Source organism: Hamadaea sp. (assembly GCF_013362815.1).
GTDB lineage: Bacteria > Actinomycetota > Actinomycetes > Mycobacteriales > Micromonosporaceae > Hamadaea.
Genome location: NZ_JABFVK010000031.1, coordinates 1 through 115,343, shown reverse-complemented (window position 1 = coordinate 115,343; position 115,343 = coordinate 1). Strand labels below are relative to the sequence as shown.

The 115,343-nt window shown below is 68.8% G+C and carries 83 protein-coding genes and 1 tRNA gene (1 of these 84 running past the window's edge); 32 read left to right on the top strand and 52 right to left on the bottom strand.

All coding sequences use genetic code 11. The features are described 5' to 3' along the window. Nucleotides 1-4,576: the 5' portion of a type I polyketide synthase gene (locus HOV77_RS17015; protein ID WP_290863366.1), read on the bottom strand. It extends 812 nt beyond the left edge of the window; the window shows 4,576 of its 5,388 coding nt (coding positions 1-4,576); it begins with the start codon at nucleotides 4,574-4,576; the stop codon falls past the left edge of the window. Here HOV77_RS17015 and HOV77_RS17010 point away from each other — a divergent pair. Next, nucleotides 4,575-5,714, top strand: a complete 1,140-nt coding sequence (locus HOV77_RS17010) for a pyridoxal-phosphate dependent enzyme (RefSeq protein WP_363260409.1) — start codon at nucleotides 4,575-4,577, stop codon at nucleotides 5,712-5,714. The two genes, HOV77_RS17015 and HOV77_RS17010, sit on opposite strands and share 2 nt — an antisense overlap. A 15-nt stretch (nucleotides 5,715-5,729) precedes the next feature. Here the strand turns inward: HOV77_RS17010 and HOV77_RS17005 are convergent, their stop codons facing one another. The 7 genes from HOV77_RS17005 to HOV77_RS16975 are packed head-to-tail and all read right to left on the bottom strand — an operon-like array spanning nucleotide 5,730 to nucleotide 32,676. Beyond that, nucleotides 5,730-12,122, bottom strand: coding sequence for a non-ribosomal peptide synthetase (locus tag HOV77_RS17005; protein ID WP_290863363.1), 6,393 nt, complete (start codon nucleotides 12,120-12,122; stop codon nucleotides 5,730-5,732). Then, entirely contained in the window at nucleotides 12,109-18,468 is a 6,360-nt protein-coding gene (locus tag HOV77_RS17000) for a non-ribosomal peptide synthetase (RefSeq protein WP_290863362.1), read from the bottom strand. The genes HOV77_RS17005 and HOV77_RS17000 overlap by 14 nt, the downstream gene beginning before the upstream one ends. Beyond that, nucleotides 18,461-19,471 carry a 2,3-diaminopropionate biosynthesis protein SbnB gene (sbnB, locus tag HOV77_RS16995; protein WP_290863360.1) on the bottom strand — a complete coding sequence of 337 codons (1,011 nt, stop codon included), beginning with the start codon at nucleotides 19,469-19,471 and terminating at the stop codon, nucleotides 18,461-18,463. The genes HOV77_RS17000 and sbnB overlap by 8 nt, the downstream gene beginning before the upstream one ends. Beyond that, the gene (locus HOV77_RS16990) at nucleotides 19,465-21,627 is read right to left on the bottom strand and encodes a lantibiotic dehydratase (RefSeq protein WP_290863358.1); all 2,163 of its coding nucleotides are present in this window, start codon (nucleotides 21,625-21,627) and stop codon (nucleotides 19,465-19,467) included. Before HOV77_RS16990 ends, sbnB begins: the two co-directional genes overlap by 7 nt. After that, nucleotides 21,624-26,885: a type I polyketide synthase gene (locus HOV77_RS16985; protein WP_290863356.1), complete on the bottom strand. Its 5,262-nt coding sequence runs from the start codon at nucleotides 26,883-26,885 to the stop codon at nucleotides 21,624-21,626. Before HOV77_RS16985 ends, HOV77_RS16990 begins: the two co-directional genes overlap by 4 nt. Next, nucleotides 26,882-31,741: a non-ribosomal peptide synthetase gene (locus HOV77_RS16980; protein ID WP_290863355.1), complete on the bottom strand. Its 4,860-nt coding sequence runs from the start codon at nucleotides 31,739-31,741 to the stop codon at nucleotides 26,882-26,884. Before HOV77_RS16980 ends, HOV77_RS16985 begins: the two co-directional genes overlap by 4 nt. Beyond that, complete coding sequence (locus tag HOV77_RS16975) at nucleotides 31,717-32,676, bottom strand: ornithine carbamoyltransferase (protein ID WP_290863354.1); 960 nt, start codon at nucleotides 32,674-32,676, stop codon at nucleotides 31,717-31,719. Before HOV77_RS16975 ends, HOV77_RS16980 begins: the two co-directional genes overlap by 25 nt. Nucleotides 32,677-32,778: 102 nt before the next feature. Here HOV77_RS16975 and HOV77_RS16970 point away from each other — a divergent pair, with 102 nt between their 5' ends. Then, nucleotides 32,779-33,360 (top strand): response regulator transcription factor, encoded by a 582-nt coding sequence (locus HOV77_RS16970; protein ID WP_290863353.1) that lies wholly within the window; start codon nucleotides 32,779-32,781, stop codon nucleotides 33,358-33,360. 10 nt (nucleotides 33,361-33,370) lie between these two features. On the opposite strand, the gene HOV77_RS16965 is transcribed toward HOV77_RS16970, so the two are convergent. From HOV77_RS16965 to HOV77_RS16945, 5 genes are read right to left on the bottom strand one after another with little or no spacing between them, the layout of a single operon-like run. Continuing rightward, nucleotides 33,371-38,527, bottom strand: coding sequence for a type I polyketide synthase (locus tag HOV77_RS16965; protein WP_290863351.1), 5,157 nt, complete (start codon nucleotides 38,525-38,527; stop codon nucleotides 33,371-33,373). Next, nucleotides 38,524-38,883: an acyl carrier protein gene (locus tag HOV77_RS16960; protein WP_290863349.1), complete on the bottom strand. Its 360-nt coding sequence runs from the start codon at nucleotides 38,881-38,883 to the stop codon at nucleotides 38,524-38,526. The genes HOV77_RS16965 and HOV77_RS16960 overlap by 4 nt, the downstream gene beginning before the upstream one ends. A gap of 25 nt (nucleotides 38,884-38,908) precedes the next feature. Continuing rightward, nucleotides 38,909-39,634 carry an alpha/beta fold hydrolase gene (locus tag HOV77_RS16955; RefSeq protein WP_290863348.1) on the bottom strand — a complete coding sequence of 242 codons (726 nt, stop codon included), beginning with the start codon at nucleotides 39,632-39,634 and terminating at the stop codon, nucleotides 38,909-38,911. Nucleotide 39,635: 1 nt separating this feature from the next. Further along, nucleotides 39,636-42,776, bottom strand: coding sequence for an amino acid adenylation domain-containing protein (locus HOV77_RS16950; protein WP_290863347.1), 3,141 nt, complete (start codon nucleotides 42,774-42,776; stop codon nucleotides 39,636-39,638). A 56-nt stretch (nucleotides 42,777-42,832) separates the two neighbouring features. Continuing rightward, on the bottom strand, nucleotides 42,833-43,588 hold the full coding sequence (locus HOV77_RS16945; RefSeq protein ID WP_290863345.1) for an alpha/beta fold hydrolase: 756 nt from the start codon (nucleotides 43,586-43,588) through the stop codon (nucleotides 42,833-42,835). A gap of 236 nt (nucleotides 43,589-43,824) precedes the next feature. On the opposite strand from HOV77_RS16945, the gene HOV77_RS16940 reads away from it, so the two are divergent. Together HOV77_RS16940 and HOV77_RS16935 are read left to right on the top strand one after the other, a co-directional pair. Then, complete coding sequence (locus HOV77_RS16940) at nucleotides 43,825-44,577, top strand: alpha/beta hydrolase (protein ID WP_290863344.1); 753 nt, start codon at nucleotides 43,825-43,827, stop codon at nucleotides 44,575-44,577. A gap of 1 nt (nucleotide 44,578) precedes the next feature. Beyond that, nucleotides 44,579-44,794: a hypothetical protein gene (locus tag HOV77_RS16935; protein WP_290863343.1), complete on the top strand. Its 216-nt coding sequence runs from the start codon at nucleotides 44,579-44,581 to the stop codon at nucleotides 44,792-44,794. Between the two features lie 721 nt (nucleotides 44,795-45,515). On the opposite strand, the gene HOV77_RS16930 is transcribed toward HOV77_RS16935, so the two are convergent. The 11 genes from HOV77_RS16930 to HOV77_RS16880 all read right to left on the bottom strand — a co-directional run bounded on the left by HOV77_RS16930 (nucleotide 45,516) and on the right by HOV77_RS16880 (nucleotide 62,131). After that, nucleotides 45,516-46,151 (bottom strand): TetR/AcrR family transcriptional regulator, encoded by a 636-nt coding sequence (locus HOV77_RS16930; RefSeq protein WP_290863342.1) that lies wholly within the window; start codon nucleotides 46,149-46,151, stop codon nucleotides 45,516-45,518. Beyond that, nucleotides 46,141-46,866, bottom strand: a complete 726-nt coding sequence (locus HOV77_RS16925; RefSeq protein WP_290863340.1) for an ABC transporter permease subunit — start codon at nucleotides 46,864-46,866, stop codon at nucleotides 46,141-46,143. The genes HOV77_RS16930 and HOV77_RS16925 overlap by 11 nt, the downstream gene beginning before the upstream one ends. A 9-nt stretch (nucleotides 46,867-46,875) precedes the next feature. Continuing rightward, nucleotides 46,876-47,571 (bottom strand): ABC transporter ATP-binding protein, encoded by a 696-nt coding sequence (locus HOV77_RS16920; RefSeq protein ID WP_290863338.1) that lies wholly within the window; start codon nucleotides 47,569-47,571, stop codon nucleotides 46,876-46,878. 163 nt (nucleotides 47,572-47,734) lie between these two features. Next, nucleotides 47,735-49,732 carry a CBM35 domain-containing protein gene (locus HOV77_RS16915; protein ID WP_290863336.1) on the bottom strand — a complete coding sequence of 666 codons (1,998 nt, stop codon included), beginning with the start codon at nucleotides 49,730-49,732 and terminating at the stop codon, nucleotides 47,735-47,737. Nucleotides 49,733-49,774: 42 nt separating this feature from the next. Next, nucleotides 49,775-50,806 carry an ABC transporter permease gene (locus tag HOV77_RS16910; RefSeq protein ID WP_290863334.1) on the bottom strand — a complete coding sequence of 344 codons (1,032 nt, stop codon included), beginning with the start codon at nucleotides 50,804-50,806 and terminating at the stop codon, nucleotides 49,775-49,777. Continuing rightward, nucleotides 50,803-52,344 (bottom strand): sugar ABC transporter ATP-binding protein, encoded by a 1,542-nt coding sequence (locus HOV77_RS16905; RefSeq protein ID WP_290863332.1) that lies wholly within the window; start codon nucleotides 52,342-52,344, stop codon nucleotides 50,803-50,805. Before HOV77_RS16905 ends, HOV77_RS16910 begins: the two co-directional genes overlap by 4 nt. Next, nucleotides 52,335-53,363, bottom strand: coding sequence for a substrate-binding domain-containing protein (locus tag HOV77_RS16900; RefSeq protein ID WP_290863330.1), 1,029 nt, complete (start codon nucleotides 53,361-53,363; stop codon nucleotides 52,335-52,337). Before HOV77_RS16900 ends, HOV77_RS16905 begins: the two co-directional genes overlap by 10 nt. A 72-nt stretch (nucleotides 53,364-53,435) precedes the next feature. Continuing rightward, nucleotides 53,436-55,886, bottom strand: coding sequence for a PQQ-dependent sugar dehydrogenase (locus tag HOV77_RS16895; RefSeq protein WP_290863328.1), 2,451 nt, complete (start codon nucleotides 55,884-55,886; stop codon nucleotides 53,436-53,438). Between the two features lie 38 nt (nucleotides 55,887-55,924). Further along, nucleotides 55,925-57,913: a CBM35 domain-containing protein gene (locus HOV77_RS16890; RefSeq protein ID WP_290863326.1), complete on the bottom strand. Its 1,989-nt coding sequence runs from the start codon at nucleotides 57,911-57,913 to the stop codon at nucleotides 55,925-55,927. Nucleotides 57,914-57,922: 9 nt separating this feature from the next. Then, entirely contained in the window at nucleotides 57,923-59,509 is a 1,587-nt protein-coding gene (locus HOV77_RS16885; RefSeq protein ID WP_290863324.1) for a carbohydrate-binding protein, read from the bottom strand. A 90-nt stretch (nucleotides 59,510-59,599) separates the two neighbouring features. Continuing rightward, complete coding sequence (locus tag HOV77_RS16880; protein WP_290863322.1) at nucleotides 59,600-62,131, bottom strand: discoidin domain-containing protein; 2,532 nt, start codon at nucleotides 62,129-62,131, stop codon at nucleotides 59,600-59,602. Nucleotides 62,132-62,356: 225 nt separating this feature from the next. On the opposite strand from HOV77_RS16880, the gene HOV77_RS16875 reads away from it, so the two are divergent. Beyond that, nucleotides 62,357-64,297, top strand: coding sequence for a glycoside hydrolase family 88 protein (locus HOV77_RS16875; RefSeq protein WP_290863320.1), 1,941 nt, complete (start codon nucleotides 62,357-62,359; stop codon nucleotides 64,295-64,297). A 115-nt stretch (nucleotides 64,298-64,412) separates the two neighbouring features. Here the strand turns inward: HOV77_RS16875 and HOV77_RS16870 are convergent, their stop codons facing one another. Then, nucleotides 64,413-65,084, bottom strand: coding sequence for a FadR/GntR family transcriptional regulator (locus tag HOV77_RS16870; RefSeq protein WP_290863318.1), 672 nt, complete (start codon nucleotides 65,082-65,084; stop codon nucleotides 64,413-64,415). Nucleotides 65,085-65,441: 357 nt separating this feature from the next. On the opposite strand from HOV77_RS16870, the gene HOV77_RS16865 reads away from it, so the two are divergent. The 4 genes from HOV77_RS16865 to HOV77_RS16850 all read left to right on the top strand — a co-directional run bounded on the left by HOV77_RS16865 (nucleotide 65,442) and on the right by HOV77_RS16850 (nucleotide 70,810). After that, a complete protein-coding gene (locus HOV77_RS16865; protein WP_290863316.1) occupies nucleotides 65,442-66,719 on the top strand; it encodes an extracellular solute-binding protein in 1,278 nt (425 codons plus the stop codon). Nucleotides 66,720-66,721: 2 nt separating this feature from the next. Beyond that, on the top strand, nucleotides 66,722-67,624 hold the full coding sequence (locus tag HOV77_RS16860; protein ID WP_290863315.1) for a sugar ABC transporter permease: 903 nt from the start codon (nucleotides 66,722-66,724) through the stop codon (nucleotides 67,622-67,624). After that, the gene (locus tag HOV77_RS16855; RefSeq protein WP_290863314.1) at nucleotides 67,621-68,427 is read left to right on the top strand and encodes a carbohydrate ABC transporter permease; all 807 of its coding nucleotides are present in this window, start codon (nucleotides 67,621-67,623) and stop codon (nucleotides 68,425-68,427) included. The genes HOV77_RS16860 and HOV77_RS16855 overlap by 4 nt, the downstream gene beginning before the upstream one ends. A gap of 115 nt (nucleotides 68,428-68,542) precedes the next feature. Further along, nucleotides 68,543-70,810 carry a CBM35 domain-containing protein gene (locus HOV77_RS16850; protein WP_290863313.1) on the top strand — a complete coding sequence of 756 codons (2,268 nt, stop codon included), beginning with the start codon at nucleotides 68,543-68,545 and terminating at the stop codon, nucleotides 70,808-70,810. Nucleotides 70,811-71,007: 197 nt separating this feature from the next. Here HOV77_RS16850 and HOV77_RS16845 read toward each other — a convergent pair whose 3' ends face one another. Then, the gene (locus tag HOV77_RS16845) at nucleotides 71,008-71,433 is read right to left on the bottom strand and encodes a glycosyltransferase (protein ID WP_290863311.1); all 426 of its coding nucleotides are present in this window, start codon (nucleotides 71,431-71,433) and stop codon (nucleotides 71,008-71,010) included. A gap of 85 nt (nucleotides 71,434-71,518) precedes the next feature. Then, complete coding sequence (locus tag HOV77_RS16840; protein ID WP_290863309.1) at nucleotides 71,519-72,514, bottom strand: DUF5937 family protein; 996 nt, start codon at nucleotides 72,512-72,514, stop codon at nucleotides 71,519-71,521. A 69-nt stretch (nucleotides 72,515-72,583) separates the two neighbouring features. On the opposite strand from HOV77_RS16840, the gene HOV77_RS16835 reads away from it, so the two are divergent. The 3 genes from HOV77_RS16835 (at nucleotide 72,584) to HOV77_RS16825 (ending at nucleotide 76,048) form a co-directional block, all read left to right on the top strand. Further along, complete coding sequence (locus HOV77_RS16835; RefSeq protein ID WP_290863307.1) at nucleotides 72,584-73,201, top strand: TIGR03086 family metal-binding protein; 618 nt, start codon at nucleotides 72,584-72,586, stop codon at nucleotides 73,199-73,201. After that, the gene (locus HOV77_RS16830) at nucleotides 73,198-73,602 is read left to right on the top strand and encodes a hypothetical protein (RefSeq protein ID WP_290863305.1); all 405 of its coding nucleotides are present in this window, start codon (nucleotides 73,198-73,200) and stop codon (nucleotides 73,600-73,602) included. Before HOV77_RS16835 ends, HOV77_RS16830 begins: the two co-directional genes overlap by 4 nt. Nucleotides 73,603-73,735: 133 nt before the next feature. Next, complete coding sequence (locus HOV77_RS16825) at nucleotides 73,736-76,048, top strand: EAL domain-containing protein (protein ID WP_290863303.1); 2,313 nt, start codon at nucleotides 73,736-73,738, stop codon at nucleotides 76,046-76,048. A 29-nt stretch (nucleotides 76,049-76,077) separates the two neighbouring features. Here the strand turns inward: HOV77_RS16825 and HOV77_RS16820 are convergent, their stop codons facing one another. Further along, nucleotides 76,078-76,872, bottom strand: coding sequence for a cyclase family protein (locus tag HOV77_RS16820; protein ID WP_290863301.1), 795 nt, complete (start codon nucleotides 76,870-76,872; stop codon nucleotides 76,078-76,080). A 109-nt stretch (nucleotides 76,873-76,981) separates the two neighbouring features. Beyond that, nucleotides 76,982-77,590: a TetR/AcrR family transcriptional regulator gene (locus HOV77_RS16815; RefSeq protein WP_290863299.1), complete on the bottom strand. Its 609-nt coding sequence runs from the start codon at nucleotides 77,588-77,590 to the stop codon at nucleotides 76,982-76,984. An 80-nt stretch (nucleotides 77,591-77,670) separates the two neighbouring features. Between HOV77_RS16815 and HOV77_RS16810 the strand changes: the two genes are divergently transcribed. From HOV77_RS16810 to HOV77_RS16785, 6 genes are all read left to right on the top strand, one after another. Beyond that, entirely contained in the window at nucleotides 77,671-78,183 is a 513-nt protein-coding gene (locus HOV77_RS16810) for a cupin domain-containing protein (RefSeq protein WP_290863297.1), read from the top strand. A 106-nt stretch (nucleotides 78,184-78,289) separates the two neighbouring features. Next, a complete protein-coding gene (locus HOV77_RS16805) occupies nucleotides 78,290-78,991 on the top strand; it encodes a hypothetical protein (RefSeq protein ID WP_290863295.1) in 702 nt (233 codons plus the stop codon). Beyond that, nucleotides 78,988-79,308 carry a hypothetical protein gene (locus HOV77_RS16800; protein WP_290863293.1) on the top strand — a complete coding sequence of 107 codons (321 nt, stop codon included), beginning with the start codon at nucleotides 78,988-78,990 and terminating at the stop codon, nucleotides 79,306-79,308. Before HOV77_RS16805 ends, HOV77_RS16800 begins: the two co-directional genes overlap by 4 nt. Nucleotides 79,309-79,327: 19 nt before the next feature. After that, on the top strand, nucleotides 79,328-80,122 hold the full coding sequence (locus HOV77_RS16795; RefSeq protein WP_290863291.1) for a hypothetical protein: 795 nt from the start codon (nucleotides 79,328-79,330) through the stop codon (nucleotides 80,120-80,122). Then, nucleotides 80,119-80,586: a hypothetical protein gene (locus tag HOV77_RS16790; protein WP_290863289.1), complete on the top strand. Its 468-nt coding sequence runs from the start codon at nucleotides 80,119-80,121 to the stop codon at nucleotides 80,584-80,586. Before HOV77_RS16795 ends, HOV77_RS16790 begins: the two co-directional genes overlap by 4 nt. 149 nt (nucleotides 80,587-80,735) lie before the next feature. Further along, a complete protein-coding gene (locus HOV77_RS16785) occupies nucleotides 80,736-81,461 on the top strand; it encodes a cellulose binding domain-containing protein (protein WP_290863287.1) in 726 nt (241 codons plus the stop codon). A gap of 189 nt (nucleotides 81,462-81,650) precedes the next feature. Here the strand turns inward: HOV77_RS16785 and HOV77_RS16780 are convergent, their stop codons facing one another. Continuing rightward, nucleotides 81,651-82,238, bottom strand: coding sequence for an alpha/beta fold hydrolase (locus tag HOV77_RS16780; protein WP_290863285.1), 588 nt, complete (start codon nucleotides 82,236-82,238; stop codon nucleotides 81,651-81,653). 218 nt (nucleotides 82,239-82,456) lie between these two features. On the opposite strand from HOV77_RS16780, the gene HOV77_RS16775 reads away from it, so the two are divergent. After that, on the top strand, nucleotides 82,457-83,026 hold the full coding sequence (locus tag HOV77_RS16775) for a TetR/AcrR family transcriptional regulator (protein ID WP_290863283.1): 570 nt from the start codon (nucleotides 82,457-82,459) through the stop codon (nucleotides 83,024-83,026). Between the two features lie 84 nt (nucleotides 83,027-83,110). Here HOV77_RS16775 and HOV77_RS16770 read toward each other — a convergent pair. Next, nucleotides 83,111-83,184 (bottom strand) — tRNA-Pro (locus HOV77_RS16770). A 236-nt stretch (nucleotides 83,185-83,420) separates the two neighbouring features. On the opposite strand from HOV77_RS16770, the gene HOV77_RS16765 reads away from it, so the two are divergent. From HOV77_RS16765 to HOV77_RS16755, 3 genes are read left to right on the top strand one after another with little or no spacing between them, the layout of a single operon-like run. Further along, nucleotides 83,421-83,930 carry a cupin domain-containing protein gene (locus tag HOV77_RS16765; RefSeq protein ID WP_290863280.1) on the top strand — a complete coding sequence of 170 codons (510 nt, stop codon included), beginning with the start codon at nucleotides 83,421-83,423 and terminating at the stop codon, nucleotides 83,928-83,930. Nucleotides 83,931-83,962: 32 nt separating this feature from the next. Next, a complete protein-coding gene (locus HOV77_RS16760; RefSeq protein ID WP_290863278.1) occupies nucleotides 83,963-84,397 on the top strand; it encodes a GNAT family N-acetyltransferase in 435 nt (144 codons plus the stop codon). Further along, nucleotides 84,394-84,672: a hypothetical protein gene (locus tag HOV77_RS16755; protein ID WP_290863276.1), complete on the top strand. Its 279-nt coding sequence runs from the start codon at nucleotides 84,394-84,396 to the stop codon at nucleotides 84,670-84,672. Before HOV77_RS16760 ends, HOV77_RS16755 begins: the two co-directional genes overlap by 4 nt. Nucleotides 84,673-84,889: 217 nt before the next feature. Here HOV77_RS16755 and HOV77_RS16750 read toward each other — a convergent pair whose 3' ends face one another. The 3 genes from HOV77_RS16750 to HOV77_RS16740 form a co-directional block, all read right to left on the bottom strand. Continuing rightward, the gene (locus tag HOV77_RS16750; RefSeq protein WP_290863274.1) at nucleotides 84,890-85,732 is read right to left on the bottom strand and encodes a rhomboid family intramembrane serine protease; all 843 of its coding nucleotides are present in this window, start codon (nucleotides 85,730-85,732) and stop codon (nucleotides 84,890-84,892) included. Nucleotides 85,733-85,795: 63 nt separating this feature from the next. After that, nucleotides 85,796-86,386, bottom strand: coding sequence for a hypothetical protein (locus HOV77_RS16745; protein WP_290863273.1), 591 nt, complete (start codon nucleotides 86,384-86,386; stop codon nucleotides 85,796-85,798). A 115-nt stretch (nucleotides 86,387-86,501) separates the two neighbouring features. Next, nucleotides 86,502-87,593 carry an amidohydrolase family protein gene (locus tag HOV77_RS16740; RefSeq protein WP_290863272.1) on the bottom strand — a complete coding sequence of 364 codons (1,092 nt, stop codon included), beginning with the start codon at nucleotides 87,591-87,593 and terminating at the stop codon, nucleotides 86,502-86,504. Between the two features lie 49 nt (nucleotides 87,594-87,642). On the opposite strand from HOV77_RS16740, the gene HOV77_RS16735 reads away from it, so the two are divergent. Then, complete coding sequence (locus HOV77_RS16735) at nucleotides 87,643-88,926, top strand: glutamine synthetase family protein (protein WP_290863271.1); 1,284 nt, start codon at nucleotides 87,643-87,645, stop codon at nucleotides 88,924-88,926. A 13-nt stretch (nucleotides 88,927-88,939) separates the two neighbouring features. On the opposite strand, the gene HOV77_RS16730 is transcribed toward HOV77_RS16735, so the two are convergent. From HOV77_RS16730 to HOV77_RS16685, 10 genes are all read right to left on the bottom strand, one after another. Beyond that, the gene (locus tag HOV77_RS16730; protein WP_290863270.1) at nucleotides 88,940-89,539 is read right to left on the bottom strand and encodes a DUF4190 domain-containing protein; all 600 of its coding nucleotides are present in this window, start codon (nucleotides 89,537-89,539) and stop codon (nucleotides 88,940-88,942) included. Between the two features lie 133 nt (nucleotides 89,540-89,672). Beyond that, entirely contained in the window at nucleotides 89,673-90,518 is an 846-nt protein-coding gene (locus HOV77_RS16725; protein WP_290863268.1) for a DUF2268 domain-containing putative Zn-dependent protease, read from the bottom strand. Nucleotides 90,519-90,644: 126 nt separating this feature from the next. Next, nucleotides 90,645-93,338, bottom strand: a complete 2,694-nt coding sequence (locus tag HOV77_RS16720) for a hypothetical protein (protein WP_290863266.1) — start codon at nucleotides 93,336-93,338, stop codon at nucleotides 90,645-90,647. Beyond that, nucleotides 93,335-94,399, bottom strand: coding sequence for a Gfo/Idh/MocA family oxidoreductase (locus HOV77_RS16715; protein ID WP_290863265.1), 1,065 nt, complete (start codon nucleotides 94,397-94,399; stop codon nucleotides 93,335-93,337). Before HOV77_RS16715 ends, HOV77_RS16720 begins: the two co-directional genes overlap by 4 nt. Then, on the bottom strand, nucleotides 94,396-95,307 hold the full coding sequence (locus HOV77_RS16710; RefSeq protein ID WP_290863263.1) for a sugar phosphate isomerase/epimerase: 912 nt from the start codon (nucleotides 95,305-95,307) through the stop codon (nucleotides 94,396-94,398). The genes HOV77_RS16715 and HOV77_RS16710 overlap by 4 nt, the downstream gene beginning before the upstream one ends. A gap of 11 nt (nucleotides 95,308-95,318) precedes the next feature. Continuing rightward, nucleotides 95,319-96,509, bottom strand: coding sequence for a CehA/McbA family metallohydrolase (locus HOV77_RS16705; protein WP_290863261.1), 1,191 nt, complete (start codon nucleotides 96,507-96,509; stop codon nucleotides 95,319-95,321). Next, nucleotides 96,506-97,612 carry an ABC transporter ATP-binding protein gene (locus HOV77_RS16700; RefSeq protein WP_290863259.1) on the bottom strand — a complete coding sequence of 369 codons (1,107 nt, stop codon included), beginning with the start codon at nucleotides 97,610-97,612 and terminating at the stop codon, nucleotides 96,506-96,508. Before HOV77_RS16700 ends, HOV77_RS16705 begins: the two co-directional genes overlap by 4 nt. Next, a complete protein-coding gene (locus HOV77_RS16695; RefSeq protein ID WP_290863257.1) occupies nucleotides 97,612-98,439 on the bottom strand; it encodes a carbohydrate ABC transporter permease in 828 nt (275 codons plus the stop codon). The genes HOV77_RS16700 and HOV77_RS16695 overlap by 1 nt, the downstream gene beginning before the upstream one ends. Beyond that, nucleotides 98,436-99,395 carry a sugar ABC transporter permease gene (locus tag HOV77_RS16690; protein WP_290863255.1) on the bottom strand — a complete coding sequence of 320 codons (960 nt, stop codon included), beginning with the start codon at nucleotides 99,393-99,395 and terminating at the stop codon, nucleotides 98,436-98,438. Before HOV77_RS16690 ends, HOV77_RS16695 begins: the two co-directional genes overlap by 4 nt. Next, nucleotides 99,370-100,764 (bottom strand): extracellular solute-binding protein, encoded by a 1,395-nt coding sequence (locus HOV77_RS16685; protein ID WP_290863253.1) that lies wholly within the window; start codon nucleotides 100,762-100,764, stop codon nucleotides 99,370-99,372. Before HOV77_RS16685 ends, HOV77_RS16690 begins: the two co-directional genes overlap by 26 nt. Nucleotides 100,765-100,939: 175 nt before the next feature. On the opposite strand from HOV77_RS16685, the gene HOV77_RS16680 reads away from it, so the two are divergent. From HOV77_RS16680 to HOV77_RS16660, 5 genes are all read left to right on the top strand, one after another. Beyond that, entirely contained in the window at nucleotides 100,940-101,683 is a 744-nt protein-coding gene (locus HOV77_RS16680) for a GntR family transcriptional regulator (RefSeq protein ID WP_290863251.1), read from the top strand. 403 nt (nucleotides 101,684-102,086) lie between these two features. After that, on the top strand, nucleotides 102,087-103,712 hold the full coding sequence (locus HOV77_RS16675) for a trypsin-like serine protease (protein ID WP_290863249.1): 1,626 nt from the start codon (nucleotides 102,087-102,089) through the stop codon (nucleotides 103,710-103,712). A gap of 146 nt (nucleotides 103,713-103,858) precedes the next feature. Next, complete coding sequence (locus HOV77_RS16670) at nucleotides 103,859-104,317, top strand: hypothetical protein (protein ID WP_290863247.1); 459 nt, start codon at nucleotides 103,859-103,861, stop codon at nucleotides 104,315-104,317. 59 nt (nucleotides 104,318-104,376) lie between these two features. Then, nucleotides 104,377-105,315 (top strand): hypothetical protein, encoded by a 939-nt coding sequence (locus HOV77_RS16665; protein WP_290863245.1) that lies wholly within the window; start codon nucleotides 104,377-104,379, stop codon nucleotides 105,313-105,315. Nucleotides 105,316-105,367: 52 nt separating this feature from the next. After that, nucleotides 105,368-106,312 carry an acyltransferase domain-containing protein gene (locus tag HOV77_RS16660; protein WP_290863244.1) on the top strand — a complete coding sequence of 315 codons (945 nt, stop codon included), beginning with the start codon at nucleotides 105,368-105,370 and terminating at the stop codon, nucleotides 106,310-106,312. A 5-nt stretch (nucleotides 106,313-106,317) separates the two neighbouring features. On the opposite strand, the gene HOV77_RS16655 is transcribed toward HOV77_RS16660, so the two are convergent. Together HOV77_RS16655 and HOV77_RS16650 are read right to left on the bottom strand one after the other, a co-directional pair. After that, on the bottom strand, nucleotides 106,318-107,103 hold the full coding sequence (locus HOV77_RS16655; RefSeq protein WP_290863242.1) for a hypothetical protein: 786 nt from the start codon (nucleotides 107,101-107,103) through the stop codon (nucleotides 106,318-106,320). Continuing rightward, nucleotides 107,103-107,996: a GNAT family N-acetyltransferase gene (locus tag HOV77_RS16650; RefSeq protein WP_290863240.1), complete on the bottom strand. Its 894-nt coding sequence runs from the start codon at nucleotides 107,994-107,996 to the stop codon at nucleotides 107,103-107,105. The genes HOV77_RS16655 and HOV77_RS16650 overlap by 1 nt, the downstream gene beginning before the upstream one ends. A 62-nt stretch (nucleotides 107,997-108,058) precedes the next feature. Here HOV77_RS16650 and HOV77_RS16645 point away from each other — a divergent pair, with 62 nt between their 5' ends. Then, nucleotides 108,059-108,811 (top strand): hypothetical protein, encoded by a 753-nt coding sequence (locus HOV77_RS16645; RefSeq protein WP_290863238.1) that lies wholly within the window; start codon nucleotides 108,059-108,061, stop codon nucleotides 108,809-108,811. 337 nt (nucleotides 108,812-109,148) lie between these two features. On the opposite strand, the gene HOV77_RS16640 is transcribed toward HOV77_RS16645, so the two are convergent. After that, the gene (locus tag HOV77_RS16640) at nucleotides 109,149-109,814 is read right to left on the bottom strand and encodes an SDR family NAD(P)-dependent oxidoreductase (RefSeq protein WP_290863236.1); all 666 of its coding nucleotides are present in this window, start codon (nucleotides 109,812-109,814) and stop codon (nucleotides 109,149-109,151) included. Between the two features lie 33 nt (nucleotides 109,815-109,847). Beyond that, the gene (locus HOV77_RS16635) at nucleotides 109,848-110,129 is read right to left on the bottom strand and encodes a hypothetical protein (RefSeq protein WP_290863234.1); all 282 of its coding nucleotides are present in this window, start codon (nucleotides 110,127-110,129) and stop codon (nucleotides 109,848-109,850) included. Between the two features lie 245 nt (nucleotides 110,130-110,374). Here HOV77_RS16635 and HOV77_RS16630 point away from each other — a divergent pair, with 245 nt between their 5' ends. The 3 genes from HOV77_RS16630 to HOV77_RS16620 all read left to right on the top strand — a co-directional run bounded on the left by HOV77_RS16630 (nucleotide 110,375) and on the right by HOV77_RS16620 (nucleotide 112,166). Then, nucleotides 110,375-110,827 (top strand): hypothetical protein, encoded by a 453-nt coding sequence (locus HOV77_RS16630; protein ID WP_290863232.1) that lies wholly within the window; start codon nucleotides 110,375-110,377, stop codon nucleotides 110,825-110,827. A 74-nt stretch (nucleotides 110,828-110,901) separates the two neighbouring features. Then, nucleotides 110,902-111,756 (top strand): phosphotransferase, encoded by an 855-nt coding sequence (locus HOV77_RS16625; RefSeq protein ID WP_290863230.1) that lies wholly within the window; start codon nucleotides 110,902-110,904, stop codon nucleotides 111,754-111,756. A 65-nt stretch (nucleotides 111,757-111,821) separates the two neighbouring features. Further along, nucleotides 111,822-112,166, top strand: coding sequence for a cytoplasmic protein (locus HOV77_RS16620; protein WP_290863229.1), 345 nt, complete (start codon nucleotides 111,822-111,824; stop codon nucleotides 112,164-112,166). Here HOV77_RS16620 and HOV77_RS16615 read toward each other — a convergent pair. The 4 genes from HOV77_RS16615 to sdhA all read right to left on the bottom strand — a co-directional run. Continuing rightward, a complete protein-coding gene (locus HOV77_RS16615; protein WP_290863228.1) occupies nucleotides 112,163-112,990 on the bottom strand; it encodes an alpha/beta hydrolase in 828 nt (275 codons plus the stop codon). The two genes, HOV77_RS16620 and HOV77_RS16615, sit on opposite strands and share 4 nt — an antisense overlap. 8 nt (nucleotides 112,991-112,998) lie before the next feature. Beyond that, nucleotides 112,999-113,418, bottom strand: a complete 420-nt coding sequence (locus HOV77_RS16610) for an organic hydroperoxide resistance protein (protein ID WP_290863477.1) — start codon at nucleotides 113,416-113,418, stop codon at nucleotides 112,999-113,001. A 102-nt stretch (nucleotides 113,419-113,520) separates the two neighbouring features. Continuing rightward, on the bottom strand, nucleotides 113,521-114,267 hold the full coding sequence (locus HOV77_RS16605) for a succinate dehydrogenase/fumarate reductase iron-sulfur subunit (RefSeq protein ID WP_290863476.1): 747 nt from the start codon (nucleotides 114,265-114,267) through the stop codon (nucleotides 113,521-113,523). 8 nt (nucleotides 114,268-114,275) lie between these two features. Further along, a partial coding sequence (gene sdhA, locus HOV77_RS16600) for a succinate dehydrogenase (quinone) flavoprotein subunit (protein ID WP_290863227.1) occupies nucleotides 114,276-115,343 on the bottom strand: 1,068 nt, incomplete at its 5' end.

Sequence of the window (115,343 nt, the reverse complement as noted above, 5' to 3'; positions counted from 1 at the left end):
AGTACATCTCCTCGTCGGCGCGGAACCGGTCGGCCAGCTCCACCGTGACCAACTCCGTGGCCTCGGCGGAGCGGACGCTCTGAATCCCGCCCCAGCGCGGCCCGAACGCGAGCGGGCCGTCCCACTCCGCCGCATCCGGGATGCCCACTGCAGTGGATGCCTCCCGGATCGCCGTGAGGTCCCGCCGGACGGGTCTCTCGGACGTCAGCGGGCCCACGCGGCCCTTGGCGTACTCGTTGCCGTCGTGCGCTCTGATCGCCACGTCGAAGCCGCCGTCGTCGGTGCGGCGCAGTTCGAGGTGGCAGCGCAGACCGGCGTGGGCCACGAGCGGCTGCACCAGCGTCAGATCCGTGATCTCCGCCGTTTCGCTGCCGGTCTGCTCCGCGTACGCCGCCCGGATCAACTCGATGATGCCCGTCCCAGGCATGGTGGGGATGTCGTTCAGCTTGTGCTCGGTCAGCACCCACAGCGAATGCGACAGGTTGATGCCGAAGTGTGTGGTGACCGCGTCGACCTCGGTACGGCTCTGCAGCATCGGATGCCGGACCGCCGTACGCGGGCCCTCGCCCGATGCGCCGCCTAGCGCGATGTGGTCGAACACCGCCGGGGCGAGCACTTCGCTGGCCATGCCGACCTCGGCGAACGGCGGCCAGTTGACCGAGACCGTGTGCTGCCCACGGGCCCAGCGGGACTGGGCGAACGCGTCCAGGACGGCGTTCGCGCCGACGTAGTCACCGAGGCCGAAGTCCGCCGAAAGGACCGCGATCGACGAGTACAGCACCATCAGACGCGGCTGGAAGATCTCCTCCAGCAGATAGGTGCCTTGAACCTTGGGGGCGAGCACCGCCGCCGCGTCCGTGTGGGACCGCGTTTCCAGCATGCCGCCGCCGGCCACCGCGGCGAGATGGAAGACTCCGTCCACCGGGCCGAACCGCGCGCGTACGGCCTCGTCGACGGCCCGCATCGCCGCCGCGTCGGTGACGTCGGCGGCCAGCACCATCACCTCGCCACCTGCAGTCTCCACGTCCCGCACCGCCCGGATGCGGCGTGCCTGCGGACTGTCCGGCGCCGTCGCGAGGATCTCGGCCCATTGCGCGCGGTCCGGCAGGCCGCTGCGGCCGAGCAGCACCAGCTTCGCCTGCACCTGGGCGGCGAGCTGACGGGCGAACACCAGACCGAGACCGCCCAGCCCACCGGTCAGGACGTAGACGCCGCCCGGCTGCAGCAGGGCCGGCACGCCGTCCGGCGCCTGCACCGGCGTCGACGCGTACGACCAGGACCAGCGCTTGCGGCCGCGATAGGCGACCTGCTGCTCCGAACCCCCGGCGCTGATCTCGGCGAACAGCTGACCGGCGACCCGTTCGACCGGCAGGTCGGCACCGAAGTCGACGCTGCGGCAGCTGACCGACTCCATCTCCTTCGGCACCAGCTTCACCAGTCCGAGCAGCGCCGACTTCGCCGGCTCGATCAGCCCGTCACCGGCGACGTCCTGCATCTGACTGGTCACGAACACCAGCTCGACCGGCGTACCGGTGAGCTGCCTGGCCGCCTCTTGCAGGACTGTCAGCCCGCTGTGGAAGCCGTCGCGCAACCACGTGGCCGCGTACTCGGCCTCGCTCGTGTCGGCGGGACGTTCCCCGAGGCAGAGCCCGTGGACGATCGTCACCTTCTCGCGCTCGCCGCCGCCGCGTCCGGCCAGAGCCTCGATCAGCTCCTCCTCGGTCGTCGTCGTGACCACCTTCGCGCCGGCCGCCCCGGCCAGTTCCGCGAGCCTCGGCAGCACCGCGTCGCCCGGCCGGCCGAGGGTGATCCAGACGCCGGAGGCCAATCCAGCCAGCGGCGGTACGCTCTCCAGCCACACCGGCGCGGTGTACGGGCCCACCTTGACCGGCGCGCCCACCGCCGCGACCTGACCGTCGTCCTCCTCGGGATCGGGATCGATCCAGTAACGCTGCCGCTGATACGGGTACTCCGGCAGCTGAACCAGGCTGCGCTGCTCGTCGCCCCAGAACTGCGACCAGTCGACGTCGACGCCTTCGGCCCAGAGCCGGCCCACGGCGGTCAGCAGCGTCTCCACATCGGACTGCTGCTGCTTCGGGTGACGCATGGCGGGCACGGCGACGGCCACGCGGTCGTGACTGCTGACGTATCCCGTCAGCGTCCGGCCGGGGCCGACCTCGATGAACGCACGGTCGCCGTCAGAGGTCAACAGCCGCAAGGTCTCCGAGAAGCGGACGCGCCCGCGCAGGTGGCGCACCCAGTACATCGGATCGGTCGCCTCGTCGTCGGCGATCCAGGTCCCGGTCGAGTTGGACACGAACGGGATGCTGGGCGGGTTCAGCGTGGTGCGGCGTACCGCCTCGGCGAACGGCTCGAGAATGCCGTCCATCATCCGGGAGTGGAAGGCGTGCGAGGTGTGCACCGGGCGGCTGCTCACGCCTTGCAGGCTCAGCTCCTCCTCGAGCCGGGCGATGTCGTCGTGGGTTCCGGCGACCACGCAGACCCCGGGGGCGTTGATCGCGGCGATGTCCAGCGACTCGTCCAGCATCGGGGCGAGCAGTTCCTCCGACAGCGGCACCGCGAGCATCGCACCGCTCTCGACCGTCTGCATGAGCGCGCCGCGCTCGGCCACGAGCCGCAAGGCGTCATCCCGGCTGAACACGCCGGCGAGGGCCGCCGCGACGTACTCGCCGACGCTGTGGCCGGCCATCGCCGTCGGTGTAACGCCCATCGCCTGCAGCGTCTTGGCCAGCGCGTACTCGACCGCGAAAAGGATCGGCTGGGTGTGGCAGGTCTGGTTCTGGGTCTCGGCGTCCGCCCGGAAGACCAGCTCCATCAGGTCCAGGCCGTGCGACTCCCGCAGCACCGCCGCACACGCGTTCAGCTCCGCCCGGAACACCGGCTCGGCGTGGTAGAGCTCCATCGCCATGGCCGGATACTGCGCACCCTGCCCCGGGAACAGGAAGGTGGCGGTACGCCCCGGCTTCGGCTGGAACGCGGGCAGGTCGACGGTGAGGCGCTCGGCGGCTGAGGCGGCACTGGGCGCCACCGCGAACCGGCGCAGCGCCAGCGGCTTGCGGCCGACGGTCAACGTGTAGCTGACATCGGCCAGCTCGTCCTCGCCGCGGCTGAGGTGCTTGGCGAGGTTCTCCGTCAGTGCGTCGAGCGCGGCCTGGACGTGGGCCGTCAACGGCACCAGCTGGACCGGACGGCGGGCCGGGCGAGCAGCCGGGCGGGCCGGCGCCTGCTCGATGATGACGTTCGCGTTCGTGCCGCCGATACCGAACGAGCTGATCGCGGCTCGACGCGGCGTGCCGTCGTCAGGCCACTGACTGCGCTCGCGATTGAGATAGAAGGGGCTGCGCGCGAAGTCGATCCGGGGATTCGGCTCCTCGAAATTGGCCACCGGCGCGAGCAGTCCATCCTGGACGCTGCACACCGCGTTGATCAGTCCGGCGACACCGGCAGCGGCACCCAGGTGCCCGACGTTGGCCTTGATCGAGGCGATCGCACAGTAGCCGGTCCGGTCGCTCCGCTCCCGGTAGGCGGTGCTCAGGGCGCCGACCTCGATGGGGTCGCCGACCAGCGTGCCGGTACCGTGCGCTTCGACGTACCCGATCGTCGCCGGATCCACGTTGGCGTCATTGAGCGCCGAACGGACCACCGCGGCCTGGCCGGGCTTGCTCGGCGCGAAGAAGCCGTTCTTGTCATTGCCGTCGTTGTTGATCGCCGACCCGCGGATGATCGCGTGGATGGGGTTGCCGTCGGCCAGCGCGGCGGTGAGTGGCTTGAGCAGCACCACCCCGACGCCGTTGCCGAATACCGTGCCCCGGGCCTTGGCGTCGAACGGTCGGATCCGCCCGTCGGGCGAGTAGATGCCGCCCTCGTTGTAGACGTAGCCGCCCACCTCGGGAATGCCGATCTCGACACCGCCCGCCAGGGCGACCTCACACTCACCGGCGCGCAGCGCCTGTACCGCCGTGTGGATCGCGACCAGCGAGGTCGAGCAGGCGGTCACCATGCTGATCGCCGGGCCGGTCAGGCCGAGGCGGAACGCCACACTGGTGGCGAGGTAATCGGTGTGATTGTTGATCATCGCCATGAGTGATCCGGTGCCACGCATGATCGCGCCGTTCTGGAAGACGTTCTCCTCCAGGTAGGCGTTGTCCTTGGAGCCCGCGTAGACGCCGACACGGTCCTCGGTCTGGCCGGGAACGACGCTGCCGTTCTCCAGCGCGGCGTGGCAGACCTCCAGGAACACCCGGAACTGCGGGTCGAGCAGCTGCGCCTCACGGGCGCTCAAGCCGAACAGATCAGCGTCGAACTTGTCCACGTCACCCAAGATCGGCGCGGCCCGCACGTACGCCGGGTTGGCGAGCTGGGCGTCGGTTGCCCCATTGGCGCGCAGTTCGTCCTCGTCGAAGAACGAGATGGACTCGACGCCGGCCAGCAAGTTCTGGCGGAACTGCTCAATGGACTTTGCGCCAGGAAAGCGGCCCGCCATGCCGATGATCGCGACGGGCTGCCCCGGCTGGCGAACGATCTTCGACTGCGCAGCACCCGGGTGAAGAGCCATGCGAGTCATGCTGGGTGGATGTGGACGGGCTATCAAGGCTGAGCCCGGCTCCTGGCGACAACTCGCCATGCGCCTTCCTCCTATTGGGAGGCGCTTGCATCCTTTGACGATGTGGCTTGACTCGCTGACGCCGACGCCGGTGTCAGAGCTTCTGGTGACATACGCCGGTAAGCATCATCGGATGTTGGTCAAGCACGAGAGCTACCTCGCCTCCGGGTCGGTGAAGGAACGCACCGCCATCGGCCTGCTCTGGGCGTTGGACCGGCAGGAACCGCTGACACCGGGGACCGTGGTGGTCGAGTCCACCTCGGGCAACCTCGGCATCGCACTGGCCCATCAGCTCGCCCGCATCGGCGGGCGGCTCATCGCGGTCATCGACCCGAAAACCCCCGTCGCCACCCGGCACCTGCTGCTCGCCGCCGGCGCCACGCTGCACATGGTCGACGAGGACGACGGCCACGGCGGCTACCTGCTCACCCGCCTGGCGACCGTGCGGGCGCTGATCGCGGCCCACCCGGGCTACCGCTGGACCAACCAGTACGAGAGCGACGCGAATCCGGAGATCCACGCCCGCAGCACCGGCCCCGAAATCTTGTGTCAGGGCGGCCCCGAACTGGACGCGATCTACGTCGCCGTCTCCACCGGCGGCACCCTCGCCGGGATCGCCCGGCACGTACGCGGAACCGGTCGGCCGATCCGGCTGATCGCCGTCGACGCGTACGCCTCGATGGCCAGTGGTCCCCCGGCGTCGCGGGCGACCACCGCCGACGCCCGGCTGTTGCCCGGCATCGGAGCCAGCCGCCAGTCGTCGTTCCTGACCCCGCAAAGCTTCGACGCCCGGCACCTGGTGCGAGACAGCGACGCGATCGCGATGTGCCGGATGCTCCGCGATGACACCGACATCGGAGTCGGCGGGTCGGCCGGCTGCGTACTGAACGCGTGCGTCACTGATCTGACCTCCGCTGACGTCCCTGCGCGCCCGCTCTGCCTCGCGCCGGACGACGCCGCCAAGTACGAGGATTCGATCTACAGCGACGAGTGGCTGGAACAGGTGAACCTCGCCGACGACGTCGAGGCCGCGATTGACCGGTGGCGGGCCGACGGCCTGGCCTTCAAGTCGACCGAGCCGCAGGTGTGAGCCGCGCGGTCGCCGTCAGGCCAGGCCATCACCGCCTCGCCGGCTGCCGCCGGGCCGCACTACCCGCGCCAGCACCTCGGCCAGCCCTGCCACGTGCGGCGGCAACATCGAGGTGACGTTCCCACCGCTCACCCGGTGAACGGTGACCTCGGTGGCCAGCGTCTCCCAGTGCCCGACGTACTCCGGCAGGGTCAGCCCGGCCAGGCTGTCATGGACGCCGCCCGCCAGTTCATCGCACGCCAGCAGGTGCAGGGCGCCGCCATATCGGCCGAACCGGTACGGCAGCCGGGCCTCGACCTGGCTGCGCCAGCTCTTCACCGCGATCGGCCAGATCTCCTCCAGATCCGGATCGTCCAGCGCGTCGTGGAAGGCCTCCACCACGATGGACGGCAGCAGCTCGGCGATGCGGGCCTGCAACCGCTGGATGTGCTGTGGGTCGGTCTCCACCGCAAGGCGCTCATACGCGTCGTCGCATTCGGCCAGTTGCCGCAGGTTCGCCCCGCCGCCGACCTGAGCCTCGGCCACCTGCAGCACCGGATCGTGCAGGATGAGCGTCACCTGCTCGCCCGCGTCGACCAGCGTACGGGCCATCTCCCAGCCGATGGGCGCGCCGCCGCACCAGGCGAAGACGTGGTACGGCCCGGTCGGCCGCGACGCCCGCAGTTCGGCCAGGTAGCCGGCCGCGAGGTCGGCCATGGAGGCCGCCGCCCGGTCCGGATTCGTCAGCCCCGGGTGCTGGAAGGCCCCGACGTCGAGCCAGTCCGGCAGATGCTCGGTGAGCCGCTGATACCAATGCGCGCTGCCACCGCCGGGGTGTACACAGTAGAGCGTCGGCGCGCCCTCGTTCCGGCGGCGGAACCACACGAGATTGGAACCGGACGGATTGTCCAGCACCGACAGTGCCTTCGGCCGCTGTGCTGCGGCGGGACCGTCACCCGGGTCGGCGGGTGCGGCGTCAGGCAGGAGCGGAGCGAGCCAAGCCGCCAGTCCGGCGACCGTCCGGCGTAGCAGCACTTCGGTCGGCGAGACCGGGACGTCCAGCTGCCGGCCGAGGCGAATGGCGATCCGCATGGCCGCCAGCGACGTCCCGCCGGCGTCGGCGAAGTCCTGCTCGACGTCGACCACGTCGCCCAGTTCGGACTGCCACACGCCGGCCACGATCTCCTCCAGAGCCGTGCGGGGCCGTGTTGCCGGCCTCTTGCCCGCCGGTGCCTGATACGGCTGCGGAAGCGCCTGCAGGTTCACCTTGCCGCTGCTCGTCGTGGGCAGCTCGGGCACCACGATGACGTGGGACGGCACGAGTAACGCGGGCAGCCGGCTTTGGGCCAGCTGCTTCACCTCGTCGACGTCGATCGGCTCAGCGTCCGGGTCGGCGACGAGATACGCCACCAGCGACGGTCGCCTGCTGTCCCGGACCGGAGCCACGACCGCGCGGCATACTGACGGATGGGTGGTCAGCACCTCTTCGATCGCGGCTGATCCAAGCCGAAGGCCGGCCGCCCGCAGCTGATCGTCGATCGGGCTGACGGCCTCCAGCACATCGCCGTCGAGCCAGCGTACGCGTTCACCGGTGCGCAGCAGCCGGCCACCGGGCGTCCCGAACGGATCGGGCACGCACTCCTCGGCCGTGGCCGCGGCGCTGGCCGCGTACGGGTCGGCCACCCCGACTCCGCCGAGGTAGAGCTCTCCGGGCACGCCGACCGGCACCGGGGTGAGCTGCGGGTCGAGCACGTACGCACGCAGGTTCTCAGACGCGTGCTCCACAACCGGTCGAGGCAGCATGGTCGGCGGGATCTGCGCCGACGCCGCGGCGGACGTCAGCAAATGCGCTAGTTCCGGTGGGGCGAGGATGGTCCCACCGGCATCGCCGTCGACGTCCGCCAGCATCTGGCGTAGCACGCGGTTGTACGCCTCGGCGAGCCACGCGAGCCGCTGCGGCCGGATTCGCTCGCCGAGGGCGGTGAACGCGACGACGCCGGGGAGCACCGTGATCTCGAGCGGGAACTCGTTCGGGCTGTCGTCGTCGGTCTGGGTGACTTCGACCCCGCTGCCGTCGAGCAGGTAGAAGTCGAGGAAGTTGAACACCGCCTCGACCAGTGGCTCGGTGGTGCCGGCTAGGGCCCGCATCGCCGGCAGGGCGAATCGCCGATGCGGCAGCAGCGCGGTCTCGGCTGCGGCGGCAGCGTGGATCAGCTCCCGCCACGTGCCGTCGGGACGGGAGCCCGGGACCGGCACCGTGTTGAGATACATGCCCAGCACCTGGTCGCCGCCGCTGATCTCGGGGCGCCCGTTGCACACCAGGCCGCAGAGGAACCGGTCCTGCACCGTGATCGCGCTCAGGACCTTGAGGAAGGCGGCGAAGAAGACGCTCTTGACCGGCACTCCGACCGCCGTGGCCAGATCCCGGATGGCGACGGCGTCGGCTCCGATGGGCTGCATCACCGTATGGGCCGGGCCAGCCTGACCCGCCCACTCCGTCGGAAGGCGCAGAGTCTGCGCTTGCGCCAGGACGCCGGCCCAGTAGTCGCGGCTGGTCTGGTCGGCGATCGCGTCGCGTTCGGCGGCTACGAAGTCGGCCCACCGCCGCACCGGCGGCGTCAATGGCGCCGACGGCTCATCGGTACGCAGCGCCGTATAGCGGTCCATCACCTCACGGAGTAGCGAGTTGTGGCTCCACCCGTCGAGGATGACGTGGCATTCCATCCAGGCCAGCGTCCAGCGAGCCGCCGAGGTGCGGTACGCGTACAGCCGCCACAGCGGGGCCTCGCCGATGTCCATTGGCTGCAGCCGTTGCTGCTGGGTCGCCTGCCGGATGTGCCGGGTCTGCTCGGCGTCGGTGAGCCCGGTCAGATCTTCGACGAAGATCTGCACCTCGCGGTCGGCGTGCACCAGTTGCAGCGGCTCACCGTAGTTCACCAAGTCGAAAGAGGTACGCAGCACCTCGTGCCGGCGGACGACCTCCCGGACGGCTCCGCGCAACGCCGCTTCGGACAGTGGCGCCCCGTCGTCGATGAAGTACAGCGTGAAGTTCTGATAGGGCAGCCGTTCGGCGTCCGACATCATCTCGTAGAGCATTCCGGCCTGCACCTGCGTCACCGGGTACGCGTCGACGACGCCGTCGGGCAGACGGGCGCGGTCGGCGGCGGAAATCTGGCTGAACGGCTCGGCCGCCGACTCCGGAGCCATTGCGCCGGCGCTGGTCGCCACCGCGCTCAGGGCCGCCGGCGTACGGTGCTGGAACACATCCTGGACGGTGATGCCGACACCGCGCTCCTTCAGCGCCCCGACCAGCCGGATGGCGCGCATCGAGTCGCCGCCGAGAGCGAAGAAGTCGTCGTCGGCGCCGACCCGGTCGACGCCGAGGACCTGCGACCAGACCGACACCATGACCGCCTGATCGGCGTTACGCGGCGCGACGTATTCGCCGTCGATCTCGCGGCCGGACGACGGTGCCGGAAGCGCCCGCTTGTCGAGCTTGCCACTCCGGGTCAGCGGCAACTCCGGCAGGAACACGTAGCGGGCGGGCACCATCGCGGCCGGCAGCAACCCGGCCAAATGCGACCGCAGTTCGGCGGCGGTGACCTCGGTGTCGCGGCGACTGACCACGTAGGCGACCAGTTGCGCCGGGCCGGACGCGGAGCGGTGCACGACGACGGCCGCCGCGGCGATCCGCGGGTGGCCCGCCAGCCCTGCCTCGATCTCACCGAGTTCGATCCGGACGCCGTGTAGCTTGACCTGGTTGTCGATCCGGCCGAGGAACTCGATCGTCCCGTCGCGCCGCCAGCGGACCAGGTCGCCGGTGCGGTACATGCGACGGCCCGGCTCGGCCGCGAACGGGTCGGGCAGGAACCGCTGGGCGGTGATCTCCGGGCGGCGCAGATATCCCCGGGCCAGGCCCACCCCGGCGAGGTACAGCTCGCCGGGACAGCCCACCGGCACCGGCGAGAGCTGCTGATCCAGCACGTAGACCGCCATATTGCTGATCGGCGCGCCGATGGGCACACTCGGCGACGTCAGACCGGCCAGCTCGGCCGGGTCAACCTGGAAAGCCGTGACGTCGACCGACGCCTCGGTCGGCCCATAGAGATTGTGCAGCCTCGCCGTGGACCACGCGGCGAATCGCCGGGCGGTGACTGCCCGCAACGCCTCACCACTGCAGTACACCTGCCGCAGGCTGGGCGGAGCGTCGGGCACGGTGTCCAGGTACGCGTCCAGCACCGACGGCACGAAATGCAGGTGCGATATCTGTTCTCGGCGGATGGTGGCATCGAGCCGGGCCAGGTCGCGGTGTTCGCCGGGGGCCGCCATGACGAGCGTCGCGCGGTACATCAGCGGCCAGAAGAACTCCCACACCGAGACGTCGAAGGTGTACGGCGTCTTCTGAAGCACACGATCACCGGGTCGCAGCTGGTAGGCCCGCTGCATCCAGTCCAGACGGTTGACGATCCCGGCGTGATCGATCATCACGCCCTTGGGCGTACCCGTCGATCCCGACGTGAAGATCACGTAGGCGAGGTCGAGCGGGCCGGTGGGCGGCAGGCAGACGTCCGTCGGTCCAGCGCCATCCGGTGAGACGATCCGCGGGCCGCCCTCGAACTTCCCTGCGGCGTCCGGCCACGCCACAACGACACCGGCACCCGCCTGGCCGACGACGGCCTGCAGCCGATTGGCCGGATCGTCCGGGTCGAGCGGGAGGTACGCGGCTCCGGCCTTGAGAATGGCGAGCAGCGTCCACACGAGTTCCAGACTCCGGGGCAGGCATGCACCCACCACATCGCCACGGCGTACGCCGAGGCCGGCGAGCAGTTTCGCCAGTTCCTCGGAGCGGCGGTCCAAGTCGCGATAGGACAGATCGACACCGTCGGCGCGAACTGCGATCGCGTCGCTGCCCGCGTGCTCACCGATGATCTCGGGCAGCGTGGCGTCCCGCACCGCCTGAGAAACGCCGGTCGACTGCCGCATCAGCGAGGTGTGTTCGGCGTCGCTCAGCCAGCAAAGTCGGGTGACTGGTAGCTCCGGTTCATGTATGGCGTGCTGGAGAAGGCGTACGAAACGGTCGGCCAGCGCCTGCATCGTCACCCGGTCGAACAATGCGGTGGCGTAGTCCACTGCACCGTGCAGTTCGCCGTCCGGGCCACGACGCAGCCCCAGACTCAGGTCGAGCTTGACCGAGCTGGGCGCCACCGGCTCGTCCACGAGGTCCAGGTCGCCGAACTCGGGCTTGGTCGCGAGGCCGTCCTCTTCGATCAGCAGGAGCGCGGACACCAGGGGATTGCGGGACAGATCGCGATCCGGCTGCACCGCGTCGACCACCCGGTCGAACGGAATGTCCTGGTGGATCATCGCGTCGCGGACGACGTGCCGGACGCGGCCGATCAGCTCCGCGAACGACGGGTCGCCGGCGCAGTCGATACGCAGCACCACGGTGTTGATGAACGGTCCCACAACCTCGGCCGCTCCCGGTCGCGTACGCCCGCTGACCGGAGAGCCGACGGCGATGTCGGTCTGGCGCGTCAGCCGCGACAGCAGGGTGCCGTACCCGGCGAGGAGTACCACGAACGCGGTGGTCCGGTGAGCCTGCGCGATCTCGGCCACCCCACGGGCGACCGCCGCCGGAACGGTGAACAGGACACGCGATCCGGTCGGATCCCGAGGCACGCTACGCGGCCGGTCGGTCGGCAGTTCGAGTTCGTCCAGATCGGCGAGGTTGTCGCGCCACCAGTCGAGACCCGCCTTGGCCTCGTCGCTCGCCAGGAACCGCTGCTCGGCTCGGGCGTGATCGCCGTATTGCGCCGCCGCCGACCGTGGCGAGGGCAGCCCGGTCCGCGCCGCCCGGTAGATGGACGCGAGGTCGGCGCACAACAAATCCGTCGACCAGCCGTCGCAGGCGATGTGATGGATGTGCATCACCAGCACGTGCTCGTCGTCGCCGAGCCGGACCAGCGTCGCCCGCCACACTTGTCCCCGGGCCAGATCGAAGCCGCGCCGAGACTCGCGGTCCAGCAACGCCGACAGTCCTACCTCGTCGGTGGCCAGCACAGGCAGATCCACCGCCGTCGGCGGGGCGACCACTGCGACCGGCTCGCCGTCGCGCAGCTCGTATCCGGTGCGCAGGATCTGGTGGCGGGCGATCAGGCCGGTGAGCGCCCGGGTCAGCGCCGGGACGTCGAGGCTCCCCCGCAGCCGCAGCACCAGCGGCACCAGATACTCGGTGCCGCCCGGATTGAGCTGCTCGAGGAACCACATCCGCCGCTGCGCAGACGACAACGGGATCGGCCCATCGGAGGCGGGCTCGGCCGGAGACGGCGGTACGCGACGCGTACCTTGCCCGGCGAGCCGCTGCCGGACCAGACGGCGGCGCAGCTCGGCGGCGGGGTCGACGGTGGCGGGCTGGCTACTGTCGTTCATCGTTCTCCCCGGAGGTGTGCTCGACGGCCCGCCCAAGGTCACCCGCGAGATCGTCGCCGCCTTCCCGCAGGAGTGCCGCGACATCGTCGTCGGACAACTGCCCGACCTCGGCGATCACCGCATCGGTGATCATGGCGGTCTGGCTGCGGACGGTGGTCGCATCGAACATCTCGCCGAGCGACACGGTGACGCCGAACAAGTCTTGAAGTCGCGTGTGCACCCGGGTGACCATCAGTGAATTGCCGCCCAGCTCGAAGAAGTCCGCGTCGTCGTCGATCTCCGGCTCGCCGAGCACGTCGCGCCAGATGCCCCGGATGAGATCCTCCGTCTCCGGGACCGGCGCATCGTCCAGCCCGACGTCACCGGCGGGAGTTTCCGGCCCGTCGACAGCGACGGCGGGCAGCCTCCGCGAGTCCACCTTGCCGTTGGGGGTCAAGGGCAGCTCGGTCAGCGTCACGACGTGCCGCGGCACCATGTACGCGGGCAGCCGCCCCCGAAGATGCGCGCGTACGTCGTGGGCGGTCGGCGCGGTGGAATCTCCCGCGACGATGTACGCGGCCAGCTCAGGCGTTCCGTGCGACTCGACCGCGACGACCACCGCGGCGCGTACGCCGGGATGGGTGAGCACTGCCGCCTCGACCTCGGCCAGCTCGACCCGGAATCCGTTGACCTTGACCTGGCGGTCGGCGCGGCCGTGAAAGTGCAGCACTCCGTCGGAGTCGCGGCTGACCAGGTCGCCCGAGCGGTACATGCGCGAACCGGGGACGTCGGCGTACGGGTCGGGCAGGAACCGCTCGGCGGTCAGCGCGGGCCGGCCCGCGTACCCCCGCGCCAGGAGGGCACCACCGAGGTAGAGCTCCCCCGGCGTACCGGTCGGCACCGCCCGAAGGTTCTCGTCGAGGACGTAACCGATCCGCCCGCCGACCTCGGTGCCGATCGGCACGACCGACTCCGGTGCCAGCTGATTGCCCAGGTTGGCCGAGACTTCGAGGAGGCTCGCCGTCACCACCGCTTCGGTCGGCCCGTAGCAGGCAAGGAACTCGCCCGCCAGGCCGAGGGCGTGCCAGCGGTGGACGTCCGTCGCGCGTACGACATCGGTGCCGATGTTGACCACCCGCAGCGTTTGCAGGCGGCGGTCGCCGGGCTCGGCATGGTCCAGGAAGTCACGCCACGCGGTCGGCGGCAGGTCGAGGAACGTCACGCCGTGCGTTTCGACGTAGTCGGCCAGCTCGGCGGGGCTCCACGGCCGGGCCGGGCCGAGGACGAGAGTCGCGCCCGCGACGATCGTGACGCCGAGGTGCTCGCACACGACGTCGACGAACGGCGGGCTGGTCAGCAGCAAGCGGTCGGCGGCCGTCATCCCGTACCTGGTAGCCACGCTCGCACAGTGCGCGAGGAACGCTCCGTGGGCGACCATGACGCCCTTGGGCTCCCCAGTCGAACCCGAGGTGTGCACGACGTACGCGAGCTGGCCCGGTACGGCGGCGGGCGGCCCGGCGCCCGGCGCTGCGGCAGGCGATGCGTCGCCCGGCACGAGGACGGCCGGTCCGTCCGGCGGCAGGTGCTCGGCGATCTCTGAGTGAGCGACGACGACACCCGGCTTGATCGAGTCGAGCATCGACGCCAGACGGTGAGCGGGCGACGCTGGATCGAGCGGGACGAACACCCCACCGGACCGCATGGCGGCCAGTGCGGCGACGACGAGCTCGGGCGAGCGCGGCAGGCATACCGCGACCGGGATCTCGGGGCGTATGCCGAGTCCGCGAAGCTGCGTGGCCATGCGATCGGCTCGGTCGTCCAGCTCGGCATAGGTCAGCCGCTGGTCGTCCTGCTGGACGGCGATCGCGTCCGGCGTGACGCGGGCGCGGCAGCGCAGCACCTCCGGCAGCGTGGCCGGGGTGAGCACCCGGACCGTCTGCCGCTCGTCAGCCACGATCTCGCGTAACAGGTCTTGGTACTCGCCGATCAACCGGGTGATCGTGGCCCGCCGGTACAGGTCCGTCGCGAACTCGGCGATGCCCAGGTAGCTTCCGTCCGGCTCCGCGGTCAGCGTGACGGTGAGGTCGTACATCGCGGTCGGCCACGGAATGCGGACGTGGGAGAGGTCGCCGTCAGCCGGGAGGCCGGGAAGGTACGACGGCCGCTCCGCGCCGACCTCGAACATGATCTGGAACAACGGGTTGCGGGACCGGTCACGCTTGACCCGCAGCCCGTCGACCAGCCGGTCGTAGGGCAGATCCTGGTGCGCGTACGCCGTGCGGGCGCTCTCCCGGGTGCAGGCCAGCACGTCGAGGAACGTGTCGTCAGCGCCGACCGTGGTTCGCAGCACGAGGATGTTCGCGAAGTAGCCGATGAGGCGGTCGACCTCCGGCGATGAGCGTCCCGCCACCGGTGTGCCGACCACCACGTCGTCGGTCCCGGCGACTCCGGCCAGCAGGCAGGAGAACGCGGCGAGAAACGTCATGAACGGCGTCGCGCCCGCCTCGCGTCCGATCTGGACGATCGGCGCACCCACCGCCGCGGGGATGCGGAAGGCCAGCGACTCGCCGCGTCCCTGCCACACCTTCGGGCGGGGGTGGTCGCACGGGATCTCGGTGGCGCGCGCCCCGGTCAGCTGCTCGCGCCAGTACGCCAGCTCCCGCTCCGTGTTCTCCGCCAGCCAGGCCGACTGCCAGGCGGCATAGTCGGCGTACTGCACGTCGGGCGCGTCCGCCGGAGCACGCAGTTCCTCGGCGAACGCCTGGGCCGACACGCCGTCCCAGGCGATGTGGTGCGCCAGGACCACCAGAGACTTACGCCCGGACGCCGTGACGACCAGCCGGCCCCGCAAGACCGGTCCGGCCGCCAGGTCGAACGGGCGTCCGGCCAGGTGGGCGATGTCGCCGGCCAGATCCTCGTCGTCCCGGCGTACCTCGTCGATCTCCAGGCGAGCCTGCGGATCGATCACCTGCCTCGGCTCATCGCCGACAAGGAGGTAGCGGGTGCGCAGGATCTCGTGGTTCCCGGTCAGCCTCCGCACGGCGGCGGTGACCGAGGCCAGCGTGGCGTCGGCGTCGAGCGGGAAGATCGCCGGGACCATCTGCTCCGGGCTGCCGGGACGCAACGCTTCGGCGATCCACATCCGCTCCTGCCCGGCCGACAGCGGCAGCGGTCCACCACGCGGTACGCGTGCCACTCGGTGCTCCGGGGCCGGCTGGTCCACGGCCGGTACGCGCAGCAACGCGGCCTGAGTCTCCACCGTGGTGGCCGAGTAGAGCCGAGACAGCGCGATGTCCCTGCCGAACCGCTTTCGCAGCCGGTTGGCGAGCAGACCGAGCTGGAGCGACTGGCCGCCCAATGCGAAGAAGTCGTCGTACACGCCGACGCTCTCGCAGCCCAGCAGCGCGATCCACTCGTCGGCCACACCCCGTTCGGTCTCGTCCCGCGGCTCGATGCGCTCCGCGGGCGCGGTCGCCGGGAGGTCTCGCTGAAGCAGCGCCACCCGATCGATCTTGCCGCTGCTGGTCTGCGGCAACGCGTCGAGATGGACGAACACCGACGGGATCAAGGCGTCCGGCAGCGTCTGCCGTAGCCGGGCGCGCAGCTCGGTGGCTTCCGACCTGCCCTCGCCGGCGAGATAGGCAATCAGTTGCCGCCCACCGTCGGGCAGCGTACGCACGACGACCGCCGCCGCCGTGACCGTCGGCGGGTCGATCAGCGCCCGTTCGATCTCGGCCGGTTCGATGCGGACCCCGTTGACCTTCACCTGATCGTCGCGGCGGCCGAGGAACTCGAGCACCCCGCCGGGGCGGCGCCGGACGAGGTCACCGGTGCGATACAACCGGGAGCCGGCCGGGCCGAACGGATCAGGCACGAAGCGCTCCGCCGTCAGCTCGGGCCGGGCGTGGTAGCCACGGGCGACGCCGATGCCACCGGCGTACAGTTCGCCGATCCCGCCGGGCGGAACCGGGTTGCCCTCGCGGTCGAGGACGACGGCGCGCATGCCGTCGAGGGGGCGGCCGATGGGCACCGGGCCGTCCTGCTGCTCCGGCGGCCACGCGTACTCGGTGACGTCGATGGAGCATTCGGTCGGGCCGTACGTGTTGTAGATCGTGACGTCGACGAGTTCGCGCACACGCGCGCACAGTTCGCCGGTCAATGGCTCTCCGGCACTGAACAGCAGCCGCAGCGCCGAGCACTCCTCCCACCCGGGCGCGGACACAAGCTGCCGCAGAACCGAGGGGACCACCTGCAGGACCGTCACCGCCTCATCGGCGACCGCCCGTACCATCGCCTCCGGATCGCGTTCCACGCCCGGCGGTGCGACGACCACCGTTCCGCCGCTCGCCAGGGGCGAGAAGATCTCCCAGCCGGCGGCGTCGAAGGTCAGTGCGGTCTTCTGCAGGACGCGGTCGGCCGGGCCGAGACCGAGGCTCCGGATCGGCCACAGTGCACGGTTGGCGATCCCGCCGTAGGTGATCACCACGCCCTTGGGGCGCCCGGTGGAGCCCGAGGTGTACATCATGTACGCCGCCAGATCCGGGCGGAGCGCGGGAATCGGCGCACGCCGGCCGTCGTCGGAGACGGTGTCGACGCAGAACGCCGTGATCCCGAGCGCGGCGAGCCGGTTCACGTTCTCCGTCGTCGTCACCACGGTGCGGAGGCCGGCTTCCTCGACGATCAGCCGCGTACGCGCCCCTGGGTGCTGCGGATCCAGCGTGACGTAGCAGGCGCCGAGCCGGCCCACCGCGAGGAGAGCGCAGACTGCGGCCGCACCCCGGTCGAGGTAGACGCCCACTCGCGTCTCCGGGCCGACGCCTTCGGCCGCGAGATGGGCCGCCAGGACCTCGACGGCGCGCTCCAGCTCGGCGTACGTCATGGTTTCGCCCTTGTCGACCAGCGCGGTCGCATCCGGGGTGCGGAGGGCCTGTGCACGAAACAACGCCGGGAGCAGAGGCACATCGGGCTGCGCCGGGGCGGTAGTGAGCTCCTCCCCCACCGGCACCCGTTTGACGTCGGCCGCAGGATCGGCCGCCAGGGCGCCGACGAGCGCCATGAACTGATCCAGCAACGCGTACGCCGTCTCTTCACGGAACAGGGCGGTCGAGTACTCCAGCTCGACGTCCAGCCCGCCACCGGCGAGCGGCACCACGTGCAACGTCATGTCGAGCTGCGAGCCCTGTGGCGTCATCGGCAGCGCCACGGAGGTCAGCATCTGCCGGTTCTCCTCCATGGGCATGTTGAACCCGACCTGGGCCAGCGGCGCGCGGTTGCGCGGATAGCCGGGGCGGACCTCCCGGATCAGCAGGTCGAACGGCACGTTCTGGTGGACGAGCGCCTCCGACACCCGGTCGCGCACCTGCTTGAGCAGTTCACGGAAGGTGAGCGAGCCGGTCAGGTCGGCCCGGACGGGCACCATGTTCACGAGCATGCCGACCATGCGCTGCAGCTCCGGCCGGTTGCGCCCGGAGACCGTCGAGCCGATCAGGAGGTCGTCCTCGCCGGTGTAGCGGCGCAGCAGGACGGCGTACGCCGCCAGCATGGTCATGTAGGTGGTGACGCCTTCGGCCCGGCTGAGCGCGCGTACCTGGTCGATGACCTCGGCACTCAGCTCCCGCTGCACCGTCGCACCTGCCAGGCTGCGCTCTGCGGTCCGCGGATGGTCGGCCGGCATGTCGAGCGGAGCGGGCAGATCGGCCAGCCGGCCACGCCAGTAGTCGAGATCGCGCGAGAAAGCCCCGCCGGCCACACGCTCGCGCTGCCACGCGGCGAAGTCGGCGAACCGCAGCGGCAGCGGGGTCCGGGGCAGTGCTCCGGCGAGTTCACTGCAGACGAGGACCAGCGAGGAGGCGTCCATGACGATGTGATGCGCGCCGAGCATGAACATCCGGCGGCCGGACGGGGTGACCAGGACGGCAGACCGCCATAGCGGGGCTTCGTCGAGCTGGTACGGCCTGGCCGCGAATCGCAACGCCGCAGTACGCACGGCGTCGAGGTCGTCGCCTTCCACGGTGATCTCTTCAAGCACGACAGACAGCGACGGCAGGACGGTCATGCAGGGCCGATCGCCGCCGGACAGCACCGCCATCCGCATGCTGTCGTGCCGGGCCGCGATGTCGTTGAGGTCCTGCTGAATCCGCGCGAGGGGCAGGCCGTCGGGTATCCACTCCGCGGCGATGAGGTTGAACAGCGGGACGTCCCCGGCCAGTTGTGCGATGAGCCAGACCGCCTCCTGTGCGAACGACAGCCGCACAGGGAAGTCGCCCGTCCATGGTGGAATGACGTCGACCGGGGCCGGAGCCGCTCCGCCGCCACTCTTGAGAAGCTGGGCCAGCAGTTGCTGCTTGAGGGGCGACAGCTCAGTCATGGTTCGTCTCCGCAGCGGGCAGGAAGTCGTCGACAGCTGTGCCCAGTCCTCGTTGGTTGGCCGTCGCTACCACCAGGTCGGCGACGGCGAGGTCGAGAATCCCCAGCCCGAACGGCGACACGACGGTGATCCGGGACGGGTCGCGGTCGGCCGCCTCGCCGCGAGCCGCCAGTTCGCCGATCGTCGCGGCGACGAAGTCGCGGTTACCCACCTGCTGCTCCGCCAGGTGCACCGAGGTGTTGGCGCGGAACACGTGGTCGGCGTCGTCGACGACGTTCGCTGCCGTCACGATGACCTCGGGAAGCACGTCTCGCAGCGAGATGTGCAGGAGCAATGTCCCCGGGACGAGCCCGCTGAAGTCGAGGTGTGGTTGCAGGGCGTTGGTGGCGACGCTGATGAGCGTGTTCTTAGCCAGCGCGGTGGCCAGATCGTGCTCGACCCGCACCGTGAGATCGGGCAGGTCCGCCGCGCACCGCTCACGCAGCCGTTCGGCTCGGCCGGGTTGTGTGTCGTACGCGGTGATCTCGCTCAAGCCGGGCACCACGTGGCGCAGGAAACGCAGCACCGCGAAGTTGATCACCCCGCAGCCGAGCACGGTCACTCCGTTGCCGTCGGTGGCGGCGGGGAGCAGCCGGGCCGCCAAGGCCGCGCCGGCCGCCGTCCGCCAGGCCGAGATCGTCGACCCCTCGAGGAACGCCAGCGGCCGGCCGGTTTCCAGACTGTTGAGGATGACGGCCGCGGACGCCCGCTCGAGCCCGCGGTCGATGTTCGCCGGGAACGACGAGATCCACTTGACGCCGGCGATCGGCTGCCCGCCGCCCAGGTACGCCGGCAGCGCGATGATCCGGTTCCGCGGTTCGTCGGGAAATCTGAGGAAGACCGAGTGTGGCAGGGACGATGCACCAGCCGCGTGCGCGACGTAGGCGTCCTCGACCGCCTGCAGAACCGCGACCTCCTGACCTCTCAAGGCGTCTTGAACGTCACGGTGAGTGAGAATCAACATGGCGATCGCCTTACTGTGGTGGCGAGGGCGGGCAGGACACGTGCGGTGCTGTCCACCGCGACGAAACGGAACTCGGTGGTGTACCGCCGGCCGTCGCCGTCTTGGAGCCAGAGCTGGTCGGGGCCGGGCAGCATCTCCTGGAGCCGGATCGGGCCGCTGGTCTCCCGTCGCCAGGATCGGGCCAGGTTGGCCAGTAGCACCGGCGCGGACAGGTCCACGTAGAACGGTTTGGGCTCGGAGGGCATCTGCGCGAACAAGTGCCGCGGCAGACCTTGCCCGGCCAGCCAGGCACTGAGGACTTCGGGCCGGTAGCCGGACTTGGTCAACACCCCGGCCGGCAAGTCGCCGGGTTCGAAGGCCCACGTCGCCCGGCGGATCACCAGATCGTCGAGGAGGACCCGGGGTCCGGGCACGGGCAGCCGGAACAGGTTGACCGCCAGCGCCGACAGGAACTCGCCGAAGAATTCGCGTACGGGATGCGCCCAGCTGTTCCGATCCGGCCCGGCGACCAGCTCGCCCTGCTCCAGCCACACCGGCAAGGCAGCGGCCGGCCATGCCGGGGACCCGTCGGGCGTACCCATGTCGTCGCTGTGCGACCAGTAGAGGTAGCGATCGGGCACGTGCATCGCCGGCGGCGGATAGCGGCGCGAGTCGATCTCCGGCCCGTACGGGTAGCAGGGCACGATGCGGCCGCCCGCCATGTCCAGCGCCATCAGGTCGTCCAACCGGCCGGCGTCGTCGGCGAGGGTGTGGAAGAACCGCGACTCGAGGGTGTTCATCGCTACGTGCAGCTCACCCAGCACCCAGAACGAGTCGTCGCCGTGCTGGGCGTACAGCAGGTCGGGGCTGTGCTGGCGAGCGGCCGCCCAGCCGGGCTCACCGGCCGGGAACAGCGCCGACACCAGTGGCGCCGCATCGGTGCAGCTCAGCCGGACCGGACCGGCACCCGGGTCGGTGCCGACGTCGGCGAGGATCTCGGCCCATCGGAGCGTGAAGTCCCGCGCAATCTCGTGGACGACCGTCCTCGGCGCGCCTGACAGAATCTCCGCAGCGGCCAGGAAGAGATCGGCGAGGGTCACCTCGCTGCGTCGCTTGCGCAGGCCGGCGTACACCTGCTGCAGCTCCTCCTCGACGGCTTCGCCGAGCTGAGCCGTGAGCCAACGGGCCGACTGCAGCAACAGCGCGAGCGGTGCGGCCAGCTGCTCGACCGTCCCGGCCGGGATTCGCACATCCAGGTCACGGCGGCAGTCGAGGTACGCGAGGGTGCGGCCCGTGCCGGCGTCGGCCTTGGTACGCGTCGCCGGCTCGCCAGTCATCGTGGCGAAGTGCCGCTCCAGCTCGATGAACGCCTCGGAGAGCTCGGCCGGGCGCAGGGCCGCCTTCTCCGCCTCGGCCAGGGCGCTGAGCAGTTTGTCGATTCCGGACAGCAGGTCGTCGCGGTCAGGCGTCGCAAGCGCGGCGACCTGGCTGCGCAGACTCTCCTCGGGGTGAGCGCTGGGCCGCACGGCGAAGCCGGACTTCACCAGACCGGCGTCCAGCAGCGCGCTGAGATGACCGAGATCGGCGGGTTCGAAGTCGGCGGCGGTCGCCCCACCGCGTACCCGGTCGAGGACGGCCAGCTGCTCGGGGCTCAGCGCCATCGGCGGCCGATACGGTCGCATCGCCTGATCGCCCACGATCCCGACCGACGGGTTGACCCGCAGCGGCAGATGCGGTGCGACCCGGGAGTCGGCGGCCAGCGCCGCAGCCAGCGCCCGCACCGCCCACAGCTCCAGCGACACCTCCGAGCGCCGGACCGCCCCAGAGCCGTCGGTTCGCAGATCAACTCCCGGCTCGCAGTCCAGCTGCGCCCACCCGACCGAGCCGAAGAACCCGATGCTGTCGTTCTTCGCGCAGTATCGCTGGGCGTACTTGGCCAGCACCCCGAGCCGGTACGAGGTGAGCCCCGGCTCCGGCTTGCCCGCCCAGCTGGTCACCAAACCCGGGTTCTGCCAGGTGAGGGCGGCCAGGAACGACGGCTCGGCGAGCAGCTGCCGCAACGCGGACGCGGGGTCGCCGGTCAGCCCCGCCAGCCACGAGAACGGCAGGCCGGCACCGCGTACCGGGGCGACCGGCCACAGTCCCCAGTCGTCGTCGAGCCGGACGAGACGGCTCATCGGACGCCCTGCTCCCACAGCAGGTCGGTGAGCGCCGCGATGGTGGGATAGTCGAAGATCGCACCGATGGACAGTTCCACCCGGAACTCGTCACGAACCGCGCCGACCAGGGAGATCGCGGTCAGTGAGTTGCCGCCGACCTCGAAGAAGTTCGCGTCGACGGGGATGTCCGGGTCGCCGATCGCATCCACCCACAGCGCCTTGACCCTCGTCTGAACCCCCTCGTGTACGCCGGTGGAGCCGCTGTCGCCCGGGGGCGCGACGGGCGCAGCCGCCGACGGCTCCATCGGCTTGGCGACCGGCGTAGGCTGCGCGACAACCTGTACGGCGGGCGGTGGCGCGACCGGCTGCCGCGCGACGCGTGGCGCGGTCGGCGTGCTGAGCGGTCGAGCTCCCGGTTCGACGAGCACCTGACCGGGATGGTCCCCGCCGAGGATGCTCAGCGTGAGCGCCACGCCCTCGCGCGGATCGATGCCGGAGTCGCCACCCGGGCTCTTCGGCGCGGCGGTGCCGCCGGTCACCTGCTCCGCGCCGGCCACCTTGCGCAGGGTGAAGCCGGACCCCCGGACGAGTAGCCGGCCCTCAGGGTCCATCAGGTCCACGTCCGCCCTGATCACCCCCGCGCCGTCCGGCAACCGGCGGGACTGGGCGAACAACCGCATCGGAAGGCGCCGCAGGAACACCACGGACTCGACGCAGAACGGAAGGTGCAGCCCGTCCGCCGGACGCCGGAACGCGGTCGTAGCAGTGTCCAGAAGGGAGGGATGGATCAGATACTCGTCCAGATCGCCGGCGAACTCCTCGGGCAGTTCGATGGAGAGCAGCATGTCGTCGATCTCCGGCTCGGAACGCGTCAACGTGGCCGTCACGTTGTTCCAGCGGGGGCCGAGCCGGAACAGTCGCGGTTCGTCCGCGTCGGACTCGTCCAGTGGATGCCGATGGGTCGACTGCAACGCGACGACATCTGGTGCCTCACCGACCTCGCCGACCGGCGCGATCTTGGCCCTGGTGTGTCTGATCGCGGTCGCGCCCGGCTCGTCCAGCGGCCGCGACCACAATTCGATCACGCCGTCCGGATGCAGCCTGATCTCCACTCGTCGCGTCTGTTCGGCCGCGAGTGGCAGGTGATAGACCACATCGTTGAGGCGAACGGGAAGCTCACGACCGGTGATGGCGCAGTAGCCGCGCAGAATCAGATCGAGCTGGCCCGTGCCGGGCAGGATCGCCTTTCCGGCCAGTCGGTGTTCGTCCAAGATCGGGCTGATGGCGGGTCCGAGCTCGGTCGACCATGTCTGCACGCCGTAGTCCGCTGCCATGCCGACTTCGGCCCACGACGGCCAGTTGATGGACACGGCCGGCACGCCTTGGTGACGCAGCACCATGGCGTACGCGTCCTGGAACGCGTTCGCGGCGGCGTAGTCGGCGCTGCCGACCAGTCCGTCGGTGGCCGCCCGGCTGGAGAAGCAGGCGAAGAAGTCCAGCTGCGACCCCGTACGCAAGGCTTCGGCAAGCAGCACCGTCCCGCGTACCTTCGGCGCCAGCACCTTCGCCGCGTCGGCCGGATCACGGAACCGCACGAGTCCGTCGCCGGGCACTCCAGCGAGGTGGAACACCCCGTTGACCGGCCCGAAACGCGCGACGGCCGCGTCGAGCGCACGCTGCAGCGCCCGCTTGTCGGCGACGTCCGCGGCGAGCACCCGCACCTGAGCGCCCAGTCTGGTCAGCTCGGCGATCTGCGCCCGCAACCGGGTGGAACGATCGTCGGTCGCGTCGTCGGCCAGACCGGTACGGCTCACCAGAAGTAGCCGCGGTCGCAGTCCGGTCCCGGCCAAGCCCCGGGCCAACGCCAGGCCCAGGCCGCCGGTTCCTCCGGTGATCAGGTAGTGCCCCTGCCGACGCAGGATCGACGCCGGGACCGGCGTACCCGCCGACTCCGGGTAATGCGGCCGGACGCCGGCCACCCAGCGCCGGGAACCGCGCAGCGCCACGACCTCGTGCTCGCGCCAGCGAGCCAGCTCGCGCGCGAGCTCCTTCTCCTGCTCGGCGCGGACGTCGACGACCCGGCAGCCGAGCTGCGGCGCCTCCTTGGCCAGCGACTTGGCGAACCCGACGAGCATCGCCGCCACCGGGTCGACCTGCTCGCCGCCGGTGACGTCGATCGCACCGCGGGCGACGACGAGCAGTCCCGGCGCGGCGTCTGCTGCCATCGAGCTGATCACCTGACTGACCGCGAACAGGCTGCCGAAGCTATGGTCGACTGACCCGCCGAGGGCGCTGCCCGACAGCTCGCCGGGCATCGTCATGGCGTGCACGACCAGACGCGGGGGCGTACCCCGGCGGTTCAGCTCGTCCAGCACCCGCGTGTAGTCGGCCCGTTCCCCCGGGCGCACCCGGAACTCGCCGAGCGTCTCCCCGTACGCGTCGGCCGGCCGAGCGATCGACAAGGTCGCGCCCGCCTGTTGCAGGGCCAGCACGAGCGGAAGGCTGTCGGCTTCCCCCTCAGGCGCCAGCAGCAGGCAGTGGCCGTCGAGGACCGCCTCACTCAGCGGCTCCGCCTCGGACCACACGATCGTCGACAGTGGCGTGTCCTGCGGCGGCGCATCCACCGGCGTGGGAGCGGACGCCGCCGGTGCCGCCTCGGCGATCGCCGGAGTACGCAGGGCGAGCGGCTCCACCCAGTGCCGACGGCGCTGGTACGGATATCCGGGCATCGGCACCCGGCGTACCTCGCCGAGGTCCTCGCCCTCGACGTCCCAGTCGACGTCGTGGCCCTCCGCCCAGACCCGAGCGGTCGCCTCCAGCAACCCGTGCTGCGGTTCCAGGACCGGGATGAACGCCGAACCCGCCACCCCGGCCAGCTTGCCGAGGTTGCTGAGCACCCGGTCGGGACCCGTCTCGAGCATCAGCCGGGGACCGTCGTCGAGCAGCGCCCGCATGGCCCGGTCGAATCGGACCGGCGCGGCGACTTGTTCCGCCCAGAAGGCGGGGTGGATGGTCTCCCGCTCACCGATGAGCCCACCGGCAGCGGCCGAGTAGAACGGGATCGTCGGCGGGTTGAGGGTCACACCCTCGAAGGCCAGGCCGAATCGCTCCGCGGCCGACGCCATGAGCGGACTGTGGAACGCGCCCGCCGTGTTCAGCCGGGTGGCGGCGATCTTGTGATCCCGCAGCATCGCCAGGGCCCCGTCGATGTCCTCGGGAGCGCCGCTGAGCACGCACTGCCGCTCGGCGTTGACCACGGCCACCGTGACCCCGTCCGGAAGCAACGGCACCAGATCGTCCAACGGCATCGCCACCGCGAGCATCGCCCCGGCCGGGGCGCTTTCCATCGCCCGGCCACGCGCCGCCACCAGCGTCACCGCGTCTGGGAGCGAGAAGACACCGGCGACCGCCGCCGCGGCGAGCTCGCCGACGCTGTGACCGATCACCGCTGCCGGGCGTACCCCACGGGCTAGCAGTGCTCGCGCAGTGGCGTACTCAACGGTGAACAACAAGGCCTGAGCTGCCGCGGTACGCGTCAGCAGCGCCGGGTCCGCGGCGAGCCAGTCGTCGCGGAGGTCCATCTGCTGCTGCGCCAGCAGATCGAGCACTTCATCGGCCGCGGCCGCGAACGCCGCGTCGGTGCGATAGGCGCTGACGCCCATTCCCGGGCGTTGCGACGCCTGACCGGGGAAGGCGAATACGACGTCGCGCCGTCCGCCACCGGGCGACGTGATCAGCTTCTGCCCGGTACGCAAGGCTGCCGCGGCGTCGGCGGCGTCGGCGGCGATCACGGCGAAGCGCTGAGGATGGGCCCGGCGACCGCGCTGCAGGGTATGCACGGCGGCCGCGAAGCCGGCTTCGTTCTCCGCGTCGCCGAAGTACGCGGCGAGGTTGTCCTGATACTCGCGGCCGGCTTGTTCGCTGCGCGCCGACCACACCACGATCCTCGGCCGGGTGGGCGCTGCGGTCACGGGGCGAGTCGGAGCCTCCTGGACGACCACATGCGCGTTCGTCCCGCCGACGCCGAATGAGCTGACCCCGGCGACCCAGGGCTTGGTGTCCGAGATCGTCGTCATCCGGTCGGCGATGACGAACGGCGAACTGTCGAGCTCGAGTTTGGGATTCGGCTCGGTGAAGTTCAACGTTGCCGGAATGCGGCCGTGCCGCAGCGCCAGAATCGCCTTGATCAGCGACGCCACCCCGGCGGCATGCCCGAGATGGCCGACACTCGCCTTGACCGAGCCGAGCGCCACCCGCGCGTTGCCGACGTCGCCGACCGCACGCAATGCCCGATGCAATGCCGCCACTTCGATGGGATCACCGAGTGGCGTACCGGTCGCGTGGCACTCGATGAAGGACAGGTCCGCTGCGGTGACGCCGGCCATGCCGAACGCCTCGGCCAGCATCGCCGCCTGTCCTGGAACGGACGGCGCGGTGAATCCCGCTCGCTGCGAGCCGTCGTTGTTCACCGCGCTGCCGCGAAGCACCGCGTGAATTGTGTCGCCGTCAGCGAGTGCGTCTGCGAGACGTTTGAGCACCACCGCTCCGGAACCGCTGGAGAACACCGTGCCGTCGGCCTTGACGTCGAACGGCCTGACATGGCCGTCTCGGGAGAACGGGCTGCCCTCCACCCACAGATACCCGTGCCCGAACGGCATCTCCACCTCTGAACCGCCGGCCACCGCGATGTCGCATTCGCCGTTGCGGAGCGCCTGCCCGGCCAGATGCACCGCGACCAGTGAACTCGAGCACGCCGTCGCGACGGAGATCGCGGCACCCCGCAGGTCCAGCTTGTACGCGGTGGTGATCGCAACGTAGTCGGTGTTGTTGAGCGCGGTGATCGCGAAACTCTGAGCGGCCGTCGCATCTCCGGTGAAGCCCAGATGCAGATCGAGATACCGGTTCGAACCGGCCGCGCCGTAGACGGAGATCGTCGCGTCGGTGTCGTGCGGGTTGTAGCCGGCGTGTTCGAGAGCGGCGTGGGCGCTTTCGAGGAACATGCGGATCTGCGGATCCGTATGGCTGGCTTCCCGGGGCGTGTATCCGAACAGCGCCGAGTCGAAGTCCTGGACGTTCGGCGCGTTCGCGTACGCCTTGACGTAGTCCCGGTTGCGCAGCATCTCTTGCGGAACACCGTAGTCTCGCAGCTCGTCGTCGGACGGGAAGGTGATGCTCTCCACGGCGTCCTGCAAATTCGCCCAGTACTGCCCGATGTCCGGCGCGCCGGGAAAGCATCCGGCCATACCCACGACCGCGATGTGGTGGCTGTCGCTCACGACATCTCCCTTCGTATCTTCGCGCGAACCGACTGACGGCGAGACGCGTCTACCGCGATAGGAGTGCGGGTGGCGCGGAAGCCGGGGGCGGCCGCGGCCCCACCCGCCAGGTGCGCGGCCAGGGCCCGCACGGTGGACAATTCGAAAAGGGTCAGCATCGGCACCTCGAAGCCGAGGCGGTCCTCAAGCGCGATCTGTGTCTGAAGCATGAGCAGCGAGCTGCCACCGAGGTCGAAGAAGTTGCTGTCGAGATCGGGCGCGCACTGCAAGACCTCACGCCAGACGTCGGCGATCTGGCGCTCCAGCCGCGAGAACCGAACGGTGTGGCCGTCGATCCCATCCCCGGGACGCCAGGGCGGGAGCGCGTCCCGATCGAGCTTTCCGTTGCGCGACAGCGGAAGCGCCGCCATCTCCACCACGCCCGCCGGGATCAGGTGCGGCGGCAAGGTGGTACGCAGATCGCCGCGCAACTTCGCGACGCTCACCGTTTCGCCCTCGGCGGTGACGACGTACGCGATGAGCCGCCCCGCCGACGTCACCGTGCGGCAGTCGGCGATGTAGCCGAGCGCCCGCATCGCGGCGTCGACCTCCTGCGGTTCGACCCGGAACCCGGCGACGTTGACCCGGTCGTCGGCCCGGCCCAGCAGTTCGATCACCCCGCCGGGCAAGTACCGGCCGAGGTCCCCGGTCGCGTACTCCGGGCCGTATCCGTCGGCCAGATAGGCACTGCGCACGACGATCTCGCCCCGCTCGCCGACGGCAGCCGGGTGCCCGTCCGCCCGGGTCACCCGCACGTCCGTGCCGTCGACGCCCACGCCGATCGGTATCCGCCGCTCGCCGCCGCCGATGCGGTCATCCGGCCCGACCCGATACCACGCGGCGACCTGCGGAGTCTCCGTCGTCCCGTACGCGTTGACCACGGTCACCGACGGCGCGACGGCCCGCAGCGCGGCCACGTCGGCGGCGAACAGCTGGTCGCCGCCACAGAGCACGACGCGTAACCGGGGCAGCGGCCGCCGAACCGTCGTGATCATCCGCAACAGCTGCGGAGTCACATGGGCAACCGTGACCTCTTCGGAGTCGAGCCAGGCATGCAGATCGCGGGGTGAACGAATGAACTCGTCCGGCGGAATCCGCACCGAAGCGCCCACGGTCAACGGAGCGAACACGTCCCGCAGGAGAGGATCGTGCGCCAATCCGGACAGCATCGCGAACCGGTCGGCGGCGTCGAGCCCGAAGCCGGCGGCGTACACGTCGAGGAAATGCGCGAGCGGCACGCCGCTGGCGCGCACCGGTTTCGGCGAGCCGGTCGTGCCGGAGGTGAAGCCCACGTGCCCGGCCGGGCGCGAGGGCGCGGACAGTGCCCCGCCCGCGCGGATCGGGTCGATGGCGATCGTGGGTCCGAACCGGTCCCCGAACGTGGGCGCCGTCCCGCTGAACAGGATCGCCGCCGTTCCGCCCGCGGCCTCGAGCTGCGCCCGCAGCCGTGCTTGCGGATGGCCCGGATCGAGGATGGTGAAGTCGGTCCCGGCGGCCCAGGACACCAGCAGGCCGGCCACGAGCGACCTGGACCGGGGCGCGTAGACCGCCACCCGGTCCCCGGGACTCACGTGCCTCGCGAGTTGCGCGGCGATGGCCGACGCCCAGGCCGCAAGCTCGGCGTAGGTGACCGCACCGGACTGATCAGTGATCGCGATCGCGGCCCCGGCGTCCCGTACGCGATCGGCGAAGCTCTCCAGCACTGCGCGGGCCGGAACCGGTTGCCGTGGTTCGTCGAGCGGAGTCGAGGCGAGCGGGTGCTCATTGACCGGGCGGTCCGGCCGGTCGGCGACCGCTGAGAGCAGTGCCGCGAACTGATCCACGAACGCGGCGGCGACGCGTCCGTCCACCGTGGCCGGATCGTGGATGACCGTCAGGCCGAGATGCCCGCCGAAGTCGGTGACATAGACGTTGAAGTCGAACAGGGGCCCGACCGGATCCTGGTCGATCACCCAGGTCTTCAGCCCGGGGATCTCGGGTGCCGGGTCGGGATCGCCGAGAAAGTTGAACCAGGTGCTGAACGAGACGTCGGTTCCGGCACGGCGCAGGTGGTGATGCACGACGTCGAAGGGAATCGCCTGGTTGGCCGTGGCGTGCGCGATCGCGGCCCGGGTCACCCGGACCAGATCGGCGAAGGTGGCCGTCTCGGGCGCGGTGACGCGGATCGCCGCAGTGTCGACGAAGAAGCCGGCCAGGTCCTCGGTCCCCGCTACGGTGCGGGTGCCCAGCGGAACCCCGATGACCTGGTCTTCCTCACCGGCCCAGCGACGTAACACTCCGGCCAGCGCGGTGAGTAGGACGACGAACAGCGTCGTACGGTGCTCCCGGGCCAAGACGCGCAGGTCCGCGGTGAGATTCGGGTCGAGGGTCCGCCGATGGATTTCCGGCCCCGATTCAGCCGCCGGAGCGAGTGGGGCTGGGAAGCGGTACGCCGGCGGGCACCCGTCGAGCCGCTGGGTCCAGCTGCGCAGCTGCGGTTCGTACTCCCCCGCACCGAGCCGGTCGGCGTACCAGACACTGTAGTCCAGGTAGGACAGTGCCGGCTCGGGCGATGCCGGGATGTTCCCGGCGCGCAGCGCCCGGCATGCCTCACCGAACTCCGTCAGCAGTACGCGTACGGTCTGGGCGTCGGAGACCAGATGGTGCAGGGTAAGCACGAGACGATGTTCACCCTGGCCGAGGCTGATCAGCGCGGCTCGCAGTAGCGGCGGCCGGGTCAGGTCGAACGGGCGGCGGACCTCGGCGGCGATCCAGTCCTCCGCCGACCCGGCGTCCGGCAGGGTCAGCAAATGGAGCGGGAACTGCGCCGGGGCCGGCGCGATCCGCTGCTCCGGCCCGCCCGCGCCGGCCACGAAGGCGGTCCGCAGAGCCGGGTGGCGCGTCACCAGGTGGTGCAGCGCTCCGGCGACGATCGCCGGGTCGACGTCGCCCGCCAGGCCCAGCACGACCGGGATGTTGTACGCGGCCAGCCCGTCCAGCTGGTTGAGCAGCCAGAGCCGCTGCTGGCCGGGTGCCAGCGGCCCGGTGGTGCGGTTCGGATCGGGCACGATCGCCGAGGACGCCGCCGATCGTGCGACCGCCGCGACGACCTCACCGAGGGTCGGCCGTTCCAGCAGTGTCCCGGGGGCCACCTCCACGCCCAGCTCCGCTCGCACGGCTGCCACGAACATGGCCGCGCGCAACGAGTCCCCGCCGTGCTCGAAGAAGTCGTCGTCGGGCGCGGGCGCGGCCGTGTCCAGCACCCGGGCCCAGATCCGGCGTACGCCCGCCGCGAGATCCGCCCCGGCCGGATCGTCGGCTTCCACGTCGGCGGACCTCCGCCGCTGCCGGCCCAGGGCGGCCAGGTCCACCTTGCCGTTCGGCGTGACGGGGAACTGCGGCACCACTGCGACGACCGCCGGCACCATCGCGCGGGGAAGCCGCGTCGCCACGAAACGGCGTAACTGCGCGACGTCCAGGTCGTCCGCGGCGACCAGGTACGCCACGAGTTCCCGGCGGCCGCCGACTTCCTCTACCGCGACCGCCGCGGCGGCGACACCGGGACAGGCGGCGAGAACCAGTTGCACCTCGACGAGGCTCAACCGCACGCCGTGCACTTTCACCACGTCGTCGGCCCGGCCGAGATGGACCAGGGCACCGTGATCGTCGAAGCGTACGAGGTCACCGGTTCGGTACCGGCGGGTGCCGTCGGGACCGGGCACGAAACGCGCGGCGGTCGCCGCCGGATCGCCGAGATAGCCCCGAGCGAGCTGTACGCCGCTCAAGTACAGCTCGCCCTCCCCGGTCTCGCGCAGCTCCCCGTCCAGCACTGCCAGGCCGGTCGAGGCGAAGTCGGCGCCGATCGGCACGGAGCCGGCGTACGCCGTGTCCGGGTCTGTCTGGAAGTACGTGTTGTCGATGGTGGCTTCGGTCAGCCCATAGGTGTTGAAGAGGGCGACCTTCGGCCCGAAGACATCACGCGCCTCGCGATACTCGTCAGCCGACCACAGTTCCCCGCCCACGATCACGTGACGGACCGAGTCGAGTCGATCGCCGGTCGTCGCCAGGTGCCTCACCAACGGACGCAGGAGCGAGGGCGTCAGTTCGAGGTATTCCGCCGCGGAATCGTCGACCAGTCGCACGAGGTCTGGCGGACTTGTCAGCGTCTCGTCCGGGCACATCACCAGACAGCCACCGGTGAGCAACGTGCGGGCCAGGTCGCCGGTCGCGACGTCGAAGCCGAAGCCGGCCAGCTGCAGCACGCGCTTGACCTCGTCACCCATGCGATACAGCCGGCGGTAGGAGTCGACCAGCGCCAGGAGGGATCCCTGACTGATCGCCACGGCCTTCGGCCGGCCGGTCGAACCCGAGGTGTGGATGACGTAGGCCAGATTGCGGGCATCACAGCCGCCCGGCGTCGGCCGACGGGCGCTGATCGCCCGGTCCACCAAGGCGACGGAGCCTTCGAGGCCGCTCAACCGGCGGCGAAACCCGGCCTCGGCCAGCGCGGCGGCCGGCCGCACCTGCTCCAGGATCGAACGCCACCGTTCGCGGGGGGCCAGCGGATCGAGCGCGAGATAGGCCGCGCCCGCCTTCCAGACCCCCAGCACGCACACGGGCAGGTGCACGGTCCGGCCGACGGCGACCGCGACGACGTCCTCGGCACCGATCCCCCGGTCGCACAACCAGCCCGCGATCTCGTCCGAGCGCCGGTCCAGTTCGGCGTAGGTCGTGACGACACCGCCGTCGTACACGGCGGCGGCGTCCGGCATCGCCGCCACGACGTCTGCGAAGCGGTCACGGGCGGTTCCGGTCACGGCTGCCGTCCGCGTACGCACCACTCCAGCACGGCCTTGGCGCTGTGCATCTTCTGCTCCGCCTGCCCGAACGCGATGCTCGCCGATCCGTCAAGGACCTCGCGGGTCACCTCCTCGCCGCGATGCGCGGGCAGGTCGTGCATGAAGACCGCCCTCGGGTGCCGGCTCATCAGCGCCTCGTTCACCTGGAACGGCGCGAAGCTGGTACGCCACTCGGGATCCGCCTTGGAGGTGCCCGTCGTCTGCCACCGCGTCGTGTAGACCACGTCGGCGTCCTCGATCGCCGCGGCAGCGTCGTGGACTTCCACCACAGTGGTACCCCGCTCGGCCGCCTGGGCCCGGGCCCGTTCCAGGAACGCCGGCTCCAGCCCGTAGCCGCGCGGTGTCGCCAGGCAGAACTCGACGTCGGCGTACCGCGACAGGGCCAAGGCGAGCGCCGACGCGGTGTTGTTGCCCTCGCCGAAGTACGCGATACGCAGCCCGCCGACCTTGCCGAAGTGCCGCTCGAGTGTGGACAGATCGGCGATGGCCTGCGTCGGGTGCTCGTCGGCGGTCATCGCGTTGACGATCGCCATCCGATCCTGAGCCAGCAGCGCACGCAGCTCGGCCGGATCGGCGGCGGTCCGGACGACGAGAGCGTCGAGCATGGTGCCGAGCACCCGGGCGGTGTCCTCGATGGACTCACCGGTGTTCAGCTGCAGATCTTGGGGGCCGTACGCGACATGGCCGGCGCCCAGCCGCAACGCCGCGGTCGCGAAGGCCGTACGCGTACGCGTCGAGGTGGTCCGGAAGAAGCTTCCGACGACGCAGCCTTCCAACGGGCGTACGCCAGCCGACCCCGGGCCTGCGTACCACGCCGACCGCTGCACCAGGTAGTGCAATTCAGCATCGCTCAGGTCGTTCACCGAGGTTAGGTGTCGCACCCGTCCGAGACTTCCGTGCCGAAGATCCGCCATCAATCCCAGCCGGGAACGTTGGCGAGAAGTAGTCAGTCACTTGACCGGTTATGGGTGCGTTACGTGAGGCTATCGCAGCGTACGAGATCAGAGGGGACACACGTGATTCGCATCGATCTGCTCGTCGACTCACCCATCTTCCTGCTCGGTCTCGTCGAGGTGCTCAAGAGCGCCGGTCTGACGACCGCCTCGGTCCGGAAGACTCCCGACGAAGCCCCCTCGTCGCTGGCCGACGCGATCATCATCGACGCCGACGCTCTGACACCGGCGGAACAGCCCGGACAGATCGCGGCCGCTGCAAAGATCGCGCCCGTCCTGATCCTCGACGACAGCTTCGACGCCCACGCCGAATATGTCCGCGCCGGTGCGTACGGTGTGGTCAGCAAGCGCACGTCAGCCGAGGGGCTGGTGGCCGCCATCCGCGCGGCCGCGTCGGGCCGCAGTCCCGCGCAGCCCAGCGGGTCTCGCCGGCTCGATCCCGGCAAGCCCGCCCAGCCCCTGTCCGAACGTGAGGAGCAGGTGCTGCGGTTCATCTCGTGCGGTCTCACCCATGGTCAGATCGCCACCCGCCTGGGTATCAGCCCGCACACCGTGGAGACCTACGTCTCGCGTATCCGCGTGAAGCTGCGAGCCGGCAACAAGGCCGAACTCACCCGGGCCGCCCTGCTAGGCGGCATGGTCTGACCCGGCGCCTTCACCGCGCCCCCTGCTCTTCGACCGCGGCGGCCAGGGCGGCCAGATTCGGGTAGTCGAACAATGACCCGATGCTCATGTTCACCCCGAACGCGTCCCGGATGCGGCCGGTCAGCGCCACGCCCATCAGCGAATCGCCGCCCAGTTCGAAGAAGTCGTCCTCCGGTTCGACCCGGCTGCGGCCCAGCACGAGGCACCAGATCGCCGCCAGCCGCTCCAGCACCGACGTCTCGGCGATCACCGCCGGCACCAGCTCCGGTGGCACCGCACGCGCGCGGACCGGCGGCTCGGGCGCGGCGGCACCGGAGTCCTTCGGCACGACCGACACTTGCGCGGGCGTGCGCGACGCCAGCAATCGAAGCAGCAGTTGTACGCCTTCCTGCGGGGAAAGCCCGTCCGCCTCGTCAGCGTCCACATCAGACTCCAGCCGATCGCTGAAGCCGACCACCTTCGCCGGCCGCATCCGCAGCCCTTCGATGGTGGCCACGACCGCGCCGTCGTCGCGGATGAATTCCACGTCCGCCGACGGGTCGTCACCGGCGAGCGATCGCAACCGGCTGTACAGCCGGGCCGGCAACGGCGCGTACCATGTCATGCTTCGATAGGTGAACGGCACCAGCAACTCGCCGGGACGATGACGGCGGATGACCCCGGACCCGGTGTCCATCAGCGACGGATGGGCCGCGTACGCCGCCGCCTCGGCGGCGAGTCCGTCCGGCAGCGCCAGCCGGACGACCGTCGTGCCGTCCGATTCCCAGATCTCCTCGAGGTTCTGCCAGTGCGGGCCGAACGCGAAGTCGCTCTTGGTCGAAGGCGACGGCGGCGCCGGGGCGAGGCCGGCGGTCAGTTCTTCGATCGCGACCGTCCGGGGTGCCGGACCGCCGGGAGCCACGACGGCTTCGGCATGCACCTGCCACGCCGAACCGCCCGCGTCGTCAGGCCGCGACAGCACCCGTACGCGCCACCCTTCGCCCTCGGGCTCGAACGCCACCCTGGTACGCAGCGGCGTCTCGCCCGCGAGCGGACGTAGGAACACCACGTCGCGCAGGGTAACCGGAGCGGTCGCGTTCGGGACGACGGCCTGATACCCGCGGAGGATCAGGTCGATCATCCCGGTCCCGGGCAGCACCGCCGCGCCACCGATCCGGTGCTCGTCGAGTTCCCAGTGGGTCTCCGCGGACAGCACCGTCTCGTAGAGCGGGCCGGTCGCGCGGGCTTCGCGCACCGCCTCCGACAGTTTCGCCAGAACACCGCCGCTGGCCATCCCGACGCCCGCCCAGCCCGGCCAGTTGACGCTCAGCCAGCCCGGCCGGGTCGCGGCGTACGCGTCCAGGAAGGCGTTGGCCGCCGAGTAGTCGGCACCGCCGATCATCCCGGTCAGCGCCGCCTGGCTGGAGAAGCAGACGACGAAGTCGAGCGGCGGCCGACCGGCGAACGCGGCGTCCAGCGCAAGTGTGCCGGAGACCTTGGGCCGGAGCACCTTCTCCGCATCCGCCGGCCGGCGAAGCTGCAGCATGCCGTCGCCGGGCAAGCCGGCCAGGTGGAAGACGCCGTTGACCGGACCGATCTGATCGAGCACGGAGTCGAGCTGCTCACGGTCGGCGACATCGCAGCCGAACACCCGCACGGTGGCGCCCATGGATTCGATGTCGGTGACGTCCACCTCACGGACGGTCCGGCTCAGCAGCACCAAGGTCGGCCGGCGGCCGGTTGCGGCCAGGCCGCGCGCGACCGCCAGACCAAGCCCACCGAGCCCGCCCGTCAACAGGTACACCCCGCCGCGACGGATTCGCAGGTCACCGCCCGCGTCGGCGGCGTACCACGGCATGGCCCCAGGCACCCATCGACGCGTACCACGCAATGCCACGACCGGCTCGGCGGTGTCGGCGGCTACCTCGGCGATGAGCTGATCCTCCGAGACCACCGCGCCCAGGTCGATCACCCGGCACTCGGTGTCCGGCGACTCCAGCCGGAAGGCCCGCACGGCGGCGATCAGTGCCGCCCGCACCGCATCGACCGGCTCGCTGCCCGACACGTCCGCAGCGCCCCGGGTCACGACGAGCAGTGACGGCCGATGGCGACCGGCTCGCTGCACCAGATGCAGCAGCGCGAAGAAGGTGCGGTCGAGCTCTTCGGCGGTCTCCGCCGGAGCACCGGTCCCCCACGCGTGCACCAGCATCGACGGCTGCGCCGATACCTGGAGGACCTGATCGAGATCCTCGGCGAGCTGCCCCGGACGCACCGTGTACTCACCGGATCGGGCGCTGAACTCCGCACCCGGGCGTACCCGGATGACCTCGTGCCCGGCTTGCTGCAGCGCGTTGACGACCGTCACGTCGCCGACCGGGACCAAGGCGAGTGCTACGCCTGGTGCTGCTTGCCCGGCGACCGGGTCGGGCACCACCGTCCAGCTGGGGACCGTGAACGGCCCGGCGGCCGGTTCCGCGGCAGACGCCGGGACAGACGATGCGACCGGCGTGGCTTGGCCGACCGACTCTGCGGTCTTTTCGGGTGCGGCGGGTCCGGTGACCGGATCGACCCAGTGCCGCTCGCGCTGGAACTGGTAGCCCGGCAGTGAAACCCGCTGCGGCCGCTCGATGCGGTAGAGGCTGGGCCAGTTCACCGGGCAGCCGGACAGCCACAGGTCGGCCAGCGTGCCGAGCACACCGTGCTGGTCGCTGTCGGCTCCCCGCGGCAATGAGGACAGGGCTCGCCATCGGCCGTCGGCGACGGCCGGTTGCCGGCGGATCAGACCGGTCAGCGCCGTGCCGGGACCGACCTCGAGCAGGATGCCGCCGCCCGCCTCGGCCGCGCTGCCGACGGCGGCGCTGAACAGCACCGGGTCGGCCAGCTGCCGAGCCCAGAATCCCGGATCGGTGGCTTCAGCGGGGGTCAGTAGCCGGCCGGTGGCCGCCGAGTACACGGGCAGCCGGGGCGCGGTCAGTTCCACGCCGTCGAACGCCGCCAGGAATTCGGCGACCGCGGGGCGCATCGACGGACTGTGGAACGCATGTGAGGTGCGCAGGGTCCGTGTGACGATCCCCATGGCGGACAGGGCTTCCGCCACCAGGGCCAGTGCGTCGGCGGGACCGGCGACGACTGTCTGATCGGGAGCGTTCACCGCCGCGACCGCGCAGCCGTCCGGCAAGGCAGGCAGCTGGTCTGGGCCGGCCCCCGCGACCAGCATCGCGCCCCGGGGCTGACGCTGCATCGCCTGGCCCCGCGCCGTCACCAGCCGCACGGCGTCCTCCGGCGTCATGACTCCGGCGACCGTCGCAGCGACGAGCTCGCCGACGCTGTGCCCCAGCACCGCCGCCGGAGTCATCCCCCACTCGATCCACTGCTGCGCCAGCGCGTACTCGACTGCGAACAACAGGGGCTGGGCGACGGCCGTCTCGGCCAGCTGGTCGCCGGAGGAATCGGCCAGCCACAGCGGATACAGATCCGGGCCTTCCTTGGCCACGGTCTCCAGGCACACGTCCATCGTCTCGGTGAAAGTGGGCCACACGCCGTACAGGCCGGACGCCATCCGCGCGTACTGCGAGCCCTGACCTGGAAAGGTGAACACCACAGGCGGCGGCGCGTCGCCGACGACCTCGCCCGTTCGGACGTTCCCAGCCGACAGCAGCCGGGCCGCCTCGGCGGCGTTGGCAGCGATCGCGGCTCCGCGTACGCGGCGTTCGGTGCGCCCGCGTTGCAGCGTGCTGGTCGCGCCGGCGAAATCGGCCTCGTCCGCGCCCGCGAAGTAGCCGGCCAGGGTCGCTTGATTCGCGTTCGCCGCCGCCTCGTCCAATCCGGACCACACCAGGATGCGGGGACGGTCCAGGTTCGGCGTACGCACCCCGGCCGGAGCCTCCTCCACGACCAGGTGCACGTTGGTTCCGCCGATGCCCAGCGAGCTGACGCCCGCACGGCGCGGCCGGCGATCCGACCGGGGCCAGGCACGCACCTGGTTGTTCACCACGAACGGCGTGTCGTCCAGCTCGAGCCGGGGATTGACGGTCGCAACGTTGATCGACGGCGGTATCTGCTGATGTTCCAGTGAAAGCACCAGCTTCAGCAGACCCGCCATCCCGGCCACGGCGTTGGTATGCCCGACGTTGCCCTTGACCGATCCGACCGGGATGCGCCCGGTCGGCAGTGGCGCGTCCGCCAGACGACGGTACGCCGCGGCGAGCGCGCCCATCTCGATCGGGTCGCCGAGCGGTGTCCCGGTCGCGTGCATCTCCACGTAACCGATGTCCAGCGGGTCGAATCCCGCCATCGTCATCGCATCCACAACGGCCGCCGACTGGCCGGCCACGCTCGGCGCGCTGAAACTGACCTTGTCCGAGCCGTCGTTGTTGACTCCGACTCCGTGGATGACGCCCCAGATGTGGTCGCCGTCGGCGATCGCGTCGGCGGCCCGTTTCAGCAGAACCGCCCCCGCGCCGCTGGTGAAGATGGTGCCCGTGCCCGACGCGTCGAACGGCCGGCACCGGCCGTCGGCGGAGGTAACTCCGCCGGGGGTCCAGCGGTATCCCGTCCGATAGGGAATGTCCACGTTGCTGGCGGCGGCCAGGGCGGCGTCGCACTCCCCCAGCTGCAGCGCCTGGCAGGCCAGATGGACGGCGGTCAGCGAACTGGAACACGCGGTCAGCACCGACATGCTGGGGCCGCGGAAGTTCAGCTTGTAGGACACCAGCGTCGCCAGATAATCCACGCTGTTGAGCACCATGATGCCCATGTCGGCGTCCGCGCTGTACTGCGGGTTCTCCATCACGTGCAGGTCGCCGTACCGGTTCTGCCCACACGCTCCGTAGACCGCGACGTCACGGCTCATCCGCGTCGGGTCGTACCCCGCGTCCTCGATCGCCTCGTACGCGACCTCCAGGAACAACCGCAGCTGAGGATCGCAGATGTCAGCCTCGCGGGCGGTCATCCCGAAGAACCGGGCGTCGAAGCGGTCGACGTCCGGGGCCAACCCCGCCATCTTCACGTACGCCGGGTCGTCGAGCAGCGAGCGCGGCACCCCGGCGGCCCGCAGTTCCTCGTCGGTCAGCGCGGTGATGGACTCGCGCCCGGCGGCGAGGTTGTGCCAGTACTCGGTGATGTTCCGGGCACCCGGCAGCCGCGCTGCGATTCCGACGATAGCGATCGGATCGAAAAACTCGCTCATTGGGGCTCGCTCTCGGATCGGTTTCGCTTGCGCAGTTCACGCCGGGCGTTGCCGACCCGGCGTACCTGGCTCGCCGCGGCGGTCCGGCCACCGAAGTCGGCCGCGGTGACTTCGCCCGTCAGATGCCGCCGCAACGCCTGCAGATTCGGGTACGCGAACATCACGGTGACCGGCGGTTCGACGGTCAGCTCCCGCGCGCCCACCTCGTGCAGCCGGACGAGGTCCAGGGAACGCAGGCCGGCTTCGAAGAAGTTCTCCGCCGGGCCGATCGAGCGGCCGAGGATGATGCCGATCGTCGCCTCGATCGCGTGGAGCGCCCGGTCGGCCGGTGTCTGCGGGTCCGGCAAGGGTCGCATGGTGGCCTCCCCAGGACGTCGCTGGCTAGTCACGGATGATTCGCTCGGCCAGGCAGGCCGCCACCTCGGCGGGGTTCTCGTCGACCAGCCAGTGCCCGGCCTTGACCTCGCACAAGTCGGGGCGCGAGGTGCTGTGCCGCCGCCAGCCCAGTAGGGCGCCACGGCTCAGGTCGGCGTCGTCACGGCCGTACAGCACGCTGATCGGCAGGTTCAGCGGTTCGGCCGGGCGGTGGTGGTGCTGGGCGTAGAGGCCGAAGTCGGCGCGCAACGCTCCCTCGAAGACCGGGCGCAGGTCGTGCCGGGCCAGCTCCGGCGGTACGCCACCCTCGGCCAGCAGGTCGTCCCAGAACGCCTCGCCGAGCAACAGATGCAGCCGCCGCGGCACCATGGCGATGTCGGGCGCGGCGAAGGATCCGACGAACAAATGATTCGGGGCGACAAGCCGGGCAGTCAGGTACGCCAGCAGCGCGCCACCGCAATAGCCGAAGTAGGCCCGCACCGGCGGACCGGACTGATCACCGGCCAACTCTTCGGCGAGATCGGCGATGAGCGGCTCGAGGTCCCGCCGCGGCGGCTCGGCCAAGCGGGCTTGGCGGCCCGGCAGGTTGAGCGCCCATGGTTCGATCGTGTCCGGTAACGCCGCGGCCAGGGCCGCCACCGCGCCCGGTCCGCCACCGGCGTGCGGGAAGACGTAGACCCGGGCGCGCGGGTCGGCTCGCCGTTCCACGCAGGCGAACCACGGCACACCCATCTCAGTGCTCCCCGCTGAGGTGGGCCGACAGCAGCCGGGCCGTCGGATGGTCGAAGATCGCCCGCAGGGGGAGGTCTTCGCCGAGCATGTCCGCGATCCGGCCAGCGAGCCGCGCCGCGAGCAAGGAGTGCCCGCCGTTGAGGAAGAAATGATCGCCCTCCCCCAGGCCGGGTCGGGCCAGAGTGTCGCGCCACAACGCCAGGAGACGCCGAGTCAGCTCCGGATTCGGATCGGGGTGGTCGTCGGCCGGCGGCGGCCCGCCCTCCGCACCGCTGAGGTCGAGCGCCCGCAACGCGCCGTAGTCCGTCTTCCCGTTGGGACTGACCGGGAACTCATCGAGCAGCCGCAGCCGGGACGGCAACGCGTACGACGGCAGCCGCTGGCTCAGATAGGGCCAGAGTTCGGCCACGACCGCCGACGACGCCTCCGGGGCGAGAATCACGAACGCTCGCAGCTCGGCGTCGCCTTGCGGGTCGCCGACGATCACGGCCGCAGCCTCGGCGACGGCGGGATGCGACCGCAGCGCGCCTTCGATCTCCGGCAGTTCGAGGCGGTGCCCGCGGAGCTTGACCTGCCGATCGTTGCGGCCGAACAGCTCCAGCACTCCGTCGGCACGCCAGCGGGCCAGGTCGCCGGTGCGGTAGTAGCGGCCCTGTGCTCCCTGGGGGAACCGCTCGGCGGTCAGCTCGGGTCGATTCAAGTAGCCGAGGGTCACGCCGGCCCCGCCGATGCACAATTCGCCCAGCAGACCCGGCGGCTGCTGGGCACCGTGTTCGTCCAGGATCGTGACGGTCGTGTTGGCCAGCGGCCCGCCGATCGGGACGGGGTCGGTGACATCGCCGGCCAGCTCGACGGCGGTCGACCAGATCGTCGTCTCGGTCGGGCCGTACACGTTGAACAGCCGGCACCCGGTGGCCAGGAGGTCACGGGCCAGCCCGGCCGTCATGGGCTCGCCGCCGCACAGGACCGTGCGGCCGCGCAGTTCACCGTCGGTGAACACCTCGGTCGCGGTACGCCAGAACGTCGGCGTGGCCTGCACCACCGACACGTCGTGCTTGGCGACGAGGTCCAGCAGTTCCCGTGGCCGGACCTGGGCCTGCGCCCCGGCGATGACCAGGGTGCCGCCGGTGCTCAGCGGCAGGCACAGCTCCAGCCCGGAGATGTCGAAGGCGGTCGTGGTGGACCACAGCACCGCGTCCGTCGCGCTCACGCCCAGCCGGTCGGCGAAGTCGGCGACTACGTTGGCCAGGTTGCGGTGACTGACGACGACGCCACGCGGTGTTCCAGTCGAGCCCGACGTGTAGATCACGTACGCGGTTTCGGCGTCGGCGGGCAGCTCCAGCTCGTCGCCGCCCGCGCCGCCGGAGATCACCTCGCTCCAGGTGACGACCGGCGTACCGGCGCTGTCGGCGATGTCCTGCGTGGACTCGGCCAGCACCAATCTCGCGCGGGCGTCTGCGAGCTGCTGCGCCAGTCGCTGGGCCGGATGTTCCGCGTCCAGCGGCAGGTAGCAGGCACCGGCCGCCCACACCCCGAGGATCGCGGCGGCCAGCGCGGCCGACCGTGGCAAGGCCAGCGCGACGATGTCGCCCGTCCCGACGCCGTCGGCGCGCAGCCGGGCGGCCACCTGGCGGGCCAGGTTCGACAGCTGCGCGTACGAGTAGTCGTTGTCGCCGTCGATTACTGCGACCGCCTGCGGCTCGGTCTCGGCATGGGCGAGGAACCGCTGCAGGACGGCCCGATCCGGGTAGCCCGCGCGGGCGGTCCCGTTGACGTCGCCGATGACCTCCCGTTCGGCGGCGCTGAGCATGTCGAGTTCCGCCACCGGCCGATGTGGATCCTCGGCGGCCGCCGCAACCAACGTTTCCATCCGGGCCAGCAGGGCGACGATGTCGGCTTCGTCGTGCACCTCGGCGCTGTAGTTGGCCAGCACCTCCGGCGGCTGCCCCTCGAGGATGGTCAGCTGAAGGTCAAGGCGGCTGTCTTCGCGGAGAAGCGTGGGCGAGGTCGGCTTCTCCCCGGCGATCTTGACGTCTCCCTCGTCCCAGGGCCGGTAGTTGAACATGTGCCGGAACAGCGGAACACGCCAGTCGGGCGAGTGATGACCCAGCCCGGTCAGGATCTCCTCGATCGACGCCGACGCGTGCTGCACGCCGGTGAGGAACGCGTCGCGGACCTGCCGGGTCAGCGCGGCGAAGCCGGCCTGCGGATCCAGCGTCAGCCGCAGCGGAAGCGTGCTGACCTGAAAGCCCAGACCCGTCGCCGCTTTCGTGCTGCGGCTGGTCACCGGAACACCGACGACCATGTCGGGTCCCGCGCCGTGCCGGAACAGCGTCAGGTAGAACGCCGCCAGCAGGATCAGATTGTCGGTGCCGCCGAGCGACTTGCGCAGCGAAGCCAGCGCCGACACCGTTCGCGGCGACAGCGTGGTCGCGATGGTCCCACCCGCGAAGGTCGGCCGGGCCGGACTGGGCCGAGCCCACGGCATCGCCATCGCCGTCGTGTCGACGCCGTCCAGGTGCCGGGTCCAATGGGCTAGGTCGTCGGGCCGGCTCACCGGCTCGGCGACGTCGTCGCGGACCTCGTCGCGCAGCTCGGCGGGAATCCCGAGACCTGCGGCCACACCGTCGTACGCCCGGGCCAGTTCGTCGGTGAGCATCGACAGCGACATCGCGTCGCTGATCACGTGGTGCGCCACGAGCAGCACTGCGCTGCCGCCGCCCGCGATCTGATACAGGCCGACGCGTACCGGCAACTCGCGGCTGAGGTCGAACGGCCGACGGGCCGCCGCGTGCAGCCGTTCCGTCAGGTCGGCTTCAGCGACTTCGACCGACTCCACGGCGAGCTGGACGTCAGCGGCGGAACTGACGTGCCGCAACGGGACGCCGGCCGCGGCGGGGAATCGCGTACGCAGAGCCGCATGCCGCGCCACCAAGTGGTTCGCCGCCGCGTGCAACGGCCACCACCGCAGACGCCGCTCGGTACGCAGCACGATGGTCAGATTGGACACCGCGGAGTCCGGGGCGAGTTGCTGGAGGATCCAGAACGCGTACTGCCGGGGACCGAGCGGTCGTGGCGGCTCCACCGGCGCCGGCAAGCCGAAATCGTCCCCGGACGGGCTGTGCTGGACAGACGTGTTCACTCACCCTCACTCTCGCTCGCCACACCACCGCACCACGTCGGCGTACCGGACGACGGTCATGCGCCCCGGCCTGCGTACAGGGCCGCCGGGATCCGGCTCGCCAGGAGCGCGGTGCCCTCGGGAGTGAGCGCCCAGTGCCCCGAACCGACCTCCATCGTGGTGAGGCCGCCGCTGGTCTGCTCACGCCAACCCTGCAACTCGGCCGCCGACAAATCCGGGTCGTCCGGCCCTCGTGTCGCCAGGATCGGGGTGGAAAGCTTTGCGCCCGGGCGGAACGCGTACGCGTCGAACAGCACGAAGTCCGCGCGGAGGGGCCGCTCCAGCAACGCCACGAAGTTCGGGTCGGTGAGCAGCGACTCCGGTGTGCCGCCGGCCCGGGAGAACAGTTCCGGCGTGGGCAGCCGACTGATCCCGGTGTCCCGGATGAGCTGTGGCGGCAGGCAGCTGCACGAGATCAGCAGGTGTGGACTGCGGCACGGGGATCGCTCCAGGATCCGCGCCACCTCGAAGGCGATCATCGCGCCGGAACAGTGGCCGAGCAGGGCATAGTCGCCCTGAAACGCCGCGAACCCGTCCGCCGCCGCCATCTGCTCGAAGTCGGCCAGCAACGCGTCGAGGTCCTGATGCGGTGCCTCCCGCATCCGGCGTTCCCGACCCGGCAGGACGACCGGAACCAACGAGACCGAGCTGCCCGATAGCGCCTCACGCAGCGGAGCGAAGGCGGTCGACCCGGCGCCGGCGTGCGGAAACGCGAACACCTCGAATTCGTTTCCAGTCCCACGGTAGGGGAACCAGGCGCTGGCGCTCGACATGGGCTCACCCTCCTCCTGGGTACGGCAAGCCAGTCAATCGCATCGTGGGTCCATGCGTCGTGTCGTGTGTTTCCGCGACATCCGTGCGTGCTGCCGAGGATTTAAGATCCCCGCGAACGTCGTGGGCGTGGCGAGTTGTCGTCATCGCCTTGACCGGGACCGTCGGTCGGCGCTGTGCTCGACGGATGGGCGACCAGCGACATGTCGAGCTCGCGTGGCAGGCACACGGAGACGGTGTGCCGGTAGTGATGCTGCCGCCGGCGGCCACCGTGGGTGACATCTGGCGCACTTATCAGGTTCCGGCGCTGGTCGGTGCCGGGTACAAGGCGATCACGGTCAATCACCGTGGCACGGCGCCGTCTCCGGTCCCGCCGGGCCCGTATCTGCTGAGCCAGTTGGTCGCCGACGTCGTCGCGCTCGTCGACTTCCTGGATTGCGGCCCGGTGCACCTGGTCGGGGCATCACTGGGCGCGTTCGTAGCCCAGGAGGTCGCGCTCACCCGCCCGGACCTGGTGCGAGCGGCGGTTCTCATCGGCACCCGGGCGCGGACCGACGGGTTCCGCCGCCGACTCGCGCGAGCCTTGGCCGCGCAGACCCGAAACACCGGCGCGGCGTCCGAACTCGAATTGCTCATGCATCTCGTGCAGCTGTTCGGACCCGGTACGCTCGCCGACGAGCCGAAGATGTCGGACTGGCTGGAATTGCAGCGCCGCTTCCCGATCAAGGGCCCGGGACCCGCTGCCCAGTACGAAGCGAGCGTCATCGGCGATCGCCGGGCGGCGCTGGGCGGCCTGACCCGCCCCTGCCTGGTGATGGCGTTCTCGGCCGACCTCATCACACCGCCCGCCGCGTGCCTCGAAGTGCACCGGGCGATCCCTTCGGCGACCTATGTGGAGTTCGAGGGCCTGGGTCACTTCGGCTTCCTGGAGAACCCCGACGCGGTGAATCCGGCGATCGTCGACTTTCTGGACAAGTCGTCCGGCGAATGACATGGACCGCGAGCTCGCGAACCTGCTCCACAGAGTCTCCCAGGAGCTCGCCGGTCGCGAGTTGAGCGAAAGCCGCCGCCACGCGTGCATAGCACTACTGGACGCAGTCGTCATCCTGGCCAATGCGACCGACCCCGAGGCGCTCCGCGAATCCTTTCATTGCGTACGCGCTGCCGCAACCGCGGCCCGTTTCGCGCTGCACGAAGAATCGTCGTGATCAACGATATCCTCCACGATTCACTTTGATTCCGCGCGCCCACGCCACTGAATCCGTGGATCGCCTCCACTTTCGATGAGCGTATGCGCGGATTGGTTATGGCCGCCTCCTGCGCGACGCAATTCCCGCCGCCGAGGAGCCGGGCCACCGTAAAACTCACGGCATGATCCACCACATGCAGCAAAATATCGAAATTTCGGACGCCGTAGATTTCTGCCAGCCGATTTGGAGGGAACTTCGCGCCAGATCTTGACACCGTCGCGACGGCTCAGATAGAAGTTTTCACATCTACCGTGAGCGGAGTCATTCGATGTGGAGGGGCCGCCGCCCATGCTGTTGGACAATGTTCCACACGCGACGAAACACATTGCACAGGCCGACGGCAATGTCAGATATCTATATATTGCGAGGCTGCCGGAACACCTTCGACCTGTTGTCGTGGCATTGCTCAGCGGGGCGACTGACGTGGCCGCGAGTCATCGGTTGAACTGCTCTCCGAGGACCTTCAGCCGACGAGTCAGCGAGCTATTGGAATTACTTGAAGTGGAAACTAGATTTCAGGCGGGCGTCAAATTGGCGTTCCAAAGTATTCACGAACGGTCTCCCATACTTCTCGGCCAACTCGACGATCACGGGCAGTTCTTGACCGCTCTCATGGCTGCTGCCGAGTCGTTTCAGCGGGATCACCGCCCGTTCTAGCGCAACCGGGCGCCGACAACGGCTAGGGGTTGAGGCCGGTCAGCAGCGTACGCACGATGCCGGGCAACTGGGCGGACACGACCTCGCGGGGCTGGCCGCCGACCAGCTCGGTGAAGCCGAGCATGATGACCGGGCCGAGAATCAGAGTCAGCGCCGCCCCCATGGGGACGTCCGCCAGCCGGCCGAGGCGCTGCTCGGCGGTCAGGTACGCGGCAAGCGGCTCGCGCAAGCGTTGTGGCCCGAACGGCTCTCGATGGATGTCGGCGACGAACCGGTGCAGCAGATGCGGCTCGGTCATCAGCCCGGCGGCGATGGGCAGCGCCTGGGCGACCAGTTCGAGGGCGGCTTCGGCGTACGCGACCAGGTTCGTCTCGACCGTCGCCGTGCCCGCCTCGGGCAACTTGGCGTCGTAGCTGCCGAGCAGTCGTCCGTATCGGCTCAGTAGCGCGGCGACGAGCAGATCGTTCTTGTCGGCGAAGTAGTTGTAGAGCACACCGTCGGAGACCCCGGCCGCCCGGGCGATCTGCCGAGTAGTGAGCTGGCCGACCTGATGCTCGGCCAGGAGCCGTTCGGCCGTGTCGATCAGGTGCCCGCGCAGGGCGGTGGCCGGGTCGTCGCCGACCCGGCCCAGCGTTGCTTTAGCACGTCTAGGAGACATCGCGCCTAACGGTAGTCGACACCGCGACCAGGGCGAAGATCGCCGCGTACGTGGCGAGCACGAAGGCAGCGCCCCACTGCGGCAGCAGGTCGACGCCCGGGAACGGCACGCCCTCCAGCGCCTGGCCGCTGCGGAACGGCAGCCATCGGCCCAGATCGCCGACGAGCTGGCCGACGATCCCCTCGATCAGGGCGAGCCAGGCGAGGGCGACCGCGACCGCGGCGATGACATTGCGGATCAAAGCGCCGATGCCCACGCCGACTGCGGCGAAGCAGGCGTTCCACGCCACGCAACCGGCCAGGGTGCTCCACACTCCGGTCGAGGCCAGGTCGAGCGACCCGTCCTTGACCGTCAGCCAGATCGCGGTGGCCGCCACCGCCGTGACCGAGCTGATCACGCCGAACAGCACGCCGACGACCGCGTACACGCCAAGTTTCGCGGCGACCACACGACCGCGCCGTGGCGTACTCAAATAGGTGTCCGTGATCGTCTTGTGCCGATACTCGCCGGCGACCGCGAGGATGCCGAGGATCAGCGAGAAGATCGACACGAGCCCGGCGTGCGCGACGGCCCGCCGGGCCGTGAACGGATCCGCCAGGTCCGCGTCGCCGCTCACGAACAGGCCGCTCACCCCGGCGAGGATGACCAGCTGCGCGGCCGCGAGCAGCATCACAGGGGTACGCGTGGTGCGCAGTTTCAGAATCTCGGTACGCATCGGCGTCTCCTATCGGCTGGTCAGTTCGAGGAAGGCGGCTTCCAGCGAGTCCGAGCCGAGCCCATCGAGGGTCCCGGCGTACCGGAGCACGCCATTGTTGATGATCACTACCTGGTCGACGGTCTGCGCGACCTCGCTCAGGACGTGGCTGGACACGAGGACCGTGCGCCCCTCGGCGGCCAGGTCGCGCAACAGTCGGCGTAGCCACGCCATCCCAGCCGGATCGAGGCCGTTGGCCGGTTCGTCGAGGACGAGCACTCGGGGGTCGCCCAGCAGCGCCGCGGCCAGCCCGAGGCGCTGGCGCATGCCCAGCGAGTACCCGCCGACGCGACGATCGGCGGCCGACGTCAGTTCGACGAGCTCCAGGACGGCCTCCACCCGGCCACTGTCCACATCGGCCGTGCTTGCCAGGATGCGCAGGTGGTCGCGGCCGCTACGGCCCGGATGGAACCCGGTCGCCTCCAGGAGCGCGCCCACCGAGCGGCGCGGGTGCGGCAACTCGGCATACCTTCGGCCGCCGATCAGCGCCGTGCCGGCCGACGGCGTGATCAGGCCGAGCGCCATCCGCAGGGTGGTGGTCTTCCCGGCCCCGTTGGGCCCGAGGAATCCCGTGATCCGCCCGGCCGGGACGTCGAAGGTCAGGTCGTCGACGGCAGTGACCGGGCCGAAGCGTTTGGTCAGTCCACGGACCGAGATATCGGTCATCGTTGGTCTCCTTCGTTATGAGCGTACGCTCATGAACACTTGCTCATGAGCGTACGCTCATAATTGGCGGCGATGCCACCGAACGACAGGACGACGAAAGGCTTCAGGCACGGGGCTGCCGCGCTCCGGCGCGCGGCAGCCCCCATCGGTTCAGGACATCGGGTCAGGCCGTCTCGATGTAGTCGAGGTTGGCCGGTCCGGTCGCGGTCGTGCCGGTGATCCGGATCGTGGTGGACCCGGCGGCCAGGGTGATCGGGACGGTGATGGTCGTCCAGGTGTCCCAGGTGGCGGTCGGGGCGAACGACGGCGTCGCGACGACGCTTCCGTTCACGGCGACCGACGACGGGCGGTTGGCGGTGGTGCCGTTGGCGTACCGGATGCGCAGGGTGACCGGCCCGGCCGTGGCCGCCGTGACCGTCCACTCGACGTACGATCCGGCGACGTTGTCGCAGTTGACGTACGCACTGCCGGAGTAACCCGGGTGCAGCGTCTCCACGATGCCTTGCGAGATCGTGGCCGTCTCCGCCTCGTACCGCGTGACCGGGGGCGGCGCCACGACCGGTCCGACGTCGAGGTAGTCGAGGTTCGGGCCGCCGTTCGCGGTGGTGGCGGTGAGCGTGACGGTGTTCGAACCGGCTACCACGTTCAGCGTACGCGTGACGTCCGCCCAGGTGTCCCAGTTCGCCGTCGCTCCGAACGCCACATTGGAGGCGACCACCGTCCCGTTGACCGAGATGTTCATCGGGCGGTTGGTGGTGGTTCCGTTGGCGTACCGGATCGTCACGGGCGCGCTGCCCGCCGCCGAGGCGGTGATCGTGAAGGTCACCGACGAGCCGCTGACGTTGGTGTAGTCGACGAATCCGGTCCCGGAGAAGTTCAGGTGGTTCGTGGCCACGCTGCCCTGGTTGATCGCCGCGTTCTCGGCCTCGTAGCGGGCTGTTCCTCCCGCGCCGGTGACGCTCAAGGCGTACAAGCTGGAATGCGAGAGTGCGCCGGACGTGCCGGTGACCGCGATCGAGGATGAACCCGCCGTAGCGCTCGCGTCGGCGGTGAGCGTCATGGTCGCGGACCCGCCGCTGGTCACCGACGTGGGCGAGAACGTGACGGTGACCCCGGCCGGTACGCCGGTGGCGCTGAGCGAGACCGTGAGCGGCGAGCCGGATGCGGTCGTGGCGACCGTGGCGGTGAGCGTGCCACCAGGCGCGACGCTGCCGCCGGACGGGCTGACCGTCAGGCCGAAGTCGGGGCCGGTCGGTTTCGGGGTGAAGGCCCATTGCGCGGCGGTGCCGGAGCAGCTGCCCGCGAGCACCGACGTGCCCGACGTCCGGAAGCACTTGCTGCCGGTCTGGATGTCGGAGATGGTCAGGTTCGGATTGATGGACCATTGTTGCGACGGTCCGCCGGTGCAGGTGGCGAGCTTGATGACGCCGCTGGAGTTGTTGGCGCACAGGTTGTTGATCACCAAGAACGCGCCGTGGAAGGTGAACTGCTGCTCAGCCGAGCCGTTGCAGGCGGCGACGGTCAGCGCCGTGCCGGTCGACGAGCTGTTGCCGGGATCATCCAGGCACGTTCCGGTCGAGCCGTTCTTGTACTGGCCGATCGTCACATTGGGTTGGGCTCCCCCGTAACAGTCGCCGGTGCTGGTGTTGAACAGCGGCGTCGAGTCGTAGACCTCGGACGAAGAGGGATCGACGATCACCGGTTCGAGCACCGGCGTGCCGTCGGCGTTGTAGTGGGTCAGCGCGTCTTCGCAGTCGATCGCGTCGAACGCGCTGCCGCCCTCGCCGCCGAGCCACAGGTCGACGTGCCGCAGACCGGGCCCGCCGTTCGGCCCCTGCCCGCTCCAGTCGGCCTCGCACTCCTGGCAGGAGTCCTCCATGATGAAGTACTTCTTCACCCGCGGCACGTAGATCCGTTTGCCCGCAGGCAGCTCGGCCGTCGCGCTGGCGAAGGTGATCGGGTCGGAGTAGGTGCCCTTGCCGCCCGCGGTGCTGTGGATCTGCGGGTACGCGATGTCGCCGCCGGGCGGCGTGTTGTCGTACCAACCGTAGAACGTGATGAACGTCTGCTGCGTCGTCGCAGCCTGGGCCGGTGTGCTGGACAGTGCCGCGGTCGTGGCCGCCACGATGCAGGCCGCCGCGAGCAGGATGCGCCGGAACATGGTGCCTCCTTGGTCATTCGTTACGACGTTGAGGAATCGGGGTCAGGCGGGCAGTCCCACCGCCCGCTCGCCGGTGCGGCGCTGCTGCACGACGACGGCCACGACGAGCAGTGCGCCTTGGGCGACGTTCTGCCAGAACGGATTCACGCCGACGACGGTCAGGCCGTTGTCGAGGGCGCTCAGAATGGCGACGGCCAGCAGAGTGCCGCCGACGCCGCCACGACCGCCGGCGATCGCGCAGCCACCGAGGAAGGCAGCGGTGATCGCCTTGAGCTCCAGCCCCTCGCTTCCGGCGGTCGGCTGACCGGACCCCGTACGCGCGGCGAGGATGACGCCGGCGAGCGCGGCGACGAAGCCCATCACGGCGTACACGGCGACGATGTACTTGTTGAGGCTGATCCCGGCGAGCCGGGCCGCCGTCGCGTTGCCGCCGATGGCGTAGATGTTGCGGCCGATGTCGGTGTACTTCAGCAGGATGTGGATCGCGGCGGCCACCGCGATGAGGATCCAGACCATCATTGGCAGGCCGGCGATCGAGCCCCGGGCGACGAAGATGAACAGATCGTCGCCGTGCAGATAACCCTGCGCACGCCCACCGGAGAGCAACTGCGCCAACCCCTTGTACGCGGCGAGCATCGCGAGGGTTCCGATGATGGCGTTGACCCGCCCGTAGATGATGATCAGCCCGTTCAGGATGCCGCACGCCACCCCGACGACGAGGGCGACCGCGATGGCGACGACGGCGACGCCGTTGGCGAGGCCGTCACCGGTCGACGCGAACACCATCGCGGCGACCACGGCGGCGAGACCGCTCTGTGAGCCGACCGAGATGTCGATGCCACCACAGATGATCACCATGGTCTGGGCGACGGCCAGCAACGCCGGGATCGTCGCGGCGACCCCGATGACGGCGAGATTCGACCAGCTGAGATAGGCCGGATTGAGGTAGCCGAAGACCACGAGTACGCCGGCGAGCGCACCGATCAGGCTGAGGTTCTGCGGTCCCCCGAGGGCGTCGAGCAGTCGCCGGGCGGGCCGGACGCGTACGGGTGCCGATTCGGCGATGGGGGTCATGGTCGCGCTCCCTCGGACATCATCGCGAGGGCCAGGACCGACTCCTCGGTGGCTTCGGACCGGTCGAGTTGGCCCGCGACCCGGCCGTTCTGGAGCACGACGACCCGGTCGGCCAATCCCAGAACCTCCGGCAGTTCCGACGAAACGACGACCACGGCCATCCCGTTCTCGGCGAGCTCGGCGATCAGCCGGTAGATCTCGGCCTTGGCGCCCACGTCTATCCCCCGGGTCGGCTCGTCCAGCAGCAGCACTCTCGGGCGGCGGGCCAGCCAGCGGGCGAGCACCACCTTCTGCTGATTGCCGCCGGAGAGCTTGCCTACCTCCTGCTCGAGCGATGGCGTACGCACCCGAAGCCGGTGCACGTAGGTGGCGGCAAGCGCCCGTTCGGCGGAACGGCGGACGAACCGCAGCCGGCTCAGCCGCCGAAGCACTGCCAGCGTCACGTTGTCGCGTACCGAGCGTCGCAGGAGCAGAGCCTGCGCCTTGCGCTCCTCCGGTGCGTACGCGATCCCGGCGCGCACGGCGTCGGACGGCCTGCGCAGCCCGACCGGCCGGCCGTCGACCGACACCTGCCCGGAACGGATCGGCAGATCCCCGGCCATCGCCCGGCACAGCTCCGAGCGGCCCGCCCCGACCAGACCGGCCAGCGCGACCACCTCCCCCGCGCGTACGCGCAGAGAGACGTCGGTGACCACGTCGGTGCTGACCTGATCGACGTCCAGGACCACCTCCTGGGTGAAGACATGCCCGCGGGCGAACATCGCACCCAGATCGCGGCCGACCATCATCCGCACGACCGCCGCCTCGTCGAGCTGCTCGACGCCGTGTACGCCGACGAGCGCGCCATCACGCAGGACCGCCACCCGGTCGGCGATCCGGAAGATCTCGGCGAGCCGATGCGAGACGTAGATGATCGACCGTCCGTCCGCAGCGAGCCTTCGGATGAGCGCGAACAGCGCCTCGGTCTCCTGCTCGGACAGCGATGACGTCGGCTCGTCGAAGGCCAGTACGCGCGCGTCGGTGGTCAACGCCCGCAGGATCTCGACGAGCTGCCGCTGAGCGGGGGTCAGATCACGGCCCAGCGCCGAAGGGTCGATCAGATGGGCGAAGCCGATTGACGCCAGATCCTCGGCTACTCGGCGGTGCAGTCGCCCGCGGTCGACCAGCCGGCCCGCGTGCCGGGGCAGGGAGCCGAGGTAGACGTTCTCGGCGACGCTGACGTGCGGCACGATGTCCGGCTCCTGCGGGATGACCCGGATGCCCGCCCGGCGAGCGTCGCCTGGCGAGCGCAGCCGGAGCGGGACGCCGTCGAGCAGGATTCGGCCCTCGTCCGGCACGTGCTGACCGTCGATGACGCGTACCAGAGTGGACTTGCCGGCTCCGTTCTCGCCGAGCAACGCGGTGACGCTGCCCGCCGGGAAGTCGATGCTGACGTCGGTGAGCGCCTGCACCGGGCCGAACCTTTTGCCGATCCCCTCGACCCGGAGGCCGTCCGCCCCGGCCGGGTCGCCGGAGCGGACGGGATCGGTCAGCCGCATGCGAGCCCGGCCGACTTGTAGGTGTCCGGCGTGACCATGGTGGTCTTGGCGAACGCCTCGGCGGCGAACTCCTTGCCGTTCTTTATCTTGTCGTACATGCTCTGCACGGCCAGCGCGCCGACTTCACCGCCGTTGAGCCACAGGGTCGCCTTGGTGCCGGTGGCCTTGCCCGCGCTCCACGCCTTGCAGGCCAGGTCGCCGTTGATCCCGACGCCGATGAGGTTGTCCGGCCGGTAGCCCGCGTTCTCCAGCGCGGTCACCCCACCCGTGACGTTCTCGTCGTTGCAGCCCCAGACGATCCAGTTCTTGACCGCCTTGTTCGCGGTCACCGTCGCCGCCACCTTGTTCGCCGCGTCGGTCGGGGTGTTGTCGGTGCCGACCTCGATGACCTTGATGTCCGGTCCCCCGGCCGCCTTGAACGCCGGTAGAGCCGCCTTGACCCGGTCACCGCAAACGCTCACGTCCTGCTTCCAAGCCGCGATGATCCGGGTCTCCTCCGGCTTCCAGCCCGAGGCGAGGTAGAGCTCGGCGGCCTTCTTGCCGACCTCCTCGCCCATCTGCGTACCGCTGAACCCGATCCGCGGGACCACGTCGGCCTTCGCGCAATCGGCCGGACTGGGCTTGTTGACGCAGATCTGGTCGTCGGAGGTCAGCAGCGGAATCCCGGCGGCCTTGGCCGCGCTGACCACGGCCGGGCCGACCGACGGATCGGGCACGACGATGACGATGCCGCTCGCCTTCTGTGCAATGGCGGCGTTCACCGAATCCAGCGTCTTGCTCGTGTCGTTGCCGAGGTCGACCAGGACCAGCTCGATGCCGAGATCGGCGGCCTTCTTCTTGGCCCCGGCCGCCTCGCCGATGAAGTAGTCCTGAGTGGCCTGTTTCTGCAGGTAATAGATCTTGACGGGACCGTTCTGCGGTCCGCCTCCGGCGGGAGTCTCCTTGCCGGAATCACAGGCGGCCGCACTGAGCACGAGCAGTAGCGCCGTAGCGATGGCGGCACGAGGCTTCAGGGACATCGGGCCGTCTCCTTCCTTGTCGGACGTCAGGCGGCCGCCCGTGCCGGCGCACGGACGGCCGCGGTCGATGGGTTACCTGATCAGCGACTGCCGGATGACGTCCGGGGTGCCGTCGCCGTTGTTGTCCTCGTTCGAGGTGCCGAACCAGATCGCGTTGTCCGACGGCACCTTGGTGATGGAACGGATCCGGCCGTAGGTGCTGACCCAGTAGCTGGACTCGTTGGCGATGCTGGTGCCGGTGATCTCCAGCCGCCACATCCGCTGCCCGCGCAGCGCTCCGAGGTAGATCGTGTCGTTCACGATCGCCATGCCGCTGCACGAGCAGGACGAGACGCCCTTCTGCCACTTGGGGTTGGTCATGCCGGAGGTGCTGCAGCTGCCCTCACAGATCGGCCAGCCGTAGTTCTTGCCGGACTGGATGAGGTTGACCTCGTCCCAGGTGGCGTTGCCGAACTCGGCCTCCCACAGGTTGCCCGCCGAATCCCAGGCGAGGCCCTGCGGATTGCGGTGGCCGTAGCTGTAGATCCGCGTCCCGAACGGGTTGCCGGGCGCGGCCGCGCCGGTCTTGGTGATGCGCAGGATCTTGCCGTTCAGGGAGTTGACGTCCTGGGCGAGGTCCTGCTGCTGCGAGTCGCCGGTGGTGACGTAGAGGTAGCCGTCCGGGCCGAACCGGATCCGGCCGCCGTTGTGATACCGGCTAGACCGGATGCCGCCGAGCACGACGGTCCGGTTCGTCAGCGTCGACCCGTTGAAGGTCATCTTCACCACCCGGTTCTGGGTGGTGCCGCCGTCGTTCGACGTATGCATGAAGAACCAGTCGGTGTCGGTGGTTCCGTTCCACGTGGGCGAGGCCGCGCAGCCCATCAGGCCGCCCTCGCCGTCGGTGGTGACACTGTTGGGCACCGTGCCGATCAGGGTCTTGGTCCCACTTGGCGTCAGCTTGTAGACCTGGAGCGTGTCGCGCTGGGTGACCAGGGCGTAGGTGCCTTGGGGGTTCCAGCAGATGTCCCAGGGGATGTCCCAGCTGCCCGCGATCGTGGTGGGGCTCTGCGGTGTGCCGCGGCTGCAGGCGCTCGTGGTGAACGGGCCTACGGTGTTGCTCGACGGCGAGGTGTTGCCCGCCTTGTCCTTGGCGACCACGTGCAGGGTGTACGAGGTGCCGCAGGTCAATCCGGTCACGGTGGCCGAGGTGGCGGGCGGGTTGCCGCTGAGGGTGAACAGGTTGGCGTTCGCCGCGTTCTGCACGACGTACTGCCGGACGCCGACGTTGTCGGCCGACGCAGTCCAGCTCAGATTCACCGAGGTTTGGGTGACGTTGCTGGAGGCGAGGTTGGTCGGAGCCGTCGGCGGGCTGACGTCGGAGCTGGCCCCGGTGACACAGCCGCTGCCGTCCGGTTTGGTCGCCAGCGGACTGGTGGCCGACACGTTGCCGGCGGCGTCCCGCGCGAAGATGGACAGCCGGTAGGTGAAGTTGAAGTTCAGGTCGGTCAGCGTGTAGGGCGACGACGCGGGCGAGGCCAGCAGAGTGCCGTCGTGGTAGATGTCGTACGCCACCACCCCGACGTCGTCGGTAGAGGTCGGCCAGGTCAGGGTGATCGTGTCCTGCACGATCGGGTCACAGACGGGTTGGCCGGGAGTAGTCGGGGCCTGGGTGTCCAGGGGCGCGGCGACGCGGAGCCGGTCGAGGTTCGGCCCGCCGTTGACCGTGGTCGAGGTCAGCCGTATCGTGTTGCTTCCGGCGTTGAGGGCGACGTTGACGGTCTGGGTGGCCCAGGTGTCCCAGTTCGTGGTGCCCTGGAAGACGATGTTCGTCACGAGGGTGTTGTTGGCGAAGACGTCCATCGGCCGGACCGTCGTGGTGCCGTTGGAGAACCGGATCTCCACCGAGTAGGTCCCGGCCGCAGCCGAGGTCACCGTGCAGGCGATGCCGCTGCCGACCGCGTTGTCGCCGTTGACGAATCCGGTGCCGGTGTATCCGGTGTGGTTCGACTCGACGACGCCCTGCGTGATCGTGCAGTTCTCCGCCTGATAGTCGGTGTAGTTCTGCGGCGGCGCCACCTCGAAGTCGAGGAAGTCGATGTTCGCGTCGCCGTTGGCCGTCGTCGCGGCCAGCTTGATCGTGTTGGATCCGGCGTTCACCGGGACCGTGACGGTCTTGGTGACCCAGGTCGTCCACGCTCCGGTGCCGGCGAACGACACCGCCGCCACCGCAGTCGCACCGTTCACGATGACGTCGGCCGGGCGGTCGGTGGTGGTGCCGTTGGCGTACCGGATGCCCAGTGTTGCGGTGCCAGCGTTGGCCGCGGTGACCGTCCAGGTCACCGAGCCGCCGACGGCGTTGGCGGTGTTGCAGAATCCGGTCCCCGAGAATCCGGTCCAGTTCGAGTCGATCGTGCCGTCGCACACGGCCGGCGAGTTCTCCGCCTCATATCGGGTGGGCGCGGCCGACGCCGGCGTCCCGGCCAGCGCTGTCATCACGAGCGCGGCGGCGGCCAGCGCACCGATGATCCTTGCCTTTCTCATTTGTTCACCTCATTCCTTGGGAGGTATTCCTCGGGAGGTCAGATCGAGAGCCGGTCGAGGTTGGGATTGCCGTCCGTCCCGGTCGCGGTGACCCGGACCGTGTTCGCCCCGCCCACGAGCGACGCAGTGAAGGTCGCCGTCGCCCAGGTGTCCCAGTTGCCCGTACTGGGGAACGACAGGTTCTGCACAAGCGCCCCGTTCACCCGGACATCCGCCGTACGCGTCCCGGCGGTGCCGTTGGCGTACCGGATGGTGATAGTGCCCGGACCGGCGGCGGAGGGTGTGACGGCCCACTCGACATAGGGCCCGGCGAGGTTGTCGCCGTTGACGAATCCGGTGCCGAAGTAGCCGGTGTGGTTGGACTCGACGACGCCCTGGACGATCGTGGCGTCTTCGGCCTCGTAGTTCTGCACTGGTGTGGTGGGTGTGACGGTGACGTCGAGGTAGTCGAGGTTGGCGACGCCGCCGCTGCCGGTGGCGGTGAGCCGGATCGTGTTGGTGCCGGCCGCGAGGCTGACCGTGGCGACCTGCGTCTTCCACAGCGACCAGGCGCCGGTCGCCGGGAAGGCGAGCGAAGTCGAGCCGCCGCCGTTGACGGTCAGCGTCGAGGGGCGGTCCGCGGTCGAGCCGTTGCCGTAGTCGAAGGTGAGCCGGGCCTGCCCCGCCTGCGCGGCGGTCACGGTGAACTCGACGTAACTCCCGGCGCTGTTGGGCGTGTTGACGAACCCGGTTCCGGAGTACCCAGACCAGTTCGCGTCGACGGTGGAACCGCTTGTGTAGGAGGCGTTCTCGGCCTCGAATCGGGTCGTCGTCCCGGCCCGCGAAACGCGGTAGAGCGTCGTGGCGTGCGCGCCGACCGACGCGCTGATCGACCCACTCGACGTCGACGTCGCCTTCGACCACAGATCTTTGAGCGTGTAGGAGGACGAGCCACCGATGCCGATCGCCGCTGCCGACGTCGCGATGGTCGCGGTCGTCGTCGTCTCGTTGGACAGGGCGACCGCGCGATCGCCGTTGGCCAACGTACGCGCGTAGACGACGTGGCCGGCCCCGTCGTTGCTGACCACCGTGCCCTGGCGGCCGAGCGGGTCCTGGTCGACGGCGATGACGTCGGCGTTCTTGAGGATGCCGAACGTTTCGGCCGTCGCCTTGCGCAGGTCGGAGCCGATCAGCAGCGGAGCCGCCATGATCGCCCACAGGCTGAAGTGGCTGCGGTACTCCGTCGCGGTCATGCCGCCGTTGCCGACCTCCAGCATGTCGGGATCGTTCCAGTGGCCGGGCCCGGCGTATTGTGGCAGCACTCGGTTGGCCTGCGCCTTGCCGATCATGCTGGTCCAGTTGTCGCTGATGTCGCCGGTGGTGCGCCACAGGTTGCCGACGTCGGCGCCCCACGTCCACACCTTCGGATCGCTACGTCCCCATTCGCAGATCGAATAGACGATCGGCCGCCCGGTCGCCAGCAACGCGTCGCGCATGGTCGTGTACCGCTGCACCGGGTCCACGCCCTGGTTGTTGCAGTTGTCGTACTTCAGGTAGTCCACGCCCCAGGAGGCGAAGGTCGCCGCGTCCTGCTGCTCATGGCCCAGGCCGCCGGAGAAGCCCAGCGTGTTGCAGGTCTTCGTACCGGCACTGGTGTAGATCCCGAGTTTGAGCCCGCGCGCGTGCGCGTAATCCGCCAGGTACTTGATACCGTGCGGAAACCGCGTCGGGTCAGGGATCAGATTCCCATTGGCGTCACGCGAGTTCGGCGCGGGCACGGCCCAGCAGTCGTCGAGGTTGACGTAGGTGTATCCAGCCTCGCGCAGGCCCTGATTCACGAAGATGTCCATGATGCCGAGCACCATGCTCTCGTTGAACTCGGCGCGGCACGCGGTCGAATTCCAGTTGTTGAAGCCCATCGGCGGCGTCCGCGCCAGGCCGTTCTCCAGCGCCGTCGCCGGTTGCGGTCCGCCGATCACCACAAGCACGGTGGCGGCGACGGTCACGGCCGCTGCGACCAAGGCCCGTGCAATCTTCTTGGTACGCACAACGCACTCCTACGAGAGGGTGATCCGGTCGAGGTTGGGCCCGCCGTTGGCGGTGCTCGCCGTCAGGCGCAGTGAGTGCGCGCCCGAGCCGACGCTGATCGTCTTCGTGACGGTGGCCCAGGTCGTCCACGCGCCAGTCGGCGGGAAGCTGACCGAGCCGAGGGACACGCCGTCTGCCGACAGCGTCATCGGCCGGTCCGCCGTGGTGCCGTTGGCGTACCGGACGACCAGGGTGGTCGCGGGTCCGGTGACGGCGAACTGCACGTAGCATCCGGCGACGTTGTCGGTGTTGACGTAGCCGGCCCCGGTGAATCCGGTGTGATCGCTTTCCACGACGCCCTGCGAGATCGTGGCGTCCTCGGCCTGGTAGTCCACCGGTGTCAGCGGGACGACCTGAACCTCGAGGTGGTCGAGGTTGGGGCCGCCGTTCGCGGTCGTCGAGGTCACCCGGACGGCACTGCTTCCGGCCGGCAACCGGATTCCGCCGATCGTCTGGGTGTCCCAGTCGTCCCAGTTCACCGTGGGTGCGAAAGCCAGCTCGTCGGCGACCAGCGAACCGTTGACCGTAACGTCCATCGGGCGGTTGGCCGTCGTGCCGTTGGCGTACCGGAAGGTGAGGGTGGCGACGCTCGCGGTCGGTGCGCTGACCGTCCATTGCAGATAGGAGCCGACGACGTTGTCGAGGTTGACGAATCCGGTTCCGGTGTAGCCGGTGTGGTTGTTCTCCACCACTCCCTGGCTGATGACGGCGTTCTCCGCCTCGTACCGAGTGCCCACCGGCGGCGGGTCGCCCGCGCCCCACTTGTACGCCCGCATCGTGTTGATCAGCAGGTAGCAGTCCTGGAGACTGCCGGAGGTGTCGCCGAGCGAGCGGTAGATCCCCCACTTCGGCCGCACCCGGTCCTGCAGCCAGGTGTCGACGCCGCTGCGGGTCACGTCGATCACGGTCGTAGCACCGTCGCGCAGCACCCAACGGACGCGGCCGGTGTCGCTGTCGCCGATCGTCATCTCCAGCTCGACGTCGATCCACTTGTTCTGCAGTGGAACCAGGTCGGTCAGGCCGACGGTGACTCCCCCGGCGACGAGCTCGATCTTCTGTACGCCGTCGTGCCGCCGCAACGACATGGTGATCATGGGCAGGGTGTCGGTGCCCGGCGCCTTGGTCTGCATGATGTGGGTGAAGGTCGTCGTCGCCTTGAGCGAGCCCGGGATGAACATCCGATGGGCGAGCTTCCAGGTCTCCCCCTTGGCCAGGATGAGATCCGCGCCGTCCCACACCATGCCCTTGACCTCTTGCCGTTGCCGGTCGGTCATCGTGTCGCGGTCGACGAGGTGCATGTTGAAGCGGTAGTCGTTGCCGGAGACGTAGATGTGCGGCTGACCGGCCGGATGCGAGTTCGCCCGGTCGTCTTCGACTCCTTCGAACGCCGCGAGCCCGTGCGTACTCGCCTCCGGCGCCCAGCGGAGCTGCCAGGTCGCAGCGATGCTCTCCGCAGCGCCCGCCACCGCTCCCGCTGGAACGCCCGCGACCGCTGGAACGCCCGCGGCTGCGCCTATCGCGGCGGCTCCCGCCACCAGCACAGTTCTCCTACGCATGTCTTTCCTTTCGGTTGATCATGAACCCAAGGTCCCCGTTGACGGCGTGTCGCCGCCCTCAGGTTCATGATCAACACACGATGGGATGGCTCAGCTGATCGAGATCCGGTCCAGGTTCGGTCCCCCGTTGGCGGTGGTGGAGGTCATCCGGACCGTGTGGCTGCCGGCGCTCAGCGAGATCGGCGTCGAACCGCTCGCCCAGGTGGTCCACGCGCCCGTCCCCGCGAACGAGACCGTCGCGCCGGCGATCCCGTCGACGGTCACCGTCATCGGGCGGTCGGTCGTCGTTCCGTTGGCGTACCGCACGGTCAGCGTCGTGGCCGGTCCGGTGACGGTGCATTCGATGCCGGAGCCCACGATGTTGTCGCCGTTGACGAATCCCGCGCCGGTGTAACCGGTCCAGTTGGACTCGACGACGCCCTGCAGGATCACGCAGTCTTCCGCCTGGTAGTCCACCGGGGCGGGACCGGCGGAGACGACGTCGACGTAGTCGAGGTTCGGTGCGCCGCCGGAGGTGGTGCCGGCCACCCGGATCGTGTTGACACCAGCCGCAAGAGTCGCGCTGACGGAGGTCGTGGTCCAGGTGGTCCACGCTCCCGTCGGAGCGAACGCCGGAGTGGCGACGGTCGCCCCGTTCACCGTCACCGTCGAGGTGCGGTCGGCGGTGGTGCCGTTCGCCCAGCCGAAGGTGAGCGTGTACGGACCGGCTGCTGGGGCGTCCACCTTCCACTCGGCGTAGCCACCGATGGCGTTGGCGGTGTTGCAGAAACCCGTCCCGGAGAACGGTGGCTGGTTGGAGTCGATCGTGCCGTCGCAGACAGCAGGCGGGTTCTCGGCTTCGAGACGGCCGGGGCCGGGCACGACGACCGTGCCGGAGCTGGCGTAGTCCGAGCCGATCCAGGCTTCGTCGACCCGCAGCCGATCGATGCCCTGCGTACTGGTCTTCTCCAGCCGGATGTGCCTCGTCGTGACCCGGGTCAGATCGATGATCTGCACACCACGGGCGTTCGGCAGGGTGCCGCTCTTCACCTGGGTCCAGGTGCTGCCGTCGCTGGAGGTGTACACCTTGTACGCGTTGATGCGAGCCGAGCCGGAGGCCGGGTAGACGGTGGAGTCCTCGCGCTGGTTGATCCCGATGTACTGCACCGGCTTGGCGGTGCCGAGGTCGAAGCGCAGTGACACCGTCGCGGCGTTGTTGTTGTCCCAGTAGGTGAGGTAATCACCGTCGGCCGCAGCTGAGGCGGGGTGGCCGGAGGCTGACGACGAGGCGCTCATCGCGTACGAGGAGGGCGGGATGATGCCTTCCCGGCCGCTCGTCACGACCTTGAACACGGTGTCGTACTGGTCCCACCCGGACAGTCCGGTCAGCGTGAGCCAGCCGCCGCTCTGCGTGAAGGAGATCGGCGCGCCGGTACGCAGATTGGTGACTTGCGCGATCTTGTACGCGTTGTCGCGCAGCCGCAGCGTCGACGTCGTCGGGGCGGTCAGGACGTGGATGTAGTGCAGGTCCGGGTTGGTCTTGCTGACGGTGGTCACGCCGTGCGCGCCGTCGTTCCAGAACCCGGGATCCAGTCCGCCGTACATGTAGCCGCCGCCCTCGGTGCCGCCTATCGACTCCCAGATGCCGTTCAGGTACGTATTGGCGAAGTTGTTGAACGTGGCTTGGGCGGCTGGGAACTTCCCGTTGACCATCGCGGTCTCGGCCATGAGCGCCTTGATGGAGGATCCGGCGTTGGTGATCAGCCGGCCCAGGGTGAGCTTGTAGTCGACCGAGTTGTCGGTGCCGGTGTACCACCACGACCCGCTGGTCGGCAGCTTGAAGTCCGCCTCGGTCAACCGGGGCTGGGCCGTGTAGACCGCCTGCGGGTAGTCGTAACTCGGCGTCATGCCGGTCTTCTGCTCGTTGCTGATCATGTCCATGATCGGCGTGTCTTCGTTGTTGTTGCTGATCGTGTAGTTCGGCCGCTGCTGGTAGACCTGCGCGTAGAGGTTGTGGCTCTCCCAGTACGCGTTGTCGTTGTCGATCCAGAACCCGCCGAGGTCGGGATAGCGGTTCATGACCTCGAAGAAGTTGTCGTAGCTGAACTCGCCGAAGCCGTCCCGGGTGGTCAGGTCGACGGAGTGTCCCTTGTACGCGGAGTACGCCGAGCTGTTGAGCCAGCTCTGCCCGGACGGCAGTCCTTCGGTGTTCCACTGGGGATCGTCGGTCATGTAGAGGATGGTCTTCATCCCGGCGGCGTTGGTGGCGTCGATGAGATCCCGCAGGAAGTCGTGGCTGGTCAGTCGGCAGCTGCCGGGGATCGCCGACGGCCAGGGCCGGGCATACCCGAGCCGGCTGTGGAACGTGGCCAGCACGAGGTACTGCGTGTGCAGCTTCTTGGCCTCGGCGACCCAGTAGTTCGGGTCCCAGCCACCGCTGACGACGGCGTTTTCCCAGCTGCTGCAACTGGTGTAGCCGGGCGACGTACGCATTCCCCAGTGGAGGAACAGCCCGCCGACCGAGTCGCGCAGGAACGCCTGCCGGGGATGTTGGAGATCAGCCTGCGCGGGAGAGGTCCCACCGGTGACGAGCATGCTCGCCACGAGAAGTACCGCGCACAGCCGGGCAAGGAGACGGGTCATCGGAACCCTCCGTCAAAAGATCCGATCAATCATGGGGCGGCAAGGTGCCGAGAGCATACGTACGCCGCATAGATCAATGGAAGACCCAAGATTGATTGGATCTTTAGATGGGCAGGTTGGTTAACAAATATTGACCGGCGCTCAATCTCGTGGATATCTTCACGTGAGCCACGATCGACCCATCGCCATCCGTCCACATATGTGAACCGAGAAGAGGAACCCCGCATGCGTTTCGTCAGACGGTTCGTCTCGGCGTCCGTCAGCATCGTCCTGGTCGCCACGTCCTTCGCCGCGCTCGGCGCACCCGCGTCGGCGGCCACGACTCGGTACGAAGCCGAAGCCGCCACGATCTCGCAAGGCGTCGTGGAGGCGAACCATCTCGGCTACTCGGGCACCGGATTCGTCAACTACGACAACGTCACGGGCTCATCCGTGCAGTGGAGCGTCGACGCCGCCGCGGCCACGCCGGTCAAACTCGTCCTCCGGTACGCCAACGGCACGACGACGAACCGGCCGATGACCATCACCCTCAATGGACAGCCGATCGTCACCGACGCCGCGTTCCCCGGCACCGGCTCCTGGGACGCGTGGCAGTCGATGACCATCCCGGTGACGCTGGCAACCGGCGGCAACCTCGTCAAGGCGACGGCAACGACCGCCAACGGCGGGCCCAACGTGGACTTCCTCGACGTCGACGCGACCGCTCCACCCCAGGTTCTCGAAGCCGAGAACGCGACGTTCGTCGTCGGCTGTGTCGTGGAGAGCAACTGGCCCGGCTACACCGGCACCGGCTTCGCCAACTGCGACAACGTCACCGGCAGCGGCGTGGAGTGGACCGTCACCGCGCAGCAGGCCGGCCCGACGAACCTGACCGTCCGGTACGCCAATGGCAACACCACGAACCGGCCGGCCGCCCTGGCCGTGAACGGGACGATCGTCGGCACGCCGGTGTTCGGCCCCACCGGAGCGTGGTCGGCGTGGCAGTCGGTGACGGTGCAGGCCACGCTGAACGCCGGGACGAACGTCGTACGCCTCACGGCCACCACCGCGAGCGGACCGGCGAATCTGGACTCGCTCACCGTCGGCGGCGACCCCGGTCCACCGTCCGGCACGGATTGGGCGGTCGCGATGGTGGAGTCGACGATGGCCCGATACACCCCGGGCACCATCGGCGGCTGGAGTTATCCGGTCGGGCTGTACATGTACGGGCAGTACCTCGTCTACCTGCGCACCGGCGACCGCCGCTACTTCGACTACATCAAGAACTGGATGGACCGGTTCGTCGACAGCAGCGGCAACGTCTCACAGAGCTACAGCAACCTCGACAGCATGCTGCCCGGACGAGTGCTGCTCATCCTCTACCGGGAGACCGGGCAGGCCAAGTACCGGATCGCCGCGCAGAAGATCCACGACCGGTTCGCCACCTATCCGCGTACCAGTGACGGCGGGTTCTGGCATGCCACGAGCGACAGCCGGGCCGGCCAGCTGTGGGCCGACGGCGCGTTCATGTCGATGCCGTTCCTGGCCGAGTACGGCAAGGTCGTCGGCGACAGCACGTACGCCTGGGACGAGGCGACCAAGCAGATCGTCGTGTACGCCAGCCACCTGCAGCAACCGAGCGGGCTGCTCAAGCACGCCTATGACGAGCCGCGGGACGAGACGTGGTCCGACAACGTCACCGGACTGTCCCCGGAGTACTGGTGCCGGGCGATCGGCTGGTTCGGTATGGCGACCTTGCAGATCCTCGACGTCCTTCCCCCGGACCATCCGCGACGGGCGCAGCTGATCACGATCGCGCAGAACATGGTGCGCGGCTTCGCGACCTATCAGGACCCGGCCAGCGGCCGCTGGTTCCAGGTCGTCGACAAGGGAACCCGGTCCGACAACTGGACCGAGACCTCCTGCTCCTCGATGTACGCGTACACGATCGACAAGGCGGTGGCGGACGGATACGTGGCGGCCACCTACCAGAGCAATGCCGACCGGGGCGTCACCGGTGTCCTGAACCGGATCTCGCTCGGCTCCGACGGCCGGACCAACCTCACCGACATCTCCATCGGCACGAACGTCGGGGACTACGCCTACTACGTCGGGCGTACGCGAGCCACCAACGACTTCCACGGTCTCGGCGCATTCCTGATCATGTACGAGCAGACGCGTACCTGACGCGTCAGCACGACCTCTCCGGTTCCACCCGGAGCGGCGGCCGCCCCGGCCAGGCGCGGGAGGGGGCGACCGAGCGGGGTGCGAGGCGGTCCAGCCTCGCACCCCGCGAACGGCTTCAGAGCGCCTTACGCAGCCATTCCTCGACACCGGCGACGTGGACGGCGGCCCAGGAACGGGCGACGTTGGCGTCCCGCGTACGCAACGCCGCAAAGATCGCTCGATGCTGCTCGCGGGTGCTGTCGGCGGCGTCGGCCTGGGTCAGCCCGCGCCACACCCGAGCGCGCAGGGTCGGCGCCGACAGGCTCTCGATGAGCGACGCCAGCACCGGATTGCCTGCGCCTTGGGCGATCCGCCGATGAAAGTCCAGGTCGGCCTCGATGAGCTCGTTGATGTCGGCCGCCGATTCCATACCCTCGATCACCTCGCCGAGCTCGGCCAGCTGTTCGTCGGTCATGTGCCGAGCCGCGAGCGCGGTGGCCTCGGACTCCAGGATGCGGCGCACCTCCAGCAGATCGAGCACACTGTCGTCGCGGTGGAAGTCGATGATGAACCCGACCGTGTCGAGCAGCACGGCGGGCTGCAGGCTGGTCACATAGGTGCCGTCGCCCTGGCGGACATCCAGCACCCGGATCAGCGACAGCGCCTTGACCGCCTCACGCAGCGAGTTGCGGGACAGGCCGAGCCGCTCGGCGAGGTCGGCCTCCTTGGGCAGCCGCCCGCCCGGGCGCAGCTCGCCCGAAACGATCATCTCCTTGATGCGCTCGATCGCCTCATCGGTAAGGGCCATGCGGCCAAGGATAGGGCGGCCGAGTGCACTCTCCGTACCGTCCGTTACGGCAAATCATTGGATGTCTGCCACGCCGCCGCTTGATCCATACCCGGATAGCCACACTGTTGCGTCTTACTGATAGGCCAGTTAGTTTACAAACGTCGGATGACAGGGAGGTCGCAACACCGAAGCTCCGTCACGCTCTGCGACGGAGCGACCGGTACCACGGAACGATCGGAGCGACCGGCCACCGGAGTCGAGATCGGACCGGGCGCAGGGGCGACACCGGAGTCATCCAATCATTGGCGCAGGCAGCGCCCGATATGCATATCTAAGACCTTGACACTCCGCCGAAACATCGGATGTAATCCCCCGATGAGGAGACGATTGCTCACGCTGGGGATGGCGGTGCTCCTCGCCGCCCCAACCCTGGCCGCCTGCGAAGTCGGCGAACCGACCACGTCCGCCGGTAAGAAGGAGATCACCTTCCTGGTCTTCGAAACACCCAACCTAACGCCGCAATATTGGGATGCCGCCATCAAGCGGGTGACCGACAAGCATCCCGACATCACCGTGAAGAAACTGGTCTCGCCGGACCAGGACCGCACCACGTACGCCAAGCAACTGCTGAGTTCCGGGCAGTTCCCCGACGTCATGATCGCCGTCTCGCCGGCCGGTTTCGCCGAAGGCGGCAACCTCTACGCCTGGACGACCGAGGAGCTCAAGGACTTCCAGTTCCCCACCAACGGCGCCATCAAGGGCAAGGTCTACCAGCTGCCCGCCAACACTCAGACGATCCCGGTCGTCTACTACAACAAGGCCCTGTTCGCCAAGGCGGGCATCACCGGCGAGCCGAAGACCTACGCCGACCTGCTGTCGGCCGCCCAGAAGCTCAAGGCCAACGGGATCACGCCGTTCGTCACCGCCGGAGTGCACGACTCGATCGGCCCACTGTGGGCCGGCATCCTCGCCACGGAGGTCTACGCCAAGAATCCGAACTGGATGCACGACCGGCGGGCCGGCAAGGTGAAGTTCTGCGACCCGGAGTTCAAGTCCGGCGCGGCGAAGCTGGCCGAGCTTGCCCGGCAGGGCTACCTCGATCCCAAGGACGTCTCGCGCGACTACGCAGCCGGGCAACAGGCGTTCCTGGACGGCAAGGGCGCGATGTACGCGATGGGCAACTGGCTCGCCGGCGAGGTCGACAAACCCACCACGAAGCTGCACGTCGGCCAGTTCGCCTGGCCCGCGGACGACGGCAAGGCCGTGATCCCGGCCTTCACCGGCGGCGGGCTGCTCGTCAGCGCCAAGGCCAAGAACCTCGAGGCGGCGAAGACCTTCGCGCTGGGCTTCCAGCTCGACAAGGGCAACCTCGACAACTCGGCCAAGGCCGACGGGCTCTTCCCGGCGATCAAGGGCTACAGCCCGCCGTCCGACGTCGGCGCGGCCTACAAACTCGGCTACGACTTGTACGCACAAGGCGTCGCGGCCAACGCCGTAGTCCCGGCGTTCGGCTTCGAGGCCGGCGACGACGGCATGCTGCCGGGCGTGACCGCGAAATGGGACTCGTCCGCGGTCGACCTCGTCACCGGGAAGAAGACCCCCGACCAGGTCTGCGCGTTCCTCGACGCCGAATGGGCGAAGGCGGCAACCTGATCATGAGCGCATCCGTGTCCCGCCGTCCGGTCTTCGGGCGGCGGGCCTGGCACTTCCTGTCGTTCGGCGGCCCCGGCACCGCCGTCTACGTGTGCTTCGTGCTGGCCCCGATCCTGATCAGCCTCGGGTACAGCCTGACCAACTACAACCCGTTCCGCGGCGAGACCCATTTCGTCGGCCTGGACAACTACCGGGTGCTGCTGACCGACGAGGAGTTCCTCACCTCTTTGAAGGTGACCAGCATCCTCACCGCCATCGTGGTGATCGTCCCGAACGTGGCCGGCCTGGCCATCGCCGTGCTGCTGGATCGCCAGAGCTGGTTCTTCTCCAGTCTGCGTACCGTGTTCTTCGTCCCGGTCGTGCTCAGCTCCGTCGTCGTCAGCGTCATCTGGACCCGGCTGCTGGACAACGACGGGCTGATCAACCAGACCCTCCGTGCACTCGGCGTCGACGAGCCGCCCGGCTGGCTGTCCGATCCGGACTATGCCCTCTATTCGCTCGGCGCCATCCTGTCGTGGCAGATGCTCGGCTTCTGTGTCGTCATCTACCTGGCCGGATTGCAGCACGTCCCACAGGAGCTACTCGAAGCCGCCTCGATCGACGGAGCCGGCCCGGTACGCCGCTTCAGCCGGATCACCTGGCCCCTGCTCGCCCCGGCGCTGACCATCAACACGGTGATCCTGCTGATCTCGGCGTTCAAGATCTTCGACCACGTCCAGATCATCACGCGGGGCGGACCGGGTACGGGAACCACCGCCACCATCGCGTACAACGTGTTGCAGACCGGCTTCGTCGCCAACCGGCAAGGCTTCGCGTCCGCGATGGCCATCCTGATGCTCGTCATCATCGCCGTGCTGTCCGGCGTCGCGCTCAAGCTGCTCCAGCGCCGGGAGGTCGATCTGTGAGGAAGCTGTTCGCCCTGCTGGTCGCAGCAGTCTTCGCCGTTCCGCTCTACGTCGCGGTGGTGAACGTCTTCAAGGACGGGCCGCAGATCTCGAAGTCGCCCGCGTCGCTGCCGATCCCGCCGACGCTGGACAACATCCGGTCCGCGCTCGGCCGCTCCGACCGGCTCTTCTGGGTGAGCCTCACCAACAGCGTCATCGTCACGTCGCTGTCGATCGCCGTGCTCACCGTGCTGTCGGCGATGCTCGGCCATTACCTCGCGCGTACGCGCGGCCGCTGGACTCGTGCGCTGACGCTCTTGCTGCTCAGCGGCCTGATGATCCCGCCGCAGGTGATCCTGATGCCGGTGACGCAGGTGCTTCGCGCCGTCGGGCTGATGACGACCGTGCCCGGCCTGGTCCTGTTCAACGTCGGTTACTACGTGCCCTTCGGAGTCTTCGTGTTCACCGGCTTCGTGCGGGCCATTCCGGTCGAGCTGGAGGAGTCGGCGGCCCTCGACGGAGCCGGCCGGGGTCAGACGTTCTGGCGGATCGTGTTCCCGCTGATGCGCCCGGCGACCGCCAGCGTACTCATCTTCCTCGGGGTCTGGATCTGGAACGACTTCATCGATCCGCTGATCATCCTGGGTCCGAGCCAGGGCACGACGGTGACTACGGGCATCTACCGCTCCATCGGCCAGTACCAGGTCGACTTCGGCGCGATGTTCGCCATGATGTTCCTCGCCACGTTGCCGGTGCTGATCTTCTTCCTGCTGTTGCAGCGGCACTTCGTCAAAGGCCTCACCGGAGGTGCCACCAAGGGCTAGAGCCTTGACGGGACATCGGACCAATCATACATTCAACAGGCCGCATATCCGCGCCATGCGGGAAAGTCCACCGTCATTCATCCAATGTCTGGACCCTTCCCTCCGGAGGTCGGAGATGAGACCGAGACGGCTGCTTCACGCAGCTCTGGCCATCACAACGGGCGTACTGCTGGCGGGCGCGGTCGGCCAACCCGCGTTCGCCGCCACCTACAACGTCAAGAACTACGGCGCGACCGGCAACGGCTCGACCAACGACTCCGCCGCGATCCAGAAGGCGGTCGACGCCGCCGCCGCGGCGGGCGGCGGGATCGTGCAGTTCCCTTCGGGCACCTACAAATCGGCCAACACCATCCATCTGAAGAGCAACATCACCGTCCAGCTGGACGCCGGCTCCACTGTCGTCGGCTCCAGCGCCGACACCTACGACCCGCCCGAGCCGAACCAATGGGACGCGTACCAGGACTACGGGCACAGCCATTTCCACAACGCGATGTTCTACGGCGACCGGCTGACGAACATCGGCTTCACCGGCACCGGCACGCTCGACGGCGGCGGGAACCTGATCACGGGCAACCCCGCCTCCGGCGAAGCCGACAAGATCATCTCCTTGACCCGCTGTGACGGGCTCGTCTTGAACGACATCACGCTGCGGCGGGGTGGGCATTTCGCGATCCTCACCAACAACTGCAACAACATCACCTCCGACCATCTGAAGATCTTCACCGCCACCGACCGGGACGCCTGGAACATCATCAGCGCGACGAACGTGACCATCACCAACGGCGACATCAACGGCAACGACGACGCGATCGTCTTCAAGAGCGACTACGCGCTGGGCGCGAAGCTGCCCAACGGCCACGTACGCGTGACGGACACCCACGCCAGTGCGGGCTGCTGCAACGCGCTGATGTTCGGTTCCGAGACGTGCGGCGACTTCACCGACTACGTCTTCGAGCGGATCTCCATCACCGGCGCGAACAAGTCCGGGCTAGGCATGGTGAGCATGGACGGGGCGAACATCAGCGACGTCCACTACAAGGACATCACGATGAGCGGAGTCAGCTCGCCCATCATGCAGAAGATCGGCACCCGCAGACGCTGCGGCAACAGCCCCGGCATCGGCCATATCAGCAACATCACCTACGAGAACGTGACCGGCGTCGGCAAGAGCAGCCCCGTCTTCAGCCCGACCTTGTGGGGCGAGGCCGGCGGCAACCAGATCAGCGACGTCACCTTCACCAACGTGCACCTGACCGTTCCGGGTGGCAGTGCGGCCGTGTCGACCGGCGTACCGAGCAACGACCCGACCAACTACAACCCGAACAGCATCGGCACGCGGCCGGCGTACGGGTGGTATGTCCACAACGCGAACAACATCTCGTTCATCGACAGCTCCGTCGACTTCCAAAGCAACGACAACCGCCCGGCCGTCATCGCCAATACCGCGAGCAACCTGAAATTCACCAACTTCACCGCCGAACGCGGCACCGGCTCGGCCTACGACGTCGGTTTCCAGAGCGTCGGCGGCTACTGCGTGACCGGCCAGAACACGACGGGCGGCACGCTGCGGGTCAACGCCGCCGGCTCGACGGAGAACTGCGTGACCACGCCGCCGCCGGGCCGTTACGAGGCCGAGGACGCGACCTACTCGCCAGGCGTCTTCGAGAACACCCACACCGGTTACAGCGGCACGGGCTATGTCAACAGCGACAACGTGCTCGGGGCGTACGTGCAATGGAACGTCCAAGCCGATGCGGCGGGACCGCACACCCTGAAGTTCCGCTACGCCAACGGCACGACAGCGGACCGGCCGATGGACATCACGGTCAACGGCACCACCGTCGCCACAGCGGTCGCCTTCCCGCCGACCGCGAATTGGGACACCTGGGCGACTATCACGGTCACCACGGCGCTGACGGCCGGGGCCAACACCGTCCGGGCCTCGGCGACCACCGCCGGCGGCGATCCCAACCTCGACTACGTGGACGTCGCGATCGCCGCTCCCCCACCGACCCGATACGAGGCCGAGAACGCCGTCATCTCCCAGGGGGTCGTGGAGGCCAACCATCTCGGCTTCAGCGGCACCGGCTTCGTGAACACCGACAACATCACGGGCAGCTACGTCGAGTGGACGGTGAACGCGGCCACCGCCGGACCGGCGACATTGCGAATCGCGTACGCGAACGGAACCACCGCCAGCCGGCCCGCTGCAGTCTCGGTCAACGGGACCGTCGTCGCCACACCGTCGTTCGCCGTGACGACGAACTGGGACACCTGGGTAATCGCCTCGGTGCCCGTCACCCTTGCCGCCGGTGCGAACACCGTACGCGTGACCGCCACCACCTCCGGTGGCTGCGCCAACCTCGACTACCTAGACGTCTAAGCCGCACCAAGCCCCGCCGCTGCATCGGCGGCGGGGCTGCACGTCCGGATAGACACGCGGCGCGAGGGTCTGCTCAGCGCCGGGTATGAGATCGACGGAATCGAGACCTACAACCCGAGTCCAGCCAACGTCTCGCTACGCGCTGCCGTGTCGGCGGCCAACGCACGCCCGGGCCAGTCGCCCGACGTACCCGACGATCAGCGCCACGCAGCGTCCTGCATCGGCCGTACGCCGTATGCCTCGGCGTATCCCGGCACGTCGGTCTGGTAGACGGCGACCACGGGAATCCCGAGCGACTCGGCCGCCCGCGCACCCCATGCACCGAGGACGAACGGGCTCGCCAGGTGCACCACGTCCGGCTGGAACTCGCGCAAAGCTGCTGAGATGACTCCGCTCGGCGCGGCCAGGCGTACGTTGCGATATCCCGGGAACGGCATCGACGGCACCCGGTGGACCCCGTACGCCGGAACCGGCGCGTGCGGCAGGAGCCGGCGGCGCGGCCGGGGCGCGATGACCATCGGCTCGTGGCCACGCGTGACGAGGTGGTCGCAGACTCGCAGCACCGAGTTCGCGACGCCGTTGACATCGGGGGCATAGGACTCGGTGATGATCGCTACCCGCATGGCCGCAGGCTACGAAGATCACCTGACGCTCAGGAGGACTGCGGGCGACGCCCGTCAGAACGTTGCCGAGCATGCTCGCGGCGCGTCAGTTTTCCCCGGTATCTAGGGATGCCGCGTCGGTCGACGGCGATGCGACCAACAGGTCACCTGAGCGCGTACGCCGATACAGCACGGATCGGCCGACCCGTGATCGGACGACCAGGCCACTGCCGAGGAGGACCGCCAGATGCTGGCTCGCCCCGCCGGGCGTGATCGCGAGGCGGCGGGCGAGAACGGTCGTGGAGATCGGCTCCGCCAACGCCACTAGCATCGCCGCCCGGGTACGCCCGAGCAACGCGTCGAGTGCGCCGGGCGTCGCCGGTTGCCCGCTCTCCCACAGCGTCGCGATTCCGCGGGCGGGATACATGATCGTCGGCTGGTAAGGCTCGATCATCTTGCGTACTTCCGGCCAGCACATCGCGCTCGGCACCAACAGCAATCCGTCACCCGAGAGGCCACCGGCGAACTCGTACGCACCCGCGGCGAACAGCCGATCCCCGCGCCAGGTCACCGATTCGTGGAGGTCTTCGAACATCGCCTGGGCACCGCCGACGGCCAGCTTGCCGGCGCGCCACAGCACGTCGGCCTCCAGCAGCGTCCGCACGCGTGGCCAGTGCTCGGCGAAACACGCCTCCCAGTACGCCTGTAACGCGTCCGCGATACGGCCGGCGGCCGCCGCCGGGTCTTCGATGATGCGGCGCATCATCGGCGCTGGTACGCCGCGGACCTCAGCCACGTCCGCAGCGACCCGTTCGGCTGGGGTGTGGCGGACGAGATCGAGTTCATCGGCGAAGTTCGGTAGCGGAGTGGCAGGCGGCGGAGTGAGGAAGTCTGCGGTCGGCCCGACCACCGGTGCCAGCGCGAACAGCTCGGCCAGGTCGAGTGCGGCGATCCGCTGCCGGGTCACCCGGATCCAGGGCAGATGCAGCGAGTGCCGCCCGGGTGCGCGCAGCACGACGAGGCTCAGCACGAGCTCCCACAGCGGGGAGAAGGCCAACCTGACCCGCGCGACGTCCTCCGGCGTGAACCGCCACTCGATCACCGGGCAATCGTATCTTTAGCGGTGGCTAAACCTCTGGGCCGTGACCGCGCCCGCGTTGAGAGTGAACTCATGACGCAATTCGACGATCACCTCGCAGTACTCGCCCGTGCTCTCGCCCAGACGGGTGGAGTCATCGACCGCGTACGGCCCGAGCAGGCGACGCTCCCGACGCCGTGCCGCTCCTGGAATGTGCGAGCCCTGGTCAACCACCTGGTGGACGAGGTGCACCAGTTCGCCTTTCTGGCCGACGGTGGAAGGCGCCAGCACCTGGGCGCCAACGTCATCGGCGACGACTGGACGACCGCGTACGAAGACGCGGCCCGCGCACTGCTGACGGCGTGGCGACAGCCCGGTTCCTCCGACCGAACGCATCGCCTGCCGGGGGGCGAGCTCACCGCCGACTGGACGGTCGGTCAGCACATCACCGAGATCGTCATCCACGGCTGGGACATAGCGAAGGCCACCGGCCAACAGACCGATCTGGACCCCCGCCTCGCCCGGTTCGCGCTCGACTGGGCCGCCGAGAACGTCGAGCCGGAGTTTCGAGGCGACGAAGCAGCGGGATTCCACATCGGCATCGCACTGGCCGTTGCCGACGACGCACCACTCTACGACCGGCTCGCCGCATTCAGCGGTCGTGACCCGTACGCACCCGGCCAGCCTCTCGAACAGGAGACCACATCGTGAACACGAGACCTCTCATCAGCATCGCCGCCGTCCTTGCCGGACTCGGCGCGGGTGTGATCCTCACCGTCAGCACCGACGCTCTGCTCGAACACGTCGGCCTGCTGCCACGGGGACCGCACACCGTCTTCGGGCTGCACCTTTTGGAAGTCGCCTACCGTAGCATTTACGCGGTGATCGGCGGCTATGTCACCGCCCGCTTCGCACCCGTCCACCCCATCCGGCACTCGGTCGCCCTCGGACTGATCTCGCTCGCCCTGAACGTCGTCGGCGCGGTGGCCACCTGGCAGTTGAATCTCGCCCCGGCGTGGTTCACGCTCGCCCTGGTCGTCTTCGCGTTGCCGCTGGCATGGTGCGGCGGCCGGCTTCACCGCACCAGGAGGCCGGCAGTCGTCACGACCTGATCGACATTCCTCATAGGAAGGCCACCTCCCCCGCTGGGAGAGGTGGCCGCCGGTGCAGTCTTTGCCACCGACATTCCCGGGCGGTACGGTGTGAGCGCTGCGGGGGAAGTCGGCGGGAAACCCACGAAGGTCAATGATCACCACACGAGTGCGGGTGCTGGTAGTGGTTGCTGCGGCGACCATCACCGGGTTGGCTGCCCAATCGCTGTACGCCGATCATCCATTGGCCGCCACCGTTATCGACGATGGCGCGCAACTCGTCGCGGGCGTACTGGCGGTGCTCAGCTGTGTCTGGTTCGGGTGGCGTGAGACTGGGCCGGAACGCGTCTGGCGGTGGTTCGTCGGCGCGGGCTTCCTCGGCTGGACCGCGGGTATGGCCGTGTGGGCGTGGTATCGCGAGTTCGGTGGGATCGCGTTGCCGTCGCCGTCCCTCGCTGACGTCGGCTTCCTGACGCTGCCGGTCTTCGGGCTCGTCGGGCTTCTTGTCCTGGCGACGAACCTGCCGTCGCGCGAACCCGCCGAACCCGCCACGCCCCGGTCTCTTCCCCGGGTCGTGCTGGTGCTCGACGGTCTGATGGTGGTCTGCTCGCTGTTCATCCTGACCTGGGCCACCGCCCTCGGCGCGGTGGTCAAGGCGGGCGCACCGACTCCGTTGGAGCTCGCGGTCGCGATCGCGTACCCGGCGTCCGATCTGGTTCTCGTGACCATTGTGGTGCTGCTGATCGTGCTGCGCCGGGTCGGCAATCGACGCCGGCTACTGGTCCTGGGTCTCGGCATGGTCGCGTTGTCGTTGTCGGACAGTTTCTTCGCGTACCTGGTCAGCCGGGGCGCAGCCGACATGGCGCCGATCTTCGACGTCGGGTTCATCGCGGGTCCGGCGCTCATCGCGCTCGCGGCGGCCGACCGGACCGCCGACAGGCCGGTGCCGAAGCCGCCCGGCCGCGCCCGGGCAGTCCAGCTCGCGTACTTGTTCCTGCCTTATACGCCGTTGGCCGCGACCGGTTTGCTCCTGTTGACGCAGGTCCTCGGAGATCTGCCGATCGACGCGATCGAACAGACCGCCGGAGCCGTGGTCATCACCCTGGCGATCGCCCGGCAGCTGACCATCCTCCTGGAGAACACTCTTCTGCTGGAGAAGGTCCGCGACAGCCAGGCCCGGCTTCATTACCAGGCGTTCCACGATTCGCTCACGGGGCTGGCCAACCGGGCGCTGTTCCACGAACGACTCTCCACCGCGGTCGAGCGGCATCGCCATGACGGGCGACCGCTCGGTCTGTTGTTCGTCGATCTCGACGACTTCAAACTCGTCAACGACAGCCTCGGTCACGAGGCCGGTGACATGGTGCTCTGCATGGTGGCCCAACGTCTACGCGACTGTGCCCACGACGCCGACATGGTGGCCCGGCTCGGCGGCGACGAGTTCGCCGTGCTCCTGGCTGGTGCCGGCGATCCGCAGCAGGTCGGCCAACGAATCCTCGACGCCTTACGCAACCCGGTCCACGTCGCCGGACGCAGCGTCCTGGTCAGTGCGAGCGTCGGCGCTGCCGCGACGGTCGGGGTCGAACCCGACCTGACGCCGGACGCCTTCCTGCGCCGCGTCGACACCGCGATGTATGGGGGGAAGCAGGCCGGAAAAGGCATCCTGCGGATGCACCCCGCCGACCGGCTCGACGTCAATCACGCCGATCTGCTCACCCTGCTCGCGGCCGCTCTGCAGGGCGACACCCAGGCGGGCTCGATCGAGGTCAATTATCAGCCGATCGTACGCATGGCCGACGGAGCGGTGGTCGCCCTGGAGGCGTTGGCGCGCTGGGCGAGTCCCGTCTTCGGGGCGGTGCCGCCACAGGTGTTCGTGGCCGCCGCCGAACGAGCCGGGCTGATCTCGGAGCTCGACGACTTGATCCTCGACCTGGCCTGTCGTGACGCGACATCGCTTCCGGCCAACTCCGACGGCGAACCGCTGCGCTTTCACGTCAACGTCTCAGCGACCCGGATCGGCTGCCCGACCCTCGAAGGGGCGATCCGGGCGGCGCTGGCGCGGCACCACCTGCCGGGTGACCGCCTTGTCGTGGAGATCACCGAGACTCGGCGGCTGGCCGATCTCGGGGCTGCCGCCCAGGCCGTACGCCGAATTCAGGACATGGGTGTCAGCCTGGCGCTCGACGACTTCGGGGCCGGCTATCAAGCACTCAGCCACCTGCATGCACTGCCGGTCGACGTCGTCAAGCTGGATCGCGTACTGACCACGTTGGACGGTGACGAGGATCGGTCGTCGGCGCTCGGCCGCTCCCTCGTCGGGATCGCGCACGACTTGGGCGTCCAGGTCATCGCCGAAGGGATAGAGTCCGACGCCCAGGTCCGCCGGCTCACGAGCTGGGGCTGCGACCTGGGCCAGGGCTACCTCTTCGGCTATCCGAACCCGCTGGCCGGCACGCCGTCCGGCTAGGAACAGCCGGACGGTCAGCCGCCGGAAGGTCACTTGTCGAGGATCAACCCGTAGATCGTCGCGGTGGATCCGGAGCCGTTGCGGTTGCGGGGACCGCCGACCAGAATCCAGGCGCCGGTCGCCGGAAGCTGGCCGAGGTTGGCCAGGTTCTCCAGGCTGATCCGCCGTTCACCGTAGAGCAGCACCGAAACCGGGAACGTCTCGTCGATGCCCAGATCGGGACCGAAGGTGTCGGTGCCCAGCGCTCCGCGTACGCCCAGCTTCCCGGTGTCGAGGAGCCACTGCACGGCTTCGGTGCTGAACCCCGGCTGGTGCAGGTGGCCGTCGGCGTCGAAGTTCGCGTACGCGTCGGTGCCCCACTTGTCTTCCCACCCGGTCCACAGGATCACCGCCGAGCACGGTGGGATCTTCCCGTGCCGGCGTTCCCAGGCTCGCAGATCGTCGACGGTCACCGCGTAGTCCGCGTCAGCCGCCGCCTGCTGCCGGACGTCGATCTTCACGGCCGGCAGGAACAGGTCGCGCGCGTCGAGCTGGTCGGCCGTACGCCCGCCTTCCAGGAAATGATTGGGCGAGCCCCAGTGGGTCCCGGTGTGCTCGGCCTCCCGGACGTACTGCATGTAGAAGCCGTCCTGCGGGATGGTCGCCACCGTCTCGACCGTGAACTCCGGATCGCCGGGAAAGACGGGGGTGACCGCCGGGTCGTTGACATGCGAGAGGAACACCGGCCGCAGCCGGTCGAGCCCGATCCCTGGTGAGCCGAACGCCCCGGCCGCAACTCCGCCCAGCCCGGCCGCGGCGTTCATCACTACCTGCCGTCGTCGCATGTGGTCTGCCTCTCGCGATGGGAGATTGTCGTCAGCCCATCTAACGGTGCGCGTTATCGGCTGACAAGACCGTCCCGGGGAAGCATTCGTCCTACGTGTACGACCCGCCTCATTGCTCGGCTTGGCTGAGCACCAGGGTGGTCATCGCGCGTACCGCCTGATCTTGGGTGAGACCGTGAGTCACGCAGAGCGACCGCCACGTCCAGAACGACGCTGCGTGACCGATGAGCGCGCGGACCGGGCGGCGATCGGCGGACGGGGCGAACGGCTCCGCGAGCAGATCCGCGAACGCCGCGTCTCGCTGATCCAGGGAGTCGCGATGAGCGGCGGGCACGAATGCCTTGTCCCGGTAGATGTTGGTGAGCATCGATTCTCCGTCGGCGTAGAACCGATAGAGATCAGCCAATCCGGTACGCAGCCGCAGCTCCGGATCCTCGATGGCGGCCCAGATGCCTGGATTCGGCGGAATCTGACGAGCCAGCCAATGCTGGGAGCAAGCCGCGAACAGCGCCTCGTCGTCGGCGAAGTGGCGGTAGACCGTCAGCCGGGTGACCCCGGCCCGTTCCGCGATGGCCGAAATGCTGCCCGCAGCCGGGCCGAGCGTGCCGTGCACCTCGACGGCGGCCTCGACGATGCGCTGCCGGGTCTCGTCGACCTGCTCGGCCCGCTTGGTCATCCGGTACGCACGCGATTTCGGAGAACGCTGCTGTTCACTCAACTCTTGACACCCCGGTGGCACAGGTAGATGATTTCACTAAACAGCATTGTATCTCGGAATAGAGGGGACGGGTGATCATCATGACCGGGATCGAGGTGCCCGCGCTGACCGTCGTGCCCCCTGGCCAGGGCCAGGTAGGCGACCTGGGCACGATCGGCGTGGAGTTCAAGTTGTGGGGCCGTGACACCGGCGGGCAGGTCGCGATCGTGGAGCATCCGTTCCCAGTCGGCGCGATCGTCCCCGCCCACCTGCACACCCGCGAGGACGAGTACTCGATCGTCACGGAGGGCGAGATCGGGTTCCGTTCCGGCGACCGGGAGGTCGTGCTCGGCCCAGGCGGATACATCACGAAACCGCGCGGTGAGGTCCACACGATGTGGAACGCCGGCAAGGAACCCGCGCGCATGATCGAGGTCATCACCCCGGCTGGATTCGAGGAGTTTTTCCACGCCATGACCGAACTGGTCGCGGCCGGACCGCCGCCGACGCCGAAGGTGATGGAACTGGCCGAGGCGTACGGGCTCGAGCTGCACCGTCCCGAGTGGATGGACGGCTTGATCGACCGTTACGGCCTGCGCGATCCGTTCGCGTGACCCGGCGTCGCAACAGCCCGACTCCCAGGTCTCACCGCTTCCGGCCCTTGGCAGGCCGGAGTGGCGACCGCTAGGCTCTCGGCATTCGTCGATGAGGGTGCGGGGGATGGACGAACAACTGGCACGGCTGCGTGAGCAGCACGGCGAGGCTGCTGACACGGCTGCACAGTGGAACCCAGCTGAGACGGCCACTGCCGGTGTAGACGGACCGGTCGCGGCCGTCGTGAGCTTCGACGGCGCCATACGCGAACTGCAGGTGCACCCCGACTGGCAGCGGCGCCTGGCTGGCGACGACTTCGGCGCAGCCGTCGTCTCGGCCGTAACCGCGGCACACCGGACGGCGATTCGGCAGGTCATGACGCGGCGGACCACTCATGACAAAGCGACCACAGCCGGTCCAGCGGAAGCTGCCACCACGAGCGCCGATGCCGACCCGGTTGCCTTCGCGTCATACCTGCGGTCCTTGCTCGCCGACGTCCAGAGCGTGCTGCCAGAAGCTGAGGCGCGAGCGTTTCACGCCGCCCGCGAGGAACGGACGGAGACTGGGGCTGACAGCGCGGTCGTCGCGACGGCTCAAGCAGGCCGCCTAGTCCACGTGGACGTGGATCTCTCGTGGCTGCGACGAGCCGACCACAAAGAAGCCGGCCGCGAGCTGACCCGCGTACTGAGGCGGTTGTTGCCCGGCGGGATCGTCAGCGCCGTCACCGAGATGGACGCTGTCGGACGGGTGGCGGAGTTCCGCACGCTGATGGCCGATCCTTCGCAGCTTCTCGCCAATCTGGGCCTAGCCGACCGGAGCGCACCATGAGTTCACCGGAGTCACAGCTCACGGCCTCGCTTGCGGCGATGCGGCATGACGCGGTGGAGTGGCGCGACATGGCGGCCGCGTTCAGAAGCGCCGGACAAGTCGCTGAGCGGCTGGATCTCGGTGAGCTGCAACTGTCTTTCATTGCCGACAAACTGGGCATGGTCGAGCTTTATCGCTCCGTTCAAGATCGCATGATTGCCCTGATCGGCGAGGCCGTACAGTCCCATGAACTCATGGCAGCGTCATTGGAGACCGCCGCTGACGGCTACGCGGCCGATGATGCGGCCGCTCTACATCGCATGCAGGGCACCCAGTGAGCCCGCGAGGAGGTGCGTCGTGGCGACCATCATGAGTGCGGCAGAGTTCGAAAGGGTCGTGGCGGATGCGCGCGATCGCACTGAGCAGATGCAGCGCGAGGGCCGCCGTCTCATTGCGGTCGTCCGGCGTTGGACCGTCGCGCTCGGGCCCCAGGGCGCAGGGCTCGACGCCATGCTGTCGAAGATCGACAGTCAGATCAACCAGACCGGAAACCTGGTAACCGAGTTCTTCATGAACCCTGGCGTCCCATGGACACTCTGGAGCCACGGCAGCGACTGGGCGGGACCGCCGATCGCGGGCCAGATCAGCAGCCAGATCTCCCGGGCGACGCTGGACGAGATGCGGGTCGACGACTTCTGGACCGGCGTGGCCGCGGACGCGTACAAGAACAGCCTGCCCCGGCAGAAGGAGGCGATGTCTGCGCTGGCGGCCTCCGCACGAACCATTGACGACGTGCTGACCAGCATGGCGATTGCCATCGGCGCATTCTGGCTGGCGTTTCTCGCCGCGCTGGTCGAGGTGGTCCTGATCATCATGGCATGTGTCGCGGCCGCCTCGACGGGTGTGGGCGCACCGGCCGGGGCCGGTGGCGCCGCCGCAGCGGTGGCCAAGTTCGTCGGCGTTACGTTGGCCATTCTCAGCGCGTTCTACACATTCATCATGGTCAACACTGTGCCGAAGATCAAGGACCTGGAGCAGGACCTGCACGACAACGCGGCCTATCCCGGCGGTCACTGGCCGCGACCGACCGTGGACCTCGCCGATGGGCGATCGTCCGACGGCGACCCCTCCGACTGGAACCTGAAGGGATGACGATGAAGGCCGGCGTACACCCCTCGTTCATCGTCCACGTCATCGTTTCATCGCTGCTGACGCTCGTCTTCGCGTACGGGGCGGTAGGAGCGTCCTCGGATCGGTCGGTCGAGGTCGAAGCCGGACGCCCAGTGGAAGCGTGGAGCTTTCCAGTGATCTTGGCCGTGGCCACGGTGGCACTCGCGTTAGCCACCTGGTCGTCGGTGCGACTGTCGGCCGGCTCGCCGGAGTCCGCCCGATCGGCGATCCGGTGGGCCTTGCGTTGTGCTGTCGGAATGATCGTCGTGGGACCGGCGGTGTCACTTGTCGATGTGCGGCAGGCGGACAGCTGGGGGGTTCTGGGCATCGCGATCTATGCAGCCGCCATCTCGTTCGTCGTATGCGGCGCGGTGATCGCCTGGCAGCTGCGCCATATCTTGCGGTTCGAGCGTGAAGCAACGGCCGACGGCACTCTGCATCCTTGATCCCGAAGGGCGCGTCCGCGTAGGCCACCGCAACGCCGACCGCGGCGAGCCGTTGCCGTATTCCGTGGATCGACGCCGACCGCTACAGTTGACAGTCAAGATCTTGAATGGCGTCGGCCCGGTCCCGCGACCCGAGTTGTGGAGACGATATGAAGCTTGGTCGAGTTGCCTTAGCGGCAGCCGGCGCATTGATCGTCCTGGCAGTCGGCGTACCCGCGCTGGCCGACGCGACGAGCGCGACCCCGAGCGCCAGCCCGAGCCCCACGTGCCTGCGACCCCCAGCGAGCGGATCGGTCGTGGAGGCAGGGCCGACGCACCTGACGTTCGTGGTTTCGGCGAACGGTGGCTGCGGGTACGCGCCCGTCACGGTTTCGGTCTACCGCAGCTTCGAGGACGCCAGCGCCCATCTGTCGGCCATCAGTTCCACCGCCGCCACAGCCGAGGCCGCTCAGGCGCTCACCGTGTCCGGCCTGAAGCCGGGCACGCCCTACTGGTACCGCTTCTCGGGCGGCGGTTCCAACTTCGATTCGTTGGCCATGGGGCCGACGTTAACGGCCGCCGCACCGCAGGACTGCACGGCGACGTACGTGCTCGACAGCGCCTGGGACACCGGCTTCGTGGCCCGCGTGATCGTGCACAACAATCTGACGACCCCGATCCACGGTTGGCAGGCGGTCTGGGACTGGCCGGGTCAGCAGGTGATGCGCGAGTACTGGAACGGCACCCCCGCGTCCAAGCTCGGCACCGTGACAGTGACGAGCGCCGACTGGAACGGCACACTCCAGCCAGCCGGGGAGGCGTCCTTCGGCTACGTCGGGGCCGGTCCGGCGCCGGCCACATTGACCATAAGTTGCTTGGTAACGCCGACAGCCTGACAGGCGGAGACATCGAACTGCTCAACCACGTCACGCCATGACCGAACTCGTCGCAGCCGGACCCCCTCCGACGCCGAAGGTGATGGAAATGGCCGCGGCGTACGGGCTTCAGCTGCACCGTCCCGAGTGGATGGACGGCGTTGATCGACCGCTACGACCGGCACGATCCGTTCGCGTAACCCGCATTCATCACTGCAAGCATTCGAGGACCAGTTGGAACGCCTGCGGTAGCGGGTCGGCCGGCCGCACGTCTGGAGTCCAGTTCGGCAGGTGGCCACCGGTTGGCAGCACGGTCGTGGTAGCACCGGCGTGAATTGCGAACCGGCGAACATGTTCGAGCGGGTCTGGGCTGAGCACGGTGTCGTCGAGCGCGACGAGTAGCCGTATCCGCTGTACGGCGGATCGGATCTGCGGCCAGTCGAAGCCGGTCTCCGGAAAGAAGCCGGCGACCGCTTCGTACCCGACCGGGCCGGCCATCGTCGAGACAAGCACCGCGCCGCTGTAACGACCGCGTGGATCGTTGCCATGGCGGGCCAGCAGATCAAGCAGAGCGACGCCGCCGAGGCTGTGTCCCACCAGGACGGTCTTTGTGGGGTCGAGCGGGGCGACGGTGGAGTCGAGCACGTGCCGCCAAGCCATCGGGTCGGGGGCGGTCGCGTCGGGCAACTCCGGGGCCAGCACCGCGTGTCCCCGCGCGGTCAGGCGATCCGCCAGGTCTAGGTACCAAAGGTCGCTCGGTCCAGCGTTGAACGCATGAGCGAGTACGACGGTGCTCATCAATCCTCCAGATGATCCAAGGGGTGAAGCGCGACGACGCCCACCGCGGCGACCGTCCGCAGTCGCGGCTGCCGCCCCGAAATCAAAACGCTACGTCGCGATTTGATTAAATGCAAGAGTCCAGTACGCTGGCCCTTGTGCCTCAACACGTTCCAACGCGCCGCGCCGGCGGCAGGCACCGCAGTCGGGACGCCGAGCAGGCCGTGCTGCGAGCCACCGTGGACTTGCTCGAAGAAGTCGGCTACGGCCGGTTGACAATCGAGGGGGTGGCCGCGAAGGCCGACGTGGCGAAGTCGACCATTTACCGGTGGTGGACCTCCAAGCCGGCACTCGTCATGGACGCTTACGGGTACGCCGTTACGCACCGGGTACCCGAACCTGATACCGGCACCGTGGCCGGCGACCTGACCGCGCTACTCACCGATCTGTACCGCGTCGGCGAACATCCAGCGCGGGTTCGGGCGCTGCGCGGTCTCATGGCAGAGGCGCAGCTCGACCCCGAGTTCGCCGAAGCCTTCCGGAACTGGATAGAAACCCGGCGTGCCATCGTTGCGGAACTGTTGGACCGCGCCGTCAACCGCGGCGAGCTGCCATCCACGGTGGATCATGCCGTGGTCGCGGATCTGGTGTTCGGCCCGTTCTGGTATCGGTTGCTGGTCGGTCACGCACCGTTGGACCCGCGCGACGCCGCGGCGCAGGCGGACCGGGTGCTGGCCGCGGCACGCCACGGCCTTGAGCCCCCAGCTCGCATGGCCGCTGGCACGACGCGGCACCATGGCCGACGATGAGCTAACGAAACCGGGCGAAGGCCAGAGCGCCGACCATCGAAGAGCAGAAATGAAAAATGCCCGCTGAGCGGGCACTTCGTCTTGTCGGGCTGGCCGGATTCGAACCGACGACCCCTTGACCCCCAGTCAAGTGCGCTACCAAACTGCGCTACAGCCCGTTGCCGCCCGGATCTCTCCGCGCGGCAGCCCGTACAGCGTAGCGCACTCGCCCACTGGTTTGCGCGCAGGCCCCTCACCACCGGCTCGGGCGTTTTGTCCGGTTACTAAGCGGGTGTACGCGACACCGGGCGGTATATGGCTGCGGAGGGCAGTACGCGCTCAGTCGTGCGTACACGTTGGCTGGGGAGCAGGAGCAAGCGCGGACCTGGCGACGATCACGGTCTAGGGTGAGTGGATGTCTTATCCACCGCAGCAGTACACCGTCGAGTCGCCCGAGGTCAGCGCGACTTTGCGCGGTGGCGAGGCGCCCGTGGACCTGGCGATCGGCGAGCGATCGAAGGTCAGTTACCTGGCCACGGGCGAGACCACGAACGGCCTGTTCGGGCTGTATCGCTGGGAGCTGCAGGCCGTGCCGCCGCCGGGAAGCATGCCTGGTGGGCATTTCCATCGGACGATGGCGGAGTCGTTCTACATCCTGAGCGGCACCGTTGCGCTGTATGACGGCGACAAATGGGTCGACACGTCGCCGGGTGACTACCTGTACGTGCCGCCGGGTGGCATCCACTCGTTCGCGAACACGTCCGGCGAACCGGCTTCGATGTTGATCCTGTTCGCGCCGGGCGGCCCGCGCGAGGGCTACTTCGAGGAGCTGGCCGACATCGCGGCCCGCGGGCGCGAACTGACTCATGACGAGTGGGTGGCGCTGTGGGCGCGGCACGACCAGTACGAGGCTGACCTGCGGTAGGAGCTCATCGGGCACGCCGTACGATGGTGATCATGGGAGACTGGTCACTGCGTCCGGCGACCGTCGCCGACATCGAGGCTCTCGTCGAGCTGCGAGCGGTGGTGATGCGGCCCGACCTTGAACGGCTGGGCCGGTTCGACGAGCATCGCGTACGGCAGCGGCTGCGCGACGGTTTCGTGCCGGCCAACAGCTGGGTGATCGAGGTCGGCGGCGACCTCGCGGGTTGCGTGGCGCTCCGCCCCGCTGACGACGGGCACTGGCTGGAGCACTTCTACCTCTCCCCCACTTTCCAAGGTCACGGCATCGGATCGGCTGTACTTTCGCACCTGCTGCTGGGATGCACCGTTGTCCGGCTCATCGTTTTGCAGGGGAGCCCGGCGCGACGGCTGTACGAGCGGCTTGGGTTCACGGTGGAGGCTCAGGACCCGGTGGACGTGGTGATGGTCCGGTCTACTGTCGGGTCATGACCGAGCCCGATCCCCTGGTACGCGCGCTGGTCGGGCTCGTCGCCGAGCTGGCGTTCCGTCTGGACGGCTCCGATGAAGAGCTCGTCGACGAGCGCTGGGCCGTCAAGGCGTTGGAGTGGATCGCGTACGTCTGCGGTCAGCTGCCGCCCGAGCAGCGGCTGCGCCTTGTCGGGGTCATGGCCGAACTCGCCGCCGAGGCACGTCCCGGTCCGGAGCGGGAGTTCCTGGAATCTTTCGCCGAGAACTTCGGACTGCTGGACGGGGACACTGCATGATCCAGTGCCGGTGGCTTGCGAAATCGCGACCGTTTCGAAGATCGAGTTCCCATGGTTTGCGCTGAGGGTCCGTTCTCCGCAGATGACCGGCACTTGATCACGAGAATGGGCGTTTCTGCGCAGACGACGGGCACATGACCTTGCCTGTCGCCGGGCCCGGCCTCGGCCAAGTCCGCGCGGGGCGTCTTGATCGTCGGGTGCCGACGATCATGGTGTCTTAGCGCCAGCCGCCGCGGTCGGTCTTGCGCCACATGACTTGGGGTTCGGCGTACCTGGCGACCTGGCGAGGCACCGGCGGGCGACCGCGGCCGCGGAACGGCAGCGCGGCGAGCACGCCGACGACGAAGCCGAGCACGTGCGCGAGGTACGCCACCTCTCCCCCGCCCGAGACGGCCAACCCGGCCGAGTAGAGCCACTGCAGCACGAACCAGGTGCCGAGCACGATCCAGGCCGGCAGGCGCAACGGGATGAAGAACAGGATCGGCACCAGACTCCATACGCGGGCGCGCGGAAACAGCACCAAGTACGCCCCGAGGATGCCGGACACCGCTCCGGACGCCCCGATGAGCGGCTCGGCCGTGTCCGGGTTGGCCAACGCGAACCCGTACGCGGCGGCGTACCCGGCGGCCAGGTAGACCAGCAGGTAGCCGATCCGGCCGAACCGGTCCTCGATGTTGTTGCCGAAGACCCAGAGGAACAGCATGTTGCCGAGCAGGTGCAGCCAGCCACCGTGCAGGAACATCGAGGTCAGCACCGATAGCGCAGGCACCTTGGTGTACGTAGGCGCGTCGATGACGCAGCCGATCCCGTTCGCACCCCGGCCCACTGCGCCCGTCGCGACGAGCGGCAGTTGCATGTTCGTGACCAGCTCTTTGGGAATGGCCGCATAGTGCTGGAAGAACGCCGTCTGGTGGCACAGGTCGGCCACCGCCTCGCCGCCGAGCCCCATGTTGGCGAACAACGGCGTGAACAGCAGCGCCAGCAGGTTGGCGGCGATCAACCCGTAGGTGACCCACGGCGTACGCCGGACGGGGTTCACGTCGTAGATCGGGATCACCATGGATTCACTGTGCCCTATCGCCGCGTTCGAGGCATCCCCCGAGCGGGCCACCGCGCGTACGGGCTACAACAGATCGAGCACCGTCTCGACTCGGGCGGCCAGAACCTCGTCCATCACTCCGGAGACCTGAATCGACACCACTGCGCCTCCGACAGCCTGAGCCAGTCGTACGGTCAGGACCTGCGAGCCGCACAGCGGGTACTCAAACCACCGGTCAGTCTCGTCGTCAGTCTCGTCGAGCGCGCCGATCAGGGCATCTTCGTCAGCCCCGTCGTACGGGTAGCCGATGAGAGAGCTGAGGTGCTCCAACGTCGCCATCACATTGTCCTCGCGGATCCAGTTCTCGATCGTGCGCTCGGTGGACTCGGTCGCGTCGGCCACCATGCTCGTCGGCCGCGGACGGCGTATCGGTCGTGACGGGCCGTCGAGCAGACGTCGACGCGCTGCCCCCAGACGCTCGCCGTAGTCCGCCGCGAAGATCTCCGGCACCGTCGTCTCAAGCGCGCCGTCGAGCTGATAGAGGCTGGACCAGACTGATGGATCGTCGGCGACGAACGAGTCGAAGGCTGGGCTCCCGATGACGCGATACAGCCAGTCCGACAGGACGAGAGCCTGGTCATGGCTGAAGGTGACGGTCAAGATTGGCTCCCGCATGGGGACAGGGTATGACGCGGGGCTCTCCTGGGACGGCTGGCTCCGCCCAACCCTGCGGATCAGGGTTACGCAGGCTAAACCCGGGCGGGATGACATGCGTAACCGTGATCTGGTGCTAATGGGGGAGGTTGTAGACGCGGGTGGCGTTGTCGACGCCGATGAGGTGCGCGATGCGGGTCGCGTCGGTGTCGGAGAACTCGGCGAGGAATGCCGACAGCGCTTGGCGGAACATCGTCGCGGCGAGGTAGTAGTGCTCGGGGAGGGCGTACGCGTCGGAGGAGTAGAGCATCTTCGTGAAGGGGGCGAGTTCGAGCGCTTCGGCTAGTACGGCGGTCGCTCGGGAGCCGACGTTGTGCAGGGCGAGTCCGACGTCGAAGTAGACGTTGTCGAACGCTTGCGTCAGGTAGCCGGCCTCCCGGTGGTACGGGTAGGTGTGCAGCAAAAGTACCGGCACGCCGGTCGGTTCGATCGCGCGGAGCAGCGACGTGAGCAGCGCCGGGTTGGTCTGGTGCAGGTTCAGGTCCGGGTCGCCGAATCCAGTGTGGAGCTGCAGGGGCATACCGAGGTCGACGGCGGTCCAGATCAGGAAGCGGTGCAGCGTCTCGTCGGCAATCCGCGCGGGTCCGCCCCGGCCGATGGTGGCCAGCATCAGGCCGGCCGCCGCGGTCACCTCGCTGTCCGTGGGGCGCTGGGGATTCATCGACAAGCCCATGCGGTACGCGACGACGGATTTGGCTGCGACGGCATCCCGGGCGCGGCCGGCGAGCTTCTCCCGGACCGCCGTCGCGAAACCCATCGCATCCACCCCGCTTGTGAGCAGCTGCTCCGCGAGCTGCTCTAGGCGTACCACTTCATGAGCGGCCGCACCCGCCGCGGCGCCGAGCTCTTGCGGGGTGAGCAGGGGTTCGGGCGTGTAGCCGGTGTCGATGCAGAGGGCGCCGAGGTTCGCCGCGGCCAGGAAGCGGGCCGTGACCTCGGCGTGGCCGAGCGAGGCGCGGCGATCGAGGTAGTCCGCGGCCGGGGCATGCGCGGGCAGGTCGAGCAGCGGGGCGCAATGGTCGCGCACCGCGAAGCCGAGCAGCGAGTCCCATGCGCCGCGCGGGCCTTCGGTGAGGCGGCCGGCGAACTCGGCGGCGTCGAGATCGCGCCGGACGACGCCGTGACAATGGTGATCGGTCAGCGGCAGAGCCGCCACGGATTCGCGCACCTCACTAGCTTGCCGGAAGGTCCGGCGATTTGCCGGTAGGTTCGCTTCTGTGACCAATCCGGACGACCTGGCCGCCGAGCTGACTGCGCGCAATGTCGCCGTTGTCGCGTTGACCTGGGTGGACAACAGCGGCATCACGCGGATGAAGGGCATTCCGGTCGGGCGGCTGGCGCATGCGGCGCAGTGGGGCGTCGGCGCGTCGCCGGTCTTCGACACGTTCCTCGTCGACGACTCGTCCGTGCTCGGACAGTACGCCGGAGGGCCGGTCGGCGACCTGCGGCTCGTCCCGGACCTGCGGAAACTGACCGTTCTCGCGGGGCAGCCGGGGTGGGCGTGGGCACCGGCCGATCGGTACGACCAGAACCGCGACCGGCATCCGCAGGACGCGCGTGGCGTACTCGAGAGGGTTGTCGGGAAGCTCGCTGATCAGGGGTTCACCGTGCGGGCGGGGTTCGAGGTCGAGTGGTGCGTCACTCCGTCCGATTCGCTCCCGGCCTATGGGATGGCTCGGGTCGTCGAGCACTCCGACTATCTGCGTACGCTGATGGAGGCGTTGATCGCGGAGAACGTCCTGGTCGAGCAGCTGCACCCGGAGTACTCGCCCGGCCAGTTCGAGGTGTCCTTCTCGCCGCTGGACCCGGTCGGCGCAGCCGACATGCTGGTGCTGGTACGCGAAACGATCCGTGCGGTAAGTGCTTCTTTCGGGCGGCGCGCTTCGTTCGCGCCTCGCGTGGTTGCGGGCGGTGTCGGCAACGGCGGCCACATCCACCTGAGTCTGTGGCGCGACTCGGCGAACCTGATGCTCTCCGACGTCGGTTCTTCGTTCGTGGCGGGAATCCTCGCGCGCCTTCCGGCGCTGCTCGCTTTCGGCGCTCCGTCGGTCGCGAGTTACCTACGGCTCGTGCCTTCCCATTGGGCCGGGGCGTACGCGTGCTGGGGGCACGAGAACCGGGAAGCCGCACTGCGGTTCGTCACCGGTTCGCCGGGCGAACGCGAGTCGGCTGCCAACATCGAGGTCAAGTGCTTCGACGCTACCGCCAATCCTTACCTCGCCCTGGCCGCGTTGTTGTCCGCGGGCATTGTCGGGGTTACCGACGGCGCTTCGCTTCCGGAGCCGGTCGAGGTTGATCCCGCTTCGCTCGCTTCTCCGCCTCCTCGGCTCCCCACCTCTCTTTCCGCTGCCGCTGACGCTTTGGAACGCGATCCGCTTTTCGCTTCCGCGCTGGGGGTTGAGCTGGTCGACACCGTTCTCGCCGTACGCCGCGGGGAGGTTGCCGTTTTCGACGGTGCTTCCGAGGAGGAGATCGTCGCTCGTACGCTTTGGCGCTACTGACGCCTATCACGCGTCAGCGCACGATGGACTCCGCCGTCTTGTGCCACCGGCCCAGTCCAGCCAGACAATAGATCGCGACCTGGCCGTTCTCCGCGAACTCGCTTCGCAAGTACATGAAGGTCAGCTGCGAGTTGTCGCGCGCCTGCGACGTCAGATTCTCACGGCCGAAGACGCACTCCACCTCTGCCCGGCTAGCGACCACCTCCTCGCTGCCGTCGGGAACCCGGGCCACGGCGTACACCTGCATGGCGTGCAGCTCCGTGCAGGAAACGACCTCGAACTCGGCCATCGACAAGATCCCAGGCATCTCCGGAAGGCAGTCGCCCGGCCGCAAATCGGTCACGACCGTCGAACGATCGTTGATCCAGATCGCCACCACTCCGGCCGAGAGGGTGATCGAGACGAGGCCCAGCAGCATCCCCACCACCGCTAGAACGTTGCCGCGCTGCTGTTGACGCTTACTGCGGCGCAACGCCATCGCACCCATGATCAGAGCCGCGATCCCGCCGGGTGCCCCACAAACTGCAACGACTAGGGCGGCTATCGCCAGCGGATTCCAGCGCAGCGCCTCGCGCTCCAGCGGGCTCTGCGTCGAGCTATTCGGGTCGGCCACGCGGGGCAGGGTACAGCCAGTCAAGCCCATGGCGTTAACGGATGACCCGCCGATCCGGCACCAGCAAGATCATGGTCATTTTCTGGGTCGCTATCACAACGCAGAAATGACCATGATCATGCGGGTACCGTTCTCACGTGGCGCGAGCGAGGATTTCGGAGCCGGTGAGGCCGGTGCTCTGCGCCACCGTCAGGCCGGTAGCCGCCAGGTGCGCGTCCACGATGCGGAGGCCGACTGCGTACCCGGCCATGTCGGGGATGCCGACCGGCTCGGAGCCGAACTTCTGCGCCGTCGTGTCGCCGAGCACGTACGCGGCGGTCTTGTCGTAACCGGTGAGGTCGAACGCCGCGATCGTCTTCGCATACGCAGCGTCCAGTGGAGAGCCGGACACCATCGTCGACCAGGGACCCATCGCCGCCGGGCCGAAGACTTCGCGGACGAACGCCTCGGCCAGTCCTTCGGAGACGACGTGTTCGCCGACCATCGGCACCCACGGAACGTTCTGGTAGCGAATCTGGTGGTGCAGCTCGTGAACCGCGCAGTACGCGATCCGCCCGATGACGTCGTCGGAGGGCCAGCCGATGAGGTAGAGCCAACCGGGCGCGCCACCCATGCCGTAGTACCCGCCGGTGACCTTCATCAGGTGCTCGTCGTCGGGGTTGCCCAGCATGAACAGGACCTTGACCTCGTCGGGCTGCTTCCATTCGCCCAGCGCCGCACTCGCTTGCTCCAGCGCCACGGTGATCTGCCCGACGACGTCGTCGGTGACGAGTCGCTCCAGCGCCGGAACGTAGCGTGGGTCGTCGGTGTCGACGCGGAAGCCGCCACCCTGGTGGTGCAGGTCGACCGGATCGCCCGGCATCGGGACGTGCTCGTACATCGCAGCGACGAGCCGCCGAAGTTCTTCGGCGCGCTCAGAAAGCGGGCGGGCCAGGATCTCCAGCATCGCCCGGGGCGTATCCATAACCGTGATCTTCATGCGTACGACGGTAGGGACTCACGTCGCGTGAGGGTCAAGCGTGAGGGTCAAGTGTGAGGCCACAACGGGTGGTACGCCGTGCACCCTTCCGATGACAGGAAGCGTGCATGGCGTACCACCGAACCGTCAGACCGAAAGCTGAAGCGTAGCGATCTCGAACCCCCGCAAGTCCACCCGAACCGAGCCGTCCGCGCCGACGTCCAATGCCGACCCCCGCCGCCCCCGCAGGTCAGCCAGCCAGGCCGCCGACAGACCAGGCAAGGACACGACAGCGGTGGACGGCGAGGGCCGCAGGCACACGACGCGTACCTCGACACAAGAGGAGCGCGAGCGAAGCGAGGTCATGACAACGCCGTCGCCGGACAAGGACAACCCGGTAGCCGAAGGAGGCAGCGAAGCGGACGACGCAGCGGTCCCCGGGAACGCGAGCAGCGAATGCCGATAGACCTCGGCCGCCGTGGCCACGCCCGCCCGGTCCCACGACTCCCGGATGGGCATGACCGCCAGGTCGAACGTGATAGGCCCATGGCATTGGGCTTGCGGCGCAGGCAACTGCGGCCCGGCCGGCTCGTCCCGCAACGCGACGATGTTCCGGGACAGCATGCCGACCGAACGCAGCAGCGTGATCGCGAGGTGGCCGTCGACTACTTCGTACTCCGTGGGCTGAGTCAACAGCGCGGCGGTCGAGCCCGCCACGACGAAGCCCGACGCGGGGAACGTCGGCAACGGATACTCCCCACCACCGCCCTCGACTGAGTCGGAAGAGCGGGAGACCACCGCGAACTGCCCCTCCGCGTGCGAATCCGACGCGCCGAAGAAGGGCAGGTGAAGGCGTACGCGATGATCCGAGCACGGGTTGTCGAAGCTGATCGTCAGGCGCACGAACGTTTCGCCGACCCGGAGTTCGACCCGGGTCACCACCGTCACCGGGACCAGCGTGGCGGACCGGGCGGGGGCCGGTGGCGCGGCGGCGACCACGACCGGGCTGACCGGAGTGGGTGACGACGCGGCGACGGGCCACTCGTAGACCCTGGTCACAAGAGCCACTGCAGCCAATGGTCCGGCCGATTCCACCGAGACCGAAGTGGAAGCCGGCGACGAGACCAGCAGGTCAGACGCGGGCGGCGAGTAGTTGTAACTGTCCCCGACATCCCCGCCGTCGACGATCAGCCCGATGTCGGCGACGTTGAACCGCAGCAGCCCGTTGTCCAGAATGGACCCATCGACCGACACCGGCGCATCTGCAACGGCAGCCGATGAGGAGGGCCGCACCGAGACATGCCCAAGGGCCGGAACGGTGACACAGGCGGCGACAACGGAACGCGGAGCGGCGACGATCCGCATCCGGACCGAGGCCAGGCCGGAAATGGCGGCCCACACGGCGTCGAGGCTGAACGACGGATCGCCATGCCGGGCCACGTGGAAGGTCAGCTCGTCGCCGACCAGCTCCCACTTGGTGATCTCCTGCCCGTACAGCTCGATGCCGTGGATGCGCCGCAAGCCCTTCGCGATCTCGGAAGGGCCGTCGAGGTCATCCGAAGCGAGCACGGACGGCCCGTCGGCGAGAACCTGGATCGGCACCGGCGTACCGTCGCCGGTCACCAGTGAGGAAGACGACGGAATGTCGAGCGAAACCAAGGACGTCCGTGGGAACGGCGAGGGGTTCCAGATGGCGTATCCGTCGTTCGGGACGGCCGCGGCCAGGCTCGCCCCGGCCAGATCCACGACCGCCCGGGCCAGCTGATCGGCCTCGGCAAGCCGCGCGGCCACCTGCACCGCGGTCTCGTCGCAGCCGCAGCCGGTCACCGAGTCGTGGCACGACGCGTCGATCAGCCGGCTCCAGGCCATGTCCAGGAAACCCTGCACTGGCGGCCCGTCGTGCCACAACGCCGCGAGCGGCTCGGCGTGGCGCTCCACCGCCCGCTCCGCGCGTCCCATCGCCCGTTTCAGAGGGGTACGCACAGAGATGACCCCGGGCAGGATGTTCGCGCGGGAGTGGGACCGCAGCTCGCCGGTGATCCGGGGCAGCCCTTCGAACCGGGTGGACTGCGTGGCGAAGTACTCGGCCAGCGTACCGAGGCGCAGGTCGATCCCCGTCTCCTTGGATGCCCGGGCGAGCAGGTCGGCGACGTCGGCAGCCGGGGCTGCATGGTCAGTTCCGTACATGCCCAGCATCGGCCCGTTTTCCGGCCACCAGGCGCGCAAATACGAAGCGAGTTCCTCCGCCCGCGCGGCGACGAGCGGCGGCGAGGCGGTGAGCGAAGCGGCGTTGCCGTAGCCGCCGGGGAGGTACTCGGTGCGGATGACCGTGCCGTCCGGGGCCTCCCAGCCGAACGCGTGCTGCTCCAGCGACCCCGGTACGCCCCGGAAGACACAGGCGTGGGCGAGCCCGGCGCCGGCCAGGATCTGCGGCATCTGCGCGATGTGGCCGAACATGTCGGGCAGGTAGCCGACCGGCAGCGCTGCGCCGAGTTCTTCGGCGCGGTTGAGACCCCGTTCGAGGTTGCGGACGATGTTCTCGCCGGAGCAGAGGAACTCGTCGAGCAGGATCTGCCACGGGCCGACCGACAGTTGCCCGTTCTCGACCAGCGCGCGCACCTGCTCTTTACGATCAGGGCGTACTTCGAGGTAGTCGTCGACGGCGGCCATCTGCCCGTCCAGAGTGAATCGTTGCCGAGGGTCGGCGGCCATCCGGTCGAACACGTCGTCGAGCAACGCCACCAGGCGCAGCCGGAACCGCTGGAACGGCTCGTACCACTCACGATCCCAATGCGTATGCGGCACGACGATGATCTGCGTCGTCGAGGAAGTGGGCGTCATGCGGAAGTGGCCTCTCCGGAGACGGGATGGGCGGACGCGCGGACGATGCGCTGGCTGGTGATCAGGTCGGACAGGCCGCCCTCGGCGCCGGTCCTCGGTGGCGTACCGGAGGTCACGAGCGAGTGGAAGGCGACGAGTTCCCGTTCGAAGGCTTCGTCGACGCTCGTGAAGACCGACCGGAACGCTCCGTCCACAATGGTCAGCTGAGTCGGCGCGTTCATCAGGTACGGCGACGGGAAGACGAGTTCGAGCGAGCCGCGTTCGTGGTGCAGCGTCACGGTCTCCCGGTACGCCGGATAGTCCGGCAGGTAGTGCCAGTGCAGCGTGAAGCGCCCGCCTTCGGGCAGGTCGCCGGTGACCTCGACGGACGGCTCGGGCACGTCTTTGCGTACCCAGGTCGTGGCGTGGTCGACGGTCGCGGGCGCGCCGGTGAACAGCCGCAGCAGGGACAGGTCGTGACTGAGGCTGTTGACGAGGATGCGATAGAGACCCTGTGCACCTGGATCGTCGCCGACGGCCGCGCGTACGAGGTCGCCATCGCGGGCCCGGAGCAAGGCGACCGCCGAAGCCGGGACGTCCGAGAACGTGGGCAGGTGAGCGAAGGCGAGCTGCGAATCGCCGCTCGGGTGCAGGACGCTCACGTCGACGTGGTGCACCGCCGCCGGTCCGCCGATCCGGTCCAGCTCTTCGAGCGCCCGTTCCACCGCTGGGTCGTACTGCTTCATGTAGCCGACCATGAGCCGATCCGCCTCGGGTAACTGCGCCACTTCGGCGCGGGTGAGCGCGAGCGGCTTCTCACAGAACACCGGCAGCCCGGCCGCGAGCGCCTGACCGGCCAGCTCTCCGTGCGAACCCGAGGTCAGCAGCAGGATCGCGTCGAACCCGCCTGCGGCGATCATGTCCGCTGCGTCGGCGTACGCAGGAACGTCGAACTCGGCGAGCGCGGTCGGCGACAGATCACTGACGGCGGCGACGGAGAACAGGTCGGACCGCCGGGCCAGCATCGGCAGATGCGCCGTACGCGCGATCGCGCCCAGCCCGGCGACGGCAACCCGGATCATCGCAGCCCCCACGCGGCGAGCTGAGCCCGGTTGGCGCGCTGGTCGGCGAGGATGCGATCGAGATCCTGACCGGTTCCGGGCGCGTCCTGCTCCACGACGAGCCAACCGGTGTAACCGATCTCGGTCAGTTCGGCCAGCACCGCCGGGAGATCGACGTCGCCCTGGCCGATCGCCGGGAATCCACCGGCTCTCACCATCGCTGACAAGTCCGCCCCTTCTTCGCGTACCCGATGATGAACGAGACGGTCCGCGTCTTTGACGTGGACCTGTTTGATGCGCGGACCCCAGTGGCGGACCGCGGCCACCGCGTCGCCGCCGGCGAGGGTGAGATGGCCGGTGTCCAGGCAGATCGAGATGTCGGTCAGCGCGAGCAATCGATCGGCCTCGTCGCCCGTCTCGATGTCCGTGCCGAGGTGATAGTGGAAGACCGGCTCCAGACCGCGCGCCCGGCATCGGTCCGCGGCCTGCTGGACCCGGTCCGCGAAGGCGGTCCAGGCCGATTCGGGCAAGGCCGCGTCGTCTGCCACGGGTACGCCGGGAGCAGCGAACCGGATGGGATTGGCGGGGCAGGCGAGCGTCGGCCGGGGAGCGAACCGGTCGTCGTCGCCGGCTGAATTGACCTGCGCGGCAGCAGCGAACACGTCGAGCGCGGCGTCCAAGTTGGACAGATCGGCCGCGAAGCCGTCGGCGTCGCCGTAGCGCAGGTCGACCCAGCCGCCGGCGAGCTGCATGCCGTGCCGGGCCAGCCGCTCTACGAGGTCCGAGCCGGTGCCGAGATAGCCGATCGGACCGGAGTCGATCCCGGTGTACCCGGCCGCCGAAAGCTCGGCGAGCAGCGTGTCCGGGTCGACGATCGGCGAGTCGAGGGAGTAGATCCCGAAGTTGCAGGGTGCGTTGGCGATCCTCACCGACTGGCTGTTCAGAGACACAGCGCGACGACCTCCGTTGTGGCGGTTTCGAGGATGTGCAGGCCGTCCTCGGCCTTGAGTAGCGCGCGGTCGCCGCGGATCACTGTCCGCGCGCCGCTGGGGCAGATCAGGACTGTGCCGTCGGCATCGAGGGCGAGCAGTTCGTCGCCGAGCCGGATCAGCAGCGGCTCGGCGGGACCGGCGTTGATCGCGACGCGCCCCGCCTTGAGCCCACCGAGGACGTCACCCTCGTCAGCGAGCACCCACGTGGTGGGGTTGCCCGGCAGCCCGTCGTTGCCGGGCCGGTGATAGTCGCTCCCGCCGACCGGGATGACGTCCGGCCGCCAGGCGTCGGCCCAGGCCAGTGGGGCGCCCCACGTCCGGTCGAACCAGCCCGAGTGCCAGACCTCCGCGTGCCGGGGCCGCGCGCTGACGGGCTGACGCCACGCGCAGTCGCCGCCGAGCGGATGGTTGATCGACAGAATGCCGCCGTCGCGCTCGACTGCGGCGATCCACTCGTCGACCGGCTGCCGGAAGTCGACCCAGCCGATGGCGCCCCAGGCGTTGGCGTGCCCGCGGTCGGTGGTGACCTCCTGCCCCGGAATCAGGGCGATCCCGTGGTACGCGCCCGCAGCGGTCAGCTCCGGATGGTGGCTGACCGTGTTGTGGTCGGTGATCGCGAGGAAGTCCAGTCCCCTGGTGACCGCGAGCGCCGCCAGCTCGGGGACGGTCGAGATCCCGTCACTGTGGACGGTGTGCGAGTGCAGATCGCCTGCCAGCCACTGCTGTCCGTCCACGGTTGGAAGTTCCCTGCGCGGGCCTCGCTCGGCTCTCGGCGGGCCTTCTTGTTTCGTCGCGGGCGGCGATTTGTCCGATGTCGTGGCGGTAACGGTGAAGTCGAGCCCGTCCACCGGTACGCGATGCAGCCGAAGGAGAACGTGCCACACCCCGGGTTCGAGGTCACCGGGCAGGTATCCCGGCGTGGCCCAGCCGGGGGTGATCGTGTAGCGCTCCCGCGCCCCGCCCGACCAGCCGCGGAAGCCGTTCGGTCCCTCACACCCGAGGTCGAGCACCCCCCGGCTTCGGTCGTACGCCAACTCGACGGTCAACTCCGCGGCGCCGGGCGGAACCTCGACGGGGACCGAGCGCATGATCTGCTCGGCGCGGTCCTCCATCGTCCAGCGCCCGCGTTGCACCGTCATCGGTTCGCACCGGCGGGCTGGGCGGGAATCGGCGCGGCGACCAGCTCGTCGTCGCGGTACAGCAGGGCTCGTCCAGCCTTGGGCACGACCCAGCCGCGGTCGCCGGGCTGCGGTTCGTCACCTTCGGGCACCACGACTTGCACCGTACCGGCGTCACCGGGCAGATCGAGGCTGACCAGGGACGAACTGCCGAGATTCTCCACCACGACGACTTCGCCCGACAGCGCGCCTGCGCGTTCGGCCGGCGAATAGTCGAGATACTCCGGGCGTACGCCGTAGGTGATGCTCTCCCCTGGGGTCACTTCACCGGCCGTCTCCGGGATCGGCAGCACCGCCCCCGCAACGTCGATGCCGCCGTCGCGGACGGTCGCGGGGATCAGGTTCATCGGGGTCGAGCCGATGAACCCCGCCACGAAGGTGTTCGCCGGGCGGCGGAAGACTTCGACAGGCGTACCCACCTGGCGGATGCGCCCGCCCTGCATCACGGCGATCCGGTCGGCCAACGCGAGCGCCTCGGCCTGGTCGTGGGTGACGAACACCGTCGTCACGCCGAGGTCACGCTGCAAGCGCTTGAGGAACGTCCGAGCCTCCAGCCGCAGTCGCGCGTCCAGGTTCGACAGCGGCTCGTCCAGCAGGAACACCTGCGGCGTGTAGGCCATCGCTCGCGCGAGCGCGACCCGCTGCTGCTGCCCGCCGGACAGTTGCGCCGGCCGCCGCTCCAGCAGCTCGGCCAGGCCCAGGCCGTCGGCCGTCTCGGCCGCCTTGCCGTGCCGGGTCCGCCGATCCACCTTCTTGATGCGCAACGGGTACGCGATGTTGTCGCGGACGCTCATGTGCGGGAAGAGGGCGTAATCCTGGAACACCATCGCGACGTCGCGCCGGCCGGGCGGTAGGCCGGTGACGTCGGTGTCTCCGATCTGGACGGTGCCGCCGGAGGCGACCTCCAGCCCGGCGATGGTGCGCAGCAACGTCGTCTTGCCGCAGCCGGACGGGCCGAGCAGGGCGAAGAACTCGCCGTCGGCGATCTGCAGATCGAGGGCGTTCAGCGCGCGTACGCCGTTGGGGTAGACCTTGGTCAGCCCGCTCATGGTGATGGCGGCCATCAGCGTTTGATCCCTCCGTGGAAGCGGAAGCCGTAGCGGGTGCTCACGAAGATGAACATGAGCACGACCGGCAGCGAGTAGAGCAGCGAGAACGTCGAGAGCAGCCGCAGGTCGGCCTGCCCGCCCTCGGTGTAGAGGGTGTACATGATGACCGCCGCCGGAGCCTTGTCCGGGCTGCGCAGCAGCAGGTACGGCACCAGGAAGTTGCCCCACACGTTGGCGACCGCCCACACCGCGACGGTGGCTAGGCCCGGCCGGACGACGGGCACCACGATGTGCCGCACGATCTGCAGCGGGCTGGCCCCGAACACGCGCGCCGACTCCTCGTACGAGGTCGGCGTGGAGTCCATGAAGTCCTTGAGGATGAAGATCGCCGCCGGGAGCAGCCCACCTGACATGATCAGGATGACGCCGAGCCGGGAGTCGATCAGGTTCAGCCGGAACGCCAGCTCGAACAGCGGCACCATGGTCGCCGTCCCCGTCACGATCGACGAGAGCAGCAGCAGGCCGTAGAGCAGGGCGTCCCGGCCGGGGATGCGGACCCGGCTCAACGCGTACGCGGCCAGGGCGGCGAACACGACGACCAGGATCGCCGTGCCACCGGCCAGCCAGACCGAGTTCAGCAGTGACTCCACGGCATAGGGGTTGTCCAGCAACGCCCGGAAGTTGTCCAGCGCGAAGTCGGGCATCGACGTCGTGATCTTCGGCGTGCTGTCGAACGGCGCGGTCGCCAGCCACAGCAACGGAATCGCGAAGAACCCGAGGACCGCGCTGAGGAAGACGTAGCGGCCGATCCGGCCGAGCAGGTGGCTGACGGTGGTGTTCACGCCTCCTCCTTCCGGCGTCCCAACATCCGCAGGTAGACCAGGGCGAGGACGAGGTTGATCAGCAACATCAGGAACGAGATCGCCGACCCGAAGCCGAGCTGACCACCGGACAGGGCCACCTTGTAGACGTAGACCGCGAGGATCTCCGACTTCTGCTCCGGCCCGCCCGCGGTGATCAGATACGGCGAGAAGTCGTTGAACGTCCACAGGCTGATCAGCAGCAGGTTGGTCAGGATGTGCCCGCGAATACGCGGGAACACCACGTCCCGCAGTTGTTGCCAGGTGTTGGCCCCGGCCAGTTTCGCGGTCTCCAGATGTGACGGCGGGACGTTCCCGAGCGCGGCGCTGTAGAGCATCATCGAGAACGCGGTGCCCCGCCAGGTGTTGAACACGATGATCGACAGCATCGGATGATCCAGCAGCCAAGCCGCGCCCGGCGTATGCAGCACGGCGTTGAGCGTGCCGGCGTCGCGGTCGAGCAGCGCGATCCACAGGAACGCCACCACTGAACCCGGCAGGATCCAGGCCAGCAGCACGAACGCCTCGACGACGCGCCGCATCGGGCCACGGCGGTCGCGCAGCGTCCAGGCGATGGCGAAGCCGAGGAAGGCCTGCCCGATCACCGCCGAGCCGAGGACGAACTGCAAGGTCAGGCCCAGCGAGGTCAGGAACCGGTCGTCGCCCAGCGCGGTCGTGTAATTGTCGAGGCCGACGATCTCCGGATGCGCGGCGGCGAGCCCGGTCAGCCGGTAGTTCGTAACGCCGAGATAGATCGTCCAGGCCGCCGGTAGAACGAGGAACAGCACGATGAGCACCATGCTGGGCACCACGAACGCGGCGGCACGGGCGCGGCCGAGCCCGGCGGCGTCCGGGGACGCGCCGTCGTGGCGCGCCCCCGGAACTGCTTCGGTGCCGACGTCGGAGGTCGTGTCAGGACTGGACGTTGCCTGCACCACCGACGATCCCCTCAACCTTCTTCTGATATTCCGCTGCGGCGTCGGCCGGGCTCTTGCCGGACACGACCGCGGCGGTCGCCTCCTGCAACGCCACCGACACCTGCGGATACACCGCCAGCGGCGGCCGGTACGCCGTCACCGGCAGCACCTTCTGCGACACGAAGCTGAGCATCGGGTCGGCGGAGAGTACGTCTTTGTTGACGTCCATCCGGGCGGTGATCCGGGCGGCCCCGGCCAGCTCGGACTTGACCGCCTCGGCCGAGCTCATGAACGACAGCAGTTCCCAGGCCTGCGCCGGGTACTTGCTGTTGGGGTTCACGACGCGTACGCCGCCGCCGGACATGCTGACGAAGTCCTGGCCCCGGATACCCGCCCCGGGCTGCTTGGCGGGGATCATCGCGTACCCGACGGTGGCGTCGCGGTCGGCCATCTTCGCGATGCCCTTCGTGGGCTCGACGACGCTGCGCCAGAAGTAGTCGCCTTCGCCGAGGATGCCGATCTTGCCCGCGGCGAACATCTCGAAGGACTTGTCCCGGCCCTTGGCCTCCTGCTGCAGCTTCGGGTCGCCGAGGCCGCCGCCATACACCTTGGAGTAGAACTCGAGCGTGTCCTTGACGGGCTGGGTCGCGCCGGACCACTTGCCGTCCTTCCAGATCTCCCCGCCCGCGCCCACGAGCAGCGGCAACGCGCCCTGCATGGAGGTGGCCTCGCCCATGGCGGTGCCCGCGTTGATCTGGATCGGGGTGACGCCGGGGATGGTCTTGAGCTTGGCCCCCGCGTCGAGGATGTCCTGCCAGGACTTGGGCTGCCAGTCGGCCGGCAGGCCCGCCTGAGCGAACAGCTTCTTGTTGAAGTAGAGCACCCGGCCGTCGGTGCCCTGCGGTACACCGTACTTCTTGCCCTCGAAGGTGCCGAGGCCCTGCACGGACTGCGGGATCTGGCTCCAGCCCTCCCACGAGTCCACACCGGACCCGGCCACGTCGGCCAGCGGCTTGATGTATCCGGCCTGGGCGAACTCGCCGACCCAGATGCCGTCGATCGCGATGACGTCGGGACCGGCCTTGCTGCGCAGGTCCAACGCCAGCTTGGTCTTGTACTGCTCGTCGTCGACGCCGCTCGGCACGAACGTCACCTTGGCGGTGACGCCCTTGGCCTTCTGGGCCTCGATGAACTTGGGGATGACCCAGTCTTGGATCCACTGGGCGCCGGCGGCGTTCTTCCCGCCGACGATGGAATTGGCTGCGATGGTGAGCGTGATGTTCTTGGCATCCGCGCCGGACGGCTCGTCCGAGCCGCAGCCGGCCATGGTGAGAGCGAGAGCGGTGAGCGCGGCGAGCGCGCCCGTCGTCGTTCTGCGCTGAACTGACATTGGTGCTTCCCTTCGGCGACAGGGGGACTCGAAGAGGCTCGCGTTGCTCAGAATGTCATGACAACCTGCCGACGTAAATGACTGGCGGGAAATCTTCACGTAACAGATCGGACGCCACTCGTTGTCCGGACATCCGGACGTACAGATGATCATCTCAGTACCGCATAATGACGGCGTGGACGGCCTCGCGCAACTCATCCGGATCGACCGGTCCAGCCCGGTCCCCCTGTACTACCAGGTCGCGCAGCGCATGCAGGAACTCATCGAGTCCGCTCAGCTGCCGCCGGGTTCCCGGCTGGACAACGAGATCGCGCTCGCCGACCAGCTCGGCCTGTCCCGGCCGACCATGCGGCAGGCAATCGGCCACCTCGTCGACAAGGGACTGCTGGTCCGCAAACGCGGCGTCGGCACCCAGGTCGCCCAACGCCGGGTGAGCCGCCAGGTCGAGTTGACCAGCCTCTACGACGACCTCGACCGGGCCCGCCGCCGCCCGCGTACGGAGGTGCTCGCGTTCGAAGTGATCCCGGGGCCGCCCGCCGCGATCGCCGCGCTCCATCTGCCGACCGGTTCGGAAGTGCTCCACATCGAACGACTCCGGTACGCCGAAGACGAACCCCTCGCGGTCCTGCGCAACTACCTGCCCGCCGGGCTGGCCGAAATCGATCGGCAGGCGCTCGCCGAACGGGGTCTGTACCAGGTGCTGCGCGACAGCGGCATCCAGATGCGCATCGCCGACCAGACGATCGGCGCCCGCAAAGCCAGCGCGGCCGAGGCCCGGCTCCTCGGCGAAGTCCGGGGCGCTCCCCTGCTCACGATGTCGCGGACGGCGTACGACCCGGCCGGGCACGCCGTCGAATACGGCGACCACGTATACCGGGCGTCGCATTACTCGTTCGAGCTGACGCTGCTGTCGCGCTAACGGCTCACGCTACTCACGTCGTCCGCAATGCCAAGAGAGGCACCGCCTAACAACCTCCGTTGCCGAAGCGTTACGCAATGTGCCCACAGATGCGCTACGTCACCGGAAGCAGATGCACTCTGTCGGCCAGCGGACATGCGGGACCGAATTGTGCAGGCCAGCGAGCAAGGCGCGTCAGAGTCACCTCACACACCGTGAATTCCAGCCCGACGAGACTGCGTCCGCCATTGACGCGTATCAACGATAGAGAAGTGAGGGACATCGCTGCGGCCATCACCTTGATAGCGTCGATTCAGCAATGACTCGGGACTCATGATCATGTTCCCGATGCCGTGTCCCAAGGCCGGGGCGCCGCGTTCGCACCGCGACGCCCCGATGAGCCGCCGACCCCTGTGGAGGATCCATGCTGCTCAGAAACGAAGTCTACCCGCGACCCCGACGGCACTCTCGTCGGTGGGGTCGCACGACGTTCGGCCTCGTCATCGCCATCTGCGCCGTTCAATCCGGTGCTCTGCTCGGCACGCCGGCGGTGCCCTCGTACGCCGCCGTTCCCTCGTTTCACACATCGCTGGACCCGGACGCGGTCCGTGAATCGATGCAGTACATCATCGACACCTACAAGGTCTCCCCGGCCGAGGCCCTACGGCGCCTGGAACTCCAGAACGACGCACAGAAACTGGATGCACTACTGACCGCCGAACGGCCGGAGACCTACGGCGGCATGCAGATGGACCAAGACGGCGGAGGGCGCCTAATTCTCCAGATGACCCGGCCCACCGACGCCCAGCGCTACATCACAGCCCTGCCGGATCGAGCGCATGTCAAAGTCCGGCAGGTCAAGTACTCGTTGGACAGGCTGGAGCGGACTCGTCAGGAGCTCGCCAGGAACATCGACGAAAGCGCCGACTCGACATTCCTCACGGCGATCGACGAGCCCAACAATTCGGTGGTTCTGTGGGAACGTGACTGGGTAGCAGAAGCCAAAGCCAGCGGCACCTGGACCGAGCAATCAGGGTCCCGTGCGCCCATGGTCGCGTCAGCCGACCAGAATCGCCACGCCGCCGCCAACGAGCACGCGATCGCCGATTCCGCCATCGCGGCTACTGCCATCCCAGTGGAACGGCGGGTGTTGCACCAGCCGAATCCGCTGTACTCGCCTTACCAGGACTGGGGCTTCTGTCACCCGCTGTACTGCAAGGCGGTTTACGGCGGTATGCGCGGCGGCCTCCGCCTCAACATCAAGCGAGACGATGGCAGCTGGGGCGGCTGCACCGCCGGCTTCAACGCCCGCTCCGGCGGCGGTTCGGTCAACGGCTGGGCCTGGGTCTTGACCGCAGGCCATTGTGTGGTCGGCAAGACCAATTACACCTGGGTGCATCACAACGGCTACAACATTTTGAACCAGCACGGGTCGGCGGGCGGCTACCTCATGGAGCGCAACGCGTATCCCTACGACTTCGCGTTTTTGAGCTATATCGACGGGACCCAGTCCGGAACGTGGCTGGAAAACCAGAGCGGACACAACAAGGTCATGAAATATTGCCGGAACGGCGGCCAGGACAGTGATTCGGACACGCCTTGCGGCACCCAGGCGGTAACCGACACCGAATACCTGACGGGATACCACACTCTGAGCGAGATCAAAAAGGACTGGGTTGTGTGTGCCTCCGGAACCGCGAGCAGCACGAAGAACTATCCCGAGTCCTACTTCACTGCCCACAACGACCTCGACAACGCCGACTACTACGTCGGGACCCGATGCGGCAAGGTGTTGTCCACCGATGTCGGAATCAATACTGACCTATGCGCCCGGCCAGGGGACAGCGGCGGCCCGCTGTTCAGTCAGATCGACCACACAGCGTACGGAATTCTCGAGGGCAACCAGCAATCACGCAAAGGTTCCTGCTATGCCGGTGAGCTGAACAACTACTCGCCGTTGAGCAAGATCTATGAGCAAATGGACCTTTGGCGCGACAACGGCTACACCGGAGGCGCCACCTTCCGGGTCATCACGTCGTCTGGCGGCTGATGACCCTGGTCAAATCAGGTGTGACCGGCTATACCGGTCACAGCAGCTAGATCCAGTATCCGCCCGGGCTGCTTGCCGTGGCCCGGGCGGTGCCGCCGCAGCCGGAGATGAGGGCGACACAGATGCCTGCCAAAATGTTCAAGCTTGTGAGCGCGATTCGGATCATCGCACTCCTCGCCGCCGTTGGGGCCGGATACTTCGGCGGCTGGATGGTCGCCTGGACGCTCGGCGACACCGTCAGTGCAACCGTCCACTCCTGTCACGTGGCCTACGGATGGAACGAGAGCCGGTACGCCGAGTGCGTCGGCGACTGGCGGCACGACCAGAGCGAGGGCGGCACGAACATCAGCCACGTCGGCTCGGGACCTGTGATCGGCCTCGACGTCGACCCGACCGCCGGCGTGATCGACAGCGACGGCACGCTTCCCGGTGACTACGCCGGAACCTATTTCGCCCGGCTGGACGGCCGAGCCGCAATCGTCATCCCCCGGTCGCACCTGCTGCTCGGGCCGACCTCCGTCGTCATGCTGACGTTGTGCGGGGTGGCGCTGATCGTCGTCGGCCGCCGCCATCGAGGCGTTGACCGGTCTCGTGTTGGGCAATAGCCTCCAGTCGATGACCTTGGGCAACGGTGCCCGAGTCGTCGACTTCTGGGGAGGAATACATGCGATTCGGTAGACGATTGGCGCTGGTTGCCGGGCTGGTGCTCAGCCTGCTGGCCTTCGTGGCACAGCCGGCCAACGCCGCGTACTACAACACCTACACCACCATCGCGGGCTTGCCGAACACGAGCTGCTGCACCGGCGTACAGGGCTTCGCCGCCGGCGCGACCTATCTGTACTCGGTGAAGAACCACACGAACTACGACGACCTCGCCGTGATCTATCGGGTCAACAAGAACACCGGCGACCGGGTGCTCATGACCAACGGCACCAACGGCGGGACCACGAACACCTGGCTCGGGCACGCCAACGACATGACGATCGTCGACATCGACAGCCAGCATCACCTGTTCGTCGTCACCCTGGAATCCACCGGCGCGCAGCTGGTGAAGCTGCGCTACGACGGCACCACGTACTACTACGCGGGGTCGTTCCAGATCCGGCTCAACGGCGCGGTGTCGGCACCGTCCGGCGTCAGCCGGGTCTCCCAGGACAGCACGACGATCAACTTCATGTTCAAGAGCGGCCGGACGGTCTACAACGGCAGCATTCCGCTGCGTGCCAACACCGGGACCATCGACCTGACCAAGGCGTTCGACCTGCAGGTCGAGGGCGCCCTCGTCAACGGCGCTCCGGTCTCGGACATCACGACCTTCCTCAACCAGGGTTTCTTCTACGACTCCACCAAGAAGGTCCTCTACTACCCGCTGACCAAGGAGAACCGCAGCATCGTCCTCGTCTATCGGAACATCTCGCCGACGACGACCGGCACCGCACCGGCGGCCAGCGATCTTTCGTTCCGGATCACGTCGTCGGCGTACACGACGTTCGAGATCGAAGGCGTCGGGGTGAGCGGCGGCATTCTCTACTTCAACACGAACCGGTCGAACGCGGACGGTTCGGCTGACGGCGTCCACTCGTTCAACGGGTACGTCGCCTAGCCGCCCGACCCAGGCTATGGGATCGCTCCCACCGGGCGGTACTGTCGTCGGCGTGGAACTGGACGACATCGCCGCCCGGCTGGGAGTTTCCGTCGACGAGGTCGACCGCGTACACCGGCTCGCCGGTGACGCGCCGTCGGCTCCGCTGCCCGCCCGGGTCGACGCGCCCGCGATCCTCGACCGCCTCGCGGTCGGCCCGGACGACGCCGCCGAGATCATGGCGGGCTGGCCCGTTCTGGACTCTCCCTTGTGGACTCCCGAGCTGCGCTGGCTGCTCGACCGGTCCGTCGCGCTCGTCCGCGCCGACTTGGGCGGCTTCGGCTGGCTGTCGCCCGGCCCCGAACTGCCCCGCGACCGGGGACCGGCCTGGCGGCATCTGTACGCGTACGCGTATCTCGCACTCCTGGAGGTCGTCTCGGCGTACCACCGCAGTCACGGCATCGAGGAGGCCGTGACCTGGACGACGCTCGCGGACCTGGGCCGCAATCTCGCCGTCGACCGCCGTATGCACGGCGAGGGCTGGCCGGTCATGCAGAGCTGGCTGACACTGCACGCGCGAGGCGGCCTGTATGAACTCGGACGCCTGCAGTACCAGCGCAGCGCGACCACCCTCGATCTGCACATCCCCGAGTCGGGACCGTTGACGCCGGACTCGATCGACGCCTCGCTCGACCTGGCACGCGCGTTCTTCCCGCGGCATTTTCCCGACGAGCACTACCCGGCGTTCGCCTGCGGCTCGTGGCTGCTCGACCCGCAGCTGCAGGAATATCTGCCCGCGGACTCCAACATCGTGAAGTTCCAGCAGCGGTTCGAGCTCGAGCCGTACGAGCAGCCGGAGGGGCTGGACGCGGACGTCGAGGTCCTGCGGTTCGGCTTCCGCAGCCTGAGTACGCCCCTCGATCAACTGCCGCGCGGGACTGTGCTCCAGCGCGCCATCATCGACCACCTGAAGTCCGGCCGCCACTGGTACTGGCGGCGCGGACACTTCGCCATCTGAATCCCTTACCGCTGAACGGCGGCATCTAGATCGGCGAATAGTCCGGCCGGAACGTCTTCGGCCAATCGCTCCCACAGGTCGCGGCCGCAGGTCCAGGCGGCTGCGATCGCCTTGGCGACCGCGGCGGCATCTGCGCTCGTGGTCGCAGCCGTGATCGAGGAGATCACCTGCGCGGAAAGGTCACTCTCGGCTCGCCGGGAGGGCGTCAGCCAAGAGCCGGTACGGCCTTCCACCAGCCGGGCCATCCAGAGCAGATGCCGGTGCACGTGCGTGAGGGCGTCGACGGCGCGCAGCAGTTCGCCGCGCCGCGCGACGTGATGAGCGAGGACGAGCCAGTTCGCGAAACGGCCGCACAGCGCGTTGATCTCCGCGCCCGTCGTCGGCAGCGAGGGCTGTTCGCGCAACATTTCGAGGGCGCGGCGCAGCGCACCGGTGTGATCCACGACGATCATCTGATCGACCGGGGCGCTAAGCGCCGGCCAGGTCCCTACAGAGGCGATGTCATCGCTGGTGGCGAAGTGGAACTCGCCCCGGACGAGGCCCGGGAAGAACACGACGTGACTGCCGAACTCGTTCACGACCGCGTACCGGAACGGCGCTATGCCGGCGAGCCAGCGCTCCTCGTCGAGCGCCGCGCGGCTTTCGGGGTCGAAGAAGAGCCAGAATTCGACATCGCTGTACGCATCACCAGCGCCCTGGGCGAACGAGCCGTAGGTGAGCGCGGCGACGAGGCGTACGTCGTCGTGGCAGAGTTCGCGAACGCGCTGGATCAGCTCTTCCTGCGGAAGCATCAAGATCCGTCGACGATGACGAGATTGGCCATGTCGACGACCGGGCGGTAGCCCAGCGCGGCATAGATCTTGTTCGACGTCGGATTCGCCTGATCGGTGAACAAGCAGGCCCGGGCGCCCTCGGCGACGATCCGGCGGGAGACCTCGGCGACGGCGGCGCTCGCCCAGCCGCGTCCGCGCTGCTCGGGTGGCGTGTAGACCGGACCGACCCGGGCGACGCCGAACGACGGCGGATTCGCGCCGGTGAGGTGAACCGGCCGGCCCGACTCGTCGACCCAGAAGTAGATGTTCTTGGTGGCGATGTTCTCGAGCGTCCCCTCGCGGTCACGCGCTTCGTGGAAACTGGTCCCACGCGGTCGGCCGGCCTGCTCGTCGGCATCCGCCCCGAAAGCCTCGTACCAGGCCTGGACCAGGTCCACGTCCGCCTCGGTGGCCCGGCGCAGTTCGCCGGGAACGGGCCTCGGCGGGATCAGCTCCCCGAGTTCGTGCAACCGGGTGTGCTGGCCGACCTCGACCCGGCCGCCCTGATGACGGGCCAGCTCGGTCGCGCACAACTGTGCTGCCGGGAGAGCTCCGTTGATCGCCGCGTACTCCTCGCCCCGCTCGTGCAATGACTTGCCCAACGCGATCGCCGCCTCATCGGGCATCGGGAGCAGGAACGGCGGATAGGGCTCGAAGGGAGCCGTACGCATCCCGGCCCCGACGACCTGGCCGGACTCGTCGCGCACGACGAGCCACCAGTTGCGCTCCGGCTGCACCTTGCCCTCGGCAACCTGCGCCGCCGTACGGTGGGCCAGGGTGGCAACGACGGTGCTGATCACCGGGTTCGCCGCGAGGTGGTCGCCGGCCGCGGCGAGGAACTCGGTCGGATCGGTCAGGAACTCCAGCTGCATCCGCTCAAAGTACCGAGGCGCGTACGCCGTCGCAGCCCACTTTCCTCCGTATGATCTCGGCCATGCCAGAGCTTGATCCCTCCGCGTCGCTCCATCAGGTCCGGCGGCAGAGGTACCGAGACTTCTGGCCGATCGCCACGGGTTTCGTGTGGCTCGTGATCCTCGAAGGCGTCGCCATCGTGGGCGACGACCAGGGTTGGCTCGGCAATCCAGAGCCAGTCTTCATCCTCGGTTTGTTGGGGATGCTCGCCGGTTTGCTGATCTTCCTCCGGTTCCAGCGGCGGCGGGACCGGCATATCGCGAGCCTGCTTCGCATTACCGCCGAGTCAGACCTCCAAGAGGACGGCTACACGCCACCACAACGGCTGCATCTCGGGTACGCCGATTGGCGCGTGCCAACCGGATTCTTCCTCGTGCTCAGCCTTGTGGCCATCGTCGTCCTGCCCATCTTCAGCTCGACGGGCACGTGGCTCATGGGCATGATCCTCGCCATCGGCACGCTGATCTTCTTCCTCCGCAACGGACCGGTGGCGTATAACGCCGTGTCGACCACACTCGACGAGTCAGGGGTGACCTTGCATCACCGCGACATCAAGGTCCCCTGGTCGTCCGTCCGTTCCGTCAAGGCGACCACACGCGGCGTCGAGTTCGAGATTCGCGGGCCGGTCGTCGAAATCGGCAAACTTCCCCGGCGCTGGCGGCAACGAGCCGTCTCACGCGCCCATGCGGGCATGGTGGAACGGCTCCGGAACTCGCGGCCAGAGACAGCGGTGCGCACGGCTCGGCATTACGCCGGTTCGGGTAAAGCGTCGTAGGTTCGACCGTTGTGGCTGGTCCAGTGGAAGCAGGCCGGGTTCGGGTTGGGCGAGCTGGGGGCCACCCTCGTGCTTGAGCCTGTGTCTGGGTACCTCATCGCTGGGCGGTGGGGTACCTGGCCTTCCGGACGTGGCCTCAGCGGCGGGCATTGCCGCCTCGAGCGCACCGGCCGCGTTCAGGTCTCGCTCGGGTGGTACGCCATCGACCTCTCGCGCCACGGATGGCGTGCATGACGTACCACCCGAGCCAGAGTCATCCTCGAAGGTCGGCCGCGCACGGGGTGTGCACCGGTCGCGGGGGCGACGACGTCGCCGGATGCAGCCGTGAGACCAGCCGTCAGGCGAAGCCGTACACCGGGATGATCGCCCCGTTGATCGGCCACGCTTCGTCGGAGCACAGGAACGCGATCACCTTGGCGACGTCTTCGACCGGGACGGCCTTCGCCATCGCCCCGTCCGGGATGACGGCCCGGTTCGCCGGGGTGTCCAGCAACGCCGGCATCACCGCGTTCACGCGTACGCGCGAAGACTTGAGCTGCTCGGCGACCAGCCCCGTGAGGCGTACCACTGAGCTTTTGGACAGGGAGTAGGCGACTGGATCGAGTCCGGTGACCGCGGACCGCGACCCGACGTTGACGATCGCGCCGCCCTGTTTGGCCAGCCGGGGCGCGGCCGCCTGGCTGGACCACAGCGCGGTCGCGACGTTGATCTCCATCGCAGCGGCCAGGTCTTCCTCGGTGACGTCGGCCAGCGAGCCGGGGAAGTAGCCGCCCGCGATGTTGACCAGCGCCCGAGTGTCGCCGAGTTCGTCGATGCGGCCCCAGGCCTCGTGGACCGCCTTGCGATCGGTGAGGTCGACCTGCAACGCGTGTACGCCGTCCGGCGTGTGCTGCGGTTTCGCGCGGTCCAGCGCCACCACCGTTCGCGTACGCCGGGCCAGTTCGGCCACGACGGCCCGCCCCAGCGCGCCTTGCGCCCCAGTCACGACAACCAGATCAGCCATCCGCCCATTGTCGCGTACGCCGGGCCCGGCGCGTCAGGGCTCCTCGTCGAGCAGCCCCAACATGCTCGGAACCGTGGTCGCCGCCACCGGGCGTGGCATCGACAACCGGACCACCTCCCGAGCGTGCACCGCAGTCGGGCAGGGCGACGGTTGGCCGCACCGTTCGCAGGGATCGGATTCCCCGGCGGGCACGTGCGCCTGCACGAGATCCATCGCCGTGGTGGTCACGATGCTCAGCCGGGGGAACAACGGTCTGTCGTCCAGCGCGTACGCCGTGCCACCAGGTCCCGGCCTGCCGTGCTTCTCATTTGCCATGCCCGCCTCCTACGGTCGGCCTCGTTGCTGGGCCTAACCGCCGACCGGCGCGGTAGGACTTGCGTCTCGTGCAAATTCCATCTCGCGAGGAGAACCTCGGGAACGGGGCTAAACCGACTTATCTGGGCGAAAAGAAAGAGTGGACGACGTCGCGTAACCGCTGGAATACTCGCCGTAGTTGCCTCTGAGCTGCGACAACACCGAGGACACGCTGAAAGACAGACCGACGGCCGAAGGAGAGCCCGATGCGCCGCACGCTGACCACCGGATCGATCGCGATCGCGACGGCTGCCGCTGTCATCCTGACGGGGTCGCTCTCGGCCTCCGCCACTACCGCCCCTACCGCCGCCCCTACCGCGACCAGCGTTTATCTCGCCGCGAACGGCAAACTCGCCTCGTCCGCCGCGGTGGAGCCGCAGACCGCGCCGATCTCCCGTGACTCGTCGCTGAAACTGACCAGCATGGCGTGGTCCAGCTGGGCGGACAACGCCACCGGAACGGGCGTCGCGACGATCAACCTGTGCGACCCGAGCTGCGCCAACGGCACAAGCACGCAGATCCCGGTGACCGTCACGCTGAGCGCGCCTCAGCAGCTGTGCGGCCGCGACTTCTACACCGAGATGCAGCTGGCCTTCGACGGGACGCTCCCCGGTGGCCTGCCCAGCCGGACCTCGGTTCCCGTCGCCCCCGTCTGCTGAGCTGCGCGCGTCGGAATCTGCCCGATTTCCATGATCATGGGCATGGGGCGGCGCTTCTGAACTAGCATCCGGCCGTGGTCTTCGCCGACATCGCATACACCCCCGCGATTCACGCGGCTGTGCGCGCGGCTTTCGGCATACCGGACGAACAACCGCAAAGGTTGCACGGCGGCGAGGAGTCCGCGGCATACCGGGTCGCGGACCTCGTCGTACGGCTCGCGCCGTCGTGGCGCACGAACGAAGAGATGACCTGGTTCGCGCGGCTCGCGGCCCACGCGAGCGCCGCGGTGCCGGAGGTGATCGCGCCGCGAAAGGCTCGCTCGGGCGATTATGTGATACGCACAGCGCAGCGACCCGTTTCCGTATGGCCGTTCGCCGCCGGAACCTGGCCCGACAAGCATGACACCGGGGTCCGACATCAGGCGGCCGAGCTGCTCGCGAGGCTGCACACGGCGTTGGCCGACGCGCCGGGGCCGACCGGGCCGGTGACGCAGACGCCGCAGGGGCTGGGCGAGGACCTGGCGGACCCGTGGCTGGACGCCTGGCTCGCCGAGCGGGCAGCCGGCAAGACGCAGGCGCTGCACGGCGACTACTACAGGGGCAACACACTTGCCGTCGGCAGCCGGATCACGGCCCTGCTGGACTGGGACGACGCGGTCGTCGGGCCGGTCGAGCGGGAGGCGGCCGAGGGAGCCTGGGAGTGGGGCGGATGCCTGGACACCGGCGTCGTTGACGGCGCCCAGGAGTTCTTGGCGGCTTATGCCGAGGCCGGTGGGCCCGTCGTCGACGACGTGACCTTCCGGCAGTACGCCCGGGCCCGTATGCGAGGCGAGATCTTGCTCGCCCGTACGCGCTGGGACGAGCTGGGCGCGGACGACCACGCGTACCACGAACGGCAGCTCGCGGCGTATCACAACCTGCGTAAATAGCTTACTCCGCACGGCCTCCGGTCGCGGGCCACCGCCATTGGCCCCCTTCATGGTACTGTAGTCCCATGAAGCCCACGGACGATCCGACCGTCACCGATCCCGATCTCTATCGGGTGGTGTTCGAGAACGACCGCGTACGCGTCCTGGAGTATTTCGACGAACCCGGGGCGCAGACGCATCCGCACGACCACCCCGACAGCGTCATGATCACGTTGAGCGCGTTCCGCCGCCGGGTGTCGCTCGGCGGCGAACAACGTGACCTCGAACTTCCGGCAGCGCAGGCGCGCTGGGTCGGCGCGCAGCGGCACTCCGGGCACAACACCGGCGAGACGCCGACCCACGTCTTCTTCGTGGAACTCAAACACTCGACCCAGAATCCTTCCGGCACAACGGTTCTGGGTCCGTCCTAAGCGGACTTGCGGAGCCACTCCAGGGCCTGCTCGGCGTGGTGCAGCACCGAGATGTGCCCGTCGGCGGGCCAATGCCGGTACTCCGCGCCGGGGATGTGCGCGGCCAGCCAGGCGCTGTGCGTACTGGGGACCATCCGGTCGGCGTCGCCGTGCATCAACAGCACCGGGACGGCGATGGCGGCCGGGTCGAACCCCCAGGCACCGGTGTTGGCGAGGTCGTCGTCGATCAGCGCGGCGGGGCCGGTTGCGATCGCCGGTCCGACGACGCTGCCGAACCAGCCCCACTCCCCCTCCAATGCCGCCCAGTCCACGTCGGCGAAGCCAATGTCGACGCCCTCCTCCTCCGCCGCCAGGTGACCTTCCAACGCAGTACGCCCGGCCGCCGCCGCTCGCAGGGTGGCTTCCGAACCGGCGGCCATTCCGGCGTACCAGTCGAGGTCGTCGGCGCTGATCGGGGCGAGGCCGGAGACGCTGACCGCGCCGAAGACCCGGGCGGGCAGCAAAGCCGCGCACGCCAGCGCATGCGGCCCGCCGCCGGAGTGGCCGAAGACGCCGAATCGGTCCAGTCCCAGGTGATCGGCGAGGGCGGCGGTGTATCGGGCGGCCGATGCGAAGTCCCGGCCGGGCGCCGGAGTCGACCCGCCGTAGCCTGGCCGGTCGTAGGAGACCCAGCGCAGCCCGAGCCGATCGGCCGCCGCGAACAGCGGCGCGGGTGGCGCGCCGAGGTTGGGCGTGCCGTGGTGCCACACGATCGGGATGCCGTCCCCACCCGTGTCGTACGCGTGCAGCTGCCCGCCGTCCACCGGCACGTCAAACTCGATCATGACGGCTATTAGACCGTGGTGGTCAGCTCCACGTCTACGTTCCCGCGAGTGGCGTTGGAGTACGGGCAGGTCTGATGCGCCTTCGCGACGAGGTCGGCAGCGGCGGCCTCGTCCAGTCCGGGCAGGTGCACCGCCAGGCCGACGGTCAGGCCGTAGCCGCCGTTGTCGAGCTTGCCCAGGCCGACCCGGGCGGTCACCGAGGTCTCCGGGAGCTGGACCTTGGTCAGTCGCGCGACGGTCTTCAACGCGCTGTGGAAGCAGGCGGCGTACCCGGCCGCGAAGAGCTGTTCCGGATTGGTCGCGCCACCGGCGCCGCCGAGTTCCCTCGGCACTGCGAGGTTCAGGTCGAGCTGTCCGTCGTCGGTACGCGCCCGGCCGTTGCGGCCTTCCCCGGTCGCGGTGGCCTCGGCGGTGTAGAGCGTCGTCATCATGCTGCCAGCGTACCCAATTTGGTTGTGCACAACCATATGAGGAAGGCGACACGAAAACGCCCCGGCACCGGGCCGGGGCGTTGTGCGTACAAGCTGGGCTTAGGACTTGGCGCGGACCGCGTGGAGAAAGTCGGAGTTGAGCCGCGAGATGGCCGCGAGCGGGATGCCCTTGGGGCAGACCGCCGTGCATTCGCCACTGTTCGTGCAGCCGCCGAAGCCCTCTTCGTCGTGCGCGTGGACCATGTTCAGCACGCGGGAGTCGCGTTCCGGCTGGCCCTGCGGCATGAGCCCGAGGTGGGTGATCTTCGCGGCGGTGAACAGCATGCCGGAGCCGTTCGGGCAGGCCGCCACGCACGCGCCGCAGCCGATGCAGGTGGCCGCCTCGAACGCGGCGTCGGCGTCCGGCTTGGGCACCGGCACCGAGTGCGCCTCGGGGGCCGAGCCGGTCGGCGCGGTGATGTAACCGCCGGCCTGGATGATCCGGTCGAACGCCGACCGGTCCACGACCAGGTCCTTGATGACCGGGAAGGCGCGCGCCCGCCACGGCTCGACGTCGATGGTGTCGCCGTCGGAGAACGTACGCATGTGCAGCTGGCAGGTGGTGGTGGCCTTCTGCGGTCCGTGCGGGGTGCCGTTGATGACCAATGAGCACGCGCCGCAGATGCCCTCGCGGCAGTCGTGGTCGAAGGCGATCGGCTGTTCCCCCGCGAGGATGAGCTTCTCGTTGAGGACGTCGAGCAGCTCCAGGAAGGACATGTCCGGCGAGACGTCGTCCACCTCGTAGGTGACCATCCGGCCGGCGTCGTCCGGGCCGGTCTGCCGCCAGACGCGCAGCTTCAGGCGCATGGTGTCGCTCACTTGTAGCTCCGGGTGCTCGGGTGGACGTATTCGAAGACCAGGTCTTCCTTGTGCAGGACCGGCTGGGCGTCCTCGCCGCCCCAGCCCCACGCGGCGACGTAGGAGAACTCCTCGTCGTTGCGCTTGGCCTCGCCGTCGGCGTCCTGGCTCTCGGCGCGGAAGTGGCCGCCGCAGGACTCGGTGCGGTGCAAGGCGTCGATGCACATCAGCTCCGCCAGCTCGAAGAAGTCGGCGACCCGGCCGGCCTTCTCCAGCGACTGGTTGAGGCCCTCGCCGTCGCCCGGTACGCGTACGCGTTGCCAGAACTCGGCCTTGAGGTCCCGGATGAGGGAGATCGCCTTGCGCAGGCCCTCGTCCGTACGCTCCATGCCGCAGTACTCCCACATGATCCGGCCGAGTTCGCGGTGGAACGAGTCGACCGTGCGGTCGCCGTCGATCGCGAGCAGCCGGGTGATGCGGTCCTCGACCTGCCGGCGAGCCGCCGCGACCTGCTCGTTCTCGGCGGTCAGCGGCTCGAACGGACCGGCCGCGAGGTAGTCGCCGATCGTGTTGGGCAGCACGAAGTAGCCGTCGGCCAGACCCTGCATGAGGGCCGACGCGCCGAGCCGGTTCGCGCCGTGGTCGGAGAAGTTCGCCTCGCCGATCACGAACAGGCCCGGGATCGTCGACTGCAGGTCGTAGTCGACCCACAGGCCGCCCATCGTGTAGTGCACCGCGGGGTAGATCCGCATCGGGACCTCGTACGGGTCCTCGCCGGTGATCCGCTGGTACATCTCGAAGAGGTTGCCGTACTTGGCTTCCACCGCGGCGCGGCCGAGCCGCTGGATCGCGTCGGCGAAGTCGAGGTAGACGCCGAGTCCGCCCGGCCCGACGCCGCGGCCCTCGTCGCAGACGTTCTTCGCGGCCCGCGACGCGATGTCGCGCGGCACGAGGTTGCCGAACGCCGGGTAGATGCGCTCGAGGTAGTAGTCGCGCTCGTCCTCCGGGATCGCGCCCGGCGCCCGCTGGTCGCCCTTGGCCTTGGGCACCCAGACCCGGCCGTCGTTGCGCAGCGACTCCGACAT

Coding starts and splice junctions, on each gene's coding strand:
- HOV77_RS17010 (WP_363260409.1), top strand. CDS start 4,575: ATGCGAGTCATGCTGGGTGGATGTGGACGGGCTATCAAGGCTGAGCCC.
- HOV77_RS17005 (WP_290863363.1), bottom strand. CDS start 12,122: ATGAACGACAGTAGCCAGCCCGCCACCGTCGACCCCGCCGCCGAGCTG.
- HOV77_RS17000 (WP_290863362.1), bottom strand. CDS start 18,468: ATGACTGAGCTGTCGCCCCTCAAGCAGCAACTGCTGGCCCAGCTTCTC.
- sbnB (WP_290863360.1), bottom strand. CDS start 19,471: ATGTTGATTCTCACTCACCGTGACGTTCAAGACGCCTTGAGAGGTCAG.
- HOV77_RS16990 (WP_290863358.1), bottom strand. CDS start 21,627: ATGAGCCGTCTCGTCCGGCTCGACGACGACTGGGGACTGTGGCCGGTC.
- HOV77_RS16975 (WP_290863354.1), bottom strand. CDS start 32,676: ATGGCGGATCTTCGGCACGGAAGTCTCGGACGGGTGCGACACCTAACC.
- HOV77_RS16965 (WP_290863351.1), bottom strand. CDS start 38,527: ATGAGCGAGTTTTTCGATCCGATCGCTATCGTCGGAATCGCAGCGCGG.
- HOV77_RS16960 (WP_290863349.1), bottom strand. CDS start 38,883: ATGCGACCCTTGCCGGACCCGCAGACACCGGCCGACCGGGCGCTCCAC.
- HOV77_RS16955 (WP_290863348.1), bottom strand. CDS start 39,634: ATGGGTGTGCCGTGGTTCGCCTGCGTGGAACGGCGAGCCGACCCGCGC.
- HOV77_RS16945 (WP_290863345.1), bottom strand. CDS start 43,588: ATGTCGAGCGCCAGCGCCTGGTTCCCCTACCGTGGGACTGGAAACGAA.
- HOV77_RS16935 (WP_290863343.1), top strand. CDS start 44,579: ATGGACCGCGAGCTCGCGAACCTGCTCCACAGAGTCTCCCAGGAGCTC.
- HOV77_RS16930 (WP_290863342.1), bottom strand. CDS start 46,151: ATGTCTCCTAGACGTGCTAAAGCAACGCTGGGCCGGGTCGGCGACGAC.
- HOV77_RS16925 (WP_290863340.1), bottom strand. CDS start 46,866: ATGCGTACCGAGATTCTGAAACTGCGCACCACGCGTACCCCTGTGATG.
- HOV77_RS16920 (WP_290863338.1), bottom strand. CDS start 47,571: ATGACCGATATCTCGGTCCGTGGACTGACCAAACGCTTCGGCCCGGTC.
- HOV77_RS16915 (WP_290863336.1), bottom strand. CDS start 49,732: ATGTTCCGGCGCATCCTGCTCGCGGCGGCCTGCATCGTGGCGGCCACG.
- HOV77_RS16910 (WP_290863334.1), bottom strand. CDS start 50,806: ATGACCCCCATCGCCGAATCGGCACCCGTACGCGTCCGGCCCGCCCGG.
- HOV77_RS16905 (WP_290863332.1), bottom strand. CDS start 52,344: ATGCGGCTGACCGATCCCGTCCGCTCCGGCGACCCGGCCGGGGCGGAC.
- HOV77_RS16900 (WP_290863330.1), bottom strand. CDS start 53,363: ATGTCCCTGAAGCCTCGTGCCGCCATCGCTACGGCGCTACTGCTCGTG.
- HOV77_RS16895 (WP_290863328.1), bottom strand. CDS start 55,886: ATGAGAAAGGCAAGGATCATCGGTGCGCTGGCCGCCGCCGCGCTCGTG.
- HOV77_RS16885 (WP_290863324.1), bottom strand. CDS start 59,509: ATGCGTAGGAGAACTGTGCTGGTGGCGGGAGCCGCCGCGATAGGCGCA.
- HOV77_RS16880 (WP_290863322.1), bottom strand. CDS start 62,131: ATGACCCGTCTCCTTGCCCGGCTGTGCGCGGTACTTCTCGTGGCGAGC.
- HOV77_RS16875 (WP_290863320.1), top strand. CDS start 62,357: ATGCGTTTCGTCAGACGGTTCGTCTCGGCGTCCGTCAGCATCGTCCTG.
- HOV77_RS16870 (WP_290863318.1), bottom strand. CDS start 65,084: ATGGCCCTTACCGATGAGGCGATCGAGCGCATCAAGGAGATGATCGTT.
- HOV77_RS16865 (WP_290863316.1), top strand. CDS start 65,442: ATGAGGAGACGATTGCTCACGCTGGGGATGGCGGTGCTCCTCGCCGCC.
- HOV77_RS16860 (WP_290863315.1), top strand. CDS start 66,722: ATGAGCGCATCCGTGTCCCGCCGTCCGGTCTTCGGGCGGCGGGCCTGG.
- HOV77_RS16850 (WP_290863313.1), top strand. CDS start 68,543: ATGAGACCGAGACGGCTGCTTCACGCAGCTCTGGCCATCACAACGGGC.
- HOV77_RS16845 (WP_290863311.1), bottom strand. CDS start 71,433: ATGCGGGTAGCGATCATCACCGAGTCCTATGCCCCCGATGTCAACGGC.
- HOV77_RS16835 (WP_290863307.1), top strand. CDS start 72,584: ATGACGCAATTCGACGATCACCTCGCAGTACTCGCCCGTGCTCTCGCC.
- HOV77_RS16825 (WP_290863303.1), top strand. CDS start 73,736: ATGATCACCACACGAGTGCGGGTGCTGGTAGTGGTTGCTGCGGCGACC.
- HOV77_RS16820 (WP_290863301.1), bottom strand. CDS start 76,872: ATGCGACGACGGCAGGTAGTGATGAACGCCGCGGCCGGGCTGGGCGGA.
- HOV77_RS16810 (WP_290863297.1), top strand. CDS start 77,671: ATGACCGGGATCGAGGTGCCCGCGCTGACCGTCGTGCCCCCTGGCCAG.
- HOV77_RS16805 (WP_290863295.1), top strand. CDS start 78,290: ATGGACGAACAACTGGCACGGCTGCGTGAGCAGCACGGCGAGGCTGCT.
- HOV77_RS16800 (WP_290863293.1), top strand. CDS start 78,988: ATGAGTTCACCGGAGTCACAGCTCACGGCCTCGCTTGCGGCGATGCGG.
- HOV77_RS16790 (WP_290863289.1), top strand. CDS start 80,119: ATGACGATGAAGGCCGGCGTACACCCCTCGTTCATCGTCCACGTCATC.
- HOV77_RS16785 (WP_290863287.1), top strand. CDS start 80,736: ATGAAGCTTGGTCGAGTTGCCTTAGCGGCAGCCGGCGCATTGATCGTC.
- HOV77_RS16780 (WP_290863285.1), bottom strand. CDS start 82,238: ATGAGCACCGTCGTACTCGCTCATGCGTTCAACGCTGGACCGAGCGAC.
- HOV77_RS16765 (WP_290863280.1), top strand. CDS start 83,421: ATGTCTTATCCACCGCAGCAGTACACCGTCGAGTCGCCCGAGGTCAGC.
- HOV77_RS16760 (WP_290863278.1), top strand. CDS start 83,963: ATGGGAGACTGGTCACTGCGTCCGGCGACCGTCGCCGACATCGAGGCT.
- HOV77_RS16755 (WP_290863276.1), top strand. CDS start 84,394: ATGACCGAGCCCGATCCCCTGGTACGCGCGCTGGTCGGGCTCGTCGCC.
- HOV77_RS16750 (WP_290863274.1), bottom strand. CDS start 85,732: ATGGTGATCCCGATCTACGACGTGAACCCCGTCCGGCGTACGCCGTGG.
- HOV77_RS16745 (WP_290863273.1), bottom strand. CDS start 86,386: ATGCGGGAGCCAATCTTGACCGTCACCTTCAGCCATGACCAGGCTCTC.
- HOV77_RS16725 (WP_290863268.1), bottom strand. CDS start 90,518: ATGAAGATCACGGTTATGGATACGCCCCGGGCGATGCTGGAGATCCTG.
- HOV77_RS16720 (WP_290863266.1), bottom strand. CDS start 93,338: ATGACGCCCACTTCCTCGACGACGCAGATCATCGTCGTGCCGCATACG.
- HOV77_RS16715 (WP_290863265.1), bottom strand. CDS start 94,399: ATGATCCGGGTTGCCGTCGCCGGGCTGGGCGCGATCGCGCGTACGGCG.
- HOV77_RS16705 (WP_290863261.1), bottom strand. CDS start 96,509: ATGACGGTGCAACGCGGGCGCTGGACGATGGAGGACCGCGCCGAGCAG.
- HOV77_RS16700 (WP_290863259.1), bottom strand. CDS start 97,612: ATGGCCGCCATCACCATGAGCGGGCTGACCAAGGTCTACCCCAACGGC.
- HOV77_RS16685 (WP_290863253.1), bottom strand. CDS start 100,764: ATGTCAGTTCAGCGCAGAACGACGACGGGCGCGCTCGCCGCGCTCACC.
- HOV77_RS16675 (WP_290863249.1), top strand. CDS start 102,087: ATGCTGCTCAGAAACGAAGTCTACCCGCGACCCCGACGGCACTCTCGT.
- HOV77_RS16665 (WP_290863245.1), top strand. CDS start 104,377: ATGCGATTCGGTAGACGATTGGCGCTGGTTGCCGGGCTGGTGCTCAGC.
- HOV77_RS16655 (WP_290863242.1), bottom strand. CDS start 107,103: ATGCTTCCGCAGGAAGAGCTGATCCAGCGCGTTCGCGAACTCTGCCAC.
- HOV77_RS16650 (WP_290863240.1), bottom strand. CDS start 107,996: ATGCAGCTGGAGTTCCTGACCGATCCGACCGAGTTCCTCGCCGCGGCC.
- HOV77_RS16645 (WP_290863238.1), top strand. CDS start 108,059: ATGCCAGAGCTTGATCCCTCCGCGTCGCTCCATCAGGTCCGGCGGCAG.
- HOV77_RS16640 (WP_290863236.1), bottom strand. CDS start 109,814: ATGGCTGATCTGGTTGTCGTGACTGGGGCGCAAGGCGCGCTGGGGCGG.
- HOV77_RS16635 (WP_290863234.1), bottom strand. CDS start 110,129: ATGGCAAATGAGAAGCACGGCAGGCCGGGACCTGGTGGCACGGCGTAC.
- HOV77_RS16630 (WP_290863232.1), top strand. CDS start 110,375: ATGCGCCGCACGCTGACCACCGGATCGATCGCGATCGCGACGGCTGCC.
- HOV77_RS16620 (WP_290863229.1), top strand. CDS start 111,822: ATGAAGCCCACGGACGATCCGACCGTCACCGATCCCGATCTCTATCGG.
- HOV77_RS16615 (WP_290863228.1), bottom strand. CDS start 112,990: ATGATCGAGTTTGACGTGCCGGTGGACGGCGGGCAGCTGCACGCGTAC.
- HOV77_RS16610 (WP_290863477.1), bottom strand. CDS start 113,418: ATGACGACGCTCTACACCGCCGAGGCCACCGCGACCGGGGAAGGCCGC.
- HOV77_RS16605 (WP_290863476.1), bottom strand. CDS start 114,267: ATGCGCCTGAAGCTGCGCGTCTGGCGGCAGACCGGCCCGGACGACGCC.